Below are 115,343 nucleotides of genomic sequence, written 5' to 3' on the forward strand. Positions count from 1 at the left end.
CCGCCCCCGCCTTCGCGCACGTCGGCGTGCAGCCCGGCGAGGCCACCAAGGGCGGCTACGCGACCATCAACTTCAAGGTCCCCAACGAGCGCGACAACGCGTCGACCACGCAGTTGGAGGTCAGCTTCCCGATCGACCAGCCGCTCACGTCCGTCATGCCGCAGGACATCCCCGGCTGGACGGTGAGCGTCGAGAAGAGCAAGCTCGACAAGCCGCTCACCGTGCACGGCAAGCAGATCAACGAGGCCGTCACCAAGGTGACCTGGTCCGGCGGCAAGATCGAGCCCGGCAAGTTCCAGCAGTTCCCCGTCTCCGTCGGCAAGCTCCCGGAGAACGCCGACCAGATGGTCTTCAAGGCGATCCAGACGTACGACAACAACGAGGTCGTCCGCTGGATCGAGGAGGCCAAGGAAGGCGCCCCCGAGCCGCAGACCCCCGCGCCGGTCCTGAAGCTGACCGCCGCCAAGGGCGACGACCACCACGACGCCGGTGACAAGAAGGCCGAGGAGGCGAAGGCCTCCGGCAAGGACGACAAGGCGGCCGGCGACCACCACGACGAGGCCGCCAAGAGCTCCGACACGACCGCCCGGGTCCTCGGCGTCGCGGGCATCGTCATCGGCCTGGGCGGCGTCGCCTTCGGCATCGCCTCGCGTCGGCGCGCTTCCTGACCCGTCGCGCACGCAGGCCGTTTCGTTCCGAGAACATCCGTACCATCCCCGATCACAGGGACATTCCTCCATGCGCACCACACGTGTGACGGTCGCCGCCCTCGCGGTGGCGACCGCCCTCGCACTCACCGCCTGCGGCGGTGGGAAGACCGAGAACACCGGCTCGGTCACCCAGATCACCGGTGAGAAGAAGGCCGGGGCCGCCACGGTCCTCGACCGGCCCTTCGACAAGCCCGAACTCGTCCTCACGGACACCACCGGCAAGCCGTGGAACCTGCGCGAGCAGACCAAGGGCAAGCCGACGCTCATCTACTTCGGCTACACCAACTGCCCGGACGTCTGCCCCCTGACGATGAGCAACATCGCCGTCGCCAAGAAGGCGCTGCCCAAGGCGGACCAGGACAACCTCCGGGTCGTGTTCGTCACCACGGACCCCGAACGGGACACTCCCGAATCCCTCGGCGCGTGGCTCAAGGCCCAGGACCCGTCCTTCGTCGGACTCAGCGGGGACTTCGCGACCATCCAGGCCGCCGCCCGCTCGCTCGGCATCGGCATCGAGGCCGCCACGAAGGACGCCAACGGCAACGTCGTCTCCATGCACGGTGCCCAGGTCATCGCGTTCTCGCCCAAGACCGACGAGGGCTACGCCCTCTACGGCGAGGGCACCACCGTCGATGACTACACCAAGGACCTGCCGAAGCTCGTCAAGGGAGAGAACCCGTGAACCGCCGCACCACCCGCACCCTCGCCGCCGCCCTCTCCCTGACGGCCGCGCTCGCCATATCCGGCTGCTCGTCCGACTCCGCGGATTCCTCGGGTGCCGACGGCGGGAAGCCCGAGCTGACGGTCAGCGGCGCCTTCATGCCGGAACCGGTCAACGACAAGATGGCCGGCGCCTTCATGGTCATCAAGAACGGATCGAAGACCGCCGACAAGCTGACCGGCGTCACCAGTCCCCTCTCGGACGATCTCCAGATCCACGAGACCAAGGACCAGAAGATGCAGCAGGTCCAGTCGCTGGACGTGCCCGCCAACGGTGAGCTGAAGCTGGCGCGGGGCGGCGACCACGTCATGTTCATGGGTCTGAAGAACAAGCCGGCCGTCGGGGACAAGGTCACCGTCGAGCTCCGGTTCGAGAAGGCCGGCCCGGTCAAGGTCGAGGTCGACGTGAAAGAGCGGACGTACAACGCAGAGAACTCCAACGCCCACTGACGGACCGAGGAACTGACACGCCATGACGGCCACCGCCCCCGCCCCTTCCCCCGCCCGGGTCCGCATCACGGCACTCCTGCCGCGGCTCGCGCTGGTTCTCGCAGCCCTGCTGGCAACCCTGTTCACCGCGGCCGCGCCGGCCACGGCACACGCCGCACTCACCGCGAGCGACCCGCAGGACGGGGCGGTGGTCGCCACGGCACCCGCCCAGGTCACCCTCTCCTTCTCGGAGCAGGTCGCCATGGGCGACGACTCCATCCGCGTCATGGACCCGCAGGGCCGACGCGTGGACACCGGCGAGCTCCGCGACATGTGCAGCGGCTCGATCATCCGGTACGGCACCGCCCTGCACACCGGCCTGCCCAACGGCACGTACACCGTCGCCTGGCAGGCCGTCTCCGCCGACAGTCACCCCATCTCCGGCGCCTTCACCTTCTCCATCGGCGCCCCCTCGGCCACCAACGTCGCCCTGCCCACGCAGCAGGCGGGCGGCGGGCCCGTCGGCGTCGTCTACGGGATCGCCCGTTACGCCGCCTACGCCGGATTCACCGTTCTCGTCGGCGGGGCCGCCTTCATCCTGCTCTGCTGGCGCCGCGGGTCCGCGCAACGGTCGCTGCAGAATCTCGTGGTGCGCGGCTGGGTCACCCTCACCGCGGCCACCCTGGTGATGCTGGCGCTCCGCAACCCGTACACCGGCTCGGGCAAGTTCGCCGACGTCTTCGACCTCGCCGGGCTGCAAGCCGTACTGGAGACCAAGACGGGCGCCTCGTTCGTCTCCCGGCTCCTCCTCCTCGGAGCCGCCGCGCTGTTCGTCGCCGTACTGTTCGGGGCGTACGCGCGCCACCAACAGGCGTCGGGTTCCGGGGAAGCCGGTCCGGCCGGTCCGGATGGTCCGGATGGTCCGGCCGGCGAGGGCAAGAAGCAGCCGAACGACCTGGCCTTCGGCCTCGGGATCGGCGGAGCCGTCGTGGCCGCCGGCATCGCCGCCACCTGGGCCCTGTCCGAACACGCCTCCACGGGCATCCAGACCGGCATCGCGATGCCGGCCGACGTCCTCCACCTGCTGGCCGTCGCCACTTGGCTCGGCGGTCTCACCGCGCTGTTGGTCGCCCTGTACAAGGTGCCGGACATCGAGCGGGACGCCGTACGACGCTTCTCCAAGGTCGCCTTCGTCAGCGTCGTGGTCATCGTCGTCACCGGCGTCTACCAGTCCTGGCGTCAGCTCGGCAGCTGGTCGGCCCTCACCGACACCAGCTACGGCCGACTCCTGATGATCAAGGTGGGGCTGGTCCTCGTCCTCCTCGGCATCGCCTGGCTCTCGCGGAAGTGGACCGCGCGACTGGCGGACGCTCCGACGGAGGCCGCCGCCGACGAGCCGGCCGCCGTGCTCTCCGGGACGGGCGTTTCACGTGAAACGGCGAGCGATGTTTCACGTGAAACGGGCTCTGGGGTTTCACGAGGAACGGGCAGCGATGTTTCACGTGAAACGGGCGCCGCCGACGACGTTCCCGCCACCGGTGCCACCAGCGCTGCCGACGCCGACCCCGCCGACCCGCGGCGCGCCGCCCAGCTCGCCCGTCAGCACGCCGCCCGCGAGAAGGCGCGCAAGCACCAGGTGCGCGACGCCGATCCCGGCCGGGCGGGTCTGCGTCGGTCCGTGCTCGCCGAGGCGGCCGTGGCCGTGGCCCTGCTCGCCGTCACCACCGTCCTGACCAGCACGGAGCCGGGGCGGGCCATGGAGCAGGAGACCGGTAGGGGTTCGGCCTCCACCGCCGTGCCCAACCGGGCCGTCAAAATCACCCTGCCGTTCGAGACCGGCGGCCAGAACGGCAAGGGCACCGTACGACTGGAGCTCGACCCGGGCCGGGTCGGTGCCAACACCCTCCACCTGTGGGCGGAGGACCCGGACGGCAAGCCCCTCGACCTGCCCGAGATCAAGGTCGCCCTCACCCTCCCGGCCAAGGAGATCGGCCCGCTGCCGGTCGCCCCGGACCGTGCCGGTCCCGGACACTGGACCGCGTCCGGGGTGCAGCTGCCGCTCACGGGTGAATGGCGCATCGACGTGACCGTCCGCACCTCCGACATCGACCAGACGACCGTCCAGAAGAACGTGAAGATCGGCTGAGCAGCGTGACCGACAGCACCGGGAGCAACCCGGACATCGAGATCTCCCGGCGCAGGCTGCTGGGCACCGTGGGCGCCGCCGGCGCCGCCGGACTCGCCCTCGGCGGGGCCGGCGGGGCCCTCGTCCATGCCGCCGTCGCCGACTCCGCGGGCGGTGCCCCCGGCGCGGCCGGGGCGCCCGGCTCCCTGGGCGCCACCGAAGTCGCCTTCCACGGGGACCACCAGGCCGGGATCACCACTCCGCTCCAGGCCAAGGGCCACGTGCTCGCCTTCGACCTGGCGCCCGGCGCCGGCCGCACCGAGGCCGCCGCGCTGTTGCGCCGCTGGTCGGACACCGCCCGGCGGTTGATGGCGGGCGGGACCGCGCCGACCGCCGACACCGGCATCGCCCTCGACGCGGGGCCGTCCTCCCTCACCGTCACCTTCGGGTTCGGGCACTCCTTCTTCGAGCGCACCGGCCTGACGGCCCGACGCCCCGTGGCGCTCGATCCGTTGCCGGACTTCTCCTCGGACCGGCTCGACGCCCAGCGCAGCAACGGTGACCTGTGGGTCCAGATCGGCGCGGACGACGGCCTCGTCGCGTTCCACGCCCTGCGCGCCCTGCAGAAGGACGCCGGGGACGCGGCGCGCGTGCGCTGGCAGATGAACGGCTTCAACCGGTCCCCGGGCGCCACCGCGAAGCCGATGACCGCGCGGAACCTGATGGGCCAGGTCGACGGCACCGGGAACCCCAAGCCCGCCGAACCCGATTTCGACAAGCGCATCTTCGTTCCGGGCGCCGGGCCGGGACCGGCCGAGCACGCCTGGATGGCCGGGGGCTCGTACGCCGTCGTGCGCCGGATCCGAATGCTGCTCGACGACTGGGAGAAGCAGTCCCAGGCCGCTCAGGAGCAGGTCATCGGCCGCACCAAGGCGACCGGGGCCCCGCTGACCGGTGGTGGCGAGACCACGGAGATGGCCCTGGACAAGCTCGGCGCCGACGGCAAGCCCGTCATCGCCTCCAACGCCCACGCCCGGATCTCGGCTCCCGAGCAGAACGGCGGGGCCGCCATGCTGCGCCGGCCGTTCTCCTTCCACGACGGGATCGCCCCCGACGGCACTCCGGATGCCGGGCTGCTCTTCATCTGCTGGCAGGCCGATCCGCTGCGCGGCTTCGTCCCCGTGCAGCGCAAGCTCGACCGGGGGGACGCCCTGTCCGCGTTCATCCGGCACGAGTCCAGTGGGCTGTACGCCGTTCCGCCCGGCCCGCGGGCCGGGGAGTACGTCGGACAGCGGTTGCTCGAAGGGTGAACGGCCCGGCGGAGGCGGCCTGCCCGGCATTAGGCTGACCGCATGTCGGCCACCCGCTTCACCTATCTCGGTCCCGAGGGCACGTTCACCGAAGCCGCCCTCCGTACGCTGCCGGAAGCCGCCACCCGGGAGCTCGTCCCGATGGTGTCGGTCCCTGCGGCGCTGGACGCAGTGCGCAACGGCGAGGCGGCGGCGGCTCTGGTGCCGATCGAGAACTCGGTGGAGGGCGGGGTCACCGCCACCCTCGACGAGCTGTCCTCCGGCGAGCCCCTGATGATCTACCGCGAGGTGCTGCTGCCGATCGCGTTCGCGCTGCTCGTGCGGCCGGGGACCAAGCTGTCGGACGTCAAGACCGTCACCGGGCACCCCGTCGCGCAGCCGCAGGTGCGCAACTGGCTGCGCAGGCACCTGCCCGACGCGGTGTGGGAGTCGGCCGCGTCCAACGCCGACGGCGCCCGGCTGGTGCAGGAGGGGCGCTTCGACGCGGCCTTCGCGGGTGAGTTCGCCGCCGTGACGTACGGACTGGAAGCGCTGGTCAAGGAGATCCACGACGCGGAGAACGCCGAGACCCGGTTCGTACTCGTCGGGCGTCCCGCCCGGCCGGCGGCGCCGACCGGCGCCGACAAGACGTCCGTGGTGCTGTGGCTCGGCGACGACCACCCAGGTGCGCTGCTGGAACTCCTCCAGGAGTTCGCGGTGCGGGGTGTGAACCTAATGCTGATCCAGTCCCGGCCGACCGGCCAGGGCATCGGCAACTACTGCTTCGCCGTGGACGCCGAGGGTCACATCTCCGACCGCCGGGTGAGCGAGGCCCTGATGGGTCTGAAGCGAACCTGCCCCCAGGTCCGCTTCCTCGGCTCCTACCCGAGGGCCGGTGTCGCTCTGAGTGAGGTGCGGGCGGCGCGGCCGGGAACCTCCGACGGCGACTTCACGGAGGCGTCGGACTGGCTGACGCGCTGCCTCGACGGTCGCGCGTAGGGCGTTGTCCACTGTCCACAGAGTTATCCACAGGGCGGGGTGGAGACCTGGGGACAAGTCGACACGGTGATGCGACAAGGTCGACAAATCACTCGGGGGCTCAGGTTTCGCGCTGGGGAGCGACAGGTGAACGCTGTCACCCCTGTATCAGCAATCAACTCTTTGGAGCGAGCCATTCCCACCCGAATGAGCGTGTGAGGGCGGTTTGAACCCTGATCGGCCCCGGCTGGGCGCCGATCCCCATGGAGCTAATTCCGTGTCCACAGATCTAGCGCACAGCCTGTGGATAAGACGCTCACAGAGCGAATTCCTGTGGACAAAGAAGCCTCCACAGGGCTGATCAGGACCCGCCCGCCCGACCGGCCCGCTGCCCCATTTCGGCGAATGGGGCCGCTTTTATCTGCTCCCCGCCGCAGCCCACTTCCGGTCGCCGGACAAGAGATTTCCATTCGTACCAATTGGGACATAGTGACACGCAGCGTGATATCGGTGTGATCCCAGGAAGGCCGGCCCGGTAGCCTGGAGGGGTGATTGACCTTCGGCTGCTCCGTGATGACCCTGACCGTGTCCGCGCCTCGCAGCGCGCCCGTGGAGAGGACGTCGGCCTTGTCGACGCACTGCTCTCCGCCGACGAGCGCCGCAGGTCCTCCGGCACGCGCTTCGACGAACTGCGCAACGAGCAGAGGTCGCTCGGCAAGCTCATCCCCAAGGCCTCCCCGGAGGAGCGGGCCGAGCTGCTGACCAAGGCCGAACGGCTCAAGCAGGACGTGAAGGCCGCCGAGGCCGAACAGAACGAGGCCGACGAAGCGGCCAAGCAGCTCCTCCTCCGGCTGGGCAACATCGTCCACAGCGACGTCCCGGTCGGCGGCGAGGAGGACTTCACCGTCCTGGAGACGCACGGCACGATCCGCGACTTCGGCGCCGAGGGCTTCGAGCCGAAGGACCACCTGGAACTGGGCGAATCGCTCGGCGCCATCGACGTCGAGCGCGGCGCCAAGGTGTCGGGTTCGCGCTTCTACTACCTCACCGGCGTCGGCGCGCTGCTGGAACTCGCCCTGGTCAATGCCGCGATCGCGCAGGCCACCGAGGCCGGCTTCATCCCGATGCTGACGCCGGCGCTGGTCCGCCCGCGCGCCATGGAGGGCACCGGCTTCCTCGGCCAGGCCGCGGAGAACGTGTACCACCTGGAGAAGGACGACTACTACCTGGTCGGCACCTCCGAGGTGCCGCTCGCCGCGTACCACATGGACGAGATCATCGACGCGGACAAGCTGCCGCTGCGGTACGCCGGTTTCTCGCCCTGCTTCCGCCGCGAGGCCGGTACGTACGGCAAGGACACCCGGGGCATTTTCCGCGTGCACCAGTTCGACAAGGTCGAGATGTTCTCGTACGTCGCGCCGGAGGAGGCCGAGGCCGAGCACAAGCGCCTCCTCGACTGGGAGAAGCAGTGGCTGACCAGCCTGGAGCTGCCGTTCCAGGTCATCGACGTAGCCACCGGCGACCTGGGCTCGTCCGCCTCCCGCAAGTTCGACTGCGAGGCGTGGATCCCCACCCAGGGCAAGTACCGCGAGCTGACCTCCGCCTCGAACTGTGACGGCTTCCAGGCCCGCCGCCTGTCGATCCGCTACCGCGAGGGCAAGAAGACCGCGCCGCTGTCGACGCTCAACGGCACGCTGTGCGCCGTTCCGCGCACCATCGTCGCGATCCTTGAGAACCACCAGCAGGCCGACGGGACGGTACGGGTGCCCGCGGTGCTCCGTCCGTACCTGGGCGGTCGCGAGTTCCTGGAGCCGATCGCCAAGTGAGTCCGGCCCCGTTCCCGTACAAGCTCGTCGCGACGGACCTCGACGGCACGCTGCTGCGTGACGACGACACCGTCTCGGAGCGCACCCGTGAGGCGCTCGCCGCTGCCACCGCGGCGGGCGCGGCTCACATCATCGTCACCGGCAGGGCCGTGCCGTGGACCCGGCACGTGCTCGACGACCTCGGCTACCAGGGGATCGCCGTCTGCGGGCAGGGCGCGCAGGTCTACGACGCGGGGGCGCACCGGCTGCTGACCTCGGTGACGTTGGACCGGCAGCTGGCCGGCTTGGCGCTGTCGAAGATAGAGGCCGAGGTGGGTCCGCTGGCCCTGGCGGCCAGTCGGGACGGGGTGGACGGCGAAGTGCTGTTCGGTCCCGGGTACCAGGTGCAGGATGGGCTGCCGGCGCTCTACCTGGAGGACACGGCGGCGGTCTGGACCGCCCCGCTGAACAAGCTCTACATCCAGCACCCGGGGATGGGTGAGGACGAACTCGTCAGGGTGGCCCGGGAGACCGTCGGCAACCTCGTGGACATCGTGATGGCCGGTCCCGGCATCGTGGAGATCCTGCCGCTCGGTCTGAGCAAGGCGACCGGCCTGTCGCTGGCGGCGCGGCGGCTGGGTGTGAAGGCGGCGGAGACGATCGCCTTCGGCGACATGCCCAACGACATCCCGATGTTCGGATGGTCGGCTCACGGCGTGGCCATGGCCAACGCCCACCAGGAACTCAAGGCGGTGGCCGACGAGGTGACGACCTCCAACCAGGAGGATGGCATCGCGGTGGTCCTGGAACGCCTGTTGGGCGCCGCATAGCCGCACCGAGCGTTCGAGAGGTCCGGAGCAGCCCGCGCCGCAAGGCGCGCTCGAAGCGGCTGCTCCGGACCTTTTGTTGCTCCCCGCACCACTCACTGTGCCCCGGGGGAAGGGTGCGTACCAGCGATTTTCCCCGCGCCGAGGGTGGGTGCGGCGAGGCGGTGAGTCGAGGGAGGACGACGGAGTCACGGCGTGTTTCACGTGAAACAGGGGTCATGTTCCGCGTGAGGCGACGGTCGTGTGTCGCGTGGAACGGGGGTCATGTTTCACGTGAAACGGGGTGTCGGGTGAGCGGCCACGCGAGCAGGCCGACGGCGAGCGAGATCGCGTGGCCGAGGTCGGTGAAATTGGCGTCGCTGAGGAGCGGGATGCCGAAGAAGGCGACCGCGCCCGCCAGGTAGAACCATCTCCAAGGGTGGGGCAGCCGGTAGGTCAGCACACCGACGGAGGCCGCCAGGCCGTAGCTGACGCCGATGTCGACGACGTGGGTCATGCTGTGCGGCGCGCGGTGGTCCTCGATGGCCATCAGGAGGACCTGCTGGCTGATCAGGGTCGCCGTGATGTGGGCGGTCGCGACGATCAGGAGCCAGCGCAGGGTGCCGAGCCAGCGCTCGACGGGGGCGTGGAAGCACTCGAAGAGCAGGGCGTAGAGGGCGAGCGAGGCCGGGTTCTCGATCCAGAACGCGCTGCTGATCAGTGCGCGGATGGGGTGCTGGACCAGTTCGTGGATGTTGCTGCTGTTCCGGTGGAGCAGCACGTGCTCGACCCGGTCCGGGGCGATCACGACGATGAGGCTGGTGATGGCGATGATCAGCAGCCAGATGTGCGTCCCGGGCGAGGACCGTATCCAGGACCGCACGGGTCTGGACGGTTCCGCCTCGGTGTGCTCGATCATGCCCCGATGATCCTGCGCGAAGCTGTGCCCCGCCCGGCCGGTGGGCCGCGCGGGGCACGGGGTGAACGGCCAGTGGCGGCGGGCCTACTCCTCGCCGGCCAGGGTCAGGCGGCGCAGCTTCTGGCCCGCGTAGGCGGTGGCGCCGATGGTGACCACGAGGAGCAGGATCACGGCGGTGGGCAGGCCCACACTGGCGTCCACGTACCCCGGGCCGGCGACCTTCTCGGCCAGGGACAGGGACCACTGCTGGACGCTCAGGGTCTTGGCTCCGGAGACGAGGCTGCCGAAGAGGGACTCCCAGATCAGGGCGTAGACGAGGCCGAAGACGACCGCGTGCCGGCTGACGGTGCCCAGCAGCAGGAACAGCGCGCTGTAGGCGATCGAGGCGACGAGCGCGGCGACCATGTAGGCGACCGCGATCTGCTGGCCGTTGCCGTTGAGGATGAAGCCGGCGATCAGGGTGGGGATCGCGGAGAAGGCCATCGTGACGGCGATCGCGACGATCAGCTTGGTCAGGATGATCGTGGGCCGCTTCACCGGCTTGGACAGCAGGTAGACGATCGAGCCGTCGTCGATCTCGGGGCCGATGGCTCCGGTGCCGGCGATGACGCCGATCAGCGGGACCATCGTCGCCAGGGCGAAACCACCGAGGAGGTCGGCGGCGACCTTGTCGTCCACCCCGGTGAAGGCGCGGACGGCGATGGAGATGACGATCAGCAGGGCGGGCAGCGCGAAGAGGATCAGCGCGCGGCGGCGGCCGAGCAGGGCCCGGTAGGTGAGCCGGGCGACGGTGGGGTTGTACATGCCAGCTCCTTCAGGCCGTGACGAGGTAGGAGAAGACCGACTCGAGGGACTCGTCGGAGGGCGAGACCGTGAGCAGCCGGATGCCGTGCGCCCGGGCGACCCGCGGCAGCAACTCGGTGAAGCGCGCGAAGTCGACGGCCTGGATGCGCAGGGCGCCTTCCTTGAGGTCGACCTCGATGCCTGCCGTGGACGGGTCGGCGATCAGGGCCGCGGCCAGCACCCGGTCGTCGGAGGAGCGGACCAGGTAGCGGTGCGGGCGGTCCGTCATCAGGCGGCGGATCCGGCGGAAGTCGCCGGAGGCGGCGTGCCGCCCGGCCACGACGACCTCGATGTGCGAGGCGAGTTGCTCGACCTCCTCCAGGATGTGCGAGGAGAACAGCACGGTGCGGCCCTCGTCGCCCATCCGGCGCAGCAGGTCCATGAGCTGCATGCGCTGGCGCGGGTCCATGCCGTTGAACGGCTCGTCGAGGAGCAGCACGGACGGGTCGTGGACGAGCGCGGAAGCCATCTTCACGCGCTGGCGCATGCCCTTGGAGTACGTGGAGATCTTGCGGTCCTGGGCGTACTCCATCTCGACGGTGGCGAGCGCGCGCCGGGCGGCCTCGTCGTCGAGGCCGTGCAGTTCGGCGTTGGCCACCACGAACTCGCGGCCCGTGAGGAAGTCGTACATGGCCTCGCGTTCGGGCACGACGCCGATCTGCCGGTAGACCTGCTCGTTGCGCCAGATCGGCGCCCCGTCGAGGGTGACGGTGCCCGTGGAGGGCGCGAGGAAGCCGCCCATCATGTTGATGAGGGTGGACTTGCCGGCGCCGTTGGGGCCCAGCAGTCCGGTCACACCGGGGCCGATGCGCATGGTGACGTCGTTGACGGCGACGACGTTGCCGAACCAGCGGGAGGTGTGGTCGATGTCGATGACGGTCACAGCCCGGCCTTCCGGTAGCGGGCCATCAGGGCGGCGTAGGAGCCGGCGATGAGGCCGAGGACGACGAGCAGGTAGACGACGCCGACGGCCGCGGAGGGGCCCTCACCGCCGGGGAAGGCGGAGGTGGCGTCGAGGAACGCGGTCTGCACGCCGTCGATCAGGGTGATCGGGGAGAACAGGCCCATCCACTCGATGGCACCGGTGTTCCCGGTCGAGTAGGCCACGGCCTGGATGGTGGATACGGCGCCGTAGGGGATGAGCAGCAGGCCGATCACGGCGGCGACGCCGAATCCGCGGCGCGGGGTGAGCGCGGCCATGACGAGGCCGAGGCCCGCGAAGAGCAGCGACAGCAGCAGTACCGACACCAGTCCCTGCCCGAATCCCTTGGTCTGGTCACCGAAGTCGAACTTCGCCAGCAGCGAGCCGATCCACATGATCAGCAGCGGGGTGGCGGTGAGGATGAAGAGGGCCGAGGCCATGGCCGCGTACTTGGCCAGTACGTAGTCGACGCGCTCGATGGGTCGCGAGAAGTACAGCGGCACGGTCTTGAACCGCAGGTCCCGGGAGACCGACTGGGGTGCCTGCGACGCGAGGTAGAGGCCGATGATCACCTGGGTGGTCAGGGCGTACGTCGTGTACTTGATCGGCAGGTCGGTGGAGCCGGGGACGGCGATGGCCACCGCGACGATGATCAGCGCGGGTACGCACATCACCGCGAAGAGGATCATCGGCAGCACCTTGGACTTGGCGGACCGCCCGAGGCCGTACGCGCCCCGCAGGGACTGCGAGAAGAGCGACGTGCGGGCGTAGGCGCGGCCGAGGCGGGGGCCGTCGTAGGACCGGTAGCCGATGTTGTGGATCTGGGTCGAGGTGTCAGGCGCCATCGGAACCGGCTCCCTTCTGCTGGACGTTGTGGACGGGAGGCGCGGCTTGCGGGCCGACCGGCTGGGGCTGCTGGACCTGCTGGACCTGCTGGGCCTGCTGGGCCTGCTGGTCGCTGTCGCGGAAGACCTCCGCGATGTGGTGGCGGCGCTGCTCCATGCGGACCAGGCCGATGCCGAGGTCGGCGACGGTGTCGCGGACGGTGTCGTACGTCTCCTCGCCCGCGGCCTCCACCAGCAGGATGTGGCCCGCTCCGGGTAGCCCCTGCTCCTCGCCCGCGTGCAGGGTGATGCCCGCGGCCACGAGGGCCTTGCGCAGGGCGGCGGTGCCGTCCGGGTGGGTGTCGGAGTCGGTGACCTCGACCGCGAGGGTCGTGGTGGTCTGCGTGAAGTCGCTGGTGGAGCTGGAGCGCAGCAGCTTGCCGCCGTCGACCACCACGACGTGGTCGCAGGTCCGCTCCAGCTCTCCGAGCAGGTGCGAGGTGACCAGCACCGAAATGCCGAAGTCGGTGTGGATGCGTCGGATCAGGCCGAGCATCTCGTCCCGACCGACCGGGTCGAGGCCGTTGGTCGGCTCGTCCAGGAGCACCAGTTGGGGGTCGTGGACGAGCGCCTGCGCCAGCTTGACGCGCTGCTTCATGCCGGTGGAGTAGCCGCCGATGGGGCGGTAGCGCTCCTCGTACAGCCCGACGTGGCGCAGGGTGTCGGCCGTCCGCTCGCGGGCGGCGGTCGGCGGGAGCCCGGACATGCGGGCCATGTGCACGACGAACTCGGTGGCCGAGACGTCGGGTGGCAGGCAGTCGTGTTCGGGCATGTAGCCGACGCGCTCACGGATGGCGCTGCCATGCGTGGCGACGTCGAGTCCGAGTACGGCGGCACGGCCCTCGGTGGCGGGGGACAGTCCGAGCAGGATCTTGATCAGCGTGGACTTGCCGGCTCCGTTGGCGCCCACGAGCCCGGTCACGCCGGGTCCGATGTCCAGGGAGAGCCGGTCGAGGGCGGTCACTCGGGGGTACCGCTTGCTCAGGCTTTCGGTCGCGATGACAGTCACGGCTTCGACGTTAGTGCCGATGTCGGCGCGGATCGTCAGACCTGGAGCGGGAACCCGTATCCGCCTTGAGGACTACGAGGGAGCACGAACCCTGACCCCAGGCTGACGCGAACCGGACAAGTTTGTCCACAGGTCCGTGCACGACCCTTGACGTGACCTCCGGTCATTGTCACATTCATCAGTGTCAAGTTACGGGCGCGTCGGCTATGAGGACGGACGGCTGGTATGGCTGGGGACAAGAAGCAACGCACCGCGCGGGCCGCCGGGCGGCTCTCCGCCGAGCTGCGCGGCTTCCAGGAGGTGCAGCGCCTCGCCTACGAGTGCGCCGAGGCGGTCGCGGCCCAGTTGCGGCCTGGTGTGACCGAGCGCGAGGCGGCGCGGATGCAGCGCGACTGGTTGCGCGAACGCGGCGTACGGGACTGGTTCCACCTGCCGTTCGCCTGGTTCGGGGACCGCACCGCCTTCGCCGGCTTCCGGATCCCCCTCCAGTTCTTCCCGACGAACCGGAAGTTGGAGCCGGGCATGCCGTTCATCCTGGACATGGCGCCGGTCCTGCGGGGCTACGCGGCCGATGTCGGCTACTCCGGCAGCCTCGGCCTCAACCCGGTACAGGACCGGCTGATGGCCGATCTGCGCCCGCACCGCGACCTGATCCTGGAGCAGGTGCGCGAGCGCCGCCCGCTGCGCGAGATCTACGAGAACGTCGAACGGCTGATGACGCGCCAGGGGTACGCCAACCGGCACCGGGCCTACCCGTTCGGGGTGATCGCGCACAAAATAGACAGGGTCCCGGAGCGGCGCTGGTCCCCTACGGCGTTCGGATTCGGCACGCAGTCCCTGAAGGGGCTGGCCTCCGACGTCCTGCACGGGCACCGGGACGGCTGGTCCCCGCTGTGGAGCCCCTACCGGTTCTCCGACCACGCGCCGCAACCCGGCTTGTGGGCCGTGGAACCGCACCTGGGCTTCCGCGGCACCGGCGCGAAGTTCGAGGAGATCCTGGTGGTCACCGACTCCCGGGACCCCGAGGAGAGCGCGTACTGGCTCGACGACGACCTGCCGCACGTGCGGCGCTGGGCTGAGGAGAAGGCGGGATGAGCGGGATGAGCGGTACGGCACTGTCGGGCGCGCGGGAACGCCGGATCAGCACGGGCGGCATCGAGCTGTGCGTCGTCGAACTCGGTGACGCGGACCGGCCGACGGTGGTCCTGGTACACGGCTACCCGGACAGCAAGGAGGTCTGGTCCGAGGTCGCCGAACGCCTGGCGACCCGCTTCCACGTGGTGCTGTACGACGTGCGCGGCCACGGGCGGTCGACGGCGCCGGTCCCGCTGCGCGGCGGTTTCACCCTGGAGAAACTGACCGACGACTTCCTGGCCGTGGCGGACGCGGTCAGCCCCGACCGGCCGGTGCACCTGGTCGGCCACGACTGGGGCTCCGTACAGGGCTGGGAGTTCGCCACGGTCGCCCGTACCGAGGGCCGGATCGCCTCCTTCACCTCCATGTCCGGCCCCTCGCTCGACCACTTCGGGCACTGGATCAAGAAGCGGGCCACGCGACCCACCCCGCGCCGTGCCGCCCAACTGCTGAACCAGGGCGCGAAGTCCTGGTACGTCTACCTGCTGCACACGCCCGTCCTGCCCGAGCTGCTCTGGCGCGGGCCGCTCGGCAAGCAATGGCCGAAGCTCCTCCAACGCGCGGAGAACATCCCCACCGGCACCTACCCGACGGACTCGCTGCCCTCCGACGCCGCGCACGGTGCCTGGCTGTACCGCGACAACGTCCGCGGTCGCATGCGCCGGCCCCGCACCGACGCCTACGCGCACGTACCGGTGCAGCTGATCACGCCGACCAAGGACGACTTCCTCTCCGAGCGGCTCTACGACGACCTGGAGCTGTGGGTTCCGGACCTGGTGCGGCGCACCCTGCCCGCGAAGCACTGGGTTCCGCGGACCCGGCCCGACCAGATCGCGGCGTGGGTCTCGGAGTTCGTGACCAGCCGGGAGGAGCCCGCGACGCGGGCGCCGGAACAGAAGGCTCCGGGCAGGTACGCGGACCGGTTCAGCGGTCAGCTGGTACTCGTCACCGGCGCGGCCAGCGGCATCGGACGCGCCACGGCCTTCGCGTTCGCCGAGGCCGGCGCCCGGGTGGTGGCCGTGGACCGGGACGGCGAGGGCGCGGCGCGCACCGCCGAGATGGCCCGGCTCGTCGGCGCCCCCGAGTCCTGGGGCGAATGCGTCGACGTGAGCGACGAGCAGGCGATGGAGAAGCTCGCCGCGAAGGTCGCCGCCGAGTACGGAATCGTGGACGTGTTGGTCAACAACGCGGGGATCGGGTTGTCGGGGCCCTTCCTGGAGACCACGGCCGAGGACTGGAAGAGGGTCCTCGACGTCAACCTGTGGGGTGTCATCCACGGCTGCCGGATCTTCGGGAAGCAGATGGCCGAGCGCGGCCAGGGCGGGCACATCGTCAACACCGCCTCCGCCGCAGCCTACCTGCCCTCGCGCACCCTGCCCGCGTACAGCACCTCCAAGGCTGCGGTCCTGATGCTCAGCGAGTGCCTGCGCGCCGAGCTGGCCTCACGGTCGATCGGGGTCTCCGCGATCTGCCCGGGCATCGTGAACACCAACATCACCGCCACCTCGCGGTTCGCCGGGGTGGACCCGACCGAGGAGAAGCGCCGCCAAGCCAGCTCATCGCGGCTGTACGGGCTGCGCAACTTCCCGCCGGAGAAGGTCGCCGACGCGATCCTGCTGGCCGTGGTGAAGAACCAGGCGGTCGTGCCCGTGACGCCCGAGTCCAAGGGCGCCCTGTGGATGTCCCGCTTCGCACCGCGCACCCTGCGGCGGATCGCGCGGCTGGAACCCCGGCTGTGAACGGGGCCGGTGGAGCCGACTCCGACGGCGTGGGCACGAGCGACGGGGCGGGCCCGCGGTGGCGTCGTTCGCCGTGCGTCCGCGCCCGCGCGGACGACAGGGGAGCGCGGCCGAGCCGGATACAGCTCGACACGGCCATGTCCCGCTCCTTGCCACGGTCGTACCATCCCTCGCAGGAGGGCTCGCTGCGCACGGCGGTCGAGTACCTGGCGGCGCCTCCTGCCGCCCGGACCGCGGCGGGCGCGGTCGGCCGAGCCGTCATGTCGTAGGGAGCCGGGATTGTCCGATCAGGCGGTGGCCGAGTACCGGATCGAGGATCTGGCCCATCACAGTGGTGCGACGGTACGCACCATCCGGGCGTACCAGGACCGCGGTCTGCTCCCGAAACCGGAGCGCCGCGGCCGGTCCAACGTGTACCGGGACACGCACCTGGCGCGGCTGCGCCAGATCGCGGACCTGCTGGACCGCGGCTACACGCTGGCCTCCATCAAGGAACTGCTGGAGGCCTGGGACGCGGGGCGCGGCCTGGGCGGCGTACTGGGCCTGGTCGCCGAGGTGCACGGACCGTGGACCGACGAGGAGGCCGCCCGGATCAGCCGGGCCGAACTGGACGAACGGTTCGGCGGCCGGCCCGACGAGGAGGCGGTGGACCAGGCCTGCGAGCTGGGGGTGCTGGAGCGGATACCGGGCCGCCCGGACGAGTTCCTGGTGCCCTCGCCGCAGGAGTTGGCGGTCGCCGCCGAGCTGTACGCGGCCGGGGTGCCGCTGGCGGCGATCACCGGGCACCTGCGCGAACTGCGCGGGCAGGTCGAGCACATCGCCTCGCGCTTCCTGGACTTCACCACCGAGCACGTCTTCGCCCGCTACCTCGGCGAGGTGCCGCCGACGGACGCCGACGCGGCCGAGGCGGCGACGATGGTACGCAGACTGCGGCCGCTGGCCCAGCAGACGGTGGACGCCGAACTCGCGCGGGCGATGCGGTTGTTCGCCACCCGGCACCTCCAGCGGCACCTCGGCGCGAGCGGCACCGCGCAGCCGTCGGGACCGACGCCGGTCGCCCTGCCGACGGACACGGTACGGGCGGTGCAGGAGCTGGTGGGCGCCGATCACGTGGCGGAGTTCGTCCGGGCGGCGACGGAACGGGAGCTGCAGGCTCGGACGATGAACGATCTGGCCCGCCGGGGCGGCCGATAATGCTCGATCAGTAGTCCACAGGGCGAATGACGCAAGCGACCCCCAAAACCACCCAAAGAGCTGTGGACAAGTCCGCTTTTCCTGTGGGCAAGGGGGAAGGAACCTCAGACGGCGGCTTCGTACGTGGGTCCGGTGCGCGGTATATCGGCCACCGGATCTTCCCCGTCGGCGGCCGGCGCACCCTGATCGCCGTCCCGCGCGCCCCTCTGAGCACGGTCAGGCGCACCACCCTGAACAACGTCGTCGTCCCGTCCGCCTCCCTGCACGCCCACCAGCGCGATCTCCGGAGCGCCCGTGCGGCCCGCCCGCCCGTAGAGCAGGGTGGCGAGGCCGAGGCCGAGGGCGCCGCCGAGCAGTTGGGCGGCGACGAAGCCGGGCAGGGACTGTGGAGCGATGCCGGTGAAGGAGTCGCTGAAGGCCCGCCCGACGGTGCCCGCCGGGTTGGCGAAGGAGCCCGAGGAGGTGAACCAGATCGCGGCCGCGAGGTACGCGGCGACCGCGACCGGGATCAGCTTCGCGCGGCCGAGCCGGCCCAACCCCTCGATGACCAGGACCAGCCCGGCGGTGGCGACGACCTCGCCGATCAGGAGGTGCCCGTCGTCGCGCACCTGCGTGGCGAGGGTCCCCGGGGTCCGCCCGAACATCGCCTCGGCGAGGACGGCGCCGCCGATCGCCCCGGTGATCTGGGCCGCGGCGTAGGCCAGGGCCTCCCGCCCGGCGAGGCCGTCCCGGCCGGATCGGCGTGCCCACCAGGTGGTGAGGGTGACGACCGGGTTGAGGTGGGCACCGGACAGCGGCCCGAAGAGGGTGATGATCAACCCGAGGCCGATGGCCGAGACGAGCGAGTTGGCGACGAGGGCGACACCGGTGTCGCGGCTGAGCGCGTCGGCCTGGATCCCGGAGCCGATCACCACCACGAGCAGTGCCGCGGTGCCGACGAGTTCGGCCGTCGTGCGCCGCAGCAGCGAAGCCTGGTGTGTCATCTTTTCTCCCTCTGGGCAGCAGTCCAGCGGAAAATGTATTCCGTATCTTGGAAGAGCGGTAGAGGCGGTCCACCCGTCGGCGCCGGCGAAAAATCCCTGCCGGAGCGCCGCCCGACCCGGCACGCTGGGGACATGGATGAAAGACGCACCGTGAAGGTGTCCAAATACGTCTCGAAACACCTGCGGCACCAGCCGGAACGGATCGGACTGACGCTCGATCCCCACGGTTGGGTCGCGATCGACGACCTGCTCGCCGCCGCAGCGGCCCACGGGTTCCCCGTCAGCCGTGCCGAGCTCGACCACGTCGTCGCCTCCAACGACAAGCAGCGCTTCGCCGTCGAGGGCGACCGCATCCGGGCCAGCCAGGGCCACACCGTCGCCGTCGATCTCGATCTGCCGGAGGCCGAACCCCCGGCGTACCTGTACCACGGCACCGTGGCCGCCGCCATGGACCCGATCCGCGCCGAGGGCCTGCGCCCGATGGCCCGACACCACGTGCACCTGTCGCCCGACCGGGAGACGGCGACCCGGGTGGGCGCGCGCAGGGGGCGGCCCGTGGTCCTCGTCGTGGACGCGGGGGCGATGCGCGCCGCCGGTCACGTGTTCCGGATCAGCGCCAACGGGGTGTGGCTGGTGGACGCGGTACCGCCGCGGTTCCTGCGGTTCTCGTAGGAACCACCCCACACAATTCACAGGGGAATTGTCGGATCATCCCCCTACTCTGTTCCTCACTCCGGGATCCGTGAGGGGGGGTACCTCGCGATCGCCGACCATCCCATGCGAGCCAGCGAGGTGACGCCTCATGACGTCCACACCCCCGTCCCCCTCCACACCCCCCGCGCCGTCCGCCTCCGCGGACGCCGCCGCCGTCAACAGCTTCCAGGTCGACCTGCGCGGCCTGGTCGACCTGCTGTCGCACCACCTCTACTCCAGCCCGCGCGTCTACGTCCGCGAGCTCCTGCAGAACGCCGTCGACGCCGTCACCGCCCGCCAGGCCCACGAACCCGGCGCGCGCGTCCACATCCGGCTGTCGGCCACCGTCGGACGGGTCACCATCGAGGACTCCGGCATCGGTCTGACCGCCGCGGAGGCCCACTCGCTCCTCGCCACCATCGGCCGCAGCTCCAAGCGCGGCGGGGAGCACGGTCTGGAGACCACCCGCCAGGAGTTCCTCGGCCAGTTCGGCATCGGGCTCCTCGCCTGCTTCGTCATCGCCCGCCGGATCCGCGTCGTCACCCGGTCCGCCCGCGATCCCGAAGCGGCGCCCGTCGAATGGTTGGCCACGGACGACGGCTCCTACACGGTCCGCGAACTCCCCCACGAGGCGCGCCCGGAGCCCGGTACCACCGTCCACCTGGAGGGCCGCCCCGGCTCCGAGGAGTGGACCGGGGCCGCCACGGTCGAACGGCTCGCCCGTGACTACGGCTCCCTCCTCCCGTACGACATCACCTTCGACGACGGCGAAGGCGGAGCGCCCCGCCCGGTCACCGACCGGCCCGCCGTGTGGGACCGCCCCTTCCCCACCCCCGCCGCCCGCCGCGTGGCGCTCGCCGGCCAGTGCGCGCGGCTCTTCGGCTTCACCCCGCTCGACACCATCGACCTCGACCTGCCGGTGGCGGGGGTGCGCGGAGTCGCGTACGTCCTGCCCGAACCGACCAGCCCCGCCCACCGGGCCGGACACCGCGTCCACCTCAAGGGCATGCTGCTCACCGACCAGGCCTCCAACCTGCTGCCCGACTGGGCGTTCTTCGTCCGCGTCGTCCTCGACACGGACACGCTGCGGCCCACGGCCTCCCGCGAGAACCTGTACGACGACGAAACGCTGGCCGCCGTGCGCGAAGCGCTCGGGGGTCGCATCCGGGCCTGGTTGACCGAACTCGCCGCGAGCGAACCCGAGCGTTTGGCGGCCTTCCTGAGCGTCCATCACCTCGGGGTGAAGTCCCTCGCCCGGCATGACGCCGAACTGCTCGGGCTGATGCTGCCGTGGCTGCCGTTCGAGACCAGCGACGGCTCGATGAGCCTGGAGGAGTTCGCGGCGGCCCACAGCGACATCCATTTCACGCCCACCGTCGAGGAGTTCCGCCAGATCGCCCCGATCGCCGCGGCGCACGGCCTGGGCGTCATCAACGCCGGCTACACCTACGACGCCGACCTGCTCGCCCTGCTCCCCTCCGTACGGCCCGACCTCAAGGTCACCGAACTCGACGCCGGCGCCGTCACCGAGCGCCTCGACCCGGTCCCCACCGACGTCGAACTGGCCCTCGCGGGCTTCCTGTCCACCGCCCGCACCCGACTGGAACCCCAGTCCTGCGACGTGGTGCTGCGCGCCTTCCAGCCCGTCTCCGTCCCCGCCCTCTACCTCGACGACCGGCAGGCGCGGCAGGAACGCGACCGCACGGCGGCGCTCGACAACGCGGACAGCCTGTGGAGCGGCATCCTCGGCTCGCTGCGCGGTTCCGGCCCGCGCGCCCGCCTGGTGCTCAACCACAACAACCCGCTGATCCGACGGATCGCGGGACTGCCCGACGCGACCCTGACCGGCACCGCCGTCGAATCACTCTACGGGCAGGCGCTGTTGATGTCCCAGCGGCCCCTGCGACCGGCCGACTCCATCCTGCTCAACCGAGCCTTCCTCGGGCTCCTGGAATGGGCGACCCACTCCGTCGAGAACCCGAAGGACGCCCGGTGAGCAGCATGACCGTCGAAGAGATCCGACAGGCCCTGTACGACAACCACCGCCTGCCACAGGGCGCCGCACGCAACGCGCAGGCCGAGGCCCTGACCGCCGCCGCCGAGGCCTGCGGCGACTCCGACGTGTTCCGCCAGGCCCTGATCACCCAGATCGACGCCTACGAGTACAGCTCCGAGCGCAGCCGCATGGTGGTCCCCTTCGCCCGCCTCCTGCAGGAGTACGACCGCGACCCCGGCGCCTTCGACGCTCGCGACGCCCACTCCCTCTTCTGGCGGTTCAAGTGGGTGTCGGGGCAGATCATCAGCACGCCCGACGTCCCCATCGCGGCCGTCACCGGCTACCTGGAGGACATGGAGAAGCGGTACCGGATCGCCGGGTACGGCGAGCGCGCCGTGCGGCAGTCCGAGTACTTCCTCGCGGACGCCATCGGGGACGACGGGCGCGCCGAACGGGCCATGGCCCGGTGGCGGGCCGCCGACCGCGACGCGATGAGCGACTGCCACGCCTGCGAGACCAACTCCCAGGGCTCCTACTGGGCCGGCAAGGGCGAGGACGCCAAGGCCATCGAGGTCTGGGAGCCCGTGCTGGACGGCGGGCAGACCTGCATGGAGGAGCCGCACCGGGTCCTCGCCCGGTCGCTGCGTCCGCTGCTGCGCCTCGGCCGCGCCGACGACGCGCGCGCCCACCACCTGCGTGGGTACCGCATGGCACGCGGCAAGGAGGGCTTGCTGCGGGCGATCGGTCAGCACATCGAGTTCTGCGCCCTCACCGGCAACGAGGCGCGCGGCGTGGAGATCCTCGCCGAACACGGCACCCACCTGCGTCCCCTCGCGGACGTCAAAACGCAGATGGACTTCTGGGGCGGGGTCCTCGTCCTGCTGCGGCGGCTGTCCGAACTCGGTCACGGCGCCGACCCGACGGTGCCCTTCGACGGCGCCGCCCGGACGGTCGACGAGTTGCACGCCATCCTGCGCGCCGGGGCCCTGCACATCGCGGAGCGCTTCGACGTCCGCAACGGCACCACCCGCGTCTCGGAGCGGTTCCTGACCCGGATCGCGCAGGCGCCGCTGGTCGACGTCCTGCCGCTCGGGGTGCGCAGCGCCGCGCTGCCGCGGCCGGCGGCGGCCACGTCGGCCTCTCCGTCGACGCCCCCGGCCGCCGGCGCGCCTGCCCCCGAGGGCTTCGCCGAGCTCGTGGAACGGGCCCGGGACGCGCGGGAACTGGGCCACCCGGGCTTCGACGCGCTGTGGGCCGCGGTGTCCGTACGGGCCTCCGGTCTCCCCGCATCGCAGGTGGAACCCCTGGTGACCGCGGACCTGGCCGACCACCGGGCCCTTCTCGCGGCGCGGGCCGGCGCCGAGGACGCGGGCCGGCTCCTGGCCTCGGTCCGGGACGCGTACCGGGAGCTGGGGCAGGCCGGGCGCGCGGCCCTCGCGGAGCTGCGGATGGCGAGCGTCGCCGCGCAGGCCGGCGCGGAACCGGGGGAGGTACGGACCCTGCTGGCGACGGCCGCCCGGTCCGCCGGGGCCTTGGACCCGGCCGACCCGCAGCGGACCCGCCGGATCGCCCTCGCGGAACTCGCCGCGATCCGCCTGGAGCCGTACCTGCGGTCCGTGGAGGCCGCGCGGGAACACGCCGACACCGACGCTCACGGGCAGGGCCACGGGCACGGCCACGACCACGGCCCCGGCACCGCGGTGCTCGCGGCGGAGCTGACCGACTTCGTCGCCACGTACGGGAAGAGCGACGCCTCCGCAACAGAGCTGTCGGACGTGACCTCGGACGCCGAGGAACTGCTGGGCCGGGTGTCCCTCTCCCAGGGCGACACCGAGCGCGCACTGGACCTGCTGGCCGGCTCCGCCGCCCGGTCCGTCGGAGCGGGACGGCCGTGGTTGGCGGTGGATCCCCTCGTCCTGCGGGCCGGGGTACTGAGGTCGCTGGACCGGGTCGAGGAGGCGGAGGCAGCGGCGCGCGAGGCGCTGGCGCACTCCGCCGAGGTGACCGACCCCCAGGAGCAGGCCGTCGTACGGCTCACGCTGGCGGACGTCCTGCTGCGCCGGCCCGACGGGGCCGCGGAGGCGGCCGAGCACTCCCTGACGGCGGCACACTGGTTCGACCAGGCCGGCCTGACCGCGGACGGCGGAGCGCAGGCCCGCCTGCTACTGGCCCGCGCCTACGCGCAGGACGGCCGCAACGCGGACGCGGCGGAGGTGCTCCAGTCGACGCTGCCCGACCTGTTGGAGCACGGCGAGGGCCAGGCGGTGGCGGCCCGGGAGTTCCTGGGCGACCTGCTGCGGGACCTGCGCGAGTCCCGCCCGGCGGCGGAGCAGTTCCTGCTGGCGGCCGAGCTGGTGAAGGAGTGGGAGGACCCGCGGCCGCAGGCGGAGTTCGCGCAGTCGGCCGCCGACTGCCTCTCCGACGCCGGACTGGTGGAGGAGGCGGTCGCCGCGTACCGGCGGTCCCTGGAACTGCACCGGCAGGCCGGCGGAGCCGTGATCCCCGAGGTACGGATCCTGCGGTCGCTGGCCTGGCTGGAGCTGCGCGAGCGGGTCGACGAGACGTCGGTGGCGGCGGCCCGGCTCCTGATGGACGAGGCGACCGGAGTGCTGGAGGAGGCGCTGGCCGGTGATCCGCAGGCGCGCGAGCAGCGCTCCGAGCTGGCGCAGACCTGGCACCAGAGCGCGCAGGTCCTGGACCGGCTGGTCGACGCACTGGAGCGTGAGCACGACGAGGAGGACGCGACCGGGGCGGACGCGGGGGAGAAGGACGCGGGGGAGGCGGGCTCGGGGGAGACGGGCACCGAGGCCCCCGCCAGGCTGGGCACGGACCGGATCGAGGCGCTGCGACGGGAGGAGGTCGACCTGTGGGAGCGGGCGGCCGCCCTCTACGCCGCGCTCGGCATCGACTACCTGCCGGGCCGCTTCCAGTGCCTGAACAACGCCGCCTGGACCGAGCAGGAACTGGGCCGGCCGGAGGCGGGCGCCGCGCGGATGGCGGCACTGATCGAGGAGGTCAAGAGCCTGCCCGCGGAGGTCGTCCCGGAGTGGTTGCTGCCGCAGGCGGAACGAACCCTGGCGGCCCTGCTGCCCGACCCGGCGGGCGCCTGACGCCGGGCGTCGCGCACCGCTCGCCCGACGCTTGACACGCCCCGGCCCCGGTCCGGACCGCTTCGTGCGGTGCCCGGACCGGGGCCGGTGAAACCGTGCAGCCAAGCGTCGGTGGTCGGCACGGACGCGCGGCCCTGCGGCGGCGCGGCTCCGTGTCAGGCGTCCAGCTGCGCGAGCGCCTCGGTGGCGATCTTCTCGAAGACCGCCTCGTCCGCGGCGAAGTCGGAGTCGGGGATCGGTGCGTGGATGACGAGCTCGGTGAACCCCAGCTCACGGTGGCGACCGGCGAAGTCGACGAACGCGTCCACGGACTCCAGCATCGTGCCGCGCTCCGGGGTGAAGCCGGTCAGCAGCACCTTCTCGATGGTCTCGGACTCCCGCCCGATCTCCACCAGAGCCTTCTCCAACTTGCCCACCTGCGCCCGCAGCGCCTCCAGCGACTGCTCGGGCGTTCCCTCGAAGACCTTCGGGTCGCCGGCCGTCACCCAGGCCTGGCCCAGGCTCGCGGCGAGCTTCACCCCGCGCGGACCGGTCGCCGCGATGGCGAACGGAAGCCGCGGGCGCTGGACGCACCCGGGAATGTTGCGGGCTTCCTCGGCGGAGTAGAACGTGCCGTGGTGGGTGACCGCGCCCTCGGTCAGCAGGCGGTCCAGCAGCGGTACGAACTCGGCGAAGCGGTCGGCCCGCTCGCGGGGGGACCACTGCTCCTGGCCCAGGGCGACGGCGTCGAAGCCGTTGCCACCGGCCCCGATGCCCAGGGTGACGCGCCCACCGGAGATGTCGTCCAGCGTCATGAGGTCCTTGGCGAGGGTCACCGGGTGCCGGAAGTTCGGCGAGGTGACCAGCGTGCCCAGCCGGATCGACTCGGTGGCGGCGGCCGCGGCGGTCAGGGTGGGCACCGCACCGAACCACGGGCCGTCGCGGAAGGTCCGCCAGCTCAGGTGGTCATAGGTGTAGGCGGTGTGGAACCCGAGCCGCTCGGCCCGCTGCCACTGGTCACGGCCTCCTTCGTGCCAGCCACGGACCGGGAGGATCACAGTGCTCAGACGCAAACTCATGCGTTCGAGCCTACGGCGACGGGTGCACCAACCGCACATCTCGCACCACCCGCCCCCGAGCGGAGCCGTACGGGCACCTCGTTTCACGTGAAACATCGATGGAAGCGAGATCGGTTTCACGTGAAACATCTCCAGCCGAACGTGGTCGGACGGTAGGTGACCATGGGCGAAGATGGGTCCGTGACCTCGGCTCCCCAGCGCCCGGACGGGCCAACCCCAGCGACCCGGCTCATCGCCACCGACCTCGACGGCACCTTGCTGCGCGACGACAAATCCGTCTCGCCCCGCACGATCGCCGCCCTCGCCGCCGCCGAGGAAGCCGGGATCGAGGTCTTCTTCGTCACGGGCCGCCCGGCCCGCTGGATGGGCGTGGTCAGCGACCACGTGCACGGCCACGGCCTGGCGATCTGCGCGAACGGCGCCGCCGTCGTCGACCTCCGCTCCGGCGGAGAGTTCGTGGAGGTCCGGGCGCTGCCCCGGGCCACCGCTCTGACGGTGGTGAACACCCTGCGCGCCGCCGCGCCCGGTACCTCCTTCGCCGTCGAGCTGACCACCGGCATCAACTACGAGCCGACGTACCCGCCGTTCTTCCAGGACCCGGGCGCCTCCGTGGCCACCGCCGAGAAGCTGCTGAGCGAAGAGCTGGACGACAGTGCGGCGCCGGTGCTGAAGGTGCTCGCACACCATGCCGAACTGGGCCCGGACGACTTCCTGGCCCTGGCCCGCTCGGCGGCCGGCGCGTACGCAGCGATCACGCGCTCCAGTCCGACCTCCCTGCTGGAGATCAGCGGGCTGGGCATCTCCAAGGCCAGCACTCTGGCGCTGTGCTGCGCCGAGCGCGGCATTTCTGCCGCCGAGGTCGTCGCCTTCGGCGACATGCCGAACGACGTGGAGATGCTCCGCTGGGCGGGCACCTCGTACGCGATGGGCAACGCCCACCCGGACGTGATCGCCGCCGCGTCCGGCCGAACGGTCGCCAACAACGAGGACGGGGTCGCGGTGGTCATCGAGCGCATCCTCGCCGAACGCACTCCGCACGAGCGCTAGCGCGACGAGGGCGGAGGTCAGAGCGGGGCCTCCCACAGCAGGGTGGTCCCGCCCCCGTCCTCCCCGATGCCCGGACCGTACGAGCTGGACCCGCCCAGGGACTCGGCCCGTCGGCGCAGGTTCCGCAGTCCGCTGCGGCGCCCGCCCTCCGCGATGCCCACTCCGTCGTCCGCGACCTCCAGACGCACTCCGGGCCGGCCGTCGGCCAGGGTGATGGTCGAGTCGAGCACCACCTCGATCCGGGACGCCTCGGAGTGACGGAACGCGTTGGAGAGGGCCTCGCGCAGCGCGGCGATGAGGTTCTTGCCGACGAGTTCGCCCACCACCGCGTCGATCGGGCCGAGGAACCGGTGGGCCGGCTTGAAGCCCAGCGGCACGGCAGCCATGTTGATCTCCCGCAGCACACGGGTGCGCAGCCCGGACGGGGCCTCCGCCGGTCCCTGCTGGAGCGCGAAGATCGCGGTACGGATCTCCTGGATCGTCACGTCCAACTCGTCCACGGCCTTGCCGACCCCGTCCACGACCTCCGGGACGATGGACCTGCGCTGGGCGCCCTCCAACATCATCCCCGTCGCGAACAACCGCTGGATCACGAGGTCGTGGAGGTCACGGGCGATCCGGTCGCGGTCCTCGAACACCGCGAGGCGCTCCCGGTCCCGCTGTGCCTCGGCCATCATCAGCGCGAGCGCGGCCTGTGAGGCGAACTGCGTGGCCAGTGTCCGTTCCGCTTCGGTGAACGGCCGCCCGCCGCGGGCCCGGGGGGTCACCAGCGCGCCCAGCACCCGCCCGCCGCTGTGCAGCGGCAGCATCATGCACGGGCCGTACTGGCTGGTCAGCTTGCCGATCATGCGGGGATCACCGGCCGCGTCGTCGACGAACACCGGCTCGCCCTCCAGTAGTCGTCCCACCACCGGGCTGTCGGCCGGGATCACCACGCCCAGCGAGGTGGCCGGGTTCTCGGCGGAGACGGCGACGATCTCCATCCCGCCGTCCTCCGCCGGCAGCAACACGATCCCGGCGGCGGAGTCGGCGAGCCTACGGGCCTGTTCGGCGACGACCGAGAGGGCGTCGTCCGCGTCGCCGCCGGACAGCAGGGCCGTGGTGACGGCCACCGAGCCGTCGATCCACCGCTCGCGCTGGGTGGCGGCCTCGTACAGCCGGGCGTTGCCGATCGCGATGCCCGCCTCGGTGGCCAGGACCCGGACCATGTGGACGTCGTAGTCGTTGAACTCGACGCCGCCGTTCTTCTCGGCGAGGTACAGATTGCCGAAGATCTCGCCCTGCACCCGGATCGGGACGCCGAGGAAGGTCTTCATGGGCGGATGGTGCGCCGGGAAACCCGCCGACCTAGGATCCTTCGTGAGGTCGGCGAGCTGCACCGTGTCGGGGTGCGAGATGAGGGCGCCGAGCAGGCCCCGCTTGCCGTCGGGGCGGTGCCCGATCCGGCGGGCCAGTTCCGTGCTGACGCCGAAGGTGACGAAGTCCGAGAGGCCGCGCCCCTCCGTGTCGACGACACCGATCGCGGCGTACCGGGCGTCCGCGAGCTCGGCGGCCGTCTCGCAGATGCGGTCGAGGGTGGAGTGCAGTTCGAGGCCGGTACCGACCGAGCGCATGGCCTCCAGCAGTTGCGGCACCCGAGCGGTCAGCTCGGTGGACAGCCCCTGCAGACTCCGGGTGGCCTGGGTGGCGGCCTCCAGCGGGTCCGGTGCTCCGCGGGTCGGTTCCGGTGTTTCCTGGGACTCCTGGGCTGACATGCCCTTGAGCCTAGTTAGTCCCCTTTGGTGGTGAAAGTCGCCGCGTGCGGAACGCGTCACACGGCGCGTCCCGTACCGGGCCCGGCACAGCCGTCCGGCGGACCTCAGCCGCGGCCGGCCAACAACTTGTCGGCCTCCCGCTCCCGGTCCAGGAGCGTGCGCAGCGGCCCCTCGACGGCGGCCAGCTCCGCGTATCCGCCGCGCTGGACGACGGCGCCCCGGTCCAGGACCAGCACCTCGTCGACGGCGTCCAGTCCGGCGAGCCGGTGCGTGATCAGTACGGTGGTCCGGCCCTCGGTCGCTGCCAGCAGGTCCGCGGTCAGCGCGTCCGCGGTCGCCAGGTCCAGATGTTCGGCGGGCTCGTCCAGGACCAGCACGGGGAAGTCCGCGAGCAGCGCCCGGGCCAGGGCCAGCCGCTGTCGTTGGCCGCCCGAGATCCGCTCACCGTGCTCACCGACGAGGGTGTCCAGCCCGTCGGGAAGTCCTTCGACCCACTCCAGGAGCCGGGCCGCCGCCAGCGCCTCGCGCAGCTCTGCCTCGCTCGCCCCGGTACGGGCCAGCCGCAGGTTCTCGCGGACCGAGCTGTCGAAGAGGTGGGCGTCCTGGGCGCACAGCCCCACCGCGCGGCGCACGTCGTCGCCGTCGAGGGACCGTACGTCGATCCCGCCCAGGGTGTACGTACCGTCGCTCGGGTCCAGGAACCGCAGCAGGACCTGCGCCAGCGTGGTCTTGCCCGAGCCGGACGGCCCGACCACGGCGATGTGGCGACCGGCGTCCAGGGTCAGGTCCGTCCCGTGAAGGGCGTCCCGTTCCTGCCCGGGGTGGCGTGCGGCAAGGCCGGTCAACCGCAGCGGGAAGGGCGCGACCGGTGCCTCCAGGGGCTCGGCCGGCTCGGTGACCGGCACCGGCGCGTCGAGGACCTCGTAGACCCGCTCGGCGCTGCGACGCACCCGCTGGCGGTACTGGACCGCGAGCGGAAGCCCGTTGACCGCTTCGAACGCGGCGAGGGGGGTCAGCACGACCACTGCCATGGCCACCCCGGAGAGCCGTCCGCCGGCGACGGCGGCCGCGCCGGCGAGCGCGGCGAAGACCACGGTCAGCCCGCACACCAGCGCGGACAGGCCGCCACCGAGGCCGGTGGCGAAGGCGCCGCGCGAGGCGATCCGGGTCAGTACCCCGTCGCTCTCCCGCGCCAGGTCCTTGCGGCCGGCCAAGGCCCCGGCGACGGTGAGCTCGGCCGTACCCGTGAGCAGGTCGGCGACCCGGGTGGCGAGCTCGCCGCGCGCCGGAGCCAGCCGCCGCTCCGCACGCCGCGCGCAGGCACCGCTGATCAGCGGGACCCCGGCACCGGCGGCGAGCAGCCCCACCGCGAGGCCCGCACCGGCCTCCGGCAGCAGCCAGGCCGTGAACGCCACCGACCCGGTGCCGACCAGCACCGCCGTACCGACGGGGAGCAGCCAGCGCAGCCAGTAGTCCTGAAGGGCGTCGGCGTCGGCCACCAGCCGGGACAGCAGGTCCCCGCGCCGCTGCTCGCGCAGTCCGGCGGGGGCGATCCGCTCCAGCCGGCGGTACACGGAGACGCGCAGGTCGGCCAGCATCCGCAGGACGGCGTCGTGCGAGACGAGCCGCTCGGCATAGCGGAACACGGCCCGGCCAAGGCCGAAGGCCCGCGTCGCCGTGACGGCCACCATCAGGTAGAGCACCGGAGGCTGCTCGGAGGCGCGCGAGATGAGCCATCCCGACACGGCCAGCAACCCGACGCTGCACCCGACGGCGAGCGCCCCGAGCAGCAGCCCGAGCCGGAAGCGTCCCTGCCAGGCGGCGGCCGTGGCCCGTACCCGGCTCAGCGGGTCGCCACCGCCCGTCCCTGTGCGGCCCGCGGCGGCGACCCGTTCGACGGTCGGCCCGAGGATCCACTCCCCGGGGTCCGCCACCGGGACCAGACCGCGCGCCACCTCGGCGGCGGGCGGCGCCCCCCGGCCGTCGGACGGGGTCACCGACCCGGTTCCCGACGTCACGGACCCGTCGACCGGCGCGGCGTCCCCGTCCACCGGCCCCACGGCGTCGGCCGCGCCCTCGCCCACCGCGACCACCCGGTCGGCCACCGCCAGCAGCGCCGGGCGGTGCACCACCAGCAGTACGGTCCGGCCCACCGCGAGGCGGCGTACGGCGTCCACGACGGCCGCCTCGGTCTCCCCGTCCAGGGCCGCCGTCGGCTCGTCCAGCAGCAGCACCGGACGGTCGGCGAGGAAGGCCCGGGCCAGCGCGAGGCGCTGGCGCTGCCCCGCCGACAGGCCGACCCCGCCCTCACCCAGCGCCGTACAGATTCCGCCGGGCAGCGCGGCGACGAACTCCCACGCCCCGGCGTCCCGGAGCGCGGCTTCCACGTCCTGGTCGCAGGCGTCGGCCCGGGCCAGTCGTACGTTCTCGGCGATGGTCCCCGCGAAGAGGTGCGGCCGCTGCGGCACCCACGCGATCCGCTCCCGCCACTGCTCCAGGGACAGTTCGGTCTGGTCGACGGCCCCGATCCGGACCCGTCCGGCGGTCGGCGTGACGAAGCCCAGCAGCACGTTCAGCAGTGTGGACTTGCCCGCGCCGCTCGGCCCGGTGAGGGCGACGCACTCGCCCGGCTCGACCACCAGCGACACCGGACCGGGAGAGTTCGCGCTCCGGCCCTCGTAGCGGACTTCGACGCCGTCGAACTCGATCCGCAGCGCGGAGTCCGGCACCCGGACGCCGCCACCCGTCGCGGGCGGCTCCGTCTCCAGCACCTCGAAGATCTCCTCCGCGGCGGCCAGGCCCTCGGCGGCCGCGTGGTACTGGGCTCCCACCTGGCGCAGCGGCAGGTAGGCCTCCGGCGCCAGGATCAGGATGACCAGTCCGGTGTAGAGGTCGAGTTCGCCGTGGACGAGCCGCATGCCGATGGTGACCGCGACCAGGGCGACCGACAGCGTGGCGAGCAGTTCCAGCGCGAACGAGGAGAGGAAGGCGATGCGCAGCGTGCGCATCGTCGCTTGGCGATAGTCGTCGGTGATCTTGCGGATGGACTCGGCCTGGGCCTTGGCCCGGCCGAACACCTTCAGCGTCGGAAGTCCGGCGACCACGTCCAGGAAATGGCCCGACAGGCGCGACAGGAGTCGCCACTGGCGGTCCATCCGGGACTGGGTGGCCATGCCGATCAGGATCATGAACAGGGGGATCAGCGGCAGGGTGACCACGATGATGGCCGCCGACACCCAGTCCTCGGTGACGATCCGGGCGAGGACCGCCACCGGTACGACGACGGCCAGGCCGAGCTGGGGCAGGTAGCGGGAGAAGTAGTCGTCGAGCGCGTCCACTCCCCGGGTGGCCAGGGCCACCAGGGACCCGGTCCGCCGGCCGCCGGCGGGGCCGGGGCCCAGCTCTGCGGCCCGGTCCAGCAGCCGGACCCGCAGCTCGGACTTGACCGCCGCCCCGGCCCGGTGTGCGGCCAGCTCCGTGAGCCAAGCGACCAGAGCGCGCCCCACGGCCACCGCCGCGAGGAGCAGCAGCGGGGTGCGCAGCTCACCGGCGCCGAGCCCCTGCTCGAAGGCCCCGACCACGATCTCGGCGATGAGCATCGCCTGGCCGACGACCAGCCCCGCTCCGGCAAGCCCGAGGAGCACCACCGCTCCCAGGAAGAGGCGGGTGGAACGGGCGTACCGCAGCAGGCGCGGGTCGATCGGTTTCACGTGAAACATCTCCTCGGCAGGGTCGAGCAGGAGAGTCGGACATCGGGTCGAACAGGAGGAACCTGCATCGGCGGGAGCGGGCCCCTCGGCGCCAGTGCGCGTCAGTGCGCGTCGACGATGTGCTGCGTCCCGATCCGCTTGCGGAACACCCAGTAGGTCCAGCCCTGGTAGAGCATGACGAGCGGGGTGGCCACGGCCGCACACCAGGTCATGATCTTCAGCGTGTACGGGCTGGACGAGGCGTTGGTGACCGTGAGGTTCCAGGCGTCGTTCAGCGAGGACGGCATGACGTTCGGGAAGAGCGTCAGGAACAGCATCGCGACGGCGGCCGCGATGGTGACCCCCGAGAGCGCGAACGACCAGCCCTCACGGCCCGCCAGGTTGAAGCCCAGGGCTCCGACCAGCGCGAGCACCGCGACGGCCATCGCGATCATGCTCCATCCGTCACCGCGCGAGGCCTGCGTCCAGATCAGGAAGACGAGCGCCAGCACCGCGGTGACCACGCCGAGCCGGGTGGCCAGCGTGCGCGAGCGCTCCCGGATGTCGCCGACCGTCTTGAGCGAGGTGAACACCGCGCCGTGGAAGGTGAACAGGGTGAGGGTGACCAGGCCGCCGAGGATCGAGTAGACGTTGAGCAGGTCGAGGAAGGTGCCGACGTACTCCATGTCCTGGTCGATCTTCACTCCGCGCACGATGTTCGCGAAGGCCACGCCCCACAGGAACGCGGGGATCAGCGAGGTCCAGAAGATCGCGTGTTCCCAGTTGGTCTGCCACTTGTCCTCCGGCCGCTTGTGCCGGTACTCGAAGGCGACGCCCCGGATGATGAGGCAGACCAGGATGATCAGCAGCGGCAGGTAGAAGCCCGAGAAGAGCGTGGCGTACCACTCGGGGAAGGCGGCGAAGGTCGCGCCGCCGGCGGTGAGCAGCCACACCTCGTTGCCGTCCCAGACGGGCCCGATCGTGTTGATCAGGACCCGCTTCTCCGTGCGGTCACGGGCGAGCAGCTTGGTGAGTACGCCGACTCCGAAGTCGAAGCCCTCCAGGAAGAAGTAGCCGATCCACAGGACGGCGATGAGGACGAACCAGACGTCGTGGAGTTGCATGGGGTGGTCTCCGCTGTCTCAGTACGAGAAGGCCATCGGACGGTCGGGGTTCTTGTCGTCCCCGCCGATCTTCGTCGGCGGGTTCAGGTCGGCCTCGGTGAGTTCGGGAGGGCCGAGCTTGACGTACTTCACGAGCAGCTTGACTTCGATCACCGCGAGGACGGCGTACAGCAGGGTGAAGCCGATCATCGAGGTGAGGACCTCGGCCTGGGTGACGTTCGGCGAGACGGCGTCCCGGGTGCGCAGGACCCCGTAGACGACCCAGGGCTGGCGGCCCATCTCGGTGAAGATCCAGCCCCAGGAGTTGGCTATGAGCGGGAAGCCCATGGTCCAGAGGGCGACGACCCAGTACAGGTTGGCGAAACGCGGGCTCAGCGCCTTCTTGAAGAGGACCAGGTTCGGCACCTCGTCCGGCCCGGTGCGCAGACCCTGCGGCAGCAGGAACTTCTTGCGCGTCAGCCACAGTCCCAGGGCGCCGATGGCAGTCGAGGCCATGCCGAAGCCGATCATCCAGCGGAAGCCCCAATAGGCGACGGGGATGTTGGGCCGGTAGTCGCCCGGTCCGAACTTCTCCTGCTGGGCCTTGTTGACGTCGTTGATGCCCGGGACGAAGGAGGTGAAGTCGTCGTTGGCCAGGAAGGACAGCAGGCCGGGAATCTCGATCGCGACCTTGTTGTGCCCCTTGTCGACGTCGCCGTAGGCGAAGACGGAGAAGGGGGCGGGTGCCTCGCCGTCCCACAGGGCCTCGGCGGCGGCCATCTTCATCGGCTGCTGCTTGTACATCACCTTGCCGAGCAGGTCGCCGCTGATGGCGGTGCCCATACCGGCGATGATCATGACGATGAGGCCGAGGCGCAGTGAGCTCCGCATGACCGGCACGTGCTTCTTGCGCGCCAGGTGGTACGCGGCGATGCCGGCCATGAACGCGCCGCCGACCAGGAAGGCCGCCGTGATCGTGTGGAAGAACTGGGTCACCGCGGTGTTCTGAGTGAGGACCAGCCAGAAGTCGGTGAGTTCGGCACGCCCGCGTTCCTCGTTGATCCGGTAGCCGACGGGGTGCTGCATCCAGGAGTTGGCCGCGAGGATGAAGTACGCGGACAGGATGGTGCCGATCGACACCATCCATATGCAGGCGAGGTGGATCTTCTTGGGCAGCTTGTCCCAGCCGAAGATCCACAGGCCGATGAAGGTGGACTCGAAGAAGAAGGCGATCAGGGCCTCGAAGGCCAGTGGCGCCCCGAAGATGTCGCCGACGAAGCGCGAGTAGTCGGACCAGTTCATGCCGAACTGGAACTCCTGGACGATGCCGGTGACGACACCCATCGCGATGTTGATCAGGAAGAGCTTGCCCCAGAACTTGGTGGCCCTGAGGTACTTCTCGTTCTCGCTCCGCACCCATGCGGTCTGCAGGCCGGCGGTGAGCGCGGCGAGCGAGATCGTCAGGGGGACGAACAGGAAGTGGTAGACGGTGGTGATGCCGAACTGCCATCGCGCCAGCGTCTCCGGCGCCAAAGCTAGGTCCACGTCCTCGTCTCCTTCGGGTCACCGTGGTAACAGCGGCAGTCTGCCGTTTGCGTCCCACCCAATTCGGGATAAGCAGGACACGCTTGTGAACGCGTTCACATTCACAAGCATTATGGCGCACGGGTTCGGACGCCCATGAGGCGGGGGTCCCCTAGCCAAGACATTCAACAGATTGTTGAATGCGGCGCATGCAGATACGAATCTCCTGGCCCTCGGGCCAGCTCACCGCGACCCTCGACGAGACCCCGACCAGCAAGGCCCTCGTCGAAGCCCTCCCGATCTCCGCCTCCGCCAACACCTGGGGGGAGGAGGTCTACTTCGACACCGGCGTGTCCGTCGCCCTGGAACACGACGCCCAGCAGGTCGTCGCGCCGGGCACCGTCGCGTTCTGGACCGAGGGCGACGCGCTCGCGCTGCCCTACGGCCCCACGCCCATCTCGCGCGGAGGCGAGAGCCGCCTGGCGAGCCCGTGCAACGTCCTCGGCTCGTTCGACGGCGACCCCCGCCTGCTGTCCACCGTCCGCGACGGCGACCCCATCCGCGTCGAGCTCGCGTAAGCGCGCCCCGCTGGGGCCGCCGTCCGGCGCCACGGCCACGCGGCCGTGCGCTCCCGGACCTCGGCTGTGGCTACAGCTCCTTGAAGGCCGTGGCTACAGTTCCTTGAAGAACGCCGCGGCCGTGTGCAGGAAGAGGTCGTTCGCCTCGGTCTCACCGATCGTGACCCGCAGGCCCTCACCCGCGAAGGGCCGGACCACCACACCGGCCTTCTCGCAGGCCGCCGCGAACTCGGCGGTCCGCTCCCCCAGCCGCATCCACACGAAGTTGGCCTGGGTGTCCGGGACGACCGTCCAACCCTGGGCCAGCAGCGTGCCGTGCACCCGCGCGCGCTCGCCCACCAGCGAACCGACCCGACCCATCAGCTCGTCCTCGGCGCGCAGCGAAGCGACCGCCGCGTCCTGGGCGAGCTGGCTGACGCCGAACGGGACCGCCGTCTTGCGCAGCGCGGCCGCCACCGGCTCGTGCGCGACCGCGAATCCGACCCGCAGGCCGGCCAGTCCGTACGCCTTGGAGAACGTGCGCAGCACGGCGACGTTCGGGCGGTCGCGGTAGAGCTCCATGCCGTCCGGGACGTCGGCGTCGCGGACGAACTCGCGGTACGCCTCGTCCAGCACCACCAGGATGTCCGAGGGCACCCGGTCCAGGAAACGTTCCAGCTCGGCGCGGCGCACCGCGGTGCCGGTGGGGTTGTTCGGGTTGCAGACGAAGATCAGGCGCGTCCGGTCCGTGATGGCCTCGGCCATGGCGTCCAGGTCGTGCACGTCCCCGTCGGTGAGGGGCACCTGGACCGACGTCGCACCCGAGATCTGCGTGATGATCGGGTAGGCCTCGAAGGACCGCCAGGCGTAGATGACCTCGTCGCCGGGGCCCGCCGTGGACTGGATCAGCGACTGGGCCACTCCTACGGAGCCGGTGCCCGTCGCGATGTGCTCGACCGGCACCCCGAACCGGTCGGCCAGCTCGTTCACCAGTTCGGTACAGGCCATGTCCGGGTAGCGGTTGAAGCGGCCCGCGGCCGCGACCGCGCTCTCCAGGACACCCGGCAGCGGCGGGTACGGGTTCTCGTTCGAGGACAGCTTGAACGCCACGGGCCCGCCGGTGGCAGCGGGCTTTCCGGGCTTGTAGGTGGGAATGCCGTCCAGCTCGGCGCGCAGCTTCGGGCTCTTCTCGCTCACCGCAGGTCCTCCTCGACCGTCCCGTCGACGGCACCGTCGACTCAATACTGCTCACCTTATGAGGATTCCGTCGATCCGAGAATGGCGGGCGCCCGGAACACCGGGGGAGCGCACGCATATATGCGCGCGCCGGTGGCCTGCGCCGTGGCGCGCGTCCCTCGTGAAGGTGAGTTGCAGCCCGTCCGGGGCGGCTCCGTTTTGGCATGCCCGGACCCGACGACAAGCGGCACCCTCGGTCGAAACCCCCAATGACCTTCACTTCCAAGGTCATTGGGGGTGGCGAAACATGCAGAATCGTGCCTGTCAACGCGTGCATATGCACCCGGACCACCCACCCCACCGAGCCCTACTATCGGCTCGCCATGACAGCAGCAGGGAAGCATCAGGTGAGCCGGGCCGAGACCACCCGGCGAGTCGGCGGCCGACAGGGCCGGGCCGGCATCAGAGACGTGGCCGCCGCAGCGGGCGTCTCCATCACAACCGTCTCCGACGCGCTCAATGGCAAGGGGCGGCTGCCGGACGCCACCCGCCGCCACGTCCGCGAGGTCGCCGACCGGCTGGGCTATCGCCCTTCCGCGGCCGCCCGCACCCTCCGTACCGGCAAGTCGGGCCTCATCGGCCTGACCGTGACGACGTACGGGGATGAACCTTTCACCTTCACCGAATTCGCGTACTTCGCGGAGATGGCACGGGCCGCCACCTCCGCCGCGCTCGCCCGTGGGTACGCCCTCGTCATCCTCCCCGCCACCTCACGACACGACGTCTGGTCCAACGTGGCCCTGGACGGCACCGTCGTGATCGACCCGTCCGACCACGACCCCGTGGTCAGCGAGCTGGTCCGTCAGGGACTCCCCGTGGTCTCCGACGGCCGACCCGCCGGCACCCTTCCCGTCACCGCCTGGGTCGACAACGACCACGAAGCGGCCGTCCTCGGCCTCCTCGACCACCTCGCAGCCGCCGGCGCCCGCCGCATCGGGCTGCTGACCGGCACCACCACCGACACCTACACCCGACTCTCCACCACCGCCTACCTCAGTTGGTGCGAACGCGTGGGCCAGGACCCGGTCTACGAGTCCTACCCCGCCCACGACCCGTGCGCCGGGGCCGTGGCCGCCGATCGACTGCTCGCCCGGCCCGACCGGCCCGATGCCGTGTACGGCCTCTTCGACCCCAACGGCACCGACCTCCTCGCCGCGGCCAGGCGTTACGGCCTGCGCGTTCCGGAGGACCTGCTCCTCGTGTGCTGCAGCGAGTCCACCGTCTACGCCACCACCGAACCGCCCATCACCACGCTTTCCCTGAAACCGCGCCGCATCGGAACCGCCGTCGTGCAGTTGCTGATCGACGCGATCGAGGGGGTCGACACCGGACGGCCCGTCGAGCAGGTCGTTCCGACCGAACTCATCATCCGCACTTCCTCACAGCGCAGGACGCCCCGAACCACCGTCAGTCCACCCCGTTCACCGGCCCAGGACTGACCTCCGGACCATGACGCGGCGGGGTCGACGACCCCGCCGAGGATTTCAGCAACACCGATATCCGGACAAACAGTAGGAACAACAGGCCCCGGCCAGGATTCACCACCCCTGGTGCGTCACAGAGCGCGAGCCGCATTCCTATGATGGGCGCACGACATCACGGACCCTCCGACCCGGAGGTCAGGAGGGTCCGCAGGTGTACGGCAGCGCGACGGTGGTGGAGGGGTCGATGACTCAGGGGGCCGGTCAGGGACCCGCGATGCGGACGGACACGCTGCGGGACTTCCGGGTGCCGGTCAGCGAACCCGCGCAGCACAAGGCGTCCGCCAACCCGCCCGGGGACGCACCCGGGTACGGCGGGCATCCCGCCTACTACGGCGGGGCCTCGACGCCCGCGCCCCCGGTGCCCGGCTACGCGCCGGCACACCCCGAGTACCTCGGTTCCGCGCCGACGGCCCGGCCCGCGCCGGAGACGGTCCCGCACCAGCGCACGGCCGCGGCCCACGCGGACGTCCACGCACCCGAGCCGGCGGACGACGAACCCGACGACGGCTACACGCCCACGCAGCGGGACCTGCCCGTCATCGGCCGCGGCGCCCAAGGCGGCCCCGGCGACACTGTCCAGGTCCAGTACGTGCCCCAGGAGGCCCCCGCCTCCGGCCCGGGCCCGCTGTACGTGGTCGGCGACGTCCACGGGTACCTCGACGAACTGGTCACGGAACTCCAGGCGCAGGACCTCATCGACGCCGACCGACGCTGGTCCGCCGGCAACGCGCGGCTCTGGTTCCTCGGCGACTTCACCGACCGCGGGCCCGACGGCATCGGCGTGATCGACCTCGTCATGCGGCTCTCCGCCGAGGCCGCCGCGGCCGGCGGCTACTGCAAGGCCCTCATGGGCAACCACGAGCTGCTGCTGATCGGCGCCAAGCGGTTCGGCGACACCCCCGTCCAATCGGGGGCGGGGACGGCCACCTTCCAGGCCGCCTGGCTGCTCAACGGTGGCCAACGCACCGACATGGAGCGCCTGGAGGACGTCCACCTGCAGTGGATGTCCCGGTTGGACGCGACCACGCTGGAGGACGGCCACCTGCTGCTGCACTCCGACACCACCGCGTACCTGGACTACGGCGACTCCATCGAGGACGTCAACGACACCATCCACGAGCTCCTCAACCGCAACGACGCCGACATCACCTGGGACCTGTTCCGCAAGTTCACCAAGCGCTTCGCCTTCCGCGACGAGGAGACGGGCCCGCACGCCGTACGGGAACTGCTCGGCACCTACGGCGGCGGTCGCGTGGTCCACGGTCACAGCCCGATCCCCTACCTGCTCGGCGAGGTGGGCACCGAGGACGGCGACGAGTCCCGCGGCCCGGAGGCCGTGGACGGGCCGCACGTGTACGCGGAGGGCCTCGCCATCGCCATGGACGGCGGCGTCACCATGGCGGGCAAACTTCTCGTCGTTCAACTACCTCTGCGCGACTGAGCGTTCTCGGAGCGGGGTATTTCGGCAAAGCCCCTGTCACGGCGTGGCAGGGGCGCTCTACCATCGCTCTATCCGTAGCAGGCTCTCCTCCGTTTGTGCCGGTGCCCGGGGTCTACGCGGGCAAACCGGCTTGTACGGAGCATCGGGGGATGCACATGACCAGCGCTCCGCACCTGCTGACCGAAGACCGACCCGAGTTCGATCGGCTCCTCGACGAAACACTGCGCACGGCGGACGAGCGGCCCGAGCTCGCCGGCGTGGGCGAACGGCTGAACGCCGAGCAACTGCGCACGATGGCACTGAACGCCATCGCGCTGCTGACCGCTGCGGCGGCCGCCGAGTACGACCACTACGTGAAGGTCCGCGCGGAACTGCGCGGCGAGGCGCTGTCGGTCTCCGCCGGCGGTGGGGAGTACGCCACGGGCGACCGGGACGACGGGGCCGGGGTGAGCGCCGTGGTCGCCGTCCTGGCGCCCGTCCTGGCCGGTACCGCCATGCTGATCTTCCTGCTGGTGGGCTACGGCCTGAAGCTGATCGAGCCCGAGCCGGCCTTCGCCAAGACGATGCTGACGGCCGGCTGGCTCTTCGGGGCCCTCACCGTGGCCGCCCTGCTGTTCGCGGTCATCGGACTGTTGGTGACCGCCCTGCGCAACAGTTCGACGGAGGTCGCCCCGGTGGAGACTGCGGTGATCCCCGAAGAGCTCTCGCGGGCCCGGGAAGCATGGCGCAACGCGCTGCTGGAGCGGGGCATCGTCCCGTTCCTGCGGGACGCCCTGGCCGATCCGAGCGCCGACGGCTATCCGACCCCCCGCACACCGGGGGCCGGGCGCATCCCCCAGTTGGGATACACCCGGCCCGACTTCACCAGTCCCGGATCCGCCTCACAGGGACCCCGACCGGGCTACGCGTCCCCGGACTTCACCAGCCCGGACTTCGGCGGCCCGGGACACGAACCGGAGTGACCGGCTAGGAACCGGCGTTCAAGGGTGCTCCGTGCGGCAGGTCGCCCTTGAACTGCTTGGCCCTCAGGGTGCCCGGCGTGGGGGCGGGGGTGAGTTCGATCCAGGCCTCGTCCCAGATGAAGTTGCTGCCGTTGGTGTCACCGTGCGTCTGGTAGACCCTGCCGTCGGTGGTCAGGACCCTGATGTAGGCGTCATTGCCCTGGTCGATGATCGAAATGCTGCAGGCCGTTCCGAAGGGGTAGTTCGGGTTGTCCGAGTTCGTCAGGTCCTGCCAGACGGGGGCGCCGCCCGTGGAGCTGGAGCGGCCGGCGTAGGCGATGCCGTTCGTGAGGGCCGCACTGAACGACTCGGTGTTCGAAGGCGCGTAGCTGTCGATGTCACTACAGGGGCCGGTCGCACCCTGCGGGCCGGTCGGGCCCTGGGGACCCGTCGGACCTTGGGGGCCGGTCGCACCCGTCGCGCCCTTCGGTCCTCGGGGGCCCCGCGGTCCGGTCGGTCCGACCTTGCAGTCGTCCCTGCCCGGGTCCGCCTTGGCCGCCGCCGCGTCGTCACCGCGGTCCGGTCTCTGCTTCGACGGCTTGCAGGGCTCCCCGCCACCGCTCCGTACGCTCGGTACGTTCGCGGTGGGCGACACGGCGAAGGCCGTCGGAGCCACGATTCCCACCAGGACCAGGGGGACGGAGGCCAATGTTCCTCCGGCCAGCCAGCCCGCTCGTCGGGGCAAGGGCCTCGCAATGGATCGGGACCTGTCTTCAGAACTCATCTGCCGCTCCTCGCGCGCACGGGATCGAATGCTTCTCCGAAGTTCGGACATCGGCCCGGACTCCGGGCGACATCTTGAGGACACCCCCGGCCGCGCGGCGCGACGACGCGCCCTGGCGTCAGCGGAACGGCTCATCGGGGAGGGTCCAATTGGCCTCCCGCGAGGGCCACCCGGGTTCGGGCTCCGGCGTGCCTCGCCCCTCGCCGGCGGCACCGTCCCTAGGGTCAGCGGCCGTGAAGCCGACGATTTGCCTCTGCATGATCGTGAAGAACGAGTCCGCCGTCATCGAACGCTGCCTCGCGTCGGTGAGGGGGCTCATCGATACCTGGGCCATCTCCGACACGGGATCCACGGACGGAACCCGACAACTGATCCGAACGGCCCTGGAGGGAATCCCCGGGGAGCTCCACGACGAACCGTGGGTCGACTTCGGGCACAACCGCAGCCTCAACATCAGACACGGGCTCGGCAAGGCCGACTACCTCCTGCTCCTCGACGCCGACCACGTCCTGCGCCCCGAAGGGCCGCTGCCCATCCTCACCGCGGACTCGTACATGCTCCGCCACGCGGGCGCCACCGAGTACCGCATCAAGCGCCTGGTCCGTGCCGATCTCCCCTGGCGGTACGAGGGCGTCACCCACGAGTACCTGACCTGCGATCGCCGCGACGAGAACGACCAGCGCCCCGGCCTTCAGGAGAACCTCGACGCCCTCGTCATCGAGGACCACGCCGACGGCGGCTCCCGGCACGACAAGTTCGAGCGGGACGCCCGGCTGCTCGGCGCCGAACTCCAGCGCGACCCCGCCAACACCCGGACCGTCTTCTACCTCGCCCAGACCTTGCGGGACATGGGTGACACCGGAGCCTCGATCAAGCTCTACGAGCGCCGCGCCGGTATGGGCGGTTGGGCCGAGGAGGTCTACTACGCACTGCTCCAAGTCGGCGTCCTGCACGGTGAGACCGGCGACTGGCCCGCCGCGATGGACGCCCTCTCCCGGGCCTGGGACTCGCGTCCCGACCGGCTGGAGGCCTGTTACGAGCTCGCCGCCCGACTCAGAATGCTCGGCCGCTACCACTCGGCACATGCCATCACCGCAGCCGTACTGGATCGGCCGACACCGGACGACCTGCTCTTCGTCCAGCCCTGGGTCTACCGGTGGGGGCTGCTCTTCGAGCACTCGATCAACGCCTACTGGGTCGGCGCCATGAACGCCTCCCTCAGCGCCTGCGACCGGCTGCTCGCGATGCCCGACCTGCCGGAGGCGTACCGGCGCCAGACGCAGGACAACCGCGCATTCGCCGTAGCCGCCCTCTGCCCCCCGTCCGCGGGGGTTTCACGTGAAACGAAGGCTCCCGTTTCACGTGAAACGTCGCGGCCCGCCGCGTTCTAGGACGCGGCGGCGCGATCACCCAGGGCCCGGCGGCGGCGGCCGGCGTCCGCCAGGGCCGGCGGGCGCCAGACGCCGTCCGGGCGGTAGAGGTTGGTGCCGGGCGCGACGATCTCGTCGATCCGGTCCAGCACCGCGTTGTCGAGCACCAGCCCGGCGCCCTTCACCAGGGACTCCATCTGCTCCATCGTGCGAGGCCCGATGATCACCGAGGTGACGGCGGGATGGGCGACGGGGAAGGCCACGGCCAGTTCGGGCAGCGTGCAGCCGATGGATTCGGAGAGCTCGACCAGCTGTTCCACGGCCTCCAGCTTGGCGACGTTGCCCGGGATCGCCGGGTCGAACCGTGCCGGCGTGAGCGCCGCCCGTCCCGAGGTCAGGTCGATCGGCCCACCGAGACGGTACTTTCCGCTCAGGAACCCCGACGCGAGCGGGCTCCAGGTCAGCACTCCCATTCCGTACCGGAGCGCGACGGGCAGCACGTCCGCCTCGATCCCCCGCGCGAGGATCGAGTACGGGGGCTGCTCCGTGCGGAACCGGGGCAACGCCCGCCGCTCCGCCACGTGGTGCGCCTCGACGAGCTCCTCGGCGGGGAACGTCGAGCACCCGAAGGCGCGGATCTTGCCGGCCCGGACCAAGTCGCCGAGGACCGCCAGGGTCTCTTCGACATCGGTCGTGTGGTCCGGCCGGTGCACCTGGTAGAGGTCGATCCAGTCGGTGTCCAGCCGGCGCAGGCTGTCCTCCACCGCCCGCACGATCCACCGCCGCGAATTGCCGCTGCGGTTGCGGCCCTCGCCCATCCGGAAGTGGACCTTCGTGGCGAGCACCACGTCGTCGCGCCGCGCCGTGAGCGCCTTGCCGACGATCACCTCGGACTCACCGGCGGAGTACATGTCCGCCGTGTCGACGAAGTTGATGCCCCGGTCGAGTGCGGCATGGATGATCCGCACACACTCCTCGTGGTCCGGGTTGCCCATCGCGCCGAACATCATCGTGCCCAGGCAGTGGGCGCTCACCTCGATGCCGGTACCGCCAAGACTTCGGTATCCCATGGTCATGCGGCCGCACTCTAGGACCTGGAGCGCGCTCCAGGTCAAGGGTCGAGCTCCCGGGCCGGTACGTTCGAACTCCCGCCCCCCGAACTCTCAGCGCCCGGACATGGCGCTGCTCCCGACCGACGGAAATCCGCCGGGCGGGAGCAGCACTCCCCCCGAACAGTGCGTCAGTCCGCCAGCGGCAGATAGACGCGGTTGCCCGCAGCGGCGAACTCGGCGGACTTCTCCGCCATGCCCGCCTCGATCTCGTCGGCCTTCAGGTCCCCGCCGTGCTGACGGCGGATGTCCTGCGAGATCTTCATGGAGCAGAACTTGGGACCGCACATCGAGCAGAAGTGCGCGGTCTTGGCCGGCTCGGCCGGCAGGGTCTCGTCGTGGAACTCACGGGCCGTGTCCGGGTCGAGGGCCAGGTTGAACTGGTCCTCCCAGCGGAACTCGAACCGTGCGTCCGACAGGGCGTCGTCCCACTCCTGGGCGCCCGGGTGCCCCTTGGCCAGGTCCGCCGCGTGGGCGGCGATCTTGTAGGTGATGACTCCGGTCTTCACGTCGTCGCGGTTCGGCAGGCCCAGGTGCTCCTTGGGCGTGACGTAGCAGAGCATCGCCGTGCCCCACCAGGCGATCATCGCGGCGCCGATGCCCGAGGTGATGTGGTCGTAGGCGGGCGCGACGTCCGTGGTCAGCGGGCCGAGCGTGTAGAACGGCGCCTCTTCGCAGATCTCCTGCTGGAGGTCGATGTTCTCCTTGATCTTGTGCATCGGGACGTGGCCCGGGCCCTCGATCATCGTCTGGACGTTGTGGCGCTTGGCGATGGTGTTCAGCTCGCCCAGCGTCTTCAACTCGGCGAACTGCGCGGCGTCGTTGGCGTCGGCGATGGAGCCGGGGCGCAGGCCGTCGCCCAGCGAGTACGTGACGTCGTAGGTCGCGAGGATGTCGCAGAGCTCTTCGAAGTTCGTGTAGAGGAAGTTCTCCTTGTGGTGCGCCAGGCACCACGCGGCCATGATCGAACCGCCGCGGGAGACGATTCCGGTCTTGCGCCGGGCGGTCAGCGGCACGTACGGCAGCAGCACGCCGGCGTGGACCGTCATGTAGTCGACGCCCTGCTCGGCCTGCTCGATGACCGTGTCCTTGTAGATCTCCCAGGTCAGGTCCTCGGCGCGGCCGTCGACCTTCTCCAGCGCCTGGTAGAGCGGCACGGTGCCGATCGGGACGGGAGAGTTGCGCAGCACCCATTCGCGCGTGGTGTGGATGTTGCGGCCGGTCGAGAGGTCCATGACCGTGTCGGCGCCCCACTTGGTGGCCCAGGTCATCTTGTCGACCTCCTCCTCGATGGAGGAGGTGACCGCGGAGTTTCCGATGTTGGCGTTGACCTTCACCAGGAACCGCTTGCCGATGATCATCGGCTCGATCTCGGGGTGGTTCACGTTGGCCGGCAGGACCGCGCGACCTGCGGCGATCTCTTCGCGGACGACCTCGGCGGAGACGTTCTCGCGGATCGCGACGTACTCCATCTCCGGAGTGATCTCGCCGCGTCGGGCGTACGCGAGCTGGGTGACGGCGGCCCCGCCACGGCCGCGGCGGGGCTGCCGCGGACGGCCCGGAAAGACCGCGTCCAGGTTCTTGAGGCCGCCACGGGGCGAGGTGTGCTTGATGCCGTCGTCCTCGGGGCGCGCGGGGCGGCCCGCGTACTCCTCGGTGTCGCCACGGCTGATGATCCAGTTCTCGCGCAGCGGCGCGAGGCCCCGCCGGACGTCCGTCTCGATCCCGGGGTCGGTGTACGGCCCGGACGTGTCGTAGAGCGTCACGTCCTTGCCGTTGGTGAGGTGGACCTGGCGGACGGGCACCCGGATGTCGGGGCGGGAGCCCGCCACGTAACCCTTGTGCCAGCCCGGCTGGCGCTCGTTCCCGCCGTCGGCGTCCTGGCTGACGGCAGGCGTGCGTGCGTCCTGAATGGTCATGAGACCGTATCTCCCTACGCCGGCATTACCCGGTAACAGGTTCGGCGGTCGACGCAGCCTCTTCCCGTACGCGTTCTCATGTGCGTACGGTGATCAGCGCCCTCTCAGCCCGGTGCTCCGAGCTCCCGCGTTGTGCAAAGGTGCCCCCACGCTAGCGTCATCTGTGGCGTGCTGAACAGTGGGCCCCCTCATCTCTTGCGATGATCTGCCGGTGACGTCCTCGCCGCAGCCCCCCACCGAGCCCACCGAACCCACGGGTCACCACGACCATGAGCCCGCACCCCACGGGCATGCGGCCGTGCCCGCCCCAGGCCATTCCCACAGCCACAGTCACGGGCCGGCGGCTCCCGTTTCCCAGCACCTGCGCAAGGTCATCGCCGCGGTGCTGATCCCCTTCGCCGCGGCCGTCTTCATCGGCATGGCGGTCCTGTGGCCGGGCGGCGCACCCGCCCACGAGCGGACCGGCGTGGGCTTCGACCGGCAGACCCAGCAGGGGCAGGTCGTCGCGCTCGAAAGCGTCGACTGCAAATCGGTGAACGCCTCGCAGGTACCGGCGACGGGCGACCTCACGACCCCCCAGGGCCGCGAGGCGGACGCCGCGCAGAACGGCGACTGCAAGAAGGCCACCGTCGTGGTCGGCAGCGGTCCGGACAAGGGGCGCGCCTTCTTCGAGATCGTCCAGCCGGGGGCGCCGCGGCAGTTGGAGCAGGGCCAGGAGGTGGTCGTCGCCCACGCGCCGGACGCCCCGCGGGACCTCCAGTACTCGGTGATCGACGTGAACCGGAAGCTGCCGATGGCGCTGCTGGCCGGCATCTTCGCGGTGGCCGTCGTCGTGGTCGGCCGGCTGCGGGGACTGTTCGCCCTCATCGCCCTCGTGATCAGCTTCGCGATCCTGACCCTGTTCATCCTCCCGGCGATCCTGCAGGGCTCGAACCCCCTGGTCGTCGCGATCGTCGGAGCCAGCGCGATCATGCTGATCGCCCTCTACATGTGCCACGGGCTGACGGCGAGGACCTCGGTCGCCGTTCTCGGCACGCTCGTCTCGCTGTTGCTGATCGGCCTGTTGGGCTCGGTGTTCATCGACTGGGCGTTCCTGAGCGGCAACACCGATGACAACACCGGCCTGATCCACGGTCTCTACCCCGACATCGACATGAGCGGTTTGCTGCTCGCAGGTGTGATCATCGGCTCGCTCGGCGTACTCGACGACGTGACGGTCACCCAGACCTCGGCGGTGTGGGAACTCCACCAGGCCGACCCGAAGATGGGGCCGCGCGCCTTGTACGGGGCGGCGATCAGGATCGGCCGCGACCACATCGCCTCCGTGGTGAACACCCTCGTACTCGCCTACGCGGGCGCCGCGTTGCCCCTGTTGTTGCTGTTCTCGATCGCCAACAGCAGCATAGGAGCGGTGGCGAACAGCGAACTGGTGGCGGAGGAGATCGTACGGACCCTCGTGGGCTCGATCGGCCTCGTCGCGTCGGTGCCCGTGACGACGGCCCTGGCCGCACTGGTGGTCTCGGCGGACCGGCCGGGCGCCCCGGCCGCCGCGGCGGCTTCGGGGCCGGTCCGCGGCGGCAAGGGGCGGCGACGCAAACGCTGAGCGACGGGTGGGGGGTGCCTCCCTCAGCCGGCGTTCCGTTCGTTGTGCTGGGCTTCGGCGAGGATCTTGTCGAGTGCCTCGTCGAGATCTCCCTCGAAATCACCCAAATTGCGCTCCTGACCGAGCGGAACAAGCCGGTCCGTGCGGTCGAGGAAGGCGACGAGCGGCGCCGCGCCGGCGCGGAACAGCGCCCGGTCCCCGCCGACCTGGAGGCGGATGTGGACGTCGGACAGCTCGTCCGGGTGGCTGGGGGCGATGTGCACATCGCCGTCACCGCACGGCTTGTTGATGCCGTCGAGAAGCAGTTCCCGGCCGAACGCCCAGGTCACGGGCGCGTCTCCGGGAAGGTGGAAGGTGAGGCGTACTGCGTAGGGGTCACGAGCTTCGTACCGGAGTTCCACCGGGATTCGGAACGAGAGTTCCTCGGAAACGAGGAAGCTCATCATGACCTCTGCCTGTACCGACTCGCGCATTGCCTACCCCGCTGTAGTGGAAGTGGCCAGGAATGGTCCCCCAAGCCCTCTTGACAAGAGTGGTGGAAGCGCTGGGAGATCACAAGGAGTGAGTTTTCAGATACTGATAGAGAACGAGAGGGTGCTCAACAGCGCGCCTACTTCACTCCGCAGCCGTTCCATCGCATGGGGCAAGCGGTTTTCCTGGTGCGCGGGGAGCGAAATAGCCATGGTTGCGGCGGTATCGCCCGCTGTGATCGGGATGGCGGCGCACACCGTACCCAACGCGTACTCCTGACGCTCCGTAACCGGCTGCATCCGCTCCAGGGAAGCGATTCTTTGTTCCAGTGCGTGGAGGTCGCGCACGGTGTACGGGGTGATGCCCTCGACCGGGTGACGGTCGTAGTGGTCCTTGCGCGATTTTTCGTCGAGCTGGCCCAGCAGGCACTGGCCGATGGCGTGCGCGTGGCCGGTCTCCCGGAAGTCGGCCCACTCCTCGCAGGCGGGGAAGGCGGGTGTGTCCGAGACGCCCACGACCTCGATCTCACCCTCGCGGTAGACCGCGAAGTAGACGGGGGCTCCGATCGCGTCACGGAAGTGCGCGAGGGAGTCGAGGATCATGCTGCGACGTTTCTGCTGAAGTCCGGCACCGGCCAGCCGCCCGGCGGCGGGTCCGAGGACGAACACCCCTCCCTCGCGGCGCAGATAGCCCTCGTGGGTGAGGGTGCGCAGGAGGTGGTACGCGGTGGGGAGCTGCAGCCCGGCTTCGCGCGCGAGTTGTTTCGCCGGAGCTCCCCCAGCGTGGGAGCCCGCCGCTTCCAGCAGCCTCAGCGCTCGCTGCACCGAACCGATCAGAGTCGGCACACCGGCATTGTGAACCGAAGACAAAGCTCACCCCCAGGCGTGGCGGCGGGCTTGGGGGCCCGCCCTGCGGGGGCCGCCCCCGCGTGTGCCGTCGTTCCTGGGGGTGTTGCTCGGACGCTCCGGACCCGACCGCCCGTCCGGAGCGGAGTACCGGGCTGACGTGCCCAGGGGAGCGACACGGATTGCGACCCTATCCGCCGATTCCAGCGGTGTGGGCGGTTTGCCGTGTCGCGTTCCCCCGCTTGGGTCAATCCCTATCGCCCCGGTCGCGGGTTCGTTACCACTCGGAGGAGGAAGAGGAGGCCTTCGATCCGCTGCCGGTGAACTTCTTGACCACGAAGATCAGACCGCCGACGAGCGCGACGAAGAGCAGCAGCTTGAAGACGAGGCCGATCAGCGTGCCGATGATGCTGGTGATCACCCCGCCGAACACCAGGATGGCCAGCACCGGAACGGCGATCCACTTGACCCACCAGGGCATGCCCGCGAATACCGCTCGGATCCCGTCCATGTCTTCTACCTCTTCCTCATCCGTGACTTCCTGCTCCCGATGCTAGGAGCCGGCGGCCACGGCCGGGGTGCCGGGAGCCCCCGGAACCCCCTGATCCGCCCCCTAGGGGGACCGGTCGCCGACCCCCGGGAAGACAGCCCCGGCCCCGCGCCCTCAGCCCTCCGGCGGCGAGAACACCACCAGCACCTTCAGGGGCTCGGTGATGTGGTGGAACTTGTGCGGCACCCCGGCCGGTACGTAGACGACGCTGCCGTTGGCCACCACCGTCGTCTCCTCCCCGACCGTGATCGAAGCCCGCCCGCTGACGACAACGTACACCTCGTCCTGCTGGTGGGGCTGCTGCGGATCGCTCTGACCCGCGTCGAGGGCGTAGAGCCCCGCCGACATGTTCCGTTCCCGCAGGAATTGCAGGTAGGCGCCGTCGTTGGCCGCTCTCTCCGCTTCGAGCTCATCCAGCCGGAAGGCCTTCATGGTTGCTGTGCCCCTCGTTCGCTACTGCTGTGGGATCCGCTGATGTTCGACCAGGATCTTCTCTGCCACGATCAGACACATGACGAATTTCGTAGTCAAGACGGTCGCCAATGCGGCGGCCCTGGCCGTGGCCATCTGGCTGCTCTCGGGCATCACGCTCGACGACGGCAGCAGCACCGGCCGACGCACCCTCACCCTGATCCTGGTCGCGCTGGTCTTCGGCCTGGTCAACTTCCTCGTCAAGCCCGTGGTGAAGCTGCTCTCCTTCCCCCTTTTCGTGCTCACCCTGGGCCTGTTCACCCTGGTCGTGAACGCCTTGATGCTGCTCCTGACCTCCTGGCTGGCGCAGCAGTTCGACCTGAGCTTCCACGTGGACGGCTTCTGGACCGCGGTCCTCGGCGGCCTGATCATCTCCGTCGTCTCCTGGGCCGTGAACCTGGCCCTGCCCGACAAGAACTGACCGGCCGACGATGTACCGCGTCTGTTTCGTCTGCACCGGAAACATCTGCCGCTCGCCCATGGCCGAGTCGGTCTTCCGCGCCCACGTCGTCGAGGCCGGGCTGGAGGGCCTGGTCGAGGTGGACAGCGCCGGCACCGGCGGATGGCACGAGGGCGACGGCGCCGATCCGCGCACCGTGGCCGTGCTGGAGGCCGCCGGGTACGAGCAGGACCACCGGGCCCGACAGTTCCGGGCCTCCTGGTTCGACCGCCGCGACCTCGTCATCGCGCTCGACGCCGGCCACCTGAAGGACCTGCGGACCCTCGCGCCGAACCCCGGGGCCGCCGCCAAGGTCCGGCTGCTGCGCTCGTACGACCCCGCGGCCGCGCCGGACCGCGCACCGGACGCACTGGACGTACCGGACCCGTACTACGGCCCGTTCGACGGGTTCGAGGAATGCCTGGAACTGGTCGAGGCCGCGAGCCCCGGCCTGCTGGACGCGGTACGCACCGCGGTGAAGGAGCACACCCCGTGAACGACCATCCCGCCGGCGAGAGCGCCACGACGGACCGGTACGGCGACGGAACCCGGGCCGTGCGCGCCGGATTCCCGGAAGCCGTGAAGAACGAACCGACCCTGCCCGGTCCCGTGTTCGCCGCCCACTTCCACCTCCCCGGGGACGTGACGGGCCCGTACACCTACGGCCGAGACAGCAACCCCACGTGGACCCTGCTGGAACGCGCCATCGGCGAACTGGAGGCTCCCGGGCAGGACGGCGTGGAGACCATCGTCTTCGCCTCCGGCATGGCGGCGATCTCCGCCGTACTCCTCTCCCAGGCCCGCACCGGCGACACCGTCGTCCTGCCCGACGACGGCTATCAGGCGTTGCCGCTGCTCCGGGAACAGCTGGAGGCGTACGGGATCGTGGTGCGCACCGCCCCGACCGGCGGCGACGCCCAGCTGACGGTGCTCGACGGCGCCCGGCTCCTGTGGATCGAAACCCCCTCCAATCCGGGGCTCGACGTGTGCGACGTACGCCGTCTCGTGGAGGCCGCGCACGCCGGCGGCACCCTGGTGGCCGTCGACAACACCCTCGCCACGCCGCTCGGGCAGCGGCCGCTGGAACTCGGCGCGGACTTCTCCGTCGCCAGTGGCACCAAGGGCCTCACCGGCCACGGCGATCTGTTGCTGGGCTACGTCGTCTGCCGGGACCCCGCGCTCGCGGCGGGCGTCCGCCGCTGGCGCAAGATCGTCGGAGCCATTCCCGGTCCCATGGAGGCCTGGCTCGCCCACCGCTCGTTGGCGACGATCCAACTGCGCGCCCAGCGCCAGTGGGGCAACGCCCTCGCGCTGGCCGAAGCTCTCGCCGACCGCGCCGAGGTGACAGGCCTGCGCTATCCCGGCCTCCCTTCGGACCCGTCCCACAAGACGGCGGCCCGGCAGATGTCCGGATTCGGCTCGGTGGTCTCCTTCACGCTGCCCGACCGCGCGCACGCGGAACGCTTCATGGCCGCCCTGCACCTGGTCGAGGACGCCACGAGCTTCGGCGGAGTGCGTTCCACGGCCGAGCGGCGCGGGCGCTGGGGCGGCGACGCCGTGCCGGAGGGCTTCATCCGGTTCTCCGCCGGAGCCGAGGACCCCGAGGACCTCGTCGCCGACGTGCTGCGGGCCCTTGACCGCGCGGCTTCCACGTCCTGAACGACACGGGAAACGGTCCGAGCCTCCCCCTGGTGGCTCGGACCGCCCCGGGTTCCGGAAGTGCAGAACCACACGAACAAGGCCAATACACCGGCGCGGAGGCGACCCTGACGTGCTGGGCTCCGGCCGGCACGACCTCGTCATCACCACGTCCCGACCGCGGCGGGCTGTTCGCGGCCTCCACCCCGTGCGACGAGGAACTGGTACTGGTCGCGGTGCCCTATGGGGCCGCCCTCGTCGACCCCGCCCACCGGTTACGCGCCGCCGCGCACTGGTGAGCCCCCTGTTTTCGGACTGCGGTGCGTTTCAGACGGTGCCCACCGGGCCACTCTTCTCCCATGACCGAACGACCCGTGGTCAAACGCACCGCCCGCGCGATCCTGCTCGACGGTGGCGACCTGATCCTCATCAAGCGCACCAAGCCCGGCCTCGACCCGTACTGGGTCACCCCGGGCGGCGGGGTGGAGCCCTCGGACGACACCGTCGTGGAAGCCCTGCACCGCGAGGTCCACGAAGAACTCGGCGCCAAGATCACCGATGTGGTGCCCTGCTTCGTCGACACCGTCGAGCACATCGCCGCCGGGGGAGTGACCGGCGTGAAAGTGCAGCACTTCTTCGTCTGCCATCTCGAATCGATGGACCTCTCCCAGCGCCACGGCCCCGAGATCGACGAACCCGAGGGCGAGTACGAGATCGTCCGCGCCCCCTTCAGCCGGGTCGGGATCGCTGCCGTCCACCTCGTACCGCTGTCATTGCGGCACTACCTCGACGGAAACATCGAGGGGGTGCGCGCGATGCACGCCCCCGACCTGGGCTGAGTACGCCGGGGAGCCGGCGGGCCCGTACCGGGCTCAGCCGGCGACGCCCGCCAGCTCCTCGTACGCGTCGTAGCGGATCCGCTCCCCGGGGATGCCGATCCGCTTCAAGGCGTCCACACCACTGCGGATCATCGCCGGCGGCCCCGAGACGAAGGCGTCGTACGAGCTCCAGGGCCCGTGCTCACCGACGGCCTGTGGCAGCTGCCCGTCCAGGCCACCACCCACGACCGGGCGCACCGACAGCCACGGGTGGGAGCGCTGCAACCCCAGCAGGGTGTCCTTGTCGTAGAGGTCGTTGTCGCTGCGCGCCCCGAAGAAGACCTCCATGGGCCGTCGCTCGCCGTGCTCGGCGACGTCCTCGATCAACGCCTTGATGGGGGCGATACCCGTGCCGCCGCCCAGACAGAGCATGCCGTTGTCGGTCGTGTGGTCCGCCACCATCGATCCCGCCGGCGGCCCGAGCCGCAGCACGTCGCCCGGCTGTGCGTGTCGGACGAGGGCGTTGGAGACCCAGCCGGCCGGTACGGCCTTGACGTGGAAGGAGAGGAGGCCGTCGGCGCGCGGCGCCGAGGCGAAGGAGTAGTGCCGCCAGACCCGTGGCCACCACGGGGTCTCCAGGCTCGTGTACTGGCCCGCCAGGAAGGGGTACGGCTGGTCGGGGCGGACCGTCAGCACCGCGATGTCCGAGGTGCGCAGGTCGTGCGAGACGACCTCCGCGTGCCACCAGGCGGGCGCCTTCACCTCGTCCTCGGCCGCTGCGTCGATCATGATCTGCGAGATGGCCGTGTACGCGCGGACCCAGGCCGCCTGGGTCTCCGGCCCCCAGGTGAACTCGGCGTACCGGGACAGCGCCCCGATCAGGGCCTCTCCCACCGCCGGGTAGTGACCGGCCATGGTCCCGTACTTGCGGTGCCCCGTGCCCAGTCGGCGTAGGTACGGGACGAGCACGTCCGGATCCTCGATGTGCTCGGCGGCGGTCAGCAGCGCCTTCAGCAACCGGTCGCGCTGGATGTCCATGGCGGCGGGGAACATCCCCCGCACCTCGGGGTGCCCGGTGAAGACCAAGGCGTAGAAGTACGAGGTGACTTTGTCGGCGACGGGTGCGATCTCGGCAAGGGTCCGGTGGATGAGCACGGCGTCCGGGGAGGGCTCCTTCGCACCGCCCCCGGAGGGTATCCGGCCTGTCGGTCTGGCCGATCTGGTGGGCGGAGCGTCCATGCGGTGCCTCGCTTCGAGCATCTCGGTCGGTGTGCGCGCGCCACGGCCTCGAATCCGTGGTTCCGGGGTTCACAGCGTGCCGGCCGATCAAGAGCACTGCGGGGGAATGGGAAAATTCTGCGTTTCGAACCCTCCTTCCCCTTAAGATGCCTCAACTTACGGGCGGGCCACCCCCACGAGCTGATAGGCCTCGCGGAGGTCGCGGCCCTCGTAGACGTACGTCGCCCGCTCGGCCAGGTACGGACGAGCGTTGACCGCCACCGACCTCGGAACGGCCTCGAAGAGCACGGCGTCGGTCAGCGAGTCCCCGTACGCGACGCAGTCGCCCCGGGTCACGCCGAACCGTGCGCACAGTTGGTCGGCGATGCCCACCTTGCCCTCGGGTGTCAGGATCCCCGCGAGGTCGACGGGCCGGGTGAAGGGCACCTCGGGGAAGACCGAGCCGTGGGCGGCATGGGCGCCCCACTCCAGCAAGAGTTCGACGAAGAACGAGGGGGACAGCGAGATGACCGCGCAGTAGTCCCCGCGCTCGCGGATCTCCTGCCAGACGTCCCGGATGCCGGCCAGCCACGGAGACCCGTCGAACGCCGCCCGCACGTGGGCGGGCGTCAGCTCCGACCACAGCTCCCGTACCGCTGCCGAAAACTGGTGGGGGGTGATCTCGCATGCGGCGAAGGACCGCTCCAGTTGGGCGATTTCAACCCCCATGCCGAGCTGCCGGGAAATCTCGACCGGCGCGGCCGAGCCGAACATCAGGGTCCCGTCGAGATCGAAAAGGTGCAGCGCTGTCATGGTCGTCGAGGCTAGCCGCTCCGTTTCACGTGAAACAGCGTGTTTCACGTGAAACGGGGCCGCCTGTTTCACGTGAAACCAGCGACTGTTTCACGGGAAGGATAGCCGCGTCCCCCATGAACCTCAACGGTTTCACGTGAAACGTCGGCGGCGGCCGCGCAGCCATACCCCCTGGACGGCCACCCGGCCCATGATCCAGGCTGGGCAGGTGACACCACCACCGCTCATCGAACTGCCGATCCGCCTGCTCACCACGGACGATCTCCGTCGTTGCGCCGATCTGTCCGAGGACCGCGGCTGGCCCCGCGAGAACCACAAGTGGGGACTGCTCCTCGCCGCGGGCGACGCCTACGGAATCGACGCCCCCGACGGCGAAGGACTGGCCGCCGCCTGCGTCGTCACCCGCTACGGCCCCAGCAGGGTCAAGCCGGACCTCGCGGCCATCGGCATGGTCCTCGTCGCGGACCGTTACGCCCGCAGAGGCCTGGGCCGCCGCCTGATGACCCACGTCTGCGACGAGGTTCTGGCGGGCATCCCCCTCACCCTGCACGCCACACCGTACGGCCGGCCCCTGTACGAGGAGCTCGGCTTCGACACGACGGGTCGTGCCGAAATGCTGGTGGGCACCTTCCGCCCCACCGGCGGCGATCCGCTCCCGAACGGCGAAACCGTCCGCCCGGCCACCTCCGACGACATCCCGGGCATCATCCGCCTGGACACCGAGGTGTTCGGCACCGACCGCACCCACCTGATCATTCGCCTGCCCGCGTTCGCCGACCGGATCCTCGTCATGGAGAACGGTCGGGGCGAGCTCGTCGGGTACGCGGCCATCTGGCCCAACATGGACACCCATGTCGTGGGCCCGCTGATCGCCCGCGACACCGCTAGCGCCCGGGCACTCGTGACCGCGCTGGCCGCCACCACCGACCGGCCCCTGCGCACCGACGTCGACGTACGCCACGAGGAACTCCTCGCCTGGCTCAAGGAACGGGGCCTCGCATCGGTGGCGTTCAACGCCGTCATGACCCGGAACATCCCCGGCCTGCCCGGCGACTGGACCCGTCGCTGGGCCCCCCTGACCGTCGCGGCCGGCTGAGAGAAGGAACAGCGCACCATGACCGAAACCCACGAGCTGAGCATCCGCCCCGCCACCGAGGCCGATCTGCCGGCCATCGTCGAGATGCTCGCGGACGACCCGCTCGGCGCCGACCGGGAGACCCCGGACGACCTCGCGCCGTACGTGGCCGCCCTCAAGCGCCTGACCGACGACCCCAACCAGCACATCGTCGTCGCCGTTCGCGGCGAACGCGTGGTGGGCACCCTCCAGCTCACCTTCGTCCCGGGACTCTCCCGCACGGGGGCCACCCGCGCGATCATCGAAGGCGTCCGCGTCCACGCCGACGAACGGGGCAGCGGCCTCGGCACCCGCTTCATCGAATGGGCGATCGACCGGTCCCGACAGGAGAACTGCCTGCTGGTGCAACTCACCTCCGATGTGACCCGCACCGAAGCCCACCGCTTCTACGAGCGGCTCGGCTTCACTGCCTCCCACGTCGGGTTCAAGTTCCAGCTCTGAGCGACGCGGCAAGGACCGGGCTCCCGGCGGCGGCCCGCCCTACGATCGGGAGGATGAGCCCCAGCCTCCCGATCGTGACCACCGTCGAGCGTCGCCACCGGCTCGGCCGCCGCCACCGGCTGGCCCCCTCGGCCCACGCCGCCACCGTGCCCGAGGCAGCCGACGCGGTGGTCGCCCTGCACGCCACCGACGCCGCGACGATCTACCTCTCCGCCCGTGCCCGGCTGGTCGGAGGCGGTCCGGAGACGATCGAGCGGGCCCTCTACGAGGACGTCAGCCTGGTCCGCCTGCTCAGCATGCGCAACACGCTGTTCGCCGTCTCCGCGGAGCTCGCGCCCCACGTCGACGCGTCCACCGCGCGGGGCATCGCCGCCAAGGAGCGGCGGACCCTCCTCAAGCACCTCGCCGAGGACGGCCGGGGACTGGACGCCGACTGGCTGGCCCGCACCGAGGCCACCGCCCTGGACGCCCTCGACGCCCACGGCCCCCTGACCGGCAGCGGGCTGTCCGCCGTCGTCCCCGACCTCCAGCAGAAGATCACCGTGGGCCGGGGCAAGAAGTACGAGACCGAGACCGGGGTCACCACCCGCGTCATACGCCTCCTGGCCGCCGACGGCCGCATCCGCCGGGACCGCCCGCGCGGGTCGTGGACATCGAGCCAGTACCGCTGGGTCCACACCCGGCCCTGGCCCGAGGTACCGGCCGCCGAGGCACGCGCCGAGATCGCCCGGCGCTGGCTCCATGCCTACGGCCCGGCCACCGAGGCCGACCTGAAGTGGTGGACCGGCTGGACGCTGACCGACGTACGCAAGGCGCTGGTCGCCGTCGGTCCCGAACAGGTCCTCCTGGAAGGCGGGGGGACGGCCCTGGTCCTCTCCGGGGACACCGCCCCCGAACCCGCTCCCGAGCCCTGGGCGGCCCTGCTGCCCGGCCTCGACCCCAGCGGCATGGGCTGGTCCGACCGCGGCTTCCATCTCGACCCGGCCCACCGCGGCGCCCTGTTCGACTACGCGGGCAACATCGGCCCGACCGTGTGGTGGAACGGCGAGGTCATCGGCGGCTGGGCCCAGCGGCCGAACGGCGCGATCGTCTGGCGACTGCTCGTCGACCGTGGCCGCGACGCCGAGGAGGCGGTCACCGCCGAGGCCGACCGGCTCGCCGCGTGGGTGGGCGACGCCCGGGTCACCCCGCGCTTCCGCACTCCGCTGGAGCGCGAACTCGTCGGCTGAGCCCCGCAGCCGACAGCCCGCACCCCTGGTCCCCGCCCCGGATTCAGCCGATGCCCCGCCAGCCCTGGGGGTCCACGCCCCCGGGCACCGGGGCCTGGGCGTCGTAGGGCTCCCGGGTGAAGACGAACGACGCCAGGTCGAGGTGGCTCACCGAGCCGTCCTCACGGCGTACGGCCCGCAGTGTCTCGCCCGCGTAGTAGCCGGTGAGACCGGTCCACGTCCCGTCGGGCTCCGCACGGAAACGGGCCGTGCGACCGGTGGCCCCCACCGGGCCCAGCTCCAGGGAGCCGTCGTACCGCAGCCGCAGCACGTGCGGCGAAGTCCCCCAGTACCAGGGCCCGGTCAGCTCCACCGGCACCCGGTCGGCCTCTCCGGAGGGACGCCACGGCTCGGGGAGGCGCGGTTCCGCGTCGGCGACGATCCGTAGCAGGTCCATGGCGACGGTCGTCGGCGGCAGCCCCGACGTGCAGTTCGCCAGCACGACGGCGGCCAGGTCGTCGGCCTCGCTCAGCCACAGGCCGGCGACGAAGCCCGGAAGGGAACCGCCGTGCCCGACCAGTCGGCGGCCCCCGTTCGTGGCCAGCTGAACACCGAGCCCGTACCCGGAATCCGCGGCGCCGGGCTCCGGCGGCGCGACCGGGGTCCGCATCTCCCGTACCGTCGCGGCGCTCAGCACCCGTTCGTCACCGCGGAGCAGGAAGTCGGCGAAGCGCGCCAAATCCTTCGTCGTGGACCACAGTTGCCCGGCCGCGGCCATCAGGCCGAGGTCCTCGACGGGTTCGCGCATCATCACGTCGGCCCACGGGTGCACGGCCCAACCCCCCGCGTGCGGAGCCTGCGGCCTGCCGCTCGTCCGGTCCAGGCCGAGCGGCTCCAGCACCTCGGCGCGCAGAACGTCCTCCCAAGGCTTCCCCCGCAGCGCCTCGACCAGCGAACCCAGCAAGGTGTAGCCGGGGTTGGAGTAGTGGAACCGGCTGCCGGGGGAGTGCTTGAACGGCTCGTCACCCAGTACGTCGGCGAGTTCCGGCCGCAGCGTCGCCGGACTCCGCTCCCACCACGCGCCGGGGGTCTCGGCGGCCAGCCCGCCCGCATGGGACAGCAGTTGGGCGACGGTCACCTCGCCGACACCCGTCCCGGGCAGATGCTTCTCCAGCGGGTCCGACAGGCCGAGCAGCCCTTCGTCGCGCAGCCTCAGCACCAGGACGGCGGTGAACGTCTTGGTGATCGAGCCGATCCGGTACTGCACGTTCCCGTCCGGTCCGTGTCCTTCGACGGAGGTACGGGACCCTTCCCAGACCACGTCGCCGCCGCGCACGACCGCCGCCACCACGGAGGGCGCCCGGCCCTCGCTCTGCGCGACGGCGATCCGGTGCCGCAGCGCGCGCCGGGTCTCGGGGAGCAGTTCCAGGTCTTCAGAGAGAGCGTCCATGATCCCTGGGTACCACAACCGCGCGAAGGAGCACCTCTCGTTTCCCCCGTCGTCCGAGGTCAGCACGACTGCCCGGCCGTAGGCCCGCACCCTGCGGTGCTGCGATGTGGAAGACCCCGAACCCACCGTCGCAGTGTCGGGTCTGCACGTGGTGATGTGCTGTGCGTGGTGCACCTTTACCTGTACGCGATGCTGAGCTGCGCTGTTGAGGGGGAGTCGAACCCCGCGTTGCTCTTCACGCGCCAAGAAGGAGCTGGGGAACCGCCGGCCCTCGGTGTGTGCACGCCCCCGAAACTGCTACCTGCTCCACATCGTCGCCACCGGCCGGACGGCTCAGTCCAGCAGATCGGCCTCCCAGTTCGTACGCTGGATCCGCATATCGATCTCACGGATGTCCCGGGCGAGCGCATCCGCCTACCGCGCAGTTCCGCGACCGGAAGCGCGGACAGCATCATCAACTCGGACCGAAGCTGTCGCCCGTATCCCCGCTCGTCCTTGCCCGCCGCCGCGTCCGCCGCCGCGGTGACCACGGAGTGACGCAACCTCAGCACGTCCCGGCGTGCAAGGGCATCGGTGAGCGTGCCGTCCGGACCCATCTCCATGCTGGCGTTGGTCCGGTTGATCCGCCGGATCAACGATTCCAGCGGGATCCGAGAACCCGCGCCTGACGCGGTCTACGTGTTGGCCATGTCCACGAAGCGGGAGTAGTGGCCCTGGAAGGCGACGGTGATGGTGGCCGTGGGGCCGTTTCGGTGCTTGGCCACGATCAGGTCCGCCTCGCCCGCGCGGGGGGACTCCTTCTCGTAGGCGTCCTCACGGTGGAGCAGGATCACCATGTCGGCGTCCTGCTCGATGGAGCCCGACTCACGGAGGTCGGAGACCATCGGCTTCTTGTCGGTGCGCTGCTCGGGACCACGGTTCAGCTGGGAGAGCGCGATCACCGGCACCTCCAGCTCCTTGGCCAGCAGCTTGAGGTTTCGGGACATGTCCGAGACCTCCTGCTGACGGCTCTCCGGACGGCGGGAGCCGCCCGACTGCATCAGCTGGAGGTAGTCGATGACGACGAGGGAGAGGTCGCTGCGCTGCTTGAGCCGGCGGCACTTGGCCCGGATCTCCATCATCGACAGGTTCGGGGAGTCGTCGATGTACAACGGCGCGGCCGAGACGTCGGGCATCCGGCGTGCGAGTCGGGTCCAGTCGTCGTCGGTCATCGTGCCCGAACGCATGTGGTGCAGCGCCACGCGGGCCTCCGCCGAGAGCAGGCGCATCGCGATCTCGTTGCGGCCCATTTCCAGGGAGAAGATGACGCTGGGCAGATTGGCCTTGATGGAGCAGGCCCGCGCGAAGTCCAGCGCGAGCGTGGACTTGCCCATCGCGGGACGTGCGGCGATGACGATCATCTGGCCCGGGTGGAGGCCGTTGGTGAGGGAGTCGAGGTCGGTGAACCCGGTGGGTACGCCCGACATCTGGCCGCTGCGGGACCCGATCGCCTCGATCTCGTCGAGGGCGCCCTCCATGATGTCGCCCAGCGGCAGGTAGTCCTCGGAGGTCCGCTGTTCCGTGACGGCGTAGATCTCGGCCTGGGCGCTGTTGACGATCTCGTCGACGTCGCCGTCCGCCGCGTATCCCATCTGCGTGATCTTCGTACCGGCGGCGACGAGGCGCCGCAGGACGGCTCTCTCGTGGACGATCTCCGCGTAGTACTCCGCGTTCGCCGCGGTGGGCACGGACTGCACCAGGGTGTGCAGGTAGGAGGCCCCGCCGACCTTGCTGATCTCACCGCGCCGGGTCAGCTCCGCGCCGACGGTGATCGGGTCGGCCGGCTCGCCCTTGGCGTACAGGTCGAGGATGGCCTGGTAGATCGTCTCGTGCGAGGGACGGTAGAAGTCGTGGCCCTTGAGGACCTCGACCACGTCGGCGATGGCGTCCTTGGAGAGCAGCATGCCGCCGAGCACGGACTGTTCGGCGTCGAGGTCCTGCGGAGGAACCCGCTCGAAGCCGCCCCCGCCGCCGTCCCAGGAGCCGCCCTCGCGGCCGGCGTCGTCCTGCTTGTCCCTGCGGCCACCACCCTCGCCGCCGCGGCGCTGACGGGCGGGCAGACGGTCACTGGGACCGCTGTCGGCCCAGGGGTCGTCCATGGGCTCGGGCATGTTCACCGGGCCGCCTCCTCCCGTCCGCTGCGCGGACCTCGCCGTGCCACTCTTTCTACGACACGGCTCTGACATTTGGGGCACCCGGATCGGCTGTGGCGCGTCGGGCAACGCTCAACGGTAGGGCCGCGGGCGGCGTCAGCCAATCTTGTTATCCACAGGCTGTGTGGATGAGATGTGGACGACGGCGCCAATGCTGTGGGTAAGTCGCCGGAAGCTGTGTACGGACCGGGGGACGACGCTGTGGACAAAATCACCCGACCCCTGTCAGCACCCCGCCTGACCTGCTATTTTCTCGCTCCGCGAGACAGCGGGAGAAAATTCTTGGCCACTGTCTCAAGATCGCCTCCAATGGGGTGCGAAGAACCCCCAAGTCAGCGCCTCGGTAAGGATCCAAAAACCCTGGCATCCATTACCTGTGGAAGATTGGATTGAGCGCATGACACAGGCCCCCCCAGCTGCCAAGGCTGCCCCGAGACGGCATGATCGCGAGATCCTCGCCCTCGCCGTCCCAGCCTTCGGCGCCCTCGTTGCCGAACCCCTGTTCGTGATGGCAGACAGCGCCATCGTGGGACACCTCGGCACCCCCCAGCTGGCCGGCCTCGGCATCGCCGGCGCACTCCTGATGACCGGAGTGAGCGTCTTCGTCTTCCTCGCCTACGCGACCACCGCGGCAGTGGCCCGGCGCGTCGGAGCGGGCGACCTCCCGGCCGCCATCCGACAGGGCATGGACGGCATCTGGCTCGCACTCCTGCTCGGTACGGCCGTGGCGGCCGTGATCCTGCCCACCGCGCCCGGGCTGGTGTCCCTCTTCGGAGCGTCCGACACCGTCGCCCCGTACGCGATCACCTACCTGCGGATCTCCGCCCTCGGGATCCCGGCCATGCTCATGGTGCTGGCCGCCACCGGCGTCATCCGCGGGCTCCAGGACACCCGTACACCGCTCTACGTGGCCATCGGCGGCTTCGCGCTCAACGGCGTCCTCAACGTGGCCCTGGTCTACGGCGCCGGCCTCGGCATCGCCGGATCCGCCTGGGGCACGGTCATCGCCCAGTTCGCGATGGCGGCCGCCTACCTCTTCGTGGTCGTCCGCGGAGCACGCCGGCACGGCGCTTCGCTGCGCCCCGACAAGGCCGGCATCCGGGCCTGCGCCCGGGCGGGAGCGCCCCTGCTGGTCCGCACCCTGTCCCTGCGGGCCATCCTGATGATCGCGACCGCCGTCGCCGCCCGGCTGGGTGACGCCGACATCGCGGCCCACCAGATCCTGCTGTCCCTGTGGAGCCTGCTCGCCTTCGCCCTGGACGCGATCGCGATCGCCGGGCAGGCCATCATCGGCCGCTACCTGGGTGCCGGGGACACCGAGGGCGCCAGGGCGGTCTGCCGCCGCATGGTCCAGTGGGGGATCGTCTCGGGCATCGTCCTCGGCCTGCTGGTCGTCGTCGCCCGCCCGGTCTTCATCCCGCTCTTCACCAGCGATCCCGTGGTCGAGGACGTCCTGCTGCCGGCCCTGCTCGTCGTGGCCGTGTCCCAGCCGGTCTCCGGGATCGTCTTCGTGCTGGACGGGGTCCTGATGGGCGCCGGGGACGGGCCCTACCTCGCCCGCGCCATGCTGGTGACACTGGCCGTCTTCGCCCCGGCGGCCCTGCTCGTACCCGTCTTCGGCGGGGGCCTCACCACTCTCTGGTGGGCGATGACACTGATGATGGTGGTCCGCATGATCACGCTCCAGCTGCGCGCCCGCTCCGGGCGGTGGCTGGTGGCCGGAGCCACCCGCTGATCAGTTCGCGGAGGGGGCCTGCCGGCCGCCGTTTCACGTGAAACGCATCGGCCGTTTCACGTGAAACAGGGACGCGCTCGTTTCACGTGAAACAGGAAGCGCCGGGTCGACCTCGTTTCACGTGAAACACCCCCACCCCTGTTTCACGTCAAACAGTCACCCCGCCCTCGCCCCGACCGCACCAGGAAATGACGAAGGGCCGCACCCCCTGAGGGGTGCGGCCCTTCATGCGCTGCCCTTAGGCGGCGACGACCTCGATGCCCACGTTCGCGGCGACCTCGGCGTGCAGACGCACGGAGACCTGGTACGAACCGAGGGTCTTGATCGGGGCGCCCAGCTCCACGCGACGCTTGTCGACCTTCGGGCCACCCGACGCCTCGATCGCCGTGGCGATGTCGGACGGCGTGACGGAACCGAAGAGACGACCGGCGTCACCCGCGCGGGTGGCCAGACGGACCTTCACACCTTCGAGCTTGGCCTTGAACTCGTTGGCCTGCTCGATGGTCGCGATCTCGTGGATCTTGCGGGCGCGGCGGATCTGCGCCACGTCCTTCTCGCCACCCTTGGTCCAGCGGATCGCGAAACCACGCGGGACCAGGTAGTTGCGAGCGTAACCGTCCTTGACGTCGACGACATCGCCGGCGGTGCCGAGGCCAGAGACCTCGTGGGTCAGGATGATCTTCATTATTCGGTCACCCTTTCCTTATCGCGCGGTGGACGTGTAGGGCAGCAGTGCCATCTCACGGCTGTTCTTGACTGCCGTGGCGACGTCACGCTGGTGCTGCGTGCAGTTGCCGGTGACGCGGCGGGCACGGATCTTGCCGCGGTCGGAAATGAACTTCCGCAGCATGTTCGTGTCCTTGTAGTCCACGTACGCGGTCTTGTCCTTGCAGAACGCGCAGACCTTCTTCTTAGGCTTGCGCACAGGCGGCTTCGCCATTGTGTCTCTCCTGTGTGATCAAGAAGTGGATGCGAGCTGCCCTAGAAGGGCGGCTCGTCCGAGTAGCCACCGCCGGAGCCGCCGGAGCCGCCGGAGCTTCCGCCCCAACCGCCCCCGCCGCCACCCTGCTGCTGGCCACCGGCAGCCGGCGCGCTGGACGCCCACGGGTCGTCGGAGGAACCTCCGCCGCCCTGGGGCGCACCGCCGCCACCGGGGGCTCCGCCCCAGTTGCCGCCGCCGCCACCCTGCTGCTGACCGCCGCCGTATCCACCCTGGCCTCCGCGACCCGAGGTCTTGGCGACCTTGGCCGTGGCGGTCTTCAAGCTGGGGCCGACTTCCTCGACGTCCAGCTCGTAGACCGTGCGCTTGACACCCTCACGGTCCTCGTACGACCGCTGCTTCAGCCGGCCCTGCACGATGACGCGCATGCCCCGCTGAAGGGACTCAGCGACGTTCTCGGCCGCCTGACGCCAGACCGAGCAGGTCAGGAACAGGCCTTCGCCGTCCTTCCACTCATTGGTCTGCTTGTCGAAGATGCGGGGAGTGGACGCGACACGGAACTTCGCGACCGCCGCACCCGAGGGGGTGAAGCGCAGCTCGGGGTCGTCGACGAGATTGCCGACGACCGTGATGACGGTCTCGCCTGCCATGGATGAACCTCTCGGCGGGGATGTGCTGCTGGGCTGCTGTGTACTACTCGGTCCCGATTACCGCTGAACCGAAGTTCAGTGGGTCTCGGGGCGAAGGACCTTGGTCCGGAGAACCGACTCGTTCAGGTTCATCTGGCGGTCAAGCTCCTTGACGACCGCAGGCTCGGCCTGCAGGTCGATGACCGAGTAGATGCCCTCGGGCTTCTTCTTGATCTCGTAAGCGAGACGACGACGGCCCCAGGTGTCGACCTTCTCGACCTTTCCGTTGCCCTCACGGACGACGGAGAGGAAGTTCTCGATCAGCGGGGAGACAGCGCGCTCCTCGAGATCGGGGTCGAGGATGACCATCACTTCGTAGTGACGCATGTGGAACCCACCTCCTTTGGACTCAGCGGCCACGGTCGTTCCGTGGCAGGAGGGTCGTGATGCGTGCGCACGGCGTCCGAGAACAGACACCGCGCAGACCGTACAGACTACCCCGTCGACTCCTTCCGGTTGAAATCCGCCGGGAGGGGGCCACAATCTGTATGCATCGGGTGTGCTCGGTGCTATGCCCCGGCCTACCGGCGGCAGCCCCGTCCCACCGCTCTGCTCCAGCCAGGAGGTGCCTTCCGATGGCACAGGCAATGCGACCGCAGTCCCCCATCTCTCTCCTCGCGACGGACGGCAAGCCCCACCCGCTCCAGGACACCCTGATGGCGGCCACCCTCGTACTCGGCGCCGTGGCGTTCATCACGGCGTTCTGGCACCACCTGCACCTGATCAGCTCGTGGGCCGGACTGATCGGGATCCTGACCGGCGGCTACGGACAGTTCATCTCCATCACGACACGCGAACGCTTCGTGCTGATCATCGGCCTTGGCGCGGCTGCCATCGGCTTCTTCCTCGGCATGGCGCACGGCGGCCTCTTCGGCGGCTGGCTGGGCTGACCGGGGGACCTCCGCGACGGGGCGCCGGCTTCCACCGGCCCGGGCCCGGCCCGTCCCCCAGATGGGTGGCGCCCACGTCGCAGTAGGCTTCGCGCCATAGCCAGCGAAGCCGCCGGAGGAGACGCCCCGCATGAGCCTGTCCCTGAGGACCATCAGTCGAGAGCAGCATCTGGGATATCTCCAGAGCCTGCCCTCGGCGAGCCACTGCCAGGTCCCGGCGTGGGCCGACGTGAAGAACGAGTGGCGTTCCGAGAACCTGGGCTGGTTCGACGCGTCCGGCGAACTCGTCGGTGCCGCGCTCGTGTTGTACCGCCAGCTGCCCAAGGTGAAGCGCTACCTCGCGTACCTTCCCGAGGGCCCGGTCATCAACTGGTACGCCCCCAATCTGGACGAATGGCTCCAGCCGATGCTGGCGCACCTGAAGCACCAGGGCGCCTTCACCGTGAAGATGGGCCCGCCCGTCGTCATCCGCCGTTGGAACTCGGCCGCCATCAAGGCCGGCATCCAGGACCCCGAGGTCAAGCGCCTGCGTGACGTCGAGGCTTCGGTCATCGAGCCCCGCGCCTTCGAGGTGTCCGACAAGTTGCGCCGCATGGGCTGGCAGCAGGCCGAGGACGGCGGCGCCGGATTCGGCGACGTGCAGCCCCGCTACGTGTTCCAGGTGCCGCTGGCGAACCGCTCGCTGGACGACGTCCTCAAGGGCTTCAACCAGCTGTGGCGCCGCAACATCAAGAAGGCCGAGAAGGCCGGCGTCGAGGTCGTCCAGGGCGGCTACGAGGACCTGCCCACCTGGCAGCACCTCTACGAGATCACCGCCGAGCGCGACAAGTTCCGCCCGCGCCCGCTCAGTTACTTCCAGCGCCAGTGGACGGCCCTCAACTCCGAGGACCCGAACCGGATGCGGCTGTACATCGCCACGCACGAGGGGGAGCCGCTGGCCGCCGCCACGATGCTCACCGTCGGCCAGCACGTCTGGTACTCGTACGGCGCCTCCGCCAACCACAAGCGCGAGGTCCGCCCGTCGAACGCGATGCAGTGGCGCATGCTGCGCGACTCGTACGCGCTCGGCGCGAGCGTCTACGACCTCCGCGGCATCAGCGACACGCTGGACGAGAACGACCACCTGTTCGGCCTCATCCAGTTCAAGGTCGGCACCGGCGGCGAGGCCGTCGAGTACGTCGGCGAGTGGGACTTCCCGCTGAACAAGCTGCTGCACAAGGCGCTCGACATGTATATGTCCCGCCGCTGATCCCCCTCCCTCACCCACACATCGCACCGCTGCACCAAGCAGCCACCAAGAGAGGTTCCGGACGGGCATGGCGCTCACGCTCTACGTCGACACCGCGCGCTGGCGTGCGCACCAGAAGCAGATCACGGACCAGTTCCCCGGACTGATCCCCGTCTGCAAGGGCAACGGCTACGGCTTCGGACACGAGCGGCTGTGCGAGGAGGCGACCCGCATGGGCGCCGACATCCTGGCCGTCGGTACCACGTACGAGGCCGCCAGCATCAAGGACTGGTTCGGCGGCGACCTGCTCGTCCTCACCCCGTTCCGGCGGGGCGAGGAGCCGGTGCCGCTGCCGGACCGGGTGATCCGCTCGGTGTCCTCGGTGGACGGGGTCCGGGGCCTGGTCGGCGCCCGCGTCGTCATCGAGTGCATGAGCTCGATGCGTCGCCACGGCGTCTCCGAGCAGGACCTGGGCCTGCTCCAGACGGCGATCGAGGACGTCCGGCTGGAGGGCTTCGCCCTGCACCTGCCGCTCGACCGCCCCGACGGTTCGGACGCCGTCGAGGAGGTCATCGGCTGGATGGACCGGCTCCGCGCGGCCCGGCTGCCGCTGCACACCATGTTCGTCAGCCACCTGCGGGCCGAGGAACTGACCCGGCTCCAGCAGCAGTTCCCCCAGACCCGCTTCCGGGCCCGCATCGGTACCCGGCTGTGGCTGGGCGACCACGAGGCGACCCAGTACCGCGGTGCGGTCCTGGACGTCACCCGGGTCTCCAAGGGCGACCGCTTCGGTTACCGCCAGCAGAAGGCCGCCTCCGACGGCTGGCTGGTCGTCGTCGCGGGCGGCACCTCGCACGGGGTGGGGCTGGAGGCCCCCAAGGCCCTGCACGGGGTGATGCCGCGCGCCAAGGGCGTCGCCCGCGCCGGCCTGGCCACGGTGAACCGGAACCTTTCGCCCTTCGTGTGGGCGGGCAAGCAGCGCTGGTTCGCCGAGCCCCCGCACATGCAGGTGTCGATCCTGTTCGTGCCCTCGGACGCGACCGAGCCCAAGGTCGGCGACGAGCTGGTGGCGCACCTGCGCCACACCACCACCCAGTTCGACCGGGTGCTCGACGCCTGACCCGATCAGTCGCCGGGGTTCGTGCCCCAGTCGACCCGCTGTCCCCGCGAAGGCGCCGCTTCCCGCGGCGCCTTCGTCGCGTTCGGGAGCACGAACCTGTCCTCGGCCCCGTCCAGGACACCGCCGGACGGGTCGTCGGAGCCGTCGCGCCGTACGACGTCCCGTTCGGGCAGCAGGATGTCCCGCACCACGACCGCGCAGAGGTAGAGCGTGCCCACCAGGTGGGCGGCGATGGCGAACTGATAGCCCTCCAGGGGCAGGCCCTGGTGCTTGTCCCCACTGCTCGTGTAGGCGAGGTAGAACCAGATGCCCAGGAAGTACGCGACCTCGCCCGCCTGCCAGATCAGGAAGTCCCGCCAGCGCGGGCGGGCCAGCGCGGCCAGCGGGATGAGCCACAGCACGTACTGCGGCGAGTAGACCTTGTTCGCCAGGATGAACGCGGCGACGACCAGGAAGGCCAGCTGCGCGAACCGGGGGCGCCTGGGCGCCGTCAGCGTCAGCAGGCCGATGGCCAGGCACATCAGCAGCGTGAGGAGCGTCGCGTACGTGTTGGCGCCCTCCAGCGGGTTGCCGCTGCGCTGGGAGATCAGCAGCCACACGGAGCCGAAGTCGATCGGTCGCTCCTGGCTGAACACGTAGAACCGCTTCCAGCCGTCCCAGGCGAACAACATGATCGGCGCGTTCACCACGAGCCAGGCGACCACGGCCCCGCCGGCCGCCGCGCCGAAGGCCCGCCACTTCCCCGCCCGCCAACAGAGCACGAACAGGACGCCGAGCAGCAGGGCGGGGTAGAGCTTGGCGGCGGTGGCGAGACCGATGAAGACGCCGGCGGCCAGCGGACGGCTGCGCGACCACATCAACATGGCGACGGCGGTGAGGGCCACGGCCGGCAGGTCCCAGTTGATCGTCGCGTTGAGTGCGAAGGCGGGGGCCAGGGCGAGGAGCAGCGCGTCCCAGGGCCTGCGGCGGTGGGTCCGGGCCACGCAGACGGCCAGCACGGCCGCGCAGGCCATCAGCATGCCCGCGTTGACCATCCAGTACATCTGTTCGCGGTGCTGGAGGGAGCCCGAGGTCGGCGTCAGCCAGGAGGCGACCTGCATGAAGGCCCCGGTCAGCACCGGGTACTCCAGGAACTGCATGTCGCCGTACTTCGGCTCCTGGTCCGGGAAGCGGTCGAAGTACGGCACGAGGCCGTCGGCGAAGCCGCGCGCGGAGTACAGGTGCGGGATGTCGGAGTAGCAGGCGTGCGTGTACTGGGAGGCCGCTCCGCGGAACCACGCCCAGTCGTAGCAGGGCAGCTTCTGCACCATTCCGAGGGCGAACAGCCCGAGGACCACCAGCACCACGACGCGCACCGGTCCCAACCAGTGGCCGCCGAGGCGGGCATGGCGGCCGATGGGGCCGCCGATCAGTTCGCTGCCTGCCGCGGCGACCTCGTCCTGCTCCGTGGGCAGGACGGGCCGCTCCTCGTGCACCTTGGTCATGCGCTCATCCTGCCGTACCGGGTCGGACACGCGGGAGGGCCGCCGCACGGATGCGACGGCCCTCGCCGGTGTGGAGGGTGGGGCGGGTCAGCCGGAGGCGCCCATGTTCATGCCCCAGTTCGTGGAGCCGCCGGGTCGGCCGGGCCGGCCCGAGCCGGACGGGGAGGGCATTTCGCCGGCGCCGCCGTCCGGGAAGCCGCCGACTCCGCCGTCGTCACCGCCCGGGCCGCCGCCGTTGGCGCCGTTCCCGCCGTTCCCCCCGTTGTCGCCGATGCCACCGATGCCGCCGTTCGCGGCCCCGTCGGTGGTGCCGCCCGCGGTCTCCGGGTCGCAGTACAGACCGGCCCACGGCTTGCAGGACGGCCTGCCGCCCCGGGAGGGGGACGGCGACACCGGGGGCGCCGAGCTCGACGGCGGGGCCGACGGGGTCGGGGAGGGCGAGTAGGAGGGCGCCGGGGGCGTCGGGGTGGGCGCGCCGGAGGCGTCGGCGGTCACGCCGATGTCCTCCGGCTCCGGGAACTGCTTGATCGGAGTGCCCTTGAGGGCCTCGCGCATGTACTCCGTCCAGATCACGGCCGGGATGTCACCACCGTGGATGGAGTCGACGCCGCCCACGTTGTTCATGGACATCAGCGCCTTGTCCTTGGAGTTCGGATCGTTGCGGAACAACGTGACCGAGGTGGAGAGCTCCGGGGTGTAGCCGACGAACCAGGCCGACTTGTTGAGGTCGGTGGTGCCGGTCTTGCCCGCGGCGGGCCGCCCCAGCTTCTTCGCCTTGATGCCGGTGCCGTTCTCGACGACGTTGCGCAGGACCTTGGTGATGTTGTCCGCGATGGCGTCGTCCATGGCCCGGACCGACTTGGGGGGTTCGAAGCCGGGCAGGTCCTGACCGTCCTCCGTGACCTTGGTCACGGAGAAGGGCTCGTGGTGGGTACCGGAGGCGGCGAAGGTGGCGTACGAGTCGGCCATCCGGATGGCGCTGGGCGTCGAGGTGCCGAGGGCGAAGGAGGCGTTGTCGTCGGGGTCCATCGACTCGTCGAGGATGCCGGTGGACCGGGCGACCCCGCGGACCTTGTCGTGGCCGACGTCGAAGATCAGCTGGGCGAACGGGACGTTGATCGACTGCCGCATCGCCTCGTCGAGGGTCACGTAGCCGAAGGCCTGCGGGCTCTCGTTCTTCTGCTTGAACGGCTCGCCGCCCTTGCCCCGCAGCGGCTTTCCCTGCCGGTTGGTGATCACCGTGAGGTCGTCGGCGAGGTACTTGCTGTCGACCGAGATGCCCGAGCCCTTGGAGTTCTGGGTGCCGTACTCCATGGCCGCGGCCAGCACGTACGGCTTCCAGGTCGAGCCCACCGGCACGCCCGAGGTGTTGGCGTTGTTGGTGAAGTGCTTGTGGTCCCAGCCGGGACCGCCGTACAGCGCCACGATCGCCCCGGACTTCACGTCCACGGAGGCGGCGCCGAACTGTACGAAGGTGTCGTACTGGGGCCGCTTCTTCTCGTCGAGGAAGTCGTTGCGGGTGTCCTCCACCGCCTTGGACAGGGCTTCCACCTTGGACTTCTCGAAGGTCGTCCGGATCGTGTAGCCGCCCAGGGCCATCTTCTCGGCCGTGATGCCCGTGGTCTTCAGGACGTACTGCTTGGCGACCTCGACGAGGTATCCGGTCTGGCCGGACATGCCGCGGGCCTGCTCGGAATCGACCCGGGCCGGGAACTCCTTGTACTTGTCCCGCTCGGACTGCTCCATGCGGCCCACCGCGACCTCGCGGTCGAGCACCCAGGCCCAGCGTCCCCGGGCCCTCTTCTCGTTGGCCTCGGGGGTGGCGGCGGTGCCGATGCCGCCGTCCGGGTTGTAGAGGTTGGGGCCCTTCAGGAGCGCCGCCAGGAAAGCGCTCTGGGACGGGTCGAGGTCCTTGGCGTCCTTCCCGAAGTAGGCACGGGCCGCGGCCTGGATCCCGTAGGCGTCGCGGCCGTAGTACGCGGTGTTGAGGTAGCCCGCGAGGACGGTGTCCTTCGACTCGGAGACACCGAGCCGGATGGAGATGAAGAGCTCGGTGACCTTCCGCTTGAGCGTCTGCTCGGAGTCCAGGTACATGTTCTTCACGTACTGCTGGGTGATCGTCGAGCCGCCCTGCGTGGACCCGCCGGTGGCCATGTTCACCACCGCGCGGACGATGCCCGTCGGGTCGACGCCCTTGTCGGTCTCGAAGGACTCGTTCTCCGCGGCGATCACCGCGTTGCGCATCGACAGGGGGATCTGGTCGATGGGCACGATCTGCCGGTTGGTGGAACCGCCGGTGGCGACCATCTGGGTGCCGTCCGCCCACTGGAACACGTTGTTCTGCGCCTCGGCGGCCTTGTTCGGGTCCGGGGTGCCGACACTGGCGATGCCGATGCCGGCGCCCGCCACGATGACGGCGAAGAAGCCCAGGAACGTGCCTCCGACCAGCTTCCAGGAGGGTACGAAGCGCTTCCAGCCGTCCTTCCCGGCGCGCGGGTAGTCGACGAGCCGGTCCCCCCTGCTCTTCCCGCCGGGGCCGGCGGTTCCGCGCCGGCCGGCCCGGCGGGCGTCCGCGCGTCCGGCGTGTGCGGTCTGCTCTGCGTGGGGTCCGCTGGGTGACGCCGTGGGGACGTCATGCCCGGACCCGGCACCCCTTCCGGGGCGCGGTTGCGCGGCCCGGCGGGACGCGGCGCGTCCGCCGCCCTGGGGCTGCGGCGGTTTGCGGCGGTGCTCGCTCATCGAACGACTACTCCTCGGGCAGGCGAGTGGCCTGGAAGCGGCTGGTGAATTCCGGTTCCCCCGTTGTGTTGCCGCACAGACTACGCACGGCCAAAACCCGACCAGTGCCGAAGTTCACCCCAAATCAGGCACCTTACGTCGCGCGAATTGATGATGTGACGCCGGTCACCACGTCACCCCTTGTCGCGGACGGCCGCCCGTTCTATCGTCTGGATGTATCGAGTCGATACATCAGCTCGGCATAAACTCAGAGGCAGAGAGGGGCAGGCGGATGAGCAGGCGCTCAGGCATCCTCGAGTTCGCCGTCCTCGGCCTGCTTCGCGAATCCCCCATGCACGGTTACGAGCTCCGCAAGCGGCTCAACACCTCATTGGGGGTGTTCAGGGCGTTCAGCTACGGGACTCTCTATCCCTGCCTCAAGACGCTGGTCGCCAACGGCTGGTTGATCGAAGAGCCGGGCAACGCCCCGGAAGACGCTCTCGCCGCTTCACTCGCAGGGCGCCGCGCCAAGATCGTCTACCGGTTGACGGCCGCAGGTAAGGAGCACTTCGAAGAGCTCCTCTCCCACACCGGCCCCGACACCTGGGAGGACGAGTCCTTCGCCGCCCGCTTCGCCTTCTTCGGTCAGACCGAACGTGAGGTACGCATGCGGGTACTGGAGGGCCGCCGCAGCCGGCTGGAGGAGCGCCTGGAGAAGATGCGCGCCTCACTCGCCCGCACACGGGAGCGTCTCGACGACTACACGCTTGAGCTGCAGCGACACGGCATGGAATCCGTGGAGCGTGAAGTGCGCTGGCTGAACGAGCTCATCGAGAGCGAGCGGGCGGGACGGGATCGGAGACGACCCGGACCGTCCGACGAAACTGCAAAGTGAGGCCTGCATCTCGCAGGCCTCGTTCCGAGAACAAACAGGGAGCAACCGGAATGGGTTCGGTTCGCGTAGCCATCGTCGGCGTGGGCAACTGCGCCGCCTCGCTGGTGCAGGGCGTCGAGTACTACAAGGACGCCGACCCGGCGGCCAAGGTCCCCGGTCTGATGCACGTCCAGTTCGGCGACTACCACGTGAGTGACATCGAGTTCGTCGCCGCGTTCGACGTCGACGCGAAGAAGGTCGGCCTCGACCTCTCGGACGCAATCGGCGCCAGCGAGAACAACACCATCAAGATCTGTGACGTCCCGAACGCGGGCGTCACGGTCCAGCGCGGTCACACCCTGGACGGTCTGGGCAAGTACTACCGCCTGACCATCGAGGAGTCCGCCGAGGCCCCGGTCGACATCGTCCAGATCCTCAAGGACCGCCAGGTCGACGTCCTGATCTGCTACCTCCCCGTCGGCTCCGAGGCCGCTGCGAAGTTCTACGCGCAGTGCGCCATCGACGCCAAGGTCGCCTTCGTCAACGCCCTCCCGGTCTTCATCGCCGGCACCAAGGAGTGGGCCGACAAGTTCACCGAGGCCGGTGTCCCGATCGTCGGCGACGACATCAAGTCCCAGGTCGGCGCCACCATCACGCACCGCGTGATGGCGAAGCTGTTCGAAGACCGCGGCGTCCGACTCGAGCGCACCATGCAGCTCAACGTCGGCGGCAACATGGACTTCAAGAACATGCTGGAGCGCGACCGCCTGGAGTCGAAGAAGATCTCCAAGACCCAGGCCGTCACCTCGCAGATCCCCGACCGTGAGCTCGGCGAGAAGAACGTCCACATCGGCCCGTCCGACTACGTGGCGTGGCTCGACGACCGCAAGTGGGCCTACGTCCGCCTCGAAGGCCGCGCCTTCGGCGATGTCCCGCTGAACCTCGAGTACAAGCTCGAGGTGTGGGACTCCCCGAACTCCGCCGGTGTCATCATCGACGCCCTGCGCGCCGCGAAGATCGCCAAGGACCGCGGTGTCGGCGGCCCGATCCTGTCGGCGTCGAGCTACTTCATGAAGTCCCCGCCGGTGCAGTACTTCGACGACGAGGCCTACGCGAACGTCGAGAAGTTCATCAAGGGCGAGGTCGAGCGCTAGTCACACCCACGTGTCCTGCGGACACCTGGTCTTCGACTGCTCTTCCGCCGAGGGTCCCCGGACAATGTGTCCGGGGACCCTCGGCGTGTGTGACCCTTGCCCTCATGCCTGTCGTACGTGACCTGCGCGTACTCCTGCGCCTGAGGGACTTCCGCAACCTGCTCGCCGTTCGGCTGCTCTCGCAGGCCGCCGACGGTGTCTACCAGGTCGCGCTCGCGACCTACGTGGTCTTCTCACCGGAGAAGCAGACCTCGCCCGCGGCCGTCGCCTCGGCCATGGCGGTGCTCCTGCTGCCGTATTCGGTGATCGGTCCCTTCGCCGGGGTGCTGCTGGACAGGTGGCGCCGTCGCCAGGTCTTCCTCTACGGCAACCTGCTGCGGGCCTTCCTCGCCTGTGTGACCGGCATGCTGATCGTCGCTCAGGTACCCGACTGGCTCTTCTACGCCTCGGCCCTGTCCGTCACCGCGGTGAACCGCTTCGTGCTGGCCGGCCTCGCCGCCTCGCTACCCCGCGTCGTGGGACCCGCCGAACTGGTCACGGCCAACGCCCTTTCCCCGACCGCCGGAACCCTCGCGGCCGTGGGCGGGGGCGGCCTCGCCTTCCTCGTCCGGCTCCTGGCCTCCGACAGCAACGCCCTCGTCGTGCTGCTCGGCGCCGGGCTCTACCTGTGTGCGGCCCTGGCCTCCTTGCGCCTCGCCGTGGATCTGCTCGGACCCGACCACCCACCCGGCCGAAGTCACCCGTCACTTGCCGAGGGCGCTGCCCTCACCGTGCGGGGCATGGCCGGGGGGCTCAGGCACCTCGCCGAACGGCGCGACGCCGCCTTGGCCCTCACCGCGATGACGCTCATGCGCTTTTGCTACGGGGCCCTCACCGTCACGCTGCTGATGCTCTGCCGGTACGCCTGGTCGGACAACGAGGCCGACGGCTTGGCCCTGTTGGGCATCGCCGTCGGGGTCTCGGGGGCCGGGTTCTTCGTCGCCGCCGTCATCACGCCCTGGCTGGTGGCCCGGCTGGGAACCCTGGGGTGCATCACGGTCTGCGCCGCCGGTGCGGCCGTCCTCGTCCCCGCGCTCGGACTCTTCTTCGCCCCCGGCCCGATGCTCGTCGCCGCGTTCGTCCTCGGCTTCGCCACGCAGGGCGCCAAGATCTCCACCGACACGGTCGTGCAGTCCCAGGTGGACGACGCGTTCCGCGGGCGGGTCTTCTCCGTCTACGACGTACTGTTCAACGTGGCGTTCGTCGGAGCGGCCGCCGTGGCCTCGCTCATGCTCCCGGCCGACGGTCGCTCGATCACCCTCATCGTCACCGTGTCCCTGCTCTACGCCGCCACGGCCGTGCTCCTGCAACGCCGAGGGCGGTGTTTCACGTGAAACACCGCCCTCGTCCCGCCGTCCTAGCCCGCCGTTTCACGTGAAACGGATCCGGTGTTTCACGTGAAACAGCGAGCGCGTTTCACGTGAAACACCGGCGGGACTCCTCTCAGCCCTGCGCGTCCTGAGTGGCCCACCACTCCTTGAGGGCTGCCACCGCCGCCTCGCGGTCCATCGGGCCGTTCTCCAGCCTGAGCTCCAGCAGGAAGGCGTAGGCCTTGCCCACGACCGGTCCGGGGCCGACCTCCAGTACCTGCTGGATCTCGTTGCCGTCCAGGTCGGGCCGGATCGCGTCCAGCTGCTCCTGCTCCTGGAGCTGCGCGATGCGCTCCTCCAGTCCGTCGTAGGTGCGCGACAGGGCATTGGCCTTGCGCTTGTTGCGCGTGGTGCAGTCCGAGCGGGTCAGTTTGTGCAGCCGACCGAGCAGCGGGCCCGCGTCACGGACGTAGCGCCGCACCGCGGAGTCGGTCCACTCGCCGTCCCCGTAGCCGTGGAAGCGCAGGTGCAGCTCCACCAGCCGGGACACGTCCTTGATCATGTCGTTGGAGTACTTCAGCGCGGTCATGCGCTTCTTGGTCATCTTCGCGCCCACCACCTCGTGGTGGTGGAAGGAAACCCGGCCGTCGCTCTCGAAGCGGCGGGTGCGGGGCTTGCCGATGTCGTGCAGCAGGGCCGCCAGGCGCAGCACCAGGTCGGGGCCGTCCTCCTCCAGCGCGATCGCCTGTTCCAGCACGATCAGGGAGTGGTCGTAGACGTCCTTGTGCCGGTGGTGCTCGTCGCTCTCCAGCCGCAGCGCGGGCAGCTCGGGCAACACGCGGTCCGCGAGACCGGTGTCCACGAGCAGTCCCAGCCCCTTGCGGGGGTGGGCCGACAGCAGCAGCTTGTTCAGTTCGCCCTGCACCCGCTCCGCCGAGACGATCTCGATCCGGTCGGACATCGCCTTCATCGCCGCGACCACCTCGGGTGCGACCTCGAAGTCCAGCTGCGCGGCGAACCGGGCGGCGCGCAGCATCCGCAGCGGGTCGTCGGAGAAGGAGTCCTCCGGGGTGCCGGGCGTGCGCAGCACGCCCGCGGCCAGGTCCTCCAAGCCGCCGTGCGGGTCGACGAACTCCTGCTCCGGCAGGGCCAGGGCCATGGCGTTGACCGTGAAGTCGCGGCGGACCAGGTCCTCCTCGATCGAGTCGCCGTAGGAGACCTCGGGCTTGCGGGAGGTGCGGTCGTACGCCTCGGAGCGGTACGTCGTCACCTCGATCTGGAAGCCCTGCTTCTGTGCCCCGACCGTGCCGAAGGCGATGCCGACGTCCCAGAGGGAGTCGGCCCACGGCCGGATGATCTTCAGGACGTCCTCGGGACGCGCGTCCGTGGTGAAGTCGAGGTCATTGCCGAGACGCCCGAGCAGCGCATCGCGGACGGACCCGCCGACCAGGGCGAGGCGGAAGCCCGCCTGCTGGAACCGGCGGCCGAGCTCGTCGGCGACAGGAGCGACCCGCAGCAGTTCACTGACCGCGCGGCGCTGCACCTGATTCAGGGCACTGGGGGTGTCTTCATTGGCATTCGGCACAACAGAAAAGGGTACGTGGCCCGCCCGGCACGGGCTCCCTCGTTTTACGGCACCCCGGCGCCGGGGTGCCCGAGGGCCGCCCCCGATCATGTGGAGCAAGGCGCGGCACTCGCGCACAGCGCGCCTCGTTACCATGCGTGGACGCAGAAACGACGACCACTGACACTTCGAGGACGGGCGAGCGCGTGGCCGAGGCGGCAGAAATCCAGGGGGGAACTCCCACCCCTGCCCGGCGCCGCTGGCTGCGGCGGGCGGTGGTCCTGCTCGCCGGGACGCCGGTGCTGGCCGCTCTCATCTACGCTCCCGCCCCGCCGGCGCAGGCCGCCGACGGCTCGGTCGACGTCCAGCTGGACGAGGTGAGCCCCAGCGCTCCCGTCAAGAGCGACACGCTGACGATCTCCGGCACCGTGGTCAACAACAGCTCCGAGACGATCAAGGGCGCCCACGTCGGGCTGCGGGTCGGACCGATGGTGAGTGACCGGTCGGCCATCGACGAGGTCGCGGAACGCAAGGGTTTCCGGCCGGGTGTGGATCCCGGGGAGATCGACAGCGCCTTCGCCGTGAAGCTCGACTCGCTCCCCTCCAAGGTCGGCAAGCCGTTCTCCATCAAGGTGCCGGTCAACAAGCTGGAGCTGGGCGCGGACGGCGTCTACCAGCTCGGGGTCTCCGTATCCGGGACGACCGACAGCCGGCCCGCCGAGCGGGTCCTCGGCATCCAGCGGACCTTCCTCCCCTGGCAGCCGGACCCCGCCGCGAAGCGCTCCTCGCTCACCTACGTGTGGCCGCTGATCTCCACGACCCGCGTCACGGCGGAGAGCGGCTCGGACGAACTGCAGACCCCGGTGTTCCTCGACGACTCCCTCGCCCAGGAGCTGGCGGCGGGCGGCCGGCTGGAACGGATGGTCGCGCTGGGCAAGGACCTGCCCGTCACCTGGGTCATCGACCCCGACCTGCTGACCACCGTCGACGCCATGACCAAGGGCTACCGGGTCCGCAGCCCCGAACCCGGCGGCAAGCCCGTCCAGGGCAAGAACAAGGCCGTGGCCGAGCGCTGGCTGAGCGACCTGGAGAACGCCGTCCAGGGCAAGAAGGTCGTCGCGCTGCCGTTCGCCGACCCGGACATCGCCTCCCTGGCCCACCACGGCAAGGACGTCTCGGGAACCCTCGGCCAACTGCGACCCGCCACCGACAAGGCGAAGCAGGCCGTCGAGACGGTGCTGCACGTCACCCCGTCCACCGACTTCTCCTGGCCCGTGGAAGGCGCGATCGACCCCGCGATCGTGAACGTCGCCACCTCGGCCGGAGCCCACAACGTCCTTACGCGCAGCGACAGCCTCCAGGAGAGCGGTGCCCTCGGCTACACGCCCTCGGCCGCCCGACCCATCGGCGCCGGCACCACGGCCGTGGTCGCCGACGCCGAGCTGTCCACCGCCTTCGGCGGCGACATGTCCCATGCCGCGAACTCCACGCTCGCCGTGCAGCAGTTCCTCGCGCACAGCCTCGCGCTGAACCTGCACAACGGCGACGAGCCCCGCAGCTACGTGGTCGCGCCCCAGCGCATGCCCACCGTCAGCCAGGCCGACTCGATGGCCCTCGCGCTGCGCGGCCTCCAGGGCGCCCGCTGGAGCCAGCCCTCCGATCTGGAGGCGGCGGCCGCCGCCAAGCCCGACCCGGGCGCCTCGACCCAGGTGCCGGGCGCCGGTCAGTACCCCGAGTCCCTGAGCAAGCAGGAACTCCCGGTGTCGGCCTTCGAGAAGATCCGCACCACCCAGAACACCCTGGACCACTTCAAGGTCATCCTCACGGCGCCGGACCGGGTCGAGATCCCCTTCGGCAACACGACCAACCGGGAGATGTCCACGTCTTGGCGGGGCCGCCCCGAGGAGGGCCGCCTCTACCGGGAGGAGGTCCAGCAATACCTGATCGGGCTCACCGAGAAGGTCAAGGTCATCCCCAAGTCCGACGCGACCCTGTCCGGGCACAGCGCGACGATCCCCGTCAGCGTGCAGAACAGCCTCGTCCAGGACGTGCACAACCTCGTGCTCCGCGTGAAGTCCGCCAACCCCACCCGCCTGATGTTCGACGACAGCGGGGAGGCGCAGCAGGAGGTGAACGTCCAGGGCGGGCACAGCCAGACGGTGAAGTTCATCGCCAACGCCACCGCGAGCGGGCCCGTCGAAGTCACCGCGCAGCTCTTCACCAAGGACGGCGTGCCGTACGGCAAGGAGCGCACCTTCACCGTCGATGCGACGGAGATCACGCCCACGGTCATGCTGGTCATGGCGGGCGGCGTGCTGTTGCTGGTCCTCGCAGGCATCAAGATGTACGCGAGCCGCAAGCGTGTCGCGGCCCGCACGGCCGCGGAGGAGAGCACGCAGCCGAGTGACGAGTCCCCGGACACCGGACCGCAAAGCGCCGAGGGGTCCGGCCCGAGTGAGACAGTGGACCGTTGAGCGATGCCGTGGCCGGTCGGCCTGGGGACGATGAGGTGGGGTTGCGATGAACGCGCCGTACGACGGTGACCGCGCGCAGGGCGCTGGTGGGCAAACGCCCTCCCAGGGCACTGCGCCGGGCACTCCCGTGCCCGGGCAGGTTCCGGCGCCCGGGCCCGCGCCGGACCACGACCCCTACGTCCAGGACGCCTACGCCTACGACCCGTACCGGGCGCAGGACCTGTCGGCGCAGGATCCGGTCGCCGAGGTCATGTACGACCGGGCGTCCCACCCGCCGCCGCCCCCCGGCACCTACCAGGAAGCGGCCCCGCTCTACGCGGCTCCGCAGGCGCCCTCCCACGGCCCCGACCCGCGCGTCTGGGCCCAGACGCCGCCGCCCGAGCCGGACGGCCCCTCGCGTCACCTGCCGTACGGGGACCACGCCACCACCACGCAGTTCGTCGGCGTGGACTCCTTGGTGACGGGGGCGGCCGAGGACCCGCCGGAGCCGGACGCCTTCGCCCACCTGTACCGGGACCAGCAGGCGGCCCCCCGCACCCCGGTCGAGGAGGCCCCGGTGGCCGCCCCGGCCCCCACCAAGCCCGCCGGGCGCGCTTCCAGCCTGCTCAAGTCGAGCGCGCTGATGGCCGCGGGCACGATCGTGTCCCGCCTCACCGGCTTCGCCCGCACCCTGGTGATCGCCGGCGCCATCGGTGTCGCCGTCCTCAACGACTCCTACCAGGTCGCCAACACCCTGCCGACGATGATCTACGTGCTCGTCGGCGGCGGCGCCCTCAACGCGGTCTTCATCCCCCAGCTCGTCCGGGCCATGAAGAACGACGACGACGGCGGCGAGGCCTACGCCAACCGGCTGCTGACCCTCGTCGTGGTCCTGCTGGGCGCGGTCACCACCGTCTGCGTCCTGGCCGCCCCGCTGTTGATCGGGATGATGTCGCAGGACATCGCGGACAACCCGGAGCGGCTCGACGTGGCCGTGGCCTTCGCCCGCTACTGCCTGCCCACCATGTTCTTCATGGGCGTGCACGTGGTCCTCGGTCAGATCCTCAACGCGCGCGGCCGGTTCGGCGCCATGATGTGGACCCCGGTCCTCAACAACATCGTCGTCATCGCCACCTTCGGCGCCTTCATCTGGGCCTTCGGCGGCTTCACCTCCACGGGCATGACGGAGGGGAGCATCACGCCCGAGGGCGTCCGGCTGCTCGGCATCGGCACCCTGCTGGGCCTGGTCGTCCAGTCCCTCGCGATGCTGCCCTACCTCCGCGACGCCGGGTTCAAGCCGCGCCTGCGCTTCGACTGGAAGGGCCACGGCCTCGGGAAGGCCGCGGGCCTCGCCAAGTGGACCTTCTTCTTCGTGCTCGTCAACCAGCTCGGCCTGATCGTCGTCACCCAGCTCGCCACCACGGCCGGATCGCTCGCCGGTACGCAGGGCCACGGCGGTACCGGTATCACCGCCTACAACTACGCCCTGCTGCTGTGGCAGATGCCGCAGGCCATCATCACCGTCTCCGTCATGACGGCCGTCCTGCCCCGCATCTCCCGCTCCGCGCACGACGGTGACGCCGCCGCGGTCCGTGACGACATCTCCTACGGCCTGCGCACCTCGGCCGTCGCGATCGTGCCCTGCGCCTTCGCGTTCCTCGCGCTCGGCGTCCCGATGGCCACCCTGCTGTACGCCGGGTCCGGCGCGGACGACGCCCGCAACATCGGCTTCGTCCTCATGGCCTTCGGTCTGGGCCTGATCCCGTACTCCGTCCAGTACGTCGTCCTGCGCGGCTTCTACGCCTACGAGGACACCCGGACCCCCTTCTTCAACACGGTCATCGTGGCCGCCGTCAACGCCGGCGCCTCCACCATCGCCTTCTTCGTCCTCCCCGCCCGCTGGGCCGTCGTCGGCATGGCCGCCGCCTACGGACTGGGCTACGCGGTGGGCGTCGGTGTCGCCTGGCGCCGACTCAAGAACCGTCTCGGCGGCGACCTCGACGGCGCCCACGTCATGCGCACCTACACGCGGCTCATCGGGGCCTGCGTGCCGGCCGCCGTCGTCGCGGGTGGTGTGGCCTACGGGGTCACCCAGTGGCTGGGCAGCGGAGTCGTCGGTTCCCTCGCCGCTCTCGTCGCCGGCACCATCGCGCTGGGCGCGGTGTTCCTGATCGCCGCCAAGCGGATGCGGATCGAAGAGCTCAACTCCATGGTCGGGATGGTCCGTGGACGTCTGGGGCGCTGATGCGGACGCCCACCGCAGGACCCGACCTCCCTGGCGTGTCGTGCAGAGCGCCGGACTGTGGGCACAATTGGCATGGCTTCGCGGACTGGCCGACAGCGCGTAACGGATGGGGAGGCGGGGACGACGGTGGCGGAACGTAGCACGGCTGCCGTCGACGTGGCCGACAACAGCGGCGACGAGCCGCTGGTCGCAGGAGCGGCCAAGGCCACGGCCGACGGGGTGGACACCCAGAACGGACGAGCCGCGGACGGACCCATGCCCGACAAGGACGGCGAACGCACGCACGCGGCCCCCGTGGCCGCGCCGGAACTCCACAGCGGCCACAAGCTCGCCAGACGCTACCGCCTGGAGGAGTGCGTCACCCGTCTGGACGGATTCAGCAGCTGGCGCGCGATGGACGAGAAGCTCCGTCGTGCCGTCGGCGTTCACCTGCTGCCCGCCGACCACCCGAGGGCCCGTACGGTGCTGGCCGCCGCCCGCTCCTCCGCCCTGCTCGGCGACCCCCGGTTCGTCCAGGTCCTCGACGCCGTGGAGGAGAACGACCTCGTCTACGTCGTCCACGAGTGGCTGCCCGACGCCACCGAACTCACCGCCATCCTCGCGGCCGGACCGCTGGAGTCCCACGAGGCCTACCAGCTCGTCAGCCAGGTCTCCCAGGCCATGACCGCCGCCCACCGCGAAGGGCTGGCCCACCTGCGGCTGACGCCCAGCGCGATACTGCGCACCTCCACGGGCCAGTACCGCATCCGCGGCCTCGCGGTGAACGCCGCGCTGCGCGGCATCACCAGCGAGACCCCGCAGCGCGCGGACACGGAGGCCATCGGCGCGCTGCTGTACGCCGCGCTCACCCAGCGCTGGCCGTACGAGACGGACGCCTACGGCCTCGCCGGCCTGCCCAAGGGCGTGGGCCTGATCGCCCCCGACCAGGTCCGCGCCGGAGTCCACCGCGGCCTCGGCGAGCTCGCCATGCGCGCCCTCGCCAACGACGGGGCCACCGCGTCCCGTCAGGAACCCGCCTGCACCACGCCGGAGGAACTGTCCAGGGCCGTCACCGCGATGCCGCGCATCCGGCCGCCGGAGCCGGCCTTCACGGCACCCCCGGAGTACCAGCACACCACGTACCAGCAGGGCAGTTACGGTCGGCCCCTGGCGCCCGGCGGCCCCGCCGCCCAGGTCGCGGCGATTCCGCCGCCGCCGCTGCAGAGCCGTACCGGCCGGGCCCTGAAGTGGGGCGTCGCCGCCCTGTTGATCGCCGCACTCGGCCTGGGCAGCTGGCAGCTCGCCGACTCGCTCCTGGAGCACCGCAACCAGGGCAACGGCAACAACGGCAACCAGCAACAGCAGCAGTCCAACGACGACGCACCGGTCAAGAAGGCCCCCGTACCGCTCTCGATCAAGGACGCCGCGGAGTACTACCCCGACGGGAATCCGCAGAACTCCGACGGCGTCGCCAAGACGTACGACGGTGACGCCTCCTCGTACTGGCGGACCAAGAGCTTCTTCGAGGGCCCGAAGCTGACGATCAAGAGCGGCGTCGGCATCGTCTACGACCTCGGGGCCGAGCGCGAGGTGAACGAGGCGTCGATAGGGCTGCGGTTCACGGGTGAGCACACCACCTTGGCGCTGTACGCGGCCGACTCCCTGGACCCGGACCTGAAGACGACCGTCGCGCCCGCCAAGAAGATGGCGGGCACCACGGCGAAGGAGCGGAACGTGCGCCTGACCGTCGAGAAGCCGGTGAAGTCGCGCTACGTACTGCTGTGGATCACCGCCATGCCCGAGGCTCCCGTCGACGCCTTCAGTAGCGCCGGCTACAAGCAGGGCATCACGGATGTGAAGTTCACGGGCTGACGGACGGCAGGGGAGGGCTCACCGTTGGACCACGCCACGACCGGCGACCACAGCGACCAGGAACTTCTGACGCTGCACGTCGCCGGTGATCCCGACGCCTTCGGTGAGCTCGTACGCCGCCACCGCGACCGGCTGTGGGCCGTGGCCCTGCGCACCCTCGGCGACCGCGAGGAGGCCGCCGACGCCGTGCAGGACGCCCTCGTCTCCGCCTACCGGGCCGCCCACACCTTCCGCGGGGATTCGGCCGTCACCACCTGGCTGCACCGCATCACCGTCAACGCCTGTCTCGACCGGGCCCGTAAGGCCGCCTCCCGCCGAACGTCCCCCCTCAACGACCCGGACCGCCTGGAGCGGCTCCTGGAGCCCCACGAGTCCGCCGAGGCTCCCGCGGAGCGCCAGGACCTCCACCGGCAGCTGCTGGCCGCTCTCGGCACCCTCCCGGCCGATCAGCGGGCCGCCCTCGTCCTCGTGGACATGCAGGGATACCCCGTCGCCGAAGCCGCCCGGATCCTGGACGTCCCCACCGGGACCGTGAAGAGCCGGTGCGCGCGCGGCCGGGCGAAACTCGTCCCGATGCTCACTCATCTGCGCACGAATGCCGCGGATAACAGCACCTCGGAGCGGGGAAGGAACCGGACGCCGGGGACGCCCGTCCCACCAGCGGCAGAACCCCGGGACCCAGACCCAGACGCTGTGAAGGGCGGAGGTGGACGACCGTGAGCCCCACGACCGGAACGATCCGGCACCCGGAGGTCTCGGAGATCTCCGACCTGACCGAAGGACTGCTCGCCCCGTCGCGCGGCGCCGAAGTGCGCCGCCATCTCGGGGAGTGCTCCCTGTGCGCGGATGTCCTGGCCTCGCTCCAGGAGATCCGGGGCCTCCTCGGCACCCTTCCGGGGCCGCCGAGGATGCCCGCCGCCATCGCCGGCCGGATCGACGCGGCCCTCGCCGCCGAAGCGCTGCTCGACTCGACCGGCACACGCACGGCTTCCACCGCCCCCGCGCCGGCCTCCGACCGTGCCCACGCGGATGCCGACGTTTCACGTGAAACACCGAGCGATCACACACCGAGTGATGGGGAGCAGGGCGCTGGGGCGCCGACCGCCGGGGTGTCGACCGGCGTTTCACGTGAAACATCGCCCGAAGGCTCCGACCGCACCACGGGCCGAGGTGCGTCCAGCCACCCCTCGGGTCACCCGTCCGGCTCCACCGGACCAGGGCGCCGCCGGGCCCGTCGCCGCATCGCGGTGCTCGCGGGGCTGGCCGGGGCAGCCGCCTGCGTGCTGGCCGTCTTCCTCGTCGACGGGCTGACCGGAAGCACCTCCCACGACTCCGCCACCGCCGTTCGCGGTGACTCCTCGGCCGCCGCGGAGCGTACGCCGGGCGCGGGGTACACCGCGCAGGGCCTCCAGGACAGCGTCCGCCGGCTCCTGGCCGCCGGAGACACCGGCACCACCGGGAACAACGCGAAGACGGGCGACGCCGTGGAGTCCCCGCCGGCTGCGACCAACAAGACGATGGGGTTGGAGAACATCCCCGCGCCGGCCCCCTCCGACCGCCGGGGCGCCGCGGAAGCGAACCCCGTACCGCCCTGTGTCCAGCAGTCCACCGGCCGCGTCGACGCCCCGCTCGCCACCGACCGTGGCACCTACGAGGGCACGGACGTCTACCTCGTCGTTCTGCCGCACCCCGGCGACCCGGCCCTCGTGGACGCGTACGTGGTGCCGGCCGCCTGCGCGGACTCCGCCACGAAAGCTCCGGGAACGCCGCTCCTGACGCGCACCTATCCCCGCGGCTGACCTGTTCCGGTTCCTTACTGGACAAGCGGGGAATGCGCGCGCCGTAGGATCCGTTGGGTGGGGTGAGAGTCCGCACCGGCCCCCGGTAGGCAACACGCAGTCCGCAGAGACGAGGAAAGAACCCGTGAGCGACGTACGAAACGTGATCATCATCGGCTCCGGGCCGGCCGGTTACACGGCCGCCCTGTACACCGCACGCGCTTCGCTCAACCCCCTGGTCTTCGAAGGCGCCGTCACCGCCGGCGGCGCGCTCATGAACACGACCGAGGTCGAGAACTTCCCCGGCTTCCGGGACGGGATCATGGGCCCGGACCTCATGGACAACATGCGTGACCAGGCCGAGCGCTTCGGCGCGGAGCTCATCCCCGACGACATCGTCTCCGTGGACCTCACCGGTGAGATCAAGACGGTCACCGACACCGCCGGTGCGGTGCACCGCGCCAAGGCCGTCATCGTCACCACCGGTTCGCAGCACCGCAAGCTGGGTCTGCCCAACGAGGACGCCCTCTCCGGGCGCGGGGTCTCCTGGTGCGCCACCTGTGACGGATTCTTCTTCAAGGACCAGGACATCGCCGTGGTCGGCGGTGGCGACACCGCGATGGAGGAGGCCACCTTCCTCTCCCGCTTCGCCAAGTCGGTCACCATCGTCCATCGTCGCGACAGCCTGCGTGCCTCCAAGACCATGCAGGACCGCGCCTTCGCCGACCCGAAGATCAAGTTCGCCTGGGACAGCGAGGTCGCGGAGATCCACGGCGAGCAGAAGCTCTCCGGGCTCACGCTGCGCAACACCAAGACCGGTGAGACCTCCGAGCTCCCCGTGACCGGCCTCTTCATCGCCGTCGGCCACGACCCGCGGACCGAGCTCTTCACCGGCCAGCTGGACCTGGACGACGAGGGCTACCTCAAGGTGGCCGCGCCCTCCACCCGTACGAACGTCACCGGTGTCTTCGGTGCCGGCGACGTGGTGGACCACACCTACCGTCAGGCGATCACCGCGGCCGGCACCGGCTGCTCCGCCGCTCTCGACGCGGAGCGCTTCCTGGCCGCCCTCTCGGACTCCGAGCACGCGCACGCGGCCGTCTGACCCGCTGTTCCCTCCCCACACCCCACACCCCGCAGGAAGAAGGAGCCCGCTGTGGCCGGCAACCTGAAGAACGTGACCGACGCCGACTTCGACACCGTCGTCCTCGCCAGCGAGAAGCCCGTGCTGGTGGACTTCTGGGCCGAGTGGTGCGGTCCGTGCCGCCAGATCGCGCCCTCGCTCGAGGCCATTGCCGCCGAGTACGGCGATCAGATCGAGATCGTCAAGCTCAACATCGACCAGAACCCGGCCACGGCCGCCAAGTACGGGGTCATGTCCATCCCGACCCTGAACGTCTACCAGGCGGGCGAGGTCGCCAAGACCATCGTCGGCGCCAAGCCGAAGGCCGCCATCCTGCGCGACCTCTCGGACTTCGTCGAGGTCAAGGCCGCCGGCTGATCCAGCGGTGTTTCACGTGAAACGGGGCCGCCCCCTCAAGGGGCGGCCCCGTTTCACATGTTCAGGTCGTACTCACAACGGACGCAGCGCCGGCTCCTTGCGCGCTCCGCCGAGCAGACGGTCCAGAGCCAGCTCCACGTCTTCCTTCCAGGACAAGGTCGTTCGCAGTTCCAGGCGCAGCCTCGGGTGCGCGGGATGGGGACGGACCGTCTTGAAGCCCACGGCGAGCAGATGGTCGGCGGGCAGCAGGCACGCGGGCCGCTCCCACCGCGCGTCGCCGAATGCCTCGATCGCCTTGAAGCCTCGACGCAGCAGGTCCTTGGCGACCGTCTGAACCATCACCCGGCCCAGGCCCTGGCCCTGGTAACCCGGCATGATCCATGCCGTGATCAGTTGCACCGCGTCCGGGGACACCGGACTCGTCGGGAACGAGGCAGCCCGCGGCACGTAGGCCGGCGGGGCGTAGAGGACGAAGCCCACCGGAACCTCGTCCACGTAGACCACCCGGCCGCAGGAACCCCAGTCCAGCAGAACGGCGGAGATCCAGGCCTCCTTCTGAACCTCCGACGTACCCGCCTTGACCGCGGCCCCACCGCTGACGGGATCCAGCTCCCAGAACACGCAGTTCCGGCAACGGTTGGGCAGGTCCTGGAGGTTGTCCAGGGTGAGCGGTACCAGCCGACGACCCATGACGGCATCGTATCCACAGCCCCCGCGCCCCTCACGTGCGGACGGCTCCCGGTGGCCACCGAATGGCGTCGCTGCGCAAAACGGGGCTGGAAACGGGGGCCGAAATCAGGCGCTGACGCGCGGGCGGGCCGCACCGGCTCACGCCGGCACGGCCCGTCCCTCGGCCATCCGGGCTACTCCCCCGATGGCCCCTGCTCCAGGACCCGTCCCTCACCGGGCGCCAGGGTGCCCAGAATCCGCTCCAGGTCCTCCATGGACGCGAACTCGACGGTGATCTTGCCCTTCTTCTGACCCAGGTCGACCTTCACCCGGGTCTCGAACCGGTCCGAGAGGCGCGTCGCCAGTTCGCTGAGCGCCGGCGCCACCCGGGCGCCGGCCCGCGGGCCCTTCGGCTTCGCCGGGCCGGAAGGCTCCGAGCCCATCAGGAACACGATCTCCTCGACCGTGCGGACCGAGAGGCCCTCTTCCACGATCCTGGTCGCCAGCAGCTCCTGCTGCTCGGCGTCCTCCACCGGCAGCAGCGCTCGCGCGTGTCCCGCCGACAGCACGCCCGCCGCCACCTTGAGCCGAACCTTGGGCGGCAGCCTCAGCAGCCGCAGCGTGTTCGAGACCTGGGGACGCGAGCGCCCGATCCGGTCCGCCAGCTGGTCGTGGGTGCACTTGAAGTCGTGCAATAGCTGGTCGTACGCCTCCGCCTCCTCCAAGGGGTTCAGCTGTGCCCGGTGCAGGTTCTCCAGGAGGGCGTCCAACAGGAGCTTGTCGTCCTCGGTCGCCCGGATGATCGCGGGGATCCGCTCCAGTCCGGCCTCCTTGCAAGCCCGCAGGCGCCGCTCACCCATGATCAGCTCATAGGCGTCGGGACCCGACTGCCGGACGACCACCGGCTGGAGGAGCCCCACCTCCTGGATGGAGGTCACCAGTTCCGCCAAGGCGTCCTCGTCGAACACCTCGCGCGGCTGGCGCGGGTTGGGCTGGATCCGCTCCAGAGGCAGCTCGGCGAACATCGCCACCGCCGCTCCGCCGGTCTCCGGCTCCGTGGACTCGGCGGCGCTCGCCGCCACCCGATCCACGGCCGTCTCCGGCTCCGGTGTTTCACGTGAAACAGCCGCCTGCGACAGCGAAGCCAGCTTCGCCGCGGCGATGCCCCGCTCCGATGTCAGCACCGGCATCGCCGACGGAGACGTCGAACCGGCGCCGACCGGCGTCTTCTCCTGCGGAGCAGCCGGGATCAGCGCTGCGAGCCCCCGCCCCAGCCCCCTACGTCGCTCACTCACTGGATCCCCTCCGCCATACTCTGCGTACTGTTGGCGCCCGCGCCCGCATGGGCGTTCAGGCCGTCGTAATGGATTCCGGCACCGCGCAGGGCGATCTCCCGCGCCGCCTCCAGGTAGGAGAGCGCGCCGCTGGAACCCGGGTCGTACGTGAGCACGGTCTGGCCGTAACTCGGGGCCTCCGAGATGCGCACCGAGCGCGGAATGCTCGTGCGCAGCACCTCCTTGCCGAAGTGCGTGCGCACCTCCTCCGCCACCTGCGAGGCCAGCCGCGTCCTGCCGTCGTACATCGTCAGCAGGATGGTCGACACGTGCAGCGTCGGGTTCAGGTGCGAGCGCACCAGGTCGACGTTGCGCAGCAGCTGACCGAGACCTTCCAGCGCGTAGTACTCGCACTGGATCGGGATCAGCACCTCCGCACCCGCGACCATGGCGTTGACGGTCAGCAGGCCCAGGGAGGGCGGGCAGTCGATCAGGATGTAGTCGAGCGGCTGCTCGTACGCCTGGATCGCCCGCTGGAGCCGGCTCTCGCGGGCCACCAGCGAAACCAGCTCGATCTCCGCGCCGGCCAGGTCGATCGTGGCGGGGGCACAGAAGAGACCCTCCACGTCGACCACGGGCTGCACGACTTCCATGAGCGGACGGCTGTCCACCAGGACGTCGTAGATCGACGGGACCTCGGCGTGGTGGTCGATGCCCAGTGCCGTGGACGCGTTGCCCTGCGGGTCCAGGTCGATCACCAGGACCCGGGCACCGTGCAGGGCCAGCGAGGCGGCCAGATTCACGGTGGTCGTGGTCTTGCCCACGCCGCCCTTCTGGTTGGCCACCACCATGACGCGGGTGTCCGCGGGCCGTGGCAGCGCCGCGCTGGAGCGTCCCAGGCCCTCGATGTCCACGTGCGCGGCGCGGCCGATGGGGCTCTCGCTGATGTCGTCGTTGTCGACGAGGGGCGGTGGCGATGTTTCACGTGAAACATCGCTTGGCGATGCAGAGCGGGGACCTGGGACCGGATCGGTCATCGGCCCCGCGAGGTTGGCGTCGGACCGCACGGTGTCACTCTCCTCGGCAGCGGGCTCGCGATGAACAGAGCCTGCCATGTCACCGGGGTCGCGAACCAGCGGGGCCCGTACTCCTGTGGATGAATCCACCGTTGTGGACAACTCCGTACCCCCCGTGTCCTTGCGGGAACGGGGGGCGGCAGCCGCACGGCCGCGGCTGATGATTCCGTGCAGCAGAGAGCGACGTTTCACGTGAAACACGATGCCCGGACAGGGTCTTCAGGCCGTCACGACACTCCGCAATCCCGACCTATAGGGCCCAACACGCCCGAAATCCCCGACCGCGCCCCCCTGATGGAAGGGCCTTGGCAACACTCAGCGGCGCCGGCGCGTCCTGCTCGTCCGCGCGGCCTTGGCCCGCTTGGCCGCGAACCTCACCCCGCCCGGGCTTTCTCCGACCTCGACGCGCACGACCGTGGACAGGGGATCCACGATGCCCTCGCCGACGTGGAGCACCGAGGTCTTCACCACGCCGAGCTTGGCCAGCGCGACCTTGGCCGCCACCAGCTCCTCATCCGCCGTGTCGCCCTTGAGCGCCAGCATCTCGCCGTACGGACGCAGCAGCGGAACGCCCCAGCCCGCCAGGCGGTCCAGGGGCGCCACCGCGCGGGCCGTCACCACGTGCACCGGCTGGACCTTGCCGAGCATCTCCTCGGCCCGTCCGCGCACCACCGTCACGTGGTCCAGCCCCAGCAGCTCCACGGCTTCCTGGAGGAAGTTCGTGCGGCGGAGCAGGGGCTCCAACAGGGTGATCTTGAGGTCCCGGCGGACCAGGGCGAGCGGGATGCCGGGCAGACCCGCGCCCGAGCCCACGTCGCAGACGGTGACGCCCTCGGGCACCACCTCCGACAGGACCGCGCAGTTCAGCAGGTGCCGCTCCCACAACCGGGGCACCTCCCGCGGTCCGATCAGACCGCGCTGAACTCCTGCGTCCGCCAGCAGCTCCGCATACCGCACAGCTTCCGGGAAAAACTCACCGAACACCGCGCGCGCCTCTTCAGGCGCCGGGGGAAGCTCAGCTGCCTCCGTCACGGGGACCGTCCTTCCGTACAGAACCGCTCACGCCAAAACCGTGTCGTTCAACTGTCAGGCTTACAAACATCGGCCCCGCCTGCGACACAGACGGGGCCGACCACATGATGTTCCGGTCAGGCCGGGAGCACAACGACGAAGCGCTGCGGCTCCTCGCCCTCGGACTCGCTCTTGAGACCGGCGGCCGCCACGGCGTCGTGGACGACCTTGCGCTCGAACGGGGTCATCGGAGCCAACTTCAGCGGCTCGCCCGATCCCTTCACGTCCGCCGCGGCCTGGGCACCCAGGGCCGTGAGCTCCTCGCGTTTCTTCGCCCGGAAGCCGGCGATGTCCAGCATCAGCCGGCTCCGGTCCCCGGTCTCCCGGTGCACGGCCAGGCGCGTCAGCTCCTGCAGAGCCTCCAGGACCTCGCCGTCGCGGCCCACGAGCTTCTGCAGGTCGCGGCCGGAGGAGTCACTGACGATGGAGACGGCGGCCCGGTCGGCCTCGACGTCCATGTCGATGTCGCCGTCCAGGTCGGCGATGTCCAGCAGACCCTCAAGGTAGTCGGCCGCGATCTCACCCTCCTGCTCCAGGCGGGTCAGGGTGTCGCCACTCTCAGCGGCGGCGGTGGTGGTGCCTTCCGTCACGGGAGGGACTCCTTCTTACTTCTTGGAGGGCTTGCTGGGGGGCGTCTGACGCTTCGCCTTCGTCTGCCGCTTCGGCTGCTGCCGCTTGGTCGCGACACCGCCGCTCGCCGCATCCGCGTCCGCGGTGGCCTCAGTACTCGTGATCACGGAGCCGTCCGCCTGCGCGGCCATGCCCTGCTTGGTGAGCGCGGTGATGAACTTCCGCTCGTTGTCGTTGCGCTCCGGGCCCTTGGCCACGATCGCCGCGACGATCTTCTTCTTGCTCCGGCCCCTGACGGCGCCGTGCGCACTGACCCGCTTCAGCAGACGGGTCAGGTACTCGTCCTGCGCCTTGCTGCCCGGCGTCGGGTTCTGGTTGATCACGTACATCTGCTGGCCCATGGTCCACACGTTCGTGGTCAGCCAGTAGACGAGGACACCGACGGGGAAGTTGATGCCCATGACCGCGAAGATCACCGGGAAGATGTACATGAGCATCTTCTGCTGCTGCATGAACGGCGTCTTGACCGAGAGGTCGACGTTCTTCTGCATCAGCTGGCGCTGCGTGTAGAACTGCGACAGCGACATCATGATGATCATGACCGCTGTGACGATGCGCACATCGGTGATCGAGGCGTCCAGGCCGGCGACCTTCTCGGCGCTGTCCATGAACTTCGCGGCCAGCGGGGCACCGAAGATGTGCGCCTGGCGGGCGCTCGCCAGCAGCGGACCGTCGATGTAGCCGATCTCTTTGCCGTTGGCGATGCTCGCCAGCACGTGGTACAGCGCGAAGAAGAACGGGGACTGCGCCAGGATGGGAAGGCACGAGGAGAGCGGGTTGGTGCCCGTCTCCTTGTACAGCTTCATCATCTCTTCGGACTGACGCTGCTTGTCGTTCTTGTAGCGCTCCTGGATCGCCTTCATCTTCGGCTGGAGCGCCTGCATGCCACGGGTCGCCTTGATCTGCTTCACGAAGAGCGGGATCAGGCAGATACGGATCAGGACCACCAGGGACACGATGGACAGGCCCCAGGCCCACCCACTGTCCGGACCGAAGATCGCGCCGTACAGCGAGTGGAACTGCACGATGATCCACGACACGGGTGTGGTGATAAAGCTGAACAGACTGGCAATCGTGTCCACTAATCAGGCTCCTTGAGCATTGCGAGATCTACGCAACGCACTGCGCAGCTGCTCGTGCCAACGCGGGCGTTTCCGGGGTGGGACATGATCCACACCACCCGGGGACCACGGATTGCACCGCAGGATCCGCCAGGCGGTCAGAACCGTCCCCTTCACCGCACCATGCCGGTCGATGGCCGCGAACCCGTAGTGCGAGCACGAGGGGTAATAGCGGCACACCGGCCCGAGCAGCGGACTGATCGTCCACTGGTACAGCTTGATCAAAGCGAGCAGCGGGTACTTCATCGAGCGACGCCTCCCAGCAGCCGCGCCAAGGCGGCGTCCAGGTCGCGGGCCAGCTCGTCATGGCCGGCATCGCCCGATCCGGGCAGGGCCCGCACTACCACCAGGCTACCGGCGGGCAGCTGGGCCAGCCGATCGCGGACAAGATGGCGCAGACGACGCTTCACCCGGTTACGGACGACCGCGACGCCGACGGCCTTGCTGACGACGAAACCCGCACGCGGCGAGGGATGGATCTCCCCCGGCGCGTGCGGGTCCGTTGCACCGCTTGTTCTTAGGTGGACGACGAGGAGCGGGCGTCCTGCCCGCCGACCCCGGCGCACCGCGCTCGCGAAGTCCTCACGCCGCCTCAGCCGATTTTCGGGAGACAGCACGACGTCACGACCTGCGCGTTGTTACGCGGAAAGGGCGGCGCGGCCCTTGCCACGACGGTTCGCGAGGATCGCGCGACCGGCACGGGTACGCATCCGCAGGCGGAAGCCGTGGGTCTTGGCACGACGGCGGTTGTTCGGCTGGAAGGTGCGCTTGCTCACTCGGGGGCTCCAGAGAATGAATCGTTATGGCGGTACATCGCCTGGCTGTCACCGTGCGCCCACGAGGAACTCGCGTGTTCGCCCGAGTGGACACCGCTAAATGATCACTGACGTGACCTTCGCCCATCGGTAGGCAGGCGGCAGCAGCCATCGACAATTCGACCTCGTCACGGTACGCGCGGCTACGCCATCCGGTCAAACCGAGCTCGTCTGACGCACACTGTGCACAGGCTGTGGACAACGACTTGAACCGTGGCCATCGGCCTGACTACCGTTGCCCGATCCCTGTTTTTTGTCCCGACCGTCCCAAAGAACCACACCTTCGTGGGACGGGACCCCCTGTGAGAGAGCGTGCTCTGTGGCTGACGTACCCGCCGATCTTGCCGCAGTGTGGCCACGCGTGCTCGAGAAGCTGCTCGGCGAGGGTCAGCAAGGCATCGAGCCCAAGGACAAGCAGTGGGTCGAACGATGCCAGCCGCTGGCCCTGGTCGCCGACACCGCGTTGCTCGCCGTCCCCAACGAGTGGGGCAAGCGCGTCCTCGAAGGCCGCCTCGCCCCGCTGATCAGCGACGCGCTGAGCCGTGAGTGCGGCCGGCCCATCCGCATCGCCATCACCGTCGACGACTCCGCGGGCGAGCCCGCGCCGTCCTCCCCGCCCTCCGGGCAGCGCGAGGGCTACGAGCCGTACGGCGGCCAGCGCCCCGGCGGTCACACCGGTCACACCGGCCCGGGCGACGACCTCCCCACCGCCCGCCCCGCCTATCCGGACTACCAGCAGCAGCGGCCGGAGCCCGGCGCCTGGCCCCGCGGCGGTCAGCAGGACGACTACGGCTGGCAGCAGCAGCGGCTCGGCGGCTTCCCCGAGCGCGACCCGTACGCCTCCCCCCAGCCGGGCTACCTCCAGCAGCCCGAACCCGGCGGCTACGACCAGGGCTCCTACGAGCAGTCCAAGTACGGGGACCAGTCCTCCTACGAACAGCAGAAGTACGAACAGCAGAAGTACGGGAACCAGAAGTACGAGAGCCAGCAGTACGAGCAGCCCTCGCCGCGCCCGGCGCCCGGCCGCCCCGCGCCGCCGCCGTCCCCGTCCGGCGGGTCCACGGGGCCGCTGGAGCCGACCGCACGACTGAACCCGAAGTACCTCTTCGACACCTTCGTCATCGGGGCCTCCAACCGCTTCGCGCACGCCGCCGCGGTGGCCGTCGCCGAGGCGCCCGCGAAGGCGTACAACCCGCTCTTCATCTACGGGGAGTCGGGCCTCGGCAAGACGCACCTGCTGCACGCCATCGGGCACTACGCGCGGAGCCTCTACCCCGGCACCCGGGTGCGGTACGTGAGCTCGGAGGAGTTCACCAACGAGTTCATCAACTCCATCCGCGACGGCAAGGGCGACGCCTTCCGCAAGCGCTACCGCGAGATGGACATCCTGCTGGTCGACGACATCCAGTTCCTCGCGAGCAAGGAGTCGACGCAGGAGGAGTTCTTCCACACCTTCAATACGCTGCACAACGCCAACAAGCAGATCGTGCTGTCCTCGGACCGGCCGCCCAAGCAGCTCGTCACCCTTGAGGACCGGCTCCGCAACCGCTTCGAGTGGGGTCTGATCACCGACGTCCAGCCGCCCGAGCTGGAGACCCGCATCGCGATCCTGCGCAAGAAGGCCGTCCAGGAGCAGCTCAACGCCCCGCCGGAGGTACTGGAGTTCATCGCCTCCCGCATCTCGCGCAACATCCGCGAGCTGGAGGGGGCGCTGATCCGGGTGACGGCGTTCGCGAGCCTCAACCGGCAGCCGGTCGACCTCGGGCTGACCGAGGACGTGCTCAAGAACCTGATCCCGGGCGGCGAGGACAGCGCGCCCGAGATCACCGCCTCCGACATCATGGCCGCCACCGCCGACTACTTCGGGCTGACCGTGGACGACCTGTGCGGCTCCTCCCGGAGCCGGGTGCTGGTCACCGCGCGGCAGATCGCCATGTACCTGTGCCGGGAGCTGACGGACCTGTCGCTGCCCAAGATCGGGGCCCAGTTCGGCGGTCGGGACCACACCACCGTCATGCACGCGGACCGCAAGATCCGGGCCCTGATGGCGGAACGACGGTCCATCTACAACCAGGTCACGGAGCTCACCAACCGCATCAAGAACGCCTGACGCGGGCTCCGGGCAGCCGTGCCGGGCCCTTCACACGCGAGAACAGGGGCGCTTCCGGGCCGAACCGGGGGCGCCCTTTTCCGATCGCGCGCCCCTGCTCTGTTCGAATACGCCCCCTGCAGAGCAACTCATCCACAGATTGGCCGACTTTCTTCCGTCCACAGCCTGAGGACAGTTTCCGCCGCCCACAATCTGTCCACAGGACCGCAGGTTGAGGGCCCATCAGGGCAGGTCAGCCACCTGTGGAATTGTGCGCAAGCCCGATCCACAGCCTGTGGACAAAAAATTCATCCACAGGCTCATCCACGGCTTCGTCCACCGCCGGCCCACAGGTTCCCGCACCCTGTGCACAGGTTCCCCAGGGTTCTCCACACCGTTGTCCACTGTTCGGCAACGCGGCACCTCCCGTCACCGCCCCGAGTGAAAGCGGTCACACGGACGTCGACGTTTGGGCTGTGGAGTACTGGGGAAAAGCTGGGGACGCACCTGTGGAGTAGTGAGGGTCGTCTGGGGACGGCCTGTGCAGAAGTTTTCGTTCTCCACAGGGACACCGTGTTGTCCACCGGTGCCGCCCACAGGGTGTGGGGATAAAAAACCGGGGTTGACCTGGGGAAACGGGCTTATCCACCGTTTCCACAGGCCCTACTACTACCCCCATGGAGAGTTAGCCCGGTTTCGGTTTTCAAGCAGGTCCTGTGCACAACTCGTCGATCGAGCTCGCCGCCGCCTCGTCCCCGACTTGACCGCCGGCCGCACCGACTGTCGGCGCCGTACGTCAGACTGGTCCCCGGCAACCGGTCGAGGCACCGACGAGCCGACGACGAGGCCGGCAGACGAGCGAGCAACAGCAGGAGGCGGTTCCGGTGAAGATCCGGGTGGAGCGCGACGTACTCGCAGAGGCGGTGGCCTGGGCTGCCCGCAGCCTCCCGGCCCGGCCGCCGGTGCCGGTACTCGCGGGCCTGCTGCTGAAGGCCGAGGAGGGAAAGCTGTCCCTCTCCGGCTTCGACTACGAGGTCTCGGCCCGGGTCTCCGTCGAGGCCGACGTCGAGGAGGACGGCACCGTCCTGGTGTCCGGCCGCCTGCTCGCCGACATCTGCCGTGCCCTGCCGAACCGGCCGGTGGAGATTTCCACAGACGGTGTACGGGCGACCGTGGTCTGCGGCTCCTCGCGGTTCACCCTCCACACCCTGCCCGTGGAGGAGTACCCGGCGCTGCCGCAGATGCCGACCGCGACCGGCACCGTGCCCGGTGAGGTCTTCGCCTCCGCCGCCGCCCAGGTCGCCATCGCCGCCGGTCGTGACGACACGCTGCCCGTGCTGACCGGTGTCCGCATCGAGATCGAGGGCGACCGCGTCACCCTCGCCTCCACCGACCGCTACCGCTTCGCGGTCCGCGAGTTCCTGTGGAAGCCGGAGAACCCGGACGCCTCCGCCGTGGCCCTGGTGCCCGCGAAGACCCTCCTGGACACCGCCAAGTCCCTCACCAGTGGCGACACCGTCACGCTGGCGCTCTCGGGCTCCGGCGCGGGCGAGGGCCTCATCGGCTTCGAGGGCGCCGGCCGCCGCACCACCACCCGGCTGCTCGAAGGCGACCTGCCGAAGTACCGCACCCTCTTCCCGACGGAGTTCAACTCCATCGCGGTGATCGAGACCGCCCCGTTCGTCGAGGCCGTCAAGCGCGTCGCCCTCGTCGCCGAGCGCAACACCCCGGTCCGGCTGAGCTTCGAGCAGGGCGTGCTGATCCTCGAAGCCGGCTCCAGCGACGACGCACAGGCTGTGGAGCGCGTCGACGCGAAGCTGGACGGCGACGACATCTCGATCGCCTTCAACCCGACCTTCCTGCTGGACGGCCTCAGCGCGATCGACTCGCCGGTCGCGCAGCTGAGCTTCACCACCTCGACCAAGCCGGCGCTGCTCAGCGGCCGCCCCGCGGTCGACGCGGAGGCCGACGAGGCCTACAAGTACCTGATCATGCCGGTGCGCCTGTCCGGCTGACGTCGTGCCCTTCGGGCCCGTTCCCGCAGGCCGCGGGGCCGGGCCCGACGGCGTCCACAGGACGGGCTCCGGGGAGTCCAGAACGCCTGGGAACTCCCTGGACGGACGCCACGGCCCGTGGGGCCGCCGTGCACGCCCCGGCGTAGGCTCGGATCCGGTGGGTGACCCGGTGCGCCGGGGAGCCTGCGGCAACGACGGCCACAACGCGTAAGGAACCAGTTGATGGAGCTTGGTCTCGTCGGTCTCGGCAAGATGGGCGGCAACATGCGCGAGCGCATCCGCCGCGCAGGCCACACCGTCATCGGATACGACCGCAACCCGGACCTCGCGGATGTCCACACCCTGCGGGAACTTGTGGACAGCCTGCAGGCCCCCCGCGTGGTGTGGGTGATGGTCCCCGCCGGTGCGGCGACCCAGTCCACCGTCGACGAGCTGGGCGAGCTGCTCTCGCCCGGCGACATCGTCGTGGACGGCGGCAACTCGCGCTGGACGGACGACGAGAAGCACGCCGAGGAGCTGAAGGCCAAGGGCATCGGCTTCGTCGACTGCGGCGTCTCCGGCGGCGTCTGGGGCCTGGAGAACGGCTACGCGCTCATGTACGGCGGCGACGAGAAGCACGTCGCGGCCGTCCAGCCGGTGTTCGACGCCCTCAAGCCCGAAGGTGACTTCGGCGCCGTGCACGCGGGCAAGGTCGGCGCGGGCCACTTCGCGAAGATGGTCCACAACGGCATCGAGTACGCCATGATGCAGGCCTACGCCGAGGGCTGGGAGCTCCTGGAGAAGGTCGACTCGGTCACCGACGTCCGCGAGGTGTTCCGGTCCTGGCAGGAGGGCACGGTCATCCGTTCCTGGCTGCTGGACCTCGCCGTCAACGCGCTGGACGAGGACGAGCACCTGGAGCAGCTGCGCGGTTTCGCGCAGGACTCGGGCGAGGGCCGCTGGACGGTCGAGGCGGCCATCGACAACGCGGTGCCGCTGCCGGCGATCACCGCCTCGCTGTTCGCGCGGTTCGCGTCCCGCCAGGACGACTCCCCGCAGATGAAGATGATCGCCGCGCTGCGCAACCAGTTCGGCGGCCACGCGGTCGAGAAGAAGTAGCACCACCAGCACCCGTACCGAAGAGCACCAAGAGCACGAACAGCACTACAGCAGGAAGCCGGGGGAGGTCGGCGCATCATGCACGTATCGCATCTCTCCCTGGCAGATTTCCGCTCGTACGCCCGGGCCGAGGTACCCCTCGGTCCGGGCGTCACGGCTTTCGTGGGTCCCAACGGGCAGGGCAAGACGAACCTCGTCGAGGCCATCGGCTACCTCGCCACGCTCGGCAGCCACCGGGTCTCCTCGGACGCGCCCCTCGTCCGGATGGGCGCGGAACGCGCCGTCATCCGGGCCGCCGTCACCCAGGGCGAGCGGCAACAGCTCGTGGAGCTGGAGCTGAACCCGGGCCGCGCCAACCGCGCCCGCATCAACCGGTCCTCGCAGGTCAGGCCCCGGGACGTGCTGGGAATCGTACGGACCGTGCTGTTCGCCCCCGAGGACCTCGCGCTGGTCAAGGGCGACCCCGGCGAGCGCCGCCGGTTCCTGGACGACCTGGTCACCGCCCGGTCGCCGCGGATGGCGGCCGTCCGCTCCGACTACGAGCGGGTGCTCAAACAGCGCAACACCCTCCTGAAATCCGCGGCGATGGCCCGCCGGCACGGCGGCCGCTCCATGGACCTGTCCACCCTCGACGTGTGGGACCAGCACCTGGCCCGCGTCGGCGCGGAGCTGCTGGCCCAGCGGCTCGACCTGATCGGGACGCTGCTGCCGCTCGCCGACAAGGCCTACGAACAGCTCGCGCCCGGCGGCGGCCCCCTCGGGCTGAGCTACAGGTCCTCGGCCGGCGAACCCGTCGACAGCGGCGACGCGCGCACCCGCGAGGCGCTCCACGAGGTCCTGCTGGCCGCGCTGACCGGGGTCCGCAAGCAGGAGATCGAGCGCGGCGTCACCCTCGTGGGCCCGCACCGCGACGACGTCCTGCTGCGCCTCGGCGAGCTGCCCGCCAAGGGCTACGCCAGCCACGGCGAGTCCTGGTCGTACGCGCTGGCGCTGCGGCTGGCCTCCTACGAGCTGCTGCGCTCGGAGGGCGCCGAGCCGGTGCTGGTCCTCGACGACGTGTTCGCGGAGCTGGACACCCGGCGCCGCGAGCGGCTCGCGGAGCTGGTCGCTCCCGGCGAGCAGGTCCTGGTGACGGCGGCGGTGGACGACGACGTGCCGTCGGTCCTGACGGGGACCCGCTTCGCGGTCTCCGGCGGCGAGGTGACCCGACTGTGAACGCCGGCGGGCAGGAGGAGCGCAGGACCCCGGAACCCTCCGGGGTCGACCTGGCGCGCCAGGCCCTCGCCGCCGCCCGGGAGCAGGCCCGGGCCCGGGGCAACGCGGTCAGCGGCAAGAAGCGCCCGTACCAACCCGGGCTGCGCTCGGGCGCCCGGGCGGACGGTCGGGACCCGATGCCGCTGATGGCCGCGCTGGACCGGCTGCGCACGGAGCGCGGCTGGGAGATGCCGATGGCGGTGGCCGGGGTGATGGAGCGCTGGCCCGAGATCGTCGGCCCGGAGATCGCGGCGCACTGCGTGCCGGAGCGCTACGAGGACCGCGAGCTGGCCGTGCGCTGCGATTCCTCGGCGTGGGCGGCACAGCTGAAGCTGTTGGCCCCGCAGCTGGTGGCGCGGCTCAACGGTGACCTCGGTCAGGGCACCGTCCGGTTGATCAAGGTGCAGGGGCCGGCCGGCCGGCCGAAGGGGTACGGACCCTGGCGCAGCCCGGGCAGTCGGGGCCCGGGCGACACGTACGGGTGAGCCGGCGCCGCGGGGCGCCTCCCGCCCGCCCCTCCCCGAAGCCGTCGTTCCCTTGGGAGCGACGGCTTCCGGCCTGCCGCGGCCCGGCCGCGGCGGGGCCGGCGGGACCCGGTCGCGGGTGGTGTCCCTCACGGTAGTCGCGGGTTGACAGCCCGAAGCTCTGGATGCCCGTGTGAGCCACTTTGAGCCCCTCCCCGGATATGGGGAGTCGGAGAGAGGAGGTTCAGGGCGGCACATGCGTACTCAGGTACCGGCAAACCCCCATTCATGTCAGTGGTACCGGTAGACTGGAGACAATCCCGCCCAGTTGCGGGATCACCAGTCGAGTACCGGTGACAAACGCTGACAACGCAGATCGACGCAGCCGCTCCTGCTTGCATGCCTGCTGGCCCGGAGTACGGCCTGTGCTGTGCCAGAAAGGGCGCTTCGTGGCCGATTCCGGCAACTCCAACGACAAGAACGAGTCCACCGCCGGCGGCGAGGTCGCCGAGGCCGGTGGATCTTCGTATACCGGAAGCAACATCCAGGTCCTGGAGGGCCTGGACGCGGTCCGTAAGCGGCCCGGCATGTACATCGGATCGACGGGTGAGCGCGGCCTGCACCACCTCGTCTACGAGGTGGTCGACAACTCCGTCGACGAGGCGCTGGCCGGGCACGCGGACACCATCGACGTGACGATCCTGCCCGACGGCGGGGTCAGGGTCATCGACAACGGCCGAGGCATCCCGGTCGACATCGTCCCCTCCGAGGGCAAGCCGGCCCTGGAGGTCGTGCTGACCGTCCTGCACGCGGGCGGCAAGTTCGGCGGCGGCGGCTACGCCGTCTCCGGTGGTCTGCACGGCGTCGGCGTCTCCGTCGTGAACGCCCTGTCGACGAAGGTCGCGGTCGAGGTCAGGCGCGACGGCTACCGCTGGACCCAGGACTACAAGCTCGGCGCCCCGACGGCCGCCCTCGCCAAGAACGAGGAGACCGAGGAGCACGGCACCTCGGTCACCTTCTGGGCCGACCCCGACATCTTCGAGACGACCGAGTACTCCTTCGAGACGCTCTCGCGGCGCTTCCAGGAGATGGCCTTCCTCAACAAGGGCCTGACCCTGTCGCTGACCGACGAGCGCGAGTCGGCGAAGGCCACGGTCGGCGCGGACGACCCCGACGCGGACATCGCCGAGCCCCCCGCGCGCACGGTGAAGTACTACTACGAGGGCGGCATCGTCGACTTCGTGAAGTACCTCAACTCGCGCAAGGGCGAGCTGATCCACCCGACCGTCATCGACGTCGAGGCCGAGGACAAGGAGCGCATGCTCTCGGTCCAGATCGCGATGCAGTGGAACTCGCAGTACACCGAGGGCGTCTACTCCTTCGCGAACACGATCCACACGCACGAGGGCGGCACCCACGAAGAGGGCTTCCGCGCGGCGCTGACCGGCCTGGTCAACCGCTACGCGCGGGAGAAGAAGCTGCTCCGCGAGAAGGACGACAACCTCGCCGGCGAGGACATCCGCGAGGGTCTGACGGCGATCATCTCGGTGAAGCTGGGCGAGCCGCAGTTCGAGGGCCAGACGAAGACCAAGCTGGGCAACACGGAGGCGAAGACCTTCGTGCAGAAGGTCGTGCACGAGCACCTGAACGACTGGTTCGACCGCAACCCGGTCGAGGCCTCGGACATCATCCGCAAGTCGATCCAGGCGGCCACCGCGCGCGTCGCGGCCCGCAAGGCCCGCGACCTGACGCGCCGCAAGGGTCTGCTGGAGAGCGCCTCGCTGCCGGGCAAGCTGTCCGACTGCCAGTCGAACGACCCGACCAAGTGCGAGATCTTCATCGTCGAGGGTGACTCCGCCGGCGGTAGCGCGAAGTCCGGCCGCAACCCGATGTACCAGGCCATCCTGCCGATCCGCGGCAAGATCCTGAACGTCGAGAAGGCCCGGATCGACAAGATCCTCCAGAACACCGAGGTCCAGGCGCTGATCAGTGCCTTCGGTACCGGTGTGCACGAGGACTTCGACATCGAGAAGCTCCGCTATCACAAGATCATCCTGATGGCGGACGCCGACGTCGACGGCCAGCACATCAACACCCTGCTGCTGACCTTCCTGTTCCGCTTCATGCGGCCGCTGGTCGAGGCCGGGCACGTGTACCTCTCGCGCCCGCCGCTCTACAAGATCAAGTGGGGCCGCGACGACTTCGAGTACGCGTACTCGGACCGCGAGCGCGACGCCCTGGTCGAGCTCGGCAAGCAGAACGGCAAGCGGATCAGGGAAGACTCGATCCAGCGCTTCAAGGGTCTGGGCGAGATGAACGCCGAGGAGCTGCGCGTCACCACCATGGACGTCGACCACCGCGTGCTCGGCCAGGTCACCCTGGACGACGCGGCGCAGGCCGACGACCTGTTCTCGGTGCTGATGGGAGAGGACGTCGAAGCCCGACGCTCCTTCATCCAGCGCAACGCCAAGGACGTTCGGTTCCTCGACATCTGAGTCGGCTCTCATGACCGCCTGAAAGGACTTCTGACCAGCAATGGCCGACGAAACCACCCAGCCCGCCAAGAACACCGAGAATTCCGCGGAGGAGCAGCCCGTGCTGCGGATCGAGCCCGTCGGGCTCGAGACGGAGATGCAGCGCTCCTACCTCGACTACGCGATGTCCGTCATCGTCTCCCGCGCCCTGCCCGACGTCCGGGACGGCCTGAAGCCGGTACACCGGCGCGTGCTGTACGCGATGTACGACGGCGGCTACCGGCCCGAGAAGGGCTTCTACAAGTGCGCCCGCGTCGTCGGTGACGTCATGGGCACGTACCACCCGCACGGCGACTCCTCGATCTACGACGCGCTGGTCCGCCTGGCCCAGCCGTGGTCGCTGCGCATGCCGCTCGTGGACTCCAACGGCAACTTCGGCTCCCCGGGCAACGACCCGGCGGCCGCGATGCGCTACACCGAGTGCAAGCTCATGCCGCTGGCCATGGAGATGCTCCGGGACATCGACGAGGAGACCGTCGACTTCACGGACAACTACGACGGCCGCAACCAGGAGCCGACGGTCCTGCCGGCGCGCTTCCCGAACCTGCTGGTCAACGGCTCCGCGGGCATCGCGGTCGGCATGGCGACCAACATCCCGCCGCACAACCTCCGCGAGGTCGCGGCCGGTGCCCAGTGGGCGCTGGAGCACCCGGAGTCCTCGCACGAGGAGCTCCAGGACGCGCTGATCGAGCGGATCAAGGGCCCGGACTTCCCGTCCGGTGCCCTGGTCGTGGGCCGCAAGGGCATCGAGGAGGCGTACCGCACCGGGCGCGGCTCCATCACGATGCGCGCGGTGGTCGAGGTCGAGGAGATCCAGAACCGCCAGTGCCTGGTGGTCACGGAGCTCCCGTACCAGACCAACCCCGACAACCTCGCGCAGAAGATCGCCGACCTGGTGAAGGACGGCCGGGTCGGCGGCATCGCCGACGTCCGCGACGAGACCTCGTCCCGGACCGGCCAGCGCCTGGTGATCGTCCTGAAGCGGGACGCGGTCGCCAAGGTCGTGCTGAACAACCTCTACAAGCACACCGACCTGCAGTCGAACTTCAGCGCCAACATGCTGGCCCTGGTGGACGGCGTGCCGCGCACCCTGTCGATCGACGCCTTCATCCGCCACTGGGTGCAGCACCAGATCGAGGTCATCGTCCGGCGCACGCGCTTCCGCCTGCGCAAGGCGGAGGAGCGCGCGCACATCCTGCGCGGTCTGCTGAAGGCCCTGGACGCCATCGACGAGGTCATCGCCCTCATCCGGCGCAGCAACACCGTCGAGATCGCGCGCGAGGGCCTGATGGGCCTCCTGGAGATCGACGAGATCCAGGCCAACGCGATCCTCGAAATGCAGCTGCGGCGCCTGGCGGCCCTGGAGCGGCAGAAGATCGTCGCCGAGCACGACGAGCTCCAGTCGAAGATCAACGAGTACAACGCGATCCTGGCCTCCGAGGAGCGCCAGCGGCAGATCGTCAGCGAGGAACTCGCGGTCATCGTCGAGAAGTTCGGCGACGACCGGCGTTCCAAGCTGGTGCCCTTCGACGGCGACATGTCCATGGAGGACCTGATCGCCGAAGAGGACATCGTCGTCACGATCACGCACGGCGGCTACGTCAAGCGCACCAAGACCGAGGACTACCGCTCGCAGAAGCGCGGCGGCAAGGGCGTGCGCGGCACGAAGCTGAAGCAGGACGACCTGGTCGACCACTTCTTCGTCTCGACCACGCACCACTGGCTGCTGTTCTTCACGAACAAGGGCCGCGTCTACCGGTCCAAGGCGTACGAGCTGCCGGACGCCGGCCGCGACGCCCGCGGTCAGCACGTGGCGAACCTGCTGGCCTTCCAGCCGGACGAGAAGATCGCCCAGATCCTCGCGATCCGCGACTACGAGGCGGCGCCCTACCTGATCCTGGCCACCAAGGGCGGCCTGGTGAAGAAGACGGCGCTCAAGGACTACGACTCGCCCCGATCGGGTGGCGTCATCGCGATCAACCTCCGCGAGACGGAGAGCGGCGCCGACGACGAGCTGATCGGCGCCGAGTTGGTGTCCGCCGAGGACGACCTGCTGCTCATCAGCAAGAAGGCGCAGTCGATCCGCTTCACCGCGACCGACGACGCGCTGCGTCCGATGGGCCGCGCGACCTCGGGCGTGAAGGGCATGAGCTTCCGCGGAAGCGATGAGCTGCTGTCGATGAGCGTGGTCCGGCCGGGTACGTTCGTCTTCACCGCGACCGACGGCGGCTACGCCAAGCGGACGCCGGTCGACGAGTACCGCGTCCAAGGACGTGGTGGTCTGGGCATCAAGGCAGCGAAGATCGTCGAGGACCGCGGGTCGCTCGTCGGCGCGCTGGTGGTCGACGAAACGGACGAGATTCTCGCCATCACGCTCAGCGGTGGTGTGATTCGCACGCGAGTCAACGAAGTCAGGGAGACCGGCCGTGACACCATGGGCGTCCAGCTGATCAACCTGGGCAAGCGCGATGCCGTGGTGGGCATCGCTCGTAACGCCGAGGCGGGTCAGGAAGCTGATGAGGCCGATGACATCGAGTCGGACATCGACTCGGACATCGAGGCCGGGGCAGCCGACGGACAGGCCGCCGAGGCCGCCGAGGGCACGGAGCCTTCGGCAGGGGAGCACGAGGAGTAAGCGTGAGTGGAGCCACGGGCGCCGGACCGGCCAAAACTGGAGCGAACGGTGCCCGTGGCCCCGCCGCGGACTCCCAGGGGGGAACCGTGACGGACACCCGAGAACCTAAGTCGAAGGCTCAGTCCAAGGCCCAGCCGAAGGCACCGACGGACAAGGGCCAGGACCGTGACGGCCAGCCGTACCAGCCCCCGCAGGCCTACGCGGCGCCGGCGGGCCCCGGTGCGCAGCGCGGAGCCCGACCGGGGGTCCGTACGGCACCGAGGACGCGCAAGGCGCGGCTGAGGGTCGCCAAAGCGGACCCGTGGTCGGTGATGAAGGTCAGTTTCCTGCTGTCGATCGCGCTGGGCGTGTGCACGATCGTGGCGGCGGCCGTGCTGTGGATGGTCATGGATGCCATGGGCATCTTCTCGACCGTCGGCGGCACGATCAGCGAGGCGACCGGATCGAACGAGAGCAACGGGTTCGACCTCCAGTCGTTCCTGTCGCTGCCGCGGGTGCTGATCTTCACGTCGGTCATCTCGGTGATCGACGTGGTGCTGATGACGGCACTGGCCACGCTGGGCTCGTTCATCTACAACCTGTCGGCGGGCTTCGTGGGCGGCGTGGAACTCACGCTGGCCGAGGACGAATGACCTGCTGATCGACCCACTGACTGACCTGCGGGGAAGCCCGCGGGGAGGCCGGCGGGAACGGATTTTGGCTCGACCCGCTCCGTGCGCTAATCTTCAGGAGTCAGCGCGCGGCGCGGATGGGGCTATAGCTCAGTTGGTTAGAGCGCATCCCTGATAAGGATGAGGCCACAGGTTCAAATCCTGTTAGCCCCACAGTGAAGAAGGACCCCCAGGCCTCGGCCCGGGGGTCCTTCTTCGTTGGGTCGGTGGAGGGGTCGGGTGTCGGCCGACGGGCACCGGTCGGATATCGGTCGGTGTGTATTGTTGGCGGCCAGAAGTCCCCAACGTCAACGAAGGACGAGGTCGCGCGGTGAAGAAGCTGCTCCTGGTCGCACTGGCCGCCATCGGCGGGCTCCTCGTGTACCGCCAGATCCAGGCGGATCGCGCCGAGCAGGACCTGTGGACGGAGGCAACTGACTCCGTGCCCTCTGGTTCCGGTGTGTGAGACCCACGGTTGATCTCATGAAGCCCCGGCTGCCGCTGCTGCCGGGGCTTCGTGCTGCGCTGTGAGCAATTGTTCCAGTATGCAAAGTTTTGACTTGCGTGAGCAAACTCGGGGTGGGCTTGATGGTGCGCGTGCGGAAGACGCTGCTGGCCGGGGCGACGGCCCTCGGGTTGCTGGCCTGGCTGCCGGGAGCCGCGTACGCGGCCGGCCCCGGATCCCCGCCGCCGCTGCCGCAGTACCGACCGGCTGACGGCGCCACCCCCGTAGCGGGCAAGCCCTCCACGGCGGACGCCCCGCTGCTCGACGTCGGCGCGGTCTACGAGGACACCCTCGCGCCCGGCGAACGCGTCTACCGGCTCGGCCTCGACAGCACCTCCACCGTGTACGTCTCCGCGGTGCTGCGCCCGCCCGCCGGCGCCAAGGTGGGCTACAGCGACGGGTTGGAGGTCGAGGTCATGACCGCCGGCGGCAAGGCCTGTCCCGCCAACCCCGGCCGGATCTCCTTCGGTTACGACGCGGTGCCCGTCGCGGCGGTCGGCTCCCGGCGGCTGGAGGAGGACGCCGACTGCCAGGCCGGGGGGACCTACTACGCGAAGCTCACCCGGTCCGCGGCGAAGGACTCCGACCGGGCCGCGTGGCCGGTGGAGATCCGGATCCAGCGCGAGCCGGCGCCCGTCGCCGGGACCGCGCCGAGCGCCGCCGCCAGTGTCTGGCCCTCGGCGGCGCCGACGCTGCCCGGTACGGACCCCGTCGCCCGTAGCGGCGGCACCGGCTTCAACGACGCCCGGGCGCTGGACTCCGGGGTGTGGCGCGACGACCTGCGGCCCGGGCAGACGCGCTTCTACCGGGTGCCGCTGGACTGGGGGCAACAGCTGGGGGTCGGCGCGGAGATCGCGGCGGCCAGGATGACGAAGCAGTACGGCTCCGCCTCCAACGGGCTCACCGTGTCGCTGTACACGCCCTACCGCGCCCTCGTGCACTCCGAGGACACCTCCTACGACGGCAAGCAGGCGGCCGTCACGCTGCCGAAGACCGCGCCGGTGGCGTACGAGAACCGTTTCGCAGACGGCGCCGAGCAGCGGCCCGTGCGGCTGGCCGGCTGGTACTACCTCGCCGTCACGATGGGCGGCAAGGTGGGGGAGTTCACCGAGGACGCCACACCGGTGCCGCTGACGCTGCGGCTGGAGGTGACGGGTACCCCGGGCTCGGGACCCGCGTACAAGGAGAGCCTCACCGCGGCCGGGTTCGGGGTCGGCGGCGCCGACCGGACCGCCGCGAAGGAGGGGCTCACCGCTCCCGAGGCCGCCGCGGCCGAGGGCGACCGCTCCGTGATGCGGATCGTGGCGGGCGCGGGCTTCGGGACCGGGACGGTACTGCTCCTGGTGCTCGGCGCGTGGACGCTGCTGGCGCGGCGGGGCGGGGCGCGCAGGGCGGTCTGAGGGCGGCCGTACGGGCGCCGGGGTGCCGGTGCCGGTGTCCGGCGCCCGGCCTCCCGGCGCCCGGGGTCAGACCTGGGTGAGGGCCCAGATGCCCAGGGCGAAGCAGAGCAGCGCCGCCGTGAGGATGCCGGCGGTGACCTTCGTCGGAGGCGGGGCGATGCCGCTCCGGCGGGCCGGTACGGGGACCGGGTCCGGGGTGGTGGCCGGCTCGGCCGACGAGCCCGGGTGGACCGGGTGGACCGGCGGCGGCAGGTGGAAGCTGCCCGTCTCCGAGGGCCCGTAGCCGGGCGGGGGTCCGAAGCCGGCGGCGGCGGCGGCCGGGGGCGTACCGCGCGGGTCGTCGGCCCGGGTGGGCGCGCCGCCGAAGGAGCCCGTCGTCGGGGCCGTGGCGGGGCCCGGAGCGGCCGTGGAGCCCGCTGCGGAGCCGGGGGGAGTGGCGGGCGCGGCGTACGGCTCCGGCGCGGCCAGGGGGCCCGTGGGGGCTGCGGGGGCCGTGGTGCCGGTGGGGCCGGTGCTCGTGACGCCGGCGGGGGGCTGAGGGGCCTGGCCCGGCTGGGAGGTCCGGGGGGTCCGGGGGCCCTGGGGGTCGAAACCGGCCGGGAGCGGGCCGAGTTGGTCGAACACCTCCACCGGGTCCGACTCGGGGGAGGGCGCCGGCAGCAGCTCGACGGCTCCGGCGAGGGCCTTGCGGGCCCCCGTGGCCGTCCGGAACCGCGTCTGGGGGTCGGGTTGCAGGAGGTTCGCGATGACGTCCCACAGCGGCACGGGGACGCCCTCGGGGGCGTCCGGGGTGCCGTGGGCCAGGAAGTGTTCGACCAGGGCCTGGGAATCGGGCTTGCGGCCCCGCAACAGGTACAGGGCGACCAGTCCGACCGCGTAGAGGTCGGCGGGGAAGTCGGGTTCGGCACCCATGAGTTGTTCCGGGGCGAAGTAACCCGGCGTGCCGACCACGTAGTTGGTCTCGGTCAGCCGGGGCTCGCCCTTGCGCATCGAGATGCCGAAGTCGGACAGCCGCAGGTGCGGCCGCCCGGTTCCGGTGGCCTCCATCAGGATGTTGGCCGGTTTGATGTCGCGGTGGACGACGCCCTCCGCGTGCACCGCCGCCAGCCCCGACAGGAGCTGGTCGAGCAGCGCGCACACGAAGCGGGGCGGCAACGGGCCGTAGTCCCCGATCACATGGGCGAGGGAGCCGCCGCGGACGAGGTCCATGGTGAACAGGACCTTGTCGTCGTCCGCCGCCCAGCTGGCGGGGGCCAGCACGTGCGGGTGGTCGATGCGCAGCGCCTGCTCGCGCACGAACCGCAGCAGGGTGTGGGCGTCGCTCTGCAGCAACACCTTCGCGGCGACGTAGCGGCGCCGCCGGTGGTCCCATGCCCGCCAGACGGCGCCCGCGCCACCGCGTCCGATCGGATCGACCAGTTCGTACCGGCCGGCGAAGACCTCACCCATCGCTGTGCCCGTCCCCCGTCATCGTCGTGCGTCAGTTCTGGTGGGCCTCGTAGTGGGCCACCGCCTCCGCGGTGCGGCCCGCGCCGTACACCCTGAGGAACTCTGCCAGTTCCGGATGGCTGGGGGCGAGGGTGTCCGCCGCGTCGATGATGTCGCCTGCCGCCGAGACCGAGCGCAGCAGCGACTGGATCTCGCGGACGACGCGCTTGACGGTCGGAGCCCCGGAACTCGTCGTGGCCTGACCGCTGTTGCTGAGGACGGAGCCTCCCTGGGTGTTCTTGATCTCGTCCATCCGGTCCGTGGCCTCCGCCGCGCTGACGCTCCCGTCCGCCACCTGGCCGGCGAGGTCCTGGAGGGCCTGCACCCGCTGGACGACGGCCGGATTGCCGATCTTGGCGCGCTGGCCGCTCATCAGCTGGGACAGCATCGGCGCCGACAGGCCGAGGACGGCAGCGAGGCGGGCCTGGTTGAGTCCGAGGTCATCTATGAGCCGTCGGAACAGCGCGCCCAGCGGCTCCCCGTACCAACTGCGCTGAAGCTCCCTGGCTCTGGCCGTGGCCTCTTGCTGTACTGCGTCCACTCTTACTACTCCCCTTCGCTGGTGCGAACCTCGCGAGCATCTTACGGAGCGTGCTCGCGGGGCGGGAGTCCCTATCATTTTGCGGGATGAGGGGGTACACCGGGTACTCTGTCCTGCGGAACGACCTCTCCCTTCCGGGGGAGCGGCGCGTACCCCCTCACGGGGCCTTAGCTCAGTTGGTAGAGCGCTGCCTTTGCAAGGCAGATGTCAGGAGTTCGAATCTCCTAGGCTCCACGTGTAAAAGGTCCCCTGACCTGCGGAAACGCTGGTCAGGGGACCTTTTTGCCTGGAGGGGACGGGAGGGTGGCGGGGGTGGCCACGGCCGCTACCAGGCCGGTGTGCACGGGGATGTCCCGGACGGACCACGCACGGAGCTCGCCGCCCACGGTGTGGCGTACCGAGACCGCCTCGTGCTCGATGTGGGGGCGAACGTCGATCCGGGTCAGGTCGCCCTGCACGCCCACGCCGGCCGCCTTCAGGACGGCTTCCTTGCGGGTCCAGCAGCGCAGGAACGCATCGATGCCGTCCTGCCGCGCCACGTACGCCCGCTCCGCGGGGGACAGGGTCGTGGCGGACAGCAGGGCCACGTCCAGGTCGCGGCGGTGTTCGATGTCCAGACCGACGGGGCCGGAGAGGGACAGGGCGAGCGCCGAATGGCCCCCACTGTGCGAGAGGCTGATGCCGAGTGAGGTGTGCGGGGTGCGGACGGCGGGCGGGCCGTGCTCGGAGCTGCCGCAGCCCGGGCACGGGCCGCGGCCCAGCTCGACGGTCCCGGGCGGCACGCCGAGCGCCGCGCCGACGATCCGCTTCGTGGTGGCCCGGGACCGGATGAACCTGGTGCGGTCGCGGGGGAAGCGGAAGCGCTCGGCGCGCGAGCGCTCCGCTTCGCTGAGCAGCGCCCAGCCGGATCCGTCGACGGGGGTCTCGCTGCACCACCAGCGCACCCGCACGGAAGGGGGCGGGGCCCCTTCAGGCACGTGGTCCTCCCGGGCCCAGCCGGGCTGCGAGGTGCCGGGTCAGGGGTTGGCCCACGGCCGCGATGTCCTGTTCGTACGAAAGGAATCCGTCGGCCAGGACGTACCGGCGGCGGCCCGAGGTGACCTCCTTCGCGAGCGGGGTGCGGATCACCTCGGTGGTGGCCATCTCGATGACGTCGTCCGTGACCTGTCCGGTGTAGATCTCGGAGATTCCGGTCGGATGGCTCAGCAGGGCCTCCAGATAGCCGCTGGGGGCCACCCGGATCCAGCCGGTCTCCCGGCCGGAGGGGCGCAGGCGGGCGCCGTCCGCGTCGATCAGCCAGGCGTGCGCCTCGTAGTGGAGGAACGGGCGGCCGTCGTGGGAGAGGGTGATCTCCTGCTCGTACGCGAACCCTTCGGCGAGGGTGGGGTAGGCGCCCCGCCCCCGGCCCTGCCACGATCCCAGGAACGCCTCCACCGGGAGGAGCCAGGGGTGCAGGGCCGGGGTGCTGTGCGCTTCGGGCGGGGCGGGGGCGGGGCGGGACAACTCGGCACTCTCCAGTCACCTGTCGGATCGCTGCATCGGGAGCACGCGCCCCGTCACTACATGTTGATCATGTGTCCCGCGAGTCCGTGGACGGCCTCCTTCACGGCCTCGCCGAGCGTCGGGTGGGCGTGGATGTTGCGCGCGACCTCGTGGACGGTGAGGTCCCACTGCTGGGCGAGCGTCAGCTCGGGGAGCAGTTCGGTGACGTCGGGGCCGATCAGGTGGGCGCCGAGGAATTCGCCGCGCGTGGCGTCGCTGATCACCTTGACGAAGCCGGCGGTGTCGCCGAGTCCGTGGGCCTTGCCGTTCGCGGCGAAGGGGAACTTGGCGACCCGGACGTCGAAGCCCGCCTCGCGCGCCTGCTCCTCGGTGTGGCCGAAGCTCGCGATCTGAGGCTGGCAGTAGGTGGCGCGCGGGACCATCCGGAAGTCGATCTCCATCGTCTCCACCTCGCCGATGGTCTCGACCGCGACGATGCCCATGCTCTCGGCGGCGTGCGCCAGCATCAGCTGCCCGGTGACGTCACCGATGGCGAAGAGGTGCGCAACGCTGGTGCGGCCGCGGGCGTCCACGGCGATGGCGCCCCGGTCGGTCAGCCGCACGCCCGTCGTCTCCAGGCCGTAGCCCGTCACCCGGGGCGCGAAGCCGATGGCCTGGAGGACCTTCGCCGCTTCCAGGACCTTGCGCGTGCCGTTCTGGTCGACGGTGACGCGGACCGGACCCGCGGCGTCGGAATCGTCGATGGACTCGACCCGGGTGGAGGTGAGGATCTCGATGCCCAGCTTGCGGTACTGCCGCAGCAGTTCCTTGGAGACCTCGACGTCCTCGGCTGGGACGACGCGGTCGGCGAACTCGACGAGCGTCACCCGCACGCCGTAGTTGTGCAGCACGTACGCGAACTCGACGCCGATGGCGCCGGCCCCCGCGATGACGATGCTCTCCGGGAGTTCCTCGGTGAGGATCTGCTCCTCGTAGGTGACGACGCGCGGGCTGAGGGACGTGCCGGGCAGTAGCCGGGTGGTGGCGCCGGTCGCGATCACGCAGTGCCCGAAGGTGATCGTCTCGACCGCGCCGGTGGCGAGGGTGACCTGGAGGGTGCGGTCGTCGAGGAAGGTGCCCCGGCCGTCGTACTCGGTGATGCCGTTCTTGCGCATCAGGTAGTGCACGCCCGCGACGCGGCCGTCCGCGACCTTGCGACTGCGCTTGAAGGCCGCGCCGAAGTCGAATCTGACCGGACCCGAGGTCTCGATGCCGTACGTCTGGGCCTGCTGCGTGACGATGTGCGCCAATTCGGCATTCCGCAGGAGAGCCTTGGACGGAATGCAGCCCACATTGAGGCAGACCCCACCCCAGTACTTCTCTTCCACTACCGCTGTCTTCAGGCCCAGCTGGGCGGCTCGTACCGCGGCGGTATAGCCGCCGGGACCAGCGCCCAGAATGACGACATCGAAGTTCTCGCTCATGAGCGCCAGCTTGTACCGCGAAAAAAACTAACTCAAGTGCGGCGCCGAGACTATGTCAGGTCCGCCCGCCCACCTGACGTAATCTCCTGGACTCCTTGACGTCCTGCGGAATGCGTTGCGTAGGTTCCGGGGGTGCCACGGGAGAGAGAACGAGCCAAGTGTCCGAGACTGGGAGGGGGGAACTCGTGTACGACGTGATTGTGACGGGCGCACGTATTTCCGGATCGTCGGTGGCCATGCTCCTGGCGCGGCGCGGATACCGTGTACTCCTGCTCGACCGGGCCCGTTTTCCCAGCCCGACGGCCTCTTCCACGAATTTGATCCATCCGCCGGGAGTGCTCCGGCTGCGCCGCTGGGGCGTGCTGGACCGGCTCACCGGACACACCGTTCCGGAAGTGCGGAGTTACAGCCTCCAAACCGGCCGGATTCGCCTGGAAGCGCCCCTCCAGGCCGTTTTCGACGGGGATCTGAGGGTGGACCACGCCCTGTCGCCGCCCCGGGCGGCGCTCGACCACGCCCTGGTGCGGTCCGCCGTCGAGGCCGGCGCCGTACTGCGCGAGGGGGTCTCGGTCCAGGGGGTGCTGCGCGCCGACGACGGAACAGTCATCGGCGTCACCGGCAACTCCAAGGAATCGGGTCCCTTTTCCGAGAAGGCCACGCTGGTGGTCGGGGCCGACGGGAAGAACTCGAAAATCGCGGAACTCGTCGGAGCCGTCAAGTACCGTGACGAGCCGGTCCTCAGCAAGAGCTACTGGACCTATTGGGAGGGGCTTCCACAGGAATCCCTCGTCCGCACCTACCGCGGGAACAGCAGCCACCCTTTCACCTGGCCCACGCATGACGGAATGAGTATCGTCGGTGTGGCCTGGCCGACGGCGCGGTTCCCAGCCGCGAGTTCCGACGAAGAAATCGACGGACATGTCATCGGTGCTTTCGAGGCCGTCGATCCCGAATTCGCCCGCGAACTCCGCGGAACGAAACGCGCGGACCGCTGGCTCACCGGCGCCGTACCGAATTTCCTGCGCGTTCCGCACGGGCGCGGCTGGGCCCTCGTGGGTGACGCGTCCGCGACCCGCGACCCCATCACGGCCTCGGGCATCACCCACGCCCTGCTGGGCGCGGAGCTGCTGGCCGAGGCGGTGGACGACGGGCTGTCCGGGCGCCGCCCGATGGACGCGGCCCTGGCCTCCTACCGGCAGGGCCGCGACGCAACTCTGGTGGACCACTACGACTACACCCGCGACTACGCCAGGATCGCCGACCACTCCCCCGAGGAGCGGTCGCTGATCGAGGCGATGAGCCGCAGCCCGCGCCACGCCCGCGGCATGATCGGGCTCTTCGCCACCGTCGTGCCGCCGGCCGAGTTCTACTCCCGGGCCAACTTCCGCGACCTCTTCGGCCACCTGAACGAGTCCGGCGCGCTGCCGGTGAAGATCCGGCTCCTGCGCCTGCTCCTGCAGGGGCTCCCCGGACGGCCCGCCGCCGCCGCGGCGCTGGCGGACCGGCTGATCGCGGCGAGCCTCGGGCCCATGGGCCGCTTGCTGCTGCGCAGCCCGAAGCCAGGAGTGCGGCGGAGTCCCACGAAGGTACGTACACCTCGCACGGAGGAAAACCAACGATGACCACAACGGACATGACCGCGGGACCCGTACTGCTCTTCCCCGGGCAGGGCGGTTTCGACGGTGCCGCGCTCAGCCGGGCCCACGCGACCGATCCCCGGGTCAGGGCCGTCTTCGAGAGCATCGACACGGTCACGGTCGAGCTGTTCTCGCGCCGCGTGTCGCAGGTCCTGCTCGGCGCGGGGCCGGTCGGACCGGCCGAGCTCCTCGACGACGCGGCCTGGGTGTCCCAACTGGCCATTTTCGGAGCATCCCTGGCCGCCCACCGGATCCTCACCGACAGCGGGGTGCGGCCCGCCGCGCTCGTCGGCCACAGCCTCGGTGAGATCGCCGCGCTCGTCGCGGCCGGCGCCTACTCCGTCGAGGACGGGGCGCGCATCGTGGTCCGCCGTACGGAGATCGTTGGCGAAGCGGACTTCGGGGGCGGCGCGATGGCGGCCCTGTCGGCCTCGCCGGCGCGGGCCGCGCACCTGGTGGGTCTGGTCGAGCACCCGTTGCTCGCCGTCGCCACCGAGAACCACGACGGGCAGACGGTGCTGAGCGGTCCCCGCGAGGCCATCGCGCAGGTGCGGGCGCTCGCCGGGCAGCTGCGGATGGGCGTCGTCGAGCTGGACACCCCGTTCGCCTTCCACAATCCCGCACTGGCCGAAGTGGCCCCGCGGTTCGCCGAGTTCGTACGGACCGTGCCGCGGCGGCCCCTGAACGTACCGGTGTACTCGCCGATCCTCGGGCGCTTCTACCAGGAGGACGAGCCGCTGGCGGACCTCCTTGCCGGGCACTTCACGCGACCGGTGCGGTTCGCCACCGCCGTCGCGGAGCTGTACGGGCGGGGCGGGCGGGTCTTCGTGGAGACGGGGGGCCGCGCCGTGCTGACCTCCCTCGTGCCGAAGATCCTCGGTTCCGGGAGCGAGGCCACCGCGGTGGCCACGCTCGCCACCGGGCGCGACGGCGAGCCGACGCTGCCCGTGACGCTGGCCGTCCTGCGGGCCGCGGGGCTCGCCGACTCCGTGGACGGGGTCGGGGCCATCCGGTCGCAGCTGGCGCCGGAGCTGTCCGACGAGGAGTTCGCGGAGGTCTGGGCGAGCGCCCGGCACGAGGTCGTGGACCTGGTGAACCGCAGGGCCGTGTCGCTCCGGGGCGAGCGGCGGACCGCCGCCGCGCCGCCGGCGCAGGCCCCCGTACCCGACCGGGACGGCCTCCTGGCCACGCTGCGGACGCTGTACGCCGAGGCGCTGGAGTACCCGGAGGAGGTCTTCACGC

Annotated in this window: 97 protein-coding genes, 2 tRNA genes and 3 pseudogenes (2 of these 102 cut by a window edge); 57 read left to right on the plus strand and 45 right to left on the minus strand. The window is 70.3% G+C overall.

The features are described from left to right. From ACZ4XJ_RS14340 to ACZ4XJ_RS14375, 8 genes are all read left to right on the plus strand, one after another. Positions 1–668: the 3' portion of a YcnI family copper-binding membrane protein gene (locus tag ACZ4XJ_RS14340; RefSeq protein ID WP_362875066.1), read on the plus strand. 61 nt of this gene lie to the left of the window's left edge; the window shows 668 of its 729 coding nt (coding positions 62–729); its start codon lies beyond the left edge, outside the window; the stop codon is at positions 666–668. A gap of 70 nt (positions 669–738) precedes the next feature. Further along, positions 739–1,392, plus strand: coding sequence for an SCO family protein (locus ACZ4XJ_RS14345; RefSeq protein ID WP_362875067.1), 654 nt, complete (start codon positions 739–741; stop codon positions 1,390–1,392). Beyond that, complete coding sequence (locus ACZ4XJ_RS14350; RefSeq protein ID WP_383987430.1) at positions 1,389–1,880, plus strand: copper chaperone PCu(A)C; 492 nt, start codon at positions 1,389–1,391, stop codon at positions 1,878–1,880. The genes ACZ4XJ_RS14345 and ACZ4XJ_RS14350 overlap by 4 nt, the downstream gene beginning before the upstream one ends. A gap of 22 nt (positions 1,881–1,902) precedes the next feature. Continuing rightward, a complete protein-coding gene (locus tag ACZ4XJ_RS14355) occupies positions 1,903–4,005 on the plus strand; it encodes a copper resistance CopC/CopD family protein (protein ID WP_468496343.1) in 2,103 nt (700 codons plus the stop codon). After that, positions 3,930–5,294: an iron uptake transporter deferrochelatase/peroxidase subunit gene (gene efeB, locus ACZ4XJ_RS14360; protein WP_468496344.1), complete on the plus strand. Its 1,365-nt coding sequence runs from the start codon at positions 3,930–3,932 to the stop codon at positions 5,292–5,294. Before ACZ4XJ_RS14355 ends, efeB begins: the two co-directional genes overlap by 76 nt. Positions 5,295–5,336: 42 nt before the next feature. Then, the gene (pheA, locus tag ACZ4XJ_RS14365; protein WP_383987421.1) at positions 5,337–6,272 is read left to right on the plus strand and encodes a prephenate dehydratase; all 936 of its coding nucleotides are present in this window, start codon (positions 5,337–5,339) and stop codon (positions 6,270–6,272) included. 527 nt (positions 6,273–6,799) lie between these two features. Beyond that, entirely contained in the window at positions 6,800–8,077 is a 1,278-nt protein-coding gene (gene serS, locus ACZ4XJ_RS14370) for a serine--tRNA ligase (RefSeq protein ID WP_468496345.1), read from the plus strand. Further along, positions 8,074–8,886, plus strand: a complete 813-nt coding sequence (locus ACZ4XJ_RS14375) for an HAD family hydrolase (RefSeq protein WP_468496346.1) — start codon at positions 8,074–8,076, stop codon at positions 8,884–8,886. The genes serS and ACZ4XJ_RS14375 overlap by 4 nt, the downstream gene beginning before the upstream one ends. Before the next feature lie 259 nt (positions 8,887–9,145). Here ACZ4XJ_RS14375 and ACZ4XJ_RS14380 read toward each other — a convergent pair whose 3' ends face one another. The 5 genes from ACZ4XJ_RS14380 to ACZ4XJ_RS14400 form a co-directional block, all read right to left on the minus strand. Next, a complete protein-coding gene (locus ACZ4XJ_RS14380; RefSeq protein WP_468496347.1) occupies positions 9,146–9,781 on the minus strand; it encodes a rhomboid-like protein in 636 nt (211 codons plus the stop codon). A gap of 84 nt (positions 9,782–9,865) precedes the next feature. Next, positions 9,866–10,585: an ABC transporter permease gene (locus tag ACZ4XJ_RS14385; RefSeq protein WP_362875076.1), complete on the minus strand. Its 720-nt coding sequence runs from the start codon at positions 10,583–10,585 to the stop codon at positions 9,866–9,868. 10 nt (positions 10,586–10,595) lie between these two features. After that, positions 10,596–11,507 (minus strand): ABC transporter ATP-binding protein, encoded by a 912-nt coding sequence (locus ACZ4XJ_RS14390; RefSeq protein ID WP_468496348.1) that lies wholly within the window; start codon positions 11,505–11,507, stop codon positions 10,596–10,598. Further along, the gene (locus tag ACZ4XJ_RS14395) at positions 11,504–12,391 is read right to left on the minus strand and encodes an ABC transporter permease subunit (protein ID WP_362875078.1); all 888 of its coding nucleotides are present in this window, start codon (positions 12,389–12,391) and stop codon (positions 11,504–11,506) included. The genes ACZ4XJ_RS14390 and ACZ4XJ_RS14395 overlap by 4 nt, the downstream gene beginning before the upstream one ends. Next, positions 12,381–13,439: an ABC transporter ATP-binding protein gene (locus tag ACZ4XJ_RS14400; RefSeq protein ID WP_468496349.1), complete on the minus strand. Its 1,059-nt coding sequence runs from the start codon at positions 13,437–13,439 to the stop codon at positions 12,381–12,383. The genes ACZ4XJ_RS14395 and ACZ4XJ_RS14400 overlap by 11 nt, the downstream gene beginning before the upstream one ends. Before the next feature lie 225 nt (positions 13,440–13,664). On the opposite strand from ACZ4XJ_RS14400, the gene ACZ4XJ_RS14405 reads away from it, so the two are divergent. The 3 genes from ACZ4XJ_RS14405 to ACZ4XJ_RS14415 all read left to right on the plus strand — a co-directional run bounded on the left by ACZ4XJ_RS14405 (position 13,665) and on the right by ACZ4XJ_RS14415 (position 17,506). Beyond that, positions 13,665–14,534 carry a M24 family metallopeptidase gene (locus ACZ4XJ_RS14405; RefSeq protein WP_468496350.1) on the plus strand — a complete coding sequence of 290 codons (870 nt, stop codon included), beginning with the start codon at positions 13,665–13,667 and terminating at the stop codon, positions 14,532–14,534. 5 nt (positions 14,535–14,539) lie between these two features. Beyond that, the gene (locus ACZ4XJ_RS14410) at positions 14,540–16,312 is read left to right on the plus strand and encodes an SDR family oxidoreductase (protein WP_468496561.1); all 1,773 of its coding nucleotides are present in this window, start codon (positions 14,540–14,542) and stop codon (positions 16,310–16,312) included. A 279-nt stretch (positions 16,313–16,591) separates the two neighbouring features. Beyond that, positions 16,592–17,506, plus strand: coding sequence for a MerR family transcriptional regulator (locus tag ACZ4XJ_RS14415; protein ID WP_362875081.1), 915 nt, complete (start codon positions 16,592–16,594; stop codon positions 17,504–17,506). A gap of 104 nt (positions 17,507–17,610) precedes the next feature. Here the strand turns inward: ACZ4XJ_RS14415 and ACZ4XJ_RS14420 are convergent, their stop codons facing one another. Beyond that, positions 17,611–18,489, minus strand: a complete 879-nt coding sequence (locus ACZ4XJ_RS14420; protein ID WP_362875082.1) for an aquaporin — start codon at positions 18,487–18,489, stop codon at positions 17,611–17,613. A 132-nt stretch (positions 18,490–18,621) separates the two neighbouring features. Between ACZ4XJ_RS14420 and ACZ4XJ_RS14425 the strand changes: the two genes are divergently transcribed. The 3 genes from ACZ4XJ_RS14425 (at position 18,622) to ACZ4XJ_RS14435 (ending at position 24,288) form a co-directional block, all read left to right on the plus strand. Continuing rightward, on the plus strand, positions 18,622–19,161 hold the full coding sequence (locus tag ACZ4XJ_RS14425) for an RNA 2'-phosphotransferase (protein ID WP_362875083.1): 540 nt from the start codon (positions 18,622–18,624) through the stop codon (positions 19,159–19,161). Between the two features lie 130 nt (positions 19,162–19,291). Then, positions 19,292–21,178 carry an HSP90 family protein gene (locus ACZ4XJ_RS14430; RefSeq protein ID WP_468496351.1) on the plus strand — a complete coding sequence of 629 codons (1,887 nt, stop codon included), beginning with the start codon at positions 19,292–19,294 and terminating at the stop codon, positions 21,176–21,178. Then, the gene (locus ACZ4XJ_RS14435; protein ID WP_468496352.1) at positions 21,175–24,288 is read left to right on the plus strand and encodes a tetratricopeptide repeat protein; all 3,114 of its coding nucleotides are present in this window, start codon (positions 21,175–21,177) and stop codon (positions 24,286–24,288) included. Before ACZ4XJ_RS14430 ends, ACZ4XJ_RS14435 begins: the two co-directional genes overlap by 4 nt. Positions 24,289–24,443: 155 nt before the next feature. Here ACZ4XJ_RS14435 and ACZ4XJ_RS14440 read toward each other — a convergent pair whose 3' ends face one another. Then, complete coding sequence (locus ACZ4XJ_RS14440) at positions 24,444–25,346, minus strand: LLM class flavin-dependent oxidoreductase (protein ID WP_362875086.1); 903 nt, start codon at positions 25,344–25,346, stop codon at positions 24,444–24,446. 162 nt (positions 25,347–25,508) lie between these two features. On the opposite strand from ACZ4XJ_RS14440, the gene ACZ4XJ_RS14445 reads away from it, so the two are divergent. Continuing rightward, entirely contained in the window at positions 25,509–26,393 is an 885-nt protein-coding gene (locus ACZ4XJ_RS14445; RefSeq protein ID WP_362875087.1) for a Cof-type HAD-IIB family hydrolase, read from the plus strand. A 17-nt stretch (positions 26,394–26,410) separates the two neighbouring features. Here ACZ4XJ_RS14445 and ACZ4XJ_RS14450 read toward each other — a convergent pair whose 3' ends face one another. The 4 genes from ACZ4XJ_RS14450 to ACZ4XJ_RS14465 form a co-directional block, all read right to left on the minus strand. Then, positions 26,411–28,147: a GAF domain-containing sensor histidine kinase gene (locus ACZ4XJ_RS14450; protein WP_362875088.1), complete on the minus strand. Its 1,737-nt coding sequence runs from the start codon at positions 28,145–28,147 to the stop codon at positions 26,411–26,413. A 104-nt stretch (positions 28,148–28,251) separates the two neighbouring features. Then, complete coding sequence (gene cydD / locus ACZ4XJ_RS14455; protein ID WP_468496353.1) at positions 28,252–31,857, minus strand: thiol reductant ABC exporter subunit CydD; 3,606 nt, start codon at positions 31,855–31,857, stop codon at positions 28,252–28,254. Between the two features lie 101 nt (positions 31,858–31,958). Next, complete coding sequence (gene cydB, locus ACZ4XJ_RS14460) at positions 31,959–32,960, minus strand: cytochrome d ubiquinol oxidase subunit II (protein ID WP_362875090.1); 1,002 nt, start codon at positions 32,958–32,960, stop codon at positions 31,959–31,961. Between the two features lie 18 nt (positions 32,961–32,978). Further along, positions 32,979–34,484 carry a cytochrome ubiquinol oxidase subunit I gene (locus ACZ4XJ_RS14465; RefSeq protein WP_362875091.1) on the minus strand — a complete coding sequence of 502 codons (1,506 nt, stop codon included), beginning with the start codon at positions 34,482–34,484 and terminating at the stop codon, positions 32,979–32,981. Between the two features lie 188 nt (positions 34,485–34,672). Here ACZ4XJ_RS14465 and ACZ4XJ_RS14470 point away from each other — a divergent pair, with 188 nt between their 5' ends. Beyond that, a complete protein-coding gene (locus ACZ4XJ_RS14470; protein ID WP_468496354.1) occupies positions 34,673–35,041 on the plus strand; it encodes a cyclophilin-like fold protein in 369 nt (122 codons plus the stop codon). Positions 35,042–35,134: 93 nt separating this feature from the next. Here the strand turns inward: ACZ4XJ_RS14470 and hisC are convergent, their stop codons facing one another. Beyond that, positions 35,135–36,217, minus strand: a complete 1,083-nt coding sequence (gene hisC, locus ACZ4XJ_RS14475; protein WP_362875093.1) for a histidinol-phosphate transaminase — start codon at positions 36,215–36,217, stop codon at positions 35,135–35,137. Between the two features lie 362 nt (positions 36,218–36,579). Between hisC and ACZ4XJ_RS14480 the strand changes: the two genes are divergently transcribed. The 3 genes from ACZ4XJ_RS14480 (at position 36,580) to ACZ4XJ_RS14490 (ending at position 40,143) form a co-directional block, all read left to right on the plus strand. Continuing rightward, on the plus strand, positions 36,580–37,695 hold the full coding sequence (locus ACZ4XJ_RS14480; protein ID WP_362875095.1) for a LacI family DNA-binding transcriptional regulator: 1,116 nt from the start codon (positions 36,580–36,582) through the stop codon (positions 37,693–37,695). 229 nt (positions 37,696–37,924) lie between these two features. Beyond that, the gene (locus tag ACZ4XJ_RS14485) at positions 37,925–39,181 is read left to right on the plus strand and encodes a metallophosphoesterase (protein ID WP_468496355.1); all 1,257 of its coding nucleotides are present in this window, start codon (positions 37,925–37,927) and stop codon (positions 39,179–39,181) included. Between the two features lie 149 nt (positions 39,182–39,330). Next, positions 39,331–40,143: a hypothetical protein gene (locus ACZ4XJ_RS14490; RefSeq protein WP_468496356.1), complete on the plus strand. Its 813-nt coding sequence runs from the start codon at positions 39,331–39,333 to the stop codon at positions 40,141–40,143. Between the two features lie 4 nt (positions 40,144–40,147). Here the strand turns inward: ACZ4XJ_RS14490 and ACZ4XJ_RS14495 are convergent, their stop codons facing one another. After that, positions 40,148–40,831 carry a hypothetical protein gene (locus tag ACZ4XJ_RS14495; RefSeq protein WP_362875097.1) on the minus strand — a complete coding sequence of 228 codons (684 nt, stop codon included), beginning with the start codon at positions 40,829–40,831 and terminating at the stop codon, positions 40,148–40,150. Between the two features lie 332 nt (positions 40,832–41,163). On the opposite strand from ACZ4XJ_RS14495, the gene ACZ4XJ_RS14500 reads away from it, so the two are divergent. After that, the gene (locus ACZ4XJ_RS14500; protein WP_468496357.1) at positions 41,164–42,297 is read left to right on the plus strand and encodes a glycosyltransferase; all 1,134 of its coding nucleotides are present in this window, start codon (positions 41,164–41,166) and stop codon (positions 42,295–42,297) included. Here the strand turns inward: ACZ4XJ_RS14500 and ACZ4XJ_RS14505 are convergent. Then, positions 42,294–43,346, minus strand: a complete 1,053-nt coding sequence (locus ACZ4XJ_RS14505) for an aldo/keto reductase (RefSeq protein WP_468496562.1) — start codon at positions 43,344–43,346, stop codon at positions 42,294–42,296. The genes ACZ4XJ_RS14500 and ACZ4XJ_RS14505 overlap by 4 nt on opposite strands. Before the next feature lie 170 nt (positions 43,347–43,516). After that, complete coding sequence (gene thiC / locus ACZ4XJ_RS14510; RefSeq protein ID WP_362875099.1) at positions 43,517–45,304, minus strand: phosphomethylpyrimidine synthase ThiC; 1,788 nt, start codon at positions 45,302–45,304, stop codon at positions 43,517–43,519. A 178-nt stretch (positions 45,305–45,482) separates the two neighbouring features. Here thiC and ACZ4XJ_RS14515 point away from each other — a divergent pair, with 178 nt between their 5' ends. After that, the gene (locus tag ACZ4XJ_RS14515; RefSeq protein WP_468496358.1) at positions 45,483–46,907 is read left to right on the plus strand and encodes a YibE/F family protein; all 1,425 of its coding nucleotides are present in this window, start codon (positions 45,483–45,485) and stop codon (positions 46,905–46,907) included. Between the two features lie 23 nt (positions 46,908–46,930). Here the strand turns inward: ACZ4XJ_RS14515 and ACZ4XJ_RS14520 are convergent, their stop codons facing one another. From ACZ4XJ_RS14520 to ACZ4XJ_RS14535, 4 genes are all read right to left on the minus strand, one after another. Continuing rightward, positions 46,931–47,380, minus strand: coding sequence for an SsgA family sporulation/cell division regulator (locus ACZ4XJ_RS14520; RefSeq protein WP_362875101.1), 450 nt, complete (start codon positions 47,378–47,380; stop codon positions 46,931–46,933). Positions 47,381–47,476: 96 nt separating this feature from the next. Then, the gene (locus ACZ4XJ_RS14525) at positions 47,477–48,214 is read right to left on the minus strand and encodes an IclR family transcriptional regulator (RefSeq protein WP_362875458.1); all 738 of its coding nucleotides are present in this window, start codon (positions 48,212–48,214) and stop codon (positions 47,477–47,479) included. Positions 48,215–48,500: 286 nt separating this feature from the next. Continuing rightward, entirely contained in the window at positions 48,501–48,725 is a 225-nt protein-coding gene (locus ACZ4XJ_RS14530; RefSeq protein ID WP_383987605.1) for a DUF5326 family protein, read from the minus strand. 162 nt (positions 48,726–48,887) lie between these two features. After that, the gene (locus ACZ4XJ_RS14535; protein WP_362875103.1) at positions 48,888–49,205 is read right to left on the minus strand and encodes a cupin domain-containing protein; all 318 of its coding nucleotides are present in this window, start codon (positions 49,203–49,205) and stop codon (positions 48,888–48,890) included. A gap of 79 nt (positions 49,206–49,284) precedes the next feature. Here ACZ4XJ_RS14535 and ACZ4XJ_RS14540 point away from each other — a divergent pair, with 79 nt between their 5' ends. The 4 genes from ACZ4XJ_RS14540 (at position 49,285) to ACZ4XJ_RS14555 (ending at position 52,160) form a co-directional block, all read left to right on the plus strand. Then, a complete protein-coding gene (locus tag ACZ4XJ_RS14540) occupies positions 49,285–49,665 on the plus strand; it encodes a phage holin family protein (protein ID WP_362875104.1) in 381 nt (126 codons plus the stop codon). A gap of 10 nt (positions 49,666–49,675) precedes the next feature. Further along, positions 49,676–50,179 carry a low molecular weight protein-tyrosine-phosphatase gene (locus ACZ4XJ_RS14545; RefSeq protein WP_362875105.1) on the plus strand — a complete coding sequence of 168 codons (504 nt, stop codon included), beginning with the start codon at positions 49,676–49,678 and terminating at the stop codon, positions 50,177–50,179. Continuing rightward, positions 50,176–51,342: a cystathionine gamma-lyase gene (locus ACZ4XJ_RS14550; protein WP_362875106.1), complete on the plus strand. Its 1,167-nt coding sequence runs from the start codon at positions 50,176–50,178 to the stop codon at positions 51,340–51,342. The genes ACZ4XJ_RS14545 and ACZ4XJ_RS14550 overlap by 4 nt, the downstream gene beginning before the upstream one ends. A 338-nt stretch (positions 51,343–51,680) precedes the next feature. Continuing rightward, positions 51,681–52,160 carry an NUDIX domain-containing protein gene (locus tag ACZ4XJ_RS14555; protein ID WP_468496359.1) on the plus strand — a complete coding sequence of 160 codons (480 nt, stop codon included), beginning with the start codon at positions 51,681–51,683 and terminating at the stop codon, positions 52,158–52,160. Positions 52,161–52,193: 33 nt separating this feature from the next. Here ACZ4XJ_RS14555 and ACZ4XJ_RS14560 read toward each other — a convergent pair whose 3' ends face one another. After that, positions 52,194–53,399, minus strand: a complete 1,206-nt coding sequence (locus tag ACZ4XJ_RS14560; RefSeq protein WP_468496360.1) for a globin domain-containing protein — start codon at positions 53,397–53,399, stop codon at positions 52,194–52,196. Between the two features lie 135 nt (positions 53,400–53,534). Then, the gene (locus ACZ4XJ_RS14565) at positions 53,535–54,170 is read right to left on the minus strand and encodes an HAD family hydrolase (protein ID WP_468496361.1); all 636 of its coding nucleotides are present in this window, start codon (positions 54,168–54,170) and stop codon (positions 53,535–53,537) included. Positions 54,171–54,378: 208 nt separating this feature from the next. Here ACZ4XJ_RS14565 and ACZ4XJ_RS14570 point away from each other — a divergent pair, with 208 nt between their 5' ends. From ACZ4XJ_RS14570 to ACZ4XJ_RS14580, 3 genes are read left to right on the plus strand one after another with little or no spacing between them, the layout of a single operon-like run. Continuing rightward, on the plus strand, positions 54,379–55,266 hold the full coding sequence (locus ACZ4XJ_RS14570) for a GNAT family N-acetyltransferase (RefSeq protein ID WP_468496362.1): 888 nt from the start codon (positions 54,379–54,381) through the stop codon (positions 55,264–55,266). A gap of 18 nt (positions 55,267–55,284) precedes the next feature. Further along, a complete protein-coding gene (locus ACZ4XJ_RS14575) occupies positions 55,285–55,746 on the plus strand; it encodes a GNAT family N-acetyltransferase (protein WP_362875112.1) in 462 nt (153 codons plus the stop codon). Positions 55,747–55,799: 53 nt separating this feature from the next. Further along, positions 55,800–56,975, plus strand: coding sequence for a winged helix DNA-binding domain-containing protein (locus ACZ4XJ_RS14580; protein ID WP_362875113.1), 1,176 nt, complete (start codon positions 55,800–55,802; stop codon positions 56,973–56,975). Positions 56,976–57,018: 43 nt separating this feature from the next. Here the strand turns inward: ACZ4XJ_RS14580 and ACZ4XJ_RS14585 are convergent, their stop codons facing one another. The 3 genes and pseudogenes from ACZ4XJ_RS14585 to dnaB all read right to left on the minus strand — a co-directional run bounded on the left by ACZ4XJ_RS14585 (position 57,019) and on the right by dnaB (position 60,542). Then, on the minus strand, positions 57,019–58,404 hold the full coding sequence (locus ACZ4XJ_RS14585; RefSeq protein WP_468496363.1) for a serine hydrolase domain-containing protein: 1,386 nt from the start codon (positions 58,402–58,404) through the stop codon (positions 57,019–57,021). Positions 58,405–58,737: 333 nt separating this feature from the next. After that, a pseudogene (locus ACZ4XJ_RS14590) lies at positions 58,738–59,048 on the minus strand (DIP1984 family protein); the annotation flags it as partial. Positions 59,049–59,078: 30 nt separating this feature from the next. After that, positions 59,079–60,542, minus strand: a complete 1,464-nt coding sequence (gene dnaB, locus ACZ4XJ_RS14595) for a replicative DNA helicase (RefSeq protein WP_362875459.1) — start codon at positions 60,540–60,542, stop codon at positions 59,079–59,081. Between the two features lie 451 nt (positions 60,543–60,993). Here dnaB and ACZ4XJ_RS14600 point away from each other — a divergent pair, with 451 nt between their 5' ends. Further along, positions 60,994–62,331: an MATE family efflux transporter gene (locus ACZ4XJ_RS14600; protein WP_468496364.1), complete on the plus strand. Its 1,338-nt coding sequence runs from the start codon at positions 60,994–60,996 to the stop codon at positions 62,329–62,331. Positions 62,332–62,569: 238 nt separating this feature from the next. Here ACZ4XJ_RS14600 and rplI read toward each other — a convergent pair whose 3' ends face one another. The 4 genes from rplI to rpsF all read right to left on the minus strand — a co-directional run bounded on the left by rplI (position 62,570) and on the right by rpsF (position 64,287). Further along, a complete protein-coding gene (rplI, locus tag ACZ4XJ_RS14605; protein WP_327415001.1) occupies positions 62,570–63,016 on the minus strand; it encodes a 50S ribosomal protein L9 in 447 nt (148 codons plus the stop codon). 18 nt (positions 63,017–63,034) lie between these two features. Continuing rightward, positions 63,035–63,271 (minus strand): 30S ribosomal protein S18, encoded by a 237-nt coding sequence (gene rpsR / locus ACZ4XJ_RS14610; protein ID WP_005315025.1) that lies wholly within the window; start codon positions 63,269–63,271, stop codon positions 63,035–63,037. A gap of 41 nt (positions 63,272–63,312) precedes the next feature. After that, the gene (locus ACZ4XJ_RS14615) at positions 63,313–63,921 is read right to left on the minus strand and encodes a single-stranded DNA-binding protein (RefSeq protein ID WP_362875116.1); all 609 of its coding nucleotides are present in this window, start codon (positions 63,919–63,921) and stop codon (positions 63,313–63,315) included. Between the two features lie 75 nt (positions 63,922–63,996). Next, a complete protein-coding gene (gene rpsF, locus ACZ4XJ_RS14620; RefSeq protein ID WP_004950685.1) occupies positions 63,997–64,287 on the minus strand; it encodes a 30S ribosomal protein S6 in 291 nt (96 codons plus the stop codon). A 248-nt stretch (positions 64,288–64,535) separates the two neighbouring features. Here rpsF and ACZ4XJ_RS14625 point away from each other — a divergent pair, with 248 nt between their 5' ends. From ACZ4XJ_RS14625 to ACZ4XJ_RS14635, 3 genes are all read left to right on the plus strand, one after another. Continuing rightward, a complete protein-coding gene (locus tag ACZ4XJ_RS14625) occupies positions 64,536–64,850 on the plus strand; it encodes a hypothetical protein (protein ID WP_362875117.1) in 315 nt (104 codons plus the stop codon). 130 nt (positions 64,851–64,980) lie between these two features. Beyond that, positions 64,981–66,099 (plus strand): lipid II:glycine glycyltransferase FemX, encoded by a 1,119-nt coding sequence (locus tag ACZ4XJ_RS14630; protein ID WP_281204951.1) that lies wholly within the window; start codon positions 64,981–64,983, stop codon positions 66,097–66,099. Between the two features lie 67 nt (positions 66,100–66,166). Beyond that, the gene (locus tag ACZ4XJ_RS14635) at positions 66,167–67,198 is read left to right on the plus strand and encodes an alanine racemase (RefSeq protein ID WP_362875118.1); all 1,032 of its coding nucleotides are present in this window, start codon (positions 66,167–66,169) and stop codon (positions 67,196–67,198) included. 5 nt (positions 67,199–67,203) lie between these two features. Here ACZ4XJ_RS14635 and ACZ4XJ_RS14640 read toward each other — a convergent pair whose 3' ends face one another. Beyond that, a complete protein-coding gene (locus ACZ4XJ_RS14640; RefSeq protein WP_468496365.1) occupies positions 67,204–68,682 on the minus strand; it encodes a glycosyltransferase family 87 protein in 1,479 nt (492 codons plus the stop codon). 87 nt (positions 68,683–68,769) lie between these two features. After that, the gene (locus ACZ4XJ_RS14645) at positions 68,770–71,421 is read right to left on the minus strand and encodes a transglycosylase domain-containing protein (protein ID WP_468496366.1); all 2,652 of its coding nucleotides are present in this window, start codon (positions 71,419–71,421) and stop codon (positions 68,770–68,772) included. Between the two features lie 271 nt (positions 71,422–71,692). On the opposite strand from ACZ4XJ_RS14645, the gene ACZ4XJ_RS14650 reads away from it, so the two are divergent. The 3 genes from ACZ4XJ_RS14650 to ACZ4XJ_RS14660 all read left to right on the plus strand — a co-directional run bounded on the left by ACZ4XJ_RS14650 (position 71,693) and on the right by ACZ4XJ_RS14660 (position 74,801). Next, positions 71,693–72,295, plus strand: coding sequence for a PadR family transcriptional regulator (locus tag ACZ4XJ_RS14650; RefSeq protein WP_281204955.1), 603 nt, complete (start codon positions 71,693–71,695; stop codon positions 72,293–72,295). 50 nt (positions 72,296–72,345) lie between these two features. After that, entirely contained in the window at positions 72,346–73,428 is a 1,083-nt protein-coding gene (locus ACZ4XJ_RS14655; RefSeq protein WP_362875122.1) for an inositol-3-phosphate synthase, read from the plus strand. 104 nt (positions 73,429–73,532) lie between these two features. Beyond that, a complete protein-coding gene (locus ACZ4XJ_RS14660; RefSeq protein ID WP_468496367.1) occupies positions 73,533–74,801 on the plus strand; it encodes an MFS transporter in 1,269 nt (422 codons plus the stop codon). A gap of 109 nt (positions 74,802–74,910) precedes the next feature. Here ACZ4XJ_RS14660 and ACZ4XJ_RS14665 read toward each other — a convergent pair whose 3' ends face one another. After that, positions 74,911–76,362, minus strand: coding sequence for a CCA tRNA nucleotidyltransferase (locus ACZ4XJ_RS14665; protein WP_468496368.1), 1,452 nt, complete (start codon positions 76,360–76,362; stop codon positions 74,911–74,913). 185 nt (positions 76,363–76,547) lie between these two features. Between ACZ4XJ_RS14665 and ACZ4XJ_RS14670 the strand changes: the two genes are divergently transcribed. From ACZ4XJ_RS14670 to trxA, 7 genes are all read left to right on the plus strand, one after another. Further along, entirely contained in the window at positions 76,548–78,815 is a 2,268-nt protein-coding gene (locus ACZ4XJ_RS14670) for a DUF6049 family protein (protein ID WP_362875125.1), read from the plus strand. A gap of 46 nt (positions 78,816–78,861) precedes the next feature. Then, the gene (gene murJ, locus ACZ4XJ_RS14675; RefSeq protein ID WP_468496369.1) at positions 78,862–81,039 is read left to right on the plus strand and encodes a murein biosynthesis integral membrane protein MurJ; all 2,178 of its coding nucleotides are present in this window, start codon (positions 78,862–78,864) and stop codon (positions 81,037–81,039) included. A gap of 126 nt (positions 81,040–81,165) precedes the next feature. Then, positions 81,166–82,890, plus strand: a complete 1,725-nt coding sequence (locus ACZ4XJ_RS14680; RefSeq protein WP_362875127.1) for a protein kinase family protein — start codon at positions 81,166–81,168, stop codon at positions 82,888–82,890. A gap of 24 nt (positions 82,891–82,914) precedes the next feature. Then, complete coding sequence (gene sigM / locus ACZ4XJ_RS14685; RefSeq protein WP_468496370.1) at positions 82,915–83,610, plus strand: RNA polymerase sigma factor SigM; 696 nt, start codon at positions 82,915–82,917, stop codon at positions 83,608–83,610. Further along, entirely contained in the window at positions 83,607–84,689 is a 1,083-nt protein-coding gene (locus ACZ4XJ_RS14690) for an anti-sigma factor (protein ID WP_468496371.1), read from the plus strand. The genes sigM and ACZ4XJ_RS14690 overlap by 4 nt, the downstream gene beginning before the upstream one ends. A 124-nt stretch (positions 84,690–84,813) precedes the next feature. Beyond that, the gene (gene trxB / locus ACZ4XJ_RS14695; protein ID WP_468496372.1) at positions 84,814–85,773 is read left to right on the plus strand and encodes a thioredoxin-disulfide reductase; all 960 of its coding nucleotides are present in this window, start codon (positions 84,814–84,816) and stop codon (positions 85,771–85,773) included. A 51-nt stretch (positions 85,774–85,824) separates the two neighbouring features. Next, positions 85,825–86,169 carry a thioredoxin gene (trxA, locus tag ACZ4XJ_RS14700; RefSeq protein ID WP_362875131.1) on the plus strand — a complete coding sequence of 115 codons (345 nt, stop codon included), beginning with the start codon at positions 85,825–85,827 and terminating at the stop codon, positions 86,167–86,169. A gap of 72 nt (positions 86,170–86,241) precedes the next feature. Here the strand turns inward: trxA and ACZ4XJ_RS14705 are convergent, their stop codons facing one another. The 9 genes from ACZ4XJ_RS14705 to rpmH form a co-directional block, all read right to left on the minus strand. Beyond that, positions 86,242–86,859 carry a GNAT family N-acetyltransferase gene (locus tag ACZ4XJ_RS14705; protein ID WP_362875132.1) on the minus strand — a complete coding sequence of 206 codons (618 nt, stop codon included), beginning with the start codon at positions 86,857–86,859 and terminating at the stop codon, positions 86,242–86,244. Positions 86,860–87,032: 173 nt separating this feature from the next. Further along, positions 87,033–88,133: a ParB/RepB/Spo0J family partition protein gene (locus tag ACZ4XJ_RS14710; RefSeq protein WP_468496373.1), complete on the minus strand. Its 1,101-nt coding sequence runs from the start codon at positions 88,131–88,133 to the stop codon at positions 87,033–87,035. Then, complete coding sequence (locus ACZ4XJ_RS14715; RefSeq protein ID WP_468496374.1) at positions 88,130–89,227, minus strand: ParA family protein; 1,098 nt, start codon at positions 89,225–89,227, stop codon at positions 88,130–88,132. The genes ACZ4XJ_RS14710 and ACZ4XJ_RS14715 overlap by 4 nt, the downstream gene beginning before the upstream one ends. 276 nt (positions 89,228–89,503) lie before the next feature. Continuing rightward, entirely contained in the window at positions 89,504–90,220 is a 717-nt protein-coding gene (gene rsmG / locus ACZ4XJ_RS14720; RefSeq protein ID WP_362875135.1) for a 16S rRNA (guanine(527)-N(7))-methyltransferase RsmG, read from the minus strand. 116 nt (positions 90,221–90,336) lie between these two features. Next, positions 90,337–90,849, minus strand: coding sequence for a Jag family protein (locus ACZ4XJ_RS14725; protein WP_362875136.1), 513 nt, complete (start codon positions 90,847–90,849; stop codon positions 90,337–90,339). A 15-nt stretch (positions 90,850–90,864) separates the two neighbouring features. Further along, entirely contained in the window at positions 90,865–91,971 is a 1,107-nt protein-coding gene (yidC, locus tag ACZ4XJ_RS14730; RefSeq protein WP_362875137.1) for a membrane protein insertase YidC, read from the minus strand. 3 nt (positions 91,972–91,974) lie between these two features. After that, positions 91,975–92,256, minus strand: a complete 282-nt coding sequence (yidD, locus tag ACZ4XJ_RS14735; RefSeq protein ID WP_383987261.1) for a membrane protein insertion efficiency factor YidD — start codon at positions 92,254–92,256, stop codon at positions 91,975–91,977. Further along, positions 92,253–92,627, minus strand: coding sequence for a ribonuclease P protein component (gene rnpA / locus ACZ4XJ_RS14740; RefSeq protein WP_362875138.1), 375 nt, complete (start codon positions 92,625–92,627; stop codon positions 92,253–92,255). The genes yidD and rnpA overlap by 4 nt, the downstream gene beginning before the upstream one ends. A gap of 21 nt (positions 92,628–92,648) precedes the next feature. Next, entirely contained in the window at positions 92,649–92,786 is a 138-nt protein-coding gene (gene rpmH / locus ACZ4XJ_RS14745) for a 50S ribosomal protein L34 (protein WP_008741645.1), read from the minus strand. A gap of 358 nt (positions 92,787–93,144) precedes the next feature. Between rpmH and dnaA (ACZ4XJ_RS14750) the strand changes: the two are divergent. From dnaA (ACZ4XJ_RS14750) to ACZ4XJ_RS14805, 12 genes and pseudogenes are all read left to right on the plus strand, one after another. Next, positions 93,145–93,669, plus strand: a pseudogene (dnaA, locus tag ACZ4XJ_RS14750) (chromosomal replication initiator protein DnaA); the annotation flags it as partial. 162 nt (positions 93,670–93,831) lie between these two features. After that, a pseudogene (gene dnaA, locus ACZ4XJ_RS14755) lies at positions 93,832–94,935 on the plus strand (chromosomal replication initiator protein DnaA); the annotation flags it as partial. Between the two features lie 863 nt (positions 94,936–95,798). Beyond that, a complete protein-coding gene (gene dnaN, locus ACZ4XJ_RS14760) occupies positions 95,799–96,929 on the plus strand; it encodes a DNA polymerase III subunit beta (RefSeq protein ID WP_362875140.1) in 1,131 nt (376 codons plus the stop codon). A gap of 222 nt (positions 96,930–97,151) precedes the next feature. After that, a complete protein-coding gene (gene gnd / locus ACZ4XJ_RS14765) occupies positions 97,152–98,027 on the plus strand; it encodes a phosphogluconate dehydrogenase (NAD(+)-dependent, decarboxylating) (protein ID WP_383987256.1) in 876 nt (291 codons plus the stop codon). 78 nt (positions 98,028–98,105) lie between these two features. Further along, positions 98,106–99,242, plus strand: coding sequence for a DNA replication/repair protein RecF (recF, locus tag ACZ4XJ_RS14770; protein ID WP_362875141.1), 1,137 nt, complete (start codon positions 98,106–98,108; stop codon positions 99,240–99,242). After that, the gene (locus ACZ4XJ_RS14775) at positions 99,239–99,766 is read left to right on the plus strand and encodes a DciA family protein (protein WP_362875142.1); all 528 of its coding nucleotides are present in this window, start codon (positions 99,239–99,241) and stop codon (positions 99,764–99,766) included. Before recF ends, ACZ4XJ_RS14775 begins: the two co-directional genes overlap by 4 nt. 404 nt (positions 99,767–100,170) lie before the next feature. Continuing rightward, a complete protein-coding gene (gene gyrB / locus ACZ4XJ_RS14780; RefSeq protein ID WP_468496375.1) occupies positions 100,171–102,240 on the plus strand; it encodes a DNA topoisomerase (ATP-hydrolyzing) subunit B in 2,070 nt (689 codons plus the stop codon). Between the two features lie 40 nt (positions 102,241–102,280). Continuing rightward, on the plus strand, positions 102,281–104,914 hold the full coding sequence (gene gyrA / locus ACZ4XJ_RS14785) for a DNA gyrase subunit A (protein ID WP_362875144.1): 2,634 nt from the start codon (positions 102,281–102,283) through the stop codon (positions 104,912–104,914). A 2-nt stretch (positions 104,915–104,916) separates the two neighbouring features. Then, complete coding sequence (locus ACZ4XJ_RS14790; protein WP_362875145.1) at positions 104,917–105,546, plus strand: DUF3566 domain-containing protein; 630 nt, start codon at positions 104,917–104,919, stop codon at positions 105,544–105,546. Positions 105,547–105,664: 118 nt separating this feature from the next. Beyond that, positions 105,665–105,738 (plus strand) — tRNA-Ile (locus tag ACZ4XJ_RS14795). Between the two features lie 157 nt (positions 105,739–105,895). Continuing rightward, a complete protein-coding gene (locus ACZ4XJ_RS14800; RefSeq protein ID WP_208809277.1) occupies positions 105,896–106,030 on the plus strand; it encodes a DLW-39 family protein in 135 nt (44 codons plus the stop codon). A gap of 122 nt (positions 106,031–106,152) precedes the next feature. After that, positions 106,153–107,469: a hypothetical protein gene (locus ACZ4XJ_RS14805; RefSeq protein ID WP_468496376.1), complete on the plus strand. Its 1,317-nt coding sequence runs from the start codon at positions 106,153–106,155 to the stop codon at positions 107,467–107,469. A gap of 66 nt (positions 107,470–107,535) precedes the next feature. Here ACZ4XJ_RS14805 and ACZ4XJ_RS14810 read toward each other — a convergent pair whose 3' ends face one another. Together ACZ4XJ_RS14810 and ACZ4XJ_RS14815 are read right to left on the minus strand one after the other, a co-directional pair. After that, positions 107,536–108,918, minus strand: coding sequence for a serine/threonine-protein kinase (locus ACZ4XJ_RS14810; protein ID WP_468496377.1), 1,383 nt, complete (start codon positions 108,916–108,918; stop codon positions 107,536–107,538). 31 nt (positions 108,919–108,949) lie between these two features. Continuing rightward, a complete protein-coding gene (locus ACZ4XJ_RS14815; RefSeq protein WP_468496378.1) occupies positions 108,950–109,498 on the minus strand; it encodes a helix-turn-helix domain-containing protein in 549 nt (182 codons plus the stop codon). 161 nt (positions 109,499–109,659) lie between these two features. Between ACZ4XJ_RS14815 and ACZ4XJ_RS14820 the strand changes: the two genes are divergently transcribed. Next, positions 109,660–109,732, plus strand: a tRNA-Ala gene (locus ACZ4XJ_RS14820). A 35-nt stretch (positions 109,733–109,767) separates the two neighbouring features. Here the strand turns inward: ACZ4XJ_RS14820 and ACZ4XJ_RS14825 are convergent. Genes ACZ4XJ_RS14825 through lpdA form a run of 3 tightly spaced genes read right to left on the minus strand, consistent with a single transcriptional unit; the run spans position 109,768 to position 112,464 of the window. Next, a complete protein-coding gene (locus ACZ4XJ_RS14825) occupies positions 109,768–110,475 on the minus strand; it encodes a 4'-phosphopantetheinyl transferase family protein (protein WP_468496379.1) in 708 nt (235 codons plus the stop codon). Continuing rightward, a complete protein-coding gene (locus ACZ4XJ_RS14830) occupies positions 110,468–111,001 on the minus strand; it encodes a heme-binding beta-barrel domain-containing protein (RefSeq protein WP_468496380.1) in 534 nt (177 codons plus the stop codon). Before ACZ4XJ_RS14830 ends, ACZ4XJ_RS14825 begins: the two co-directional genes overlap by 8 nt. A gap of 56 nt (positions 111,002–111,057) precedes the next feature. Further along, positions 111,058–112,464: a dihydrolipoyl dehydrogenase gene (lpdA, locus tag ACZ4XJ_RS14835; protein WP_468496381.1), complete on the minus strand. Its 1,407-nt coding sequence runs from the start codon at positions 112,462–112,464 to the stop codon at positions 111,058–111,060. Between the two features lie 110 nt (positions 112,465–112,574). Between lpdA and ACZ4XJ_RS14840 the strand changes: the two genes are divergently transcribed. After that, on the plus strand, positions 112,575–114,086 hold the full coding sequence (locus ACZ4XJ_RS14840; RefSeq protein WP_468496382.1) for an NAD(P)/FAD-dependent oxidoreductase: 1,512 nt from the start codon (positions 112,575–112,577) through the stop codon (positions 114,084–114,086). Next, positions 114,083–115,343, plus strand: partial view of an acyltransferase domain-containing protein gene (locus ACZ4XJ_RS14845; RefSeq protein WP_468496383.1) — the 5' portion only. 197 nt of this gene lie beyond the right edge of the window; the window shows 1,261 of its 1,458 coding nt (coding positions 1–1,261); the start codon lies at positions 114,083–114,085; its stop codon lies beyond the right edge, outside the window. The genes ACZ4XJ_RS14840 and ACZ4XJ_RS14845 overlap by 4 nt, the downstream gene beginning before the upstream one ends.

This window comes from Streptomyces sp. NPDC029836 (genome assembly GCF_055574495.1).

Bases quoted from the DNA above. Each gene is read 5' to 3' on its own strand.
- ACZ4XJ_RS14445 (WP_362875087.1), top strand. From the start codon at position 25,509: ATGGGCGAAGATGGGTCCGTGACCTCGGCTCCCCAGCGCCCGGACGGG.
- ACZ4XJ_RS14395 (WP_362875078.1), bottom strand. From the start codon at position 12,391: ATGGCGCCTGACACCTCGACCCAGATCCACAACATCGGCTACCGGTCC.
- rplI (WP_327415001.1), bottom strand. From the start codon at position 63,016: ATGAAGATCATCCTGACCCACGAGGTCTCTGGCCTCGGCACCGCCGGC.
- ACZ4XJ_RS14635 (WP_362875118.1), top strand. From the start codon at position 66,167: ATGGCGCTCACGCTCTACGTCGACACCGCGCGCTGGCGTGCGCACCAG.
- ACZ4XJ_RS14520 (WP_362875101.1), bottom strand. From the start codon at position 47,380: ATGCGCGAGTCGGTACAGGCAGAGGTCATGATGAGCTTCCTCGTTTCC.
- ACZ4XJ_RS14640 (WP_468496365.1), bottom strand. From the start codon at position 68,682: ATGACCAAGGTGCACGAGGAGCGGCCCGTCCTGCCCACGGAGCAGGAC.
- ACZ4XJ_RS14355 (WP_468496343.1), top strand. From the start codon at position 1,903: ATGACGGCCACCGCCCCCGCCCCTTCCCCCGCCCGGGTCCGCATCACG.
- ACZ4XJ_RS14810 (WP_468496377.1), bottom strand. From the start codon at position 108,918: ATGGGTGAGGTCTTCGCCGGCCGGTACGAACTGGTCGATCCGATCGGA.
- ACZ4XJ_RS14430 (WP_468496351.1), top strand. From the start codon at position 19,292: ATGACGTCCACACCCCCGTCCCCCTCCACACCCCCCGCGCCGTCCGCC.
- ACZ4XJ_RS14490 (WP_468496356.1), top strand. From the start codon at position 39,331: ATGCACATGACCAGCGCTCCGCACCTGCTGACCGAAGACCGACCCGAG.
- lpdA (WP_468496381.1), bottom strand. From the start codon at position 112,464: ATGAGCGAGAACTTCGATGTCGTCATTCTGGGCGCTGGTCCCGGCGGC.
- gnd (WP_383987256.1), top strand. From the start codon at position 97,152: ATGGAGCTTGGTCTCGTCGGTCTCGGCAAGATGGGCGGCAACATGCGC.
- ACZ4XJ_RS14405 (WP_468496350.1), top strand. From the start codon at position 13,665: ATGGCTGGGGACAAGAAGCAACGCACCGCGCGGGCCGCCGGGCGGCTC.
- thiC (WP_362875099.1), bottom strand. From the start codon at position 45,304: ATGACCATTCAGGACGCACGCACGCCTGCCGTCAGCCAGGACGCCGAC.
- ACZ4XJ_RS14715 (WP_468496374.1), bottom strand. From the start codon at position 89,227: ATGGCAGGCTCTGTTCATCGCGAGCCCGCTGCCGAGGAGAGTGACACC.
- rpsF (WP_004950685.1), bottom strand. From the start codon at position 64,287: ATGCGTCACTACGAAGTGATGGTCATCCTCGACCCCGATCTCGAGGAG.
- ACZ4XJ_RS14650 (WP_281204955.1), top strand. From the start codon at position 71,693: ATGAGCAGGCGCTCAGGCATCCTCGAGTTCGCCGTCCTCGGCCTGCTT.
- ACZ4XJ_RS14535 (WP_362875103.1), bottom strand. From the start codon at position 49,205: ATGAAGGCCTTCCGGCTGGATGAGCTCGAAGCGGAGAGAGCGGCCAAC.
- ACZ4XJ_RS14660 (WP_468496367.1), top strand. From the start codon at position 73,533: ATGCCTGTCGTACGTGACCTGCGCGTACTCCTGCGCCTGAGGGACTTC.
- ACZ4XJ_RS14385 (WP_362875076.1), bottom strand. From the start codon at position 10,585: ATGTACAACCCCACCGTCGCCCGGCTCACCTACCGGGCCCTGCTCGGC.
- ACZ4XJ_RS14410 (WP_468496561.1), top strand. From the start codon at position 14,540: ATGAGCGGTACGGCACTGTCGGGCGCGCGGGAACGCCGGATCAGCACG.
- cydB (WP_362875090.1), bottom strand. From the start codon at position 32,960: ATGCAACTCCACGACGTCTGGTTCGTCCTCATCGCCGTCCTGTGGATC.
- ACZ4XJ_RS14575 (WP_362875112.1), top strand. From the start codon at position 55,285: ATGACCGAAACCCACGAGCTGAGCATCCGCCCCGCCACCGAGGCCGAT.
- yidD (WP_383987261.1), bottom strand. From the start codon at position 92,256: ATGAAGTACCCGCTGCTCGCTTTGATCAAGCTGTACCAGTGGACGATC.
- ACZ4XJ_RS14500 (WP_468496357.1), top strand. From the start codon at position 41,164: ATGATCGTGAAGAACGAGTCCGCCGTCATCGAACGCTGCCTCGCGTCG.
- ACZ4XJ_RS14485 (WP_468496355.1), top strand. From the start codon at position 37,925: ATGACTCAGGGGGCCGGTCAGGGACCCGCGATGCGGACGGACACGCTG.
- pheA (WP_383987421.1), top strand. From the start codon at position 5,337: ATGTCGGCCACCCGCTTCACCTATCTCGGTCCCGAGGGCACGTTCACC.
- efeB (WP_468496344.1), top strand. From the start codon at position 3,930: ATGGCGCATCGACGTGACCGTCCGCACCTCCGACATCGACCAGACGAC.
- ACZ4XJ_RS14420 (WP_362875082.1), bottom strand. From the start codon at position 18,489: ATGACACACCAGGCTTCGCTGCTGCGGCGCACGACGGCCGAACTCGTC.
- ACZ4XJ_RS14560 (WP_468496360.1), bottom strand. From the start codon at position 53,399: ATGCTCGAAGCGAGGCACCGCATGGACGCTCCGCCCACCAGATCGGCC.
- ACZ4XJ_RS14585 (WP_468496363.1), bottom strand. From the start codon at position 58,404: ATGGACGCTCTCTCTGAAGACCTGGAACTGCTCCCCGAGACCCGGCGC.
- ACZ4XJ_RS14565 (WP_468496361.1), bottom strand. From the start codon at position 54,170: ATGACAGCGCTGCACCTTTTCGATCTCGACGGGACCCTGATGTTCGGC.
- ACZ4XJ_RS14630 (WP_281204951.1), top strand. From the start codon at position 64,981: ATGAGCCTGTCCCTGAGGACCATCAGTCGAGAGCAGCATCTGGGATAT.
- ACZ4XJ_RS14380 (WP_468496347.1), bottom strand. From the start codon at position 9,781: ATGATCGAGCACACCGAGGCGGAACCGTCCAGACCCGTGCGGTCCTGG.
- ACZ4XJ_RS14805 (WP_468496376.1), top strand. From the start codon at position 106,153: ATGGTGCGCGTGCGGAAGACGCTGCTGGCCGGGGCGACGGCCCTCGGG.
- ACZ4XJ_RS14345 (WP_362875067.1), top strand. From the start codon at position 739: ATGCGCACCACACGTGTGACGGTCGCCGCCCTCGCGGTGGCGACCGCC.
- ACZ4XJ_RS14645 (WP_468496366.1), bottom strand. From the start codon at position 71,421: ATGAGCGAGCACCGCCGCAAACCGCCGCAGCCCCAGGGCGGCGGACGC.
- ACZ4XJ_RS14625 (WP_362875117.1), top strand. From the start codon at position 64,536: ATGGCACAGGCAATGCGACCGCAGTCCCCCATCTCTCTCCTCGCGACG.
- dnaB (WP_362875459.1), bottom strand. From the start codon at position 60,542: ATGGACGACCCCTGGGCCGACAGCGGTCCCAGTGACCGTCTGCCCGCC.
- ACZ4XJ_RS14615 (WP_362875116.1), bottom strand. From the start codon at position 63,921: ATGGCAGGCGAGACCGTCATCACGGTCGTCGGCAATCTCGTCGACGAC.
- ACZ4XJ_RS14600 (WP_468496364.1), top strand. From the start codon at position 60,994: ATGACACAGGCCCCCCCAGCTGCCAAGGCTGCCCCGAGACGGCATGAT.
- ACZ4XJ_RS14545 (WP_362875105.1), top strand. From the start codon at position 49,676: ATGTACCGCGTCTGTTTCGTCTGCACCGGAAACATCTGCCGCTCGCCC.
- murJ (WP_468496369.1), top strand. From the start codon at position 78,862: ATGAACGCGCCGTACGACGGTGACCGCGCGCAGGGCGCTGGTGGGCAA.
- recF (WP_362875141.1), top strand. From the start codon at position 98,106: ATGCACGTATCGCATCTCTCCCTGGCAGATTTCCGCTCGTACGCCCGG.
- ACZ4XJ_RS14470 (WP_468496354.1), top strand. From the start codon at position 34,673: ATGCAGATACGAATCTCCTGGCCCTCGGGCCAGCTCACCGCGACCCTC.
- ACZ4XJ_RS14505 (WP_468496562.1), bottom strand. From the start codon at position 43,346: ATGGGATACCGAAGTCTTGGCGGTACCGGCATCGAGGTGAGCGCCCAC.
- ACZ4XJ_RS14840 (WP_468496382.1), top strand. From the start codon at position 112,575: ATGCGTTGCGTAGGTTCCGGGGGTGCCACGGGAGAGAGAACGAGCCAA.
- gyrA (WP_362875144.1), top strand. From the start codon at position 102,281: ATGGCCGACGAAACCACCCAGCCCGCCAAGAACACCGAGAATTCCGCG.
- ACZ4XJ_RS14705 (WP_362875132.1), bottom strand. From the start codon at position 86,859: ATGGGTCGTCGGCTGGTACCGCTCACCCTGGACAACCTCCAGGACCTG.
- ACZ4XJ_RS14425 (WP_362875083.1), top strand. From the start codon at position 18,622: ATGGATGAAAGACGCACCGTGAAGGTGTCCAAATACGTCTCGAAACAC.
- ACZ4XJ_RS14540 (WP_362875104.1), top strand. From the start codon at position 49,285: ATGACGAATTTCGTAGTCAAGACGGTCGCCAATGCGGCGGCCCTGGCC.
- ACZ4XJ_RS14440 (WP_362875086.1), bottom strand. From the start codon at position 25,346: ATGAGTTTGCGTCTGAGCACTGTGATCCTCCCGGTCCGTGGCTGGCAC.
- rpsR (WP_005315025.1), bottom strand. From the start codon at position 63,271: ATGGCGAAGCCGCCTGTGCGCAAGCCTAAGAAGAAGGTCTGCGCGTTC.
- ACZ4XJ_RS14450 (WP_362875088.1), bottom strand. From the start codon at position 28,147: ATGTCAGCCCAGGAGTCCCAGGAAACACCGGAACCGACCCGCGGAGCA.
- ACZ4XJ_RS14655 (WP_362875122.1), top strand. From the start codon at position 72,346: ATGGGTTCGGTTCGCGTAGCCATCGTCGGCGTGGGCAACTGCGCCGCC.
- ACZ4XJ_RS14480 (WP_362875095.1), top strand. From the start codon at position 36,580: ATGACAGCAGCAGGGAAGCATCAGGTGAGCCGGGCCGAGACCACCCGG.
- ACZ4XJ_RS14580 (WP_362875113.1), top strand. From the start codon at position 55,800: ATGAGCCCCAGCCTCCCGATCGTGACCACCGTCGAGCGTCGCCACCGG.
- ACZ4XJ_RS14555 (WP_468496359.1), top strand. From the start codon at position 51,681: ATGACCGAACGACCCGTGGTCAAACGCACCGCCCGCGCGATCCTGCTC.